This window comes from Streptomyces sp. NPDC004435, assembly GCF_042873895.1.
Lineage (GTDB): Bacteria > Actinomycetota > Actinomycetes > Streptomycetales > Streptomycetaceae > Streptomyces.
On record NZ_JBIAMB010000011.1, the window covers coordinates 92778 to 208120 of the forward strand.

Annotated in this window: 80 protein-coding genes and 5 pseudogenes (1 of these 85 only partly in view); 55 read left to right on the forward strand and 30 right to left on the reverse strand. The window is 73.6% G+C overall.

All coding sequences use genetic code 11. The features are described 5' to 3' along the window. Window positions 1-123: 123 nt before the first annotated feature. Entirely contained in the window at window positions 124-1776 is a 1653-nt protein-coding gene (locus tag ACFYT9_RS21180; RefSeq protein WP_389166034.1) for an endo-1,3-beta-xylanase, read from the reverse strand. Between the two features lie 293 nt (window positions 1777-2069). Between ACFYT9_RS21180 and ACFYT9_RS21185 the strand changes: the two genes are divergently transcribed. From ACFYT9_RS21185 to ACFYT9_RS21205, 5 genes are all read left to right on the forward strand, one after another. Further along, the gene (locus tag ACFYT9_RS21185) at window positions 2070-3350 is read left to right on the forward strand and encodes an extracellular solute-binding protein (RefSeq protein WP_389166037.1); all 1281 of its coding nucleotides are present in this window, start codon (window positions 2070-2072) and stop codon (window positions 3348-3350) included. Between the two features lie 312 nt (window positions 3351-3662). After that, window positions 3663-4622 (forward strand): carbohydrate ABC transporter permease, encoded by a 960-nt coding sequence (locus ACFYT9_RS21190; RefSeq protein WP_389166040.1) that lies wholly within the window; start codon window positions 3663-3665, stop codon window positions 4620-4622. 65 nt (window positions 4623-4687) lie between these two features. Further along, a complete protein-coding gene (locus tag ACFYT9_RS21195) occupies window positions 4688-5599 on the forward strand; it encodes a carbohydrate ABC transporter permease (RefSeq protein WP_389166043.1) in 912 nt (303 codons plus the stop codon). Between the two features lie 21 nt (window positions 5600-5620). Next, on the forward strand, window positions 5621-7489 hold the full coding sequence (locus ACFYT9_RS21200; protein ID WP_389166045.1) for a glycoside hydrolase family 43 protein: 1869 nt from the start codon (window positions 5621-5623) through the stop codon (window positions 7487-7489). A 94-nt stretch (window positions 7490-7583) separates the two neighbouring features. Further along, on the forward strand, window positions 7584-8621 hold the full coding sequence (locus ACFYT9_RS21205) for a LacI family DNA-binding transcriptional regulator (protein ID WP_389166048.1): 1038 nt from the start codon (window positions 7584-7586) through the stop codon (window positions 8619-8621). 57 nt (window positions 8622-8678) lie between these two features. Here ACFYT9_RS21205 and ACFYT9_RS21210 read toward each other — a convergent pair whose 3' ends face one another. After that, window positions 8679-9761, reverse strand: coding sequence for a glycoside hydrolase family 43 protein (locus ACFYT9_RS21210; RefSeq protein ID WP_389166050.1), 1083 nt, complete (start codon window positions 9759-9761; stop codon window positions 8679-8681). 325 nt (window positions 9762-10086) lie between these two features. Between ACFYT9_RS21210 and ACFYT9_RS21215 the strand changes: the two are divergent. Together ACFYT9_RS21215 and ACFYT9_RS21220 are read left to right on the forward strand one after the other, a co-directional pair. Next, window positions 10087-12423 (forward strand): annotated as a pseudogene (locus tag ACFYT9_RS21215) (AbfB domain-containing protein); the annotation flags it as partial. Window positions 12424-12483: 60 nt separating this feature from the next. Beyond that, window positions 12484-12918, forward strand: a pseudogene (locus tag ACFYT9_RS21220) (AbfB domain-containing protein); the annotation flags it as partial. A gap of 68 nt (window positions 12919-12986) precedes the next feature. Here the strand turns inward: ACFYT9_RS21220 and ACFYT9_RS21225 are convergent. After that, on the reverse strand, window positions 12987-16265 hold the full coding sequence (locus ACFYT9_RS21225; protein ID WP_389166052.1) for a LamG-like jellyroll fold domain-containing protein: 3279 nt from the start codon (window positions 16263-16265) through the stop codon (window positions 12987-12989). Window positions 16266-16865: 600 nt separating this feature from the next. Between ACFYT9_RS21225 and ACFYT9_RS21230 the strand changes: the two genes are divergently transcribed. The 7 genes and pseudogenes from ACFYT9_RS21230 (at window position 16866) to ACFYT9_RS21260 (ending at window position 24394) form a co-directional block, all read left to right on the forward strand. Then, window positions 16866-17951: an ABC transporter substrate-binding protein gene (locus ACFYT9_RS21230; RefSeq protein WP_387270280.1), complete on the forward strand. Its 1086-nt coding sequence runs from the start codon at window positions 16866-16868 to the stop codon at window positions 17949-17951. Window positions 17952-18313: 362 nt separating this feature from the next. Then, window positions 18314-18800 (forward strand): annotated as a pseudogene (locus tag ACFYT9_RS21235) (ATP-binding cassette domain-containing protein); the annotation flags it as partial. A 351-nt stretch (window positions 18801-19151) separates the two neighbouring features. Beyond that, a pseudogene (locus ACFYT9_RS21240) lies at window positions 19152-19952 on the forward strand (ATP-binding cassette domain-containing protein); the annotation flags it as partial. Beyond that, complete coding sequence (locus tag ACFYT9_RS21245) at window positions 19949-20977, forward strand: ABC transporter permease (RefSeq protein WP_387270279.1); 1029 nt, start codon at window positions 19949-19951, stop codon at window positions 20975-20977. The pseudogene ACFYT9_RS21240 and the gene ACFYT9_RS21245, both read left to right, overlap by 4 nt. Next, on the forward strand, window positions 20974-22095 hold the full coding sequence (locus tag ACFYT9_RS21250) for an ABC transporter permease (protein WP_389166055.1): 1122 nt from the start codon (window positions 20974-20976) through the stop codon (window positions 22093-22095). Before ACFYT9_RS21245 ends, ACFYT9_RS21250 begins: the two co-directional genes overlap by 4 nt. An 80-nt stretch (window positions 22096-22175) precedes the next feature. Next, window positions 22176-23246, forward strand: coding sequence for a LacI family DNA-binding transcriptional regulator (locus tag ACFYT9_RS21255; RefSeq protein ID WP_376604743.1), 1071 nt, complete (start codon window positions 22176-22178; stop codon window positions 23244-23246). A gap of 68 nt (window positions 23247-23314) precedes the next feature. Then, window positions 23315-24394 (forward strand): aldose epimerase family protein, encoded by a 1080-nt coding sequence (locus tag ACFYT9_RS21260; RefSeq protein ID WP_389166057.1) that lies wholly within the window; start codon window positions 23315-23317, stop codon window positions 24392-24394. A 52-nt stretch (window positions 24395-24446) separates the two neighbouring features. Here the strand turns inward: ACFYT9_RS21260 and urtE are convergent, their stop codons facing one another. The 5 genes from urtE to urtA are packed head-to-tail and all read right to left on the reverse strand — an operon-like array spanning window position 24447 to window position 29243. After that, window positions 24447-25148, reverse strand: coding sequence for an urea ABC transporter ATP-binding subunit UrtE (gene urtE / locus ACFYT9_RS21265; protein ID WP_389166060.1), 702 nt, complete (start codon window positions 25146-25148; stop codon window positions 24447-24449). Beyond that, complete coding sequence (gene urtD / locus ACFYT9_RS21270) at window positions 25145-25921, reverse strand: urea ABC transporter ATP-binding protein UrtD (protein WP_389166063.1); 777 nt, start codon at window positions 25919-25921, stop codon at window positions 25145-25147. The genes urtE and urtD overlap by 4 nt, the downstream gene beginning before the upstream one ends. Then, window positions 25918-27060, reverse strand: coding sequence for an urea ABC transporter permease subunit UrtC (urtC, locus tag ACFYT9_RS21275; protein ID WP_389166065.1), 1143 nt, complete (start codon window positions 27058-27060; stop codon window positions 25918-25920). Before urtC ends, urtD begins: the two co-directional genes overlap by 4 nt. After that, window positions 27057-27941, reverse strand: a complete 885-nt coding sequence (urtB, locus tag ACFYT9_RS21280) for an urea ABC transporter permease subunit UrtB (RefSeq protein ID WP_376603158.1) — start codon at window positions 27939-27941, stop codon at window positions 27057-27059. The genes urtC and urtB overlap by 4 nt, the downstream gene beginning before the upstream one ends. Window positions 27942-27989: 48 nt before the next feature. Continuing rightward, window positions 27990-29243, reverse strand: coding sequence for an urea ABC transporter substrate-binding protein (urtA, locus tag ACFYT9_RS21285; protein ID WP_389166068.1), 1254 nt, complete (start codon window positions 29241-29243; stop codon window positions 27990-27992). Between the two features lie 320 nt (window positions 29244-29563). Between urtA and ACFYT9_RS21290 the strand changes: the two genes are divergently transcribed. Further along, window positions 29564-30040 (forward strand): MarR family winged helix-turn-helix transcriptional regulator, encoded by a 477-nt coding sequence (locus ACFYT9_RS21290; protein ID WP_389166071.1) that lies wholly within the window; start codon window positions 29564-29566, stop codon window positions 30038-30040. Here ACFYT9_RS21290 and ACFYT9_RS21295 read toward each other — a convergent pair. Beyond that, complete coding sequence (locus ACFYT9_RS21295; RefSeq protein ID WP_376603161.1) at window positions 29997-31112, reverse strand: substrate-binding domain-containing protein; 1116 nt, start codon at window positions 31110-31112, stop codon at window positions 29997-29999. The genes ACFYT9_RS21290 and ACFYT9_RS21295 overlap by 44 nt on opposite strands. A 203-nt stretch (window positions 31113-31315) precedes the next feature. On the opposite strand from ACFYT9_RS21295, the gene ACFYT9_RS21300 reads away from it, so the two are divergent. The 5 genes from ACFYT9_RS21300 (at window position 31316) to ACFYT9_RS21320 (ending at window position 34860) form a co-directional block, all read left to right on the forward strand. Next, window positions 31316-31519, forward strand: coding sequence for a cold-shock protein (locus ACFYT9_RS21300; RefSeq protein WP_383813762.1), 204 nt, complete (start codon window positions 31316-31318; stop codon window positions 31517-31519). Between the two features lie 220 nt (window positions 31520-31739). Next, window positions 31740-32540, forward strand: a complete 801-nt coding sequence (locus ACFYT9_RS21305) for a hypothetical protein (protein ID WP_389166076.1) — start codon at window positions 31740-31742, stop codon at window positions 32538-32540. Window positions 32541-32574: 34 nt separating this feature from the next. After that, complete coding sequence (locus tag ACFYT9_RS21310; protein WP_389166079.1) at window positions 32575-33540, forward strand: sigma-70 family RNA polymerase sigma factor; 966 nt, start codon at window positions 32575-32577, stop codon at window positions 33538-33540. Window positions 33541-33600: 60 nt separating this feature from the next. After that, window positions 33601-34266 (forward strand): hypothetical protein, encoded by a 666-nt coding sequence (locus ACFYT9_RS21315; protein ID WP_389166081.1) that lies wholly within the window; start codon window positions 33601-33603, stop codon window positions 34264-34266. Between the two features lie 60 nt (window positions 34267-34326). Then, a complete protein-coding gene (locus tag ACFYT9_RS21320) occupies window positions 34327-34860 on the forward strand; it encodes a hypothetical protein (protein WP_389166084.1) in 534 nt (177 codons plus the stop codon). Window positions 34861-34934: 74 nt separating this feature from the next. Here the strand turns inward: ACFYT9_RS21320 and ACFYT9_RS21325 are convergent, their stop codons facing one another. Together ACFYT9_RS21325 and ACFYT9_RS21330 are read right to left on the reverse strand one after the other, a co-directional pair. Further along, on the reverse strand, window positions 34935-35327 hold the full coding sequence (locus ACFYT9_RS21325) for a hypothetical protein (RefSeq protein WP_389166087.1): 393 nt from the start codon (window positions 35325-35327) through the stop codon (window positions 34935-34937). Between the two features lie 295 nt (window positions 35328-35622). After that, the gene (locus ACFYT9_RS21330; protein WP_376603350.1) at window positions 35623-35817 is read right to left on the reverse strand and encodes a hypothetical protein; all 195 of its coding nucleotides are present in this window, start codon (window positions 35815-35817) and stop codon (window positions 35623-35625) included. Between the two features lie 364 nt (window positions 35818-36181). Between ACFYT9_RS21330 and ACFYT9_RS21335 the strand changes: the two genes are divergently transcribed. Further along, window positions 36182-37270, forward strand: a complete 1089-nt coding sequence (locus tag ACFYT9_RS21335; RefSeq protein WP_389166089.1) for a serine hydrolase domain-containing protein — start codon at window positions 36182-36184, stop codon at window positions 37268-37270. 562 nt (window positions 37271-37832) lie between these two features. Further along, window positions 37833-38705 carry a DUF4232 domain-containing protein gene (locus tag ACFYT9_RS21340; protein ID WP_389166092.1) on the forward strand — a complete coding sequence of 291 codons (873 nt, stop codon included), beginning with the start codon at window positions 37833-37835 and terminating at the stop codon, window positions 38703-38705. A gap of 196 nt (window positions 38706-38901) precedes the next feature. Here ACFYT9_RS21340 and ACFYT9_RS21345 read toward each other — a convergent pair whose 3' ends face one another. After that, on the reverse strand, window positions 38902-39771 hold the full coding sequence (locus ACFYT9_RS21345; protein WP_389166095.1) for a D-alanyl-D-alanine carboxypeptidase family protein: 870 nt from the start codon (window positions 39769-39771) through the stop codon (window positions 38902-38904). 351 nt (window positions 39772-40122) lie between these two features. Continuing rightward, complete coding sequence (locus ACFYT9_RS21350; RefSeq protein WP_389166098.1) at window positions 40123-40503, reverse strand: nuclear transport factor 2 family protein; 381 nt, start codon at window positions 40501-40503, stop codon at window positions 40123-40125. A gap of 326 nt (window positions 40504-40829) precedes the next feature. On the opposite strand from ACFYT9_RS21350, the gene ACFYT9_RS21355 reads away from it, so the two are divergent. Further along, window positions 40830-43802 carry a BTAD domain-containing putative transcriptional regulator gene (locus tag ACFYT9_RS21355; protein WP_389166101.1) on the forward strand — a complete coding sequence of 991 codons (2973 nt, stop codon included), beginning with the start codon at window positions 40830-40832 and terminating at the stop codon, window positions 43800-43802. Window positions 43803-44154: 352 nt separating this feature from the next. Here the strand turns inward: ACFYT9_RS21355 and ACFYT9_RS21360 are convergent, their stop codons facing one another. Beyond that, window positions 44155-44361 (reverse strand): hypothetical protein, encoded by a 207-nt coding sequence (locus ACFYT9_RS21360; protein ID WP_387277643.1) that lies wholly within the window; start codon window positions 44359-44361, stop codon window positions 44155-44157. Window positions 44362-44754: 393 nt separating this feature from the next. Here ACFYT9_RS21360 and ACFYT9_RS21365 point away from each other — a divergent pair, with 393 nt between their 5' ends. The 15 genes from ACFYT9_RS21365 to ACFYT9_RS21435 all read left to right on the forward strand — a co-directional run bounded on the left by ACFYT9_RS21365 (window position 44755) and on the right by ACFYT9_RS21435 (window position 80363). Then, window positions 44755-46209, forward strand: coding sequence for an AAA family ATPase (locus tag ACFYT9_RS21365; RefSeq protein ID WP_389166105.1), 1455 nt, complete (start codon window positions 44755-44757; stop codon window positions 46207-46209). 393 nt (window positions 46210-46602) lie between these two features. Then, a complete protein-coding gene (locus ACFYT9_RS21370) occupies window positions 46603-56121 on the forward strand; it encodes an amino acid adenylation domain-containing protein (protein WP_389166108.1) in 9519 nt (3172 codons plus the stop codon). Next, a complete protein-coding gene (locus ACFYT9_RS21375) occupies window positions 56118-56903 on the forward strand; it encodes a thioesterase II family protein (protein ID WP_387277637.1) in 786 nt (261 codons plus the stop codon). Before ACFYT9_RS21370 ends, ACFYT9_RS21375 begins: the two co-directional genes overlap by 4 nt. 194 nt (window positions 56904-57097) lie before the next feature. After that, complete coding sequence (locus tag ACFYT9_RS21380; protein ID WP_389166111.1) at window positions 57098-58162, forward strand: TauD/TfdA family dioxygenase; 1065 nt, start codon at window positions 57098-57100, stop codon at window positions 58160-58162. A 50-nt stretch (window positions 58163-58212) separates the two neighbouring features. Beyond that, window positions 58213-60108 carry an amino acid adenylation domain-containing protein gene (locus tag ACFYT9_RS21385; protein WP_389166324.1) on the forward strand — a complete coding sequence of 632 codons (1896 nt, stop codon included), beginning with the start codon at window positions 58213-58215 and terminating at the stop codon, window positions 60106-60108. A gap of 74 nt (window positions 60109-60182) precedes the next feature. After that, window positions 60183-65753 carry a condensation domain-containing protein gene (locus ACFYT9_RS21390; protein WP_389166114.1) on the forward strand — a complete coding sequence of 1857 codons (5571 nt, stop codon included), beginning with the start codon at window positions 60183-60185 and terminating at the stop codon, window positions 65751-65753. A gap of 158 nt (window positions 65754-65911) precedes the next feature. Beyond that, window positions 65912-73057 (forward strand): amino acid adenylation domain-containing protein, encoded by a 7146-nt coding sequence (locus ACFYT9_RS21395; protein ID WP_389166117.1) that lies wholly within the window; start codon window positions 65912-65914, stop codon window positions 73055-73057. Next, on the forward strand, window positions 73054-73269 hold the full coding sequence (locus tag ACFYT9_RS21400; protein ID WP_387277627.1) for an MbtH family protein: 216 nt from the start codon (window positions 73054-73056) through the stop codon (window positions 73267-73269). Before ACFYT9_RS21395 ends, ACFYT9_RS21400 begins: the two co-directional genes overlap by 4 nt. Before the next feature lie 164 nt (window positions 73270-73433). Beyond that, entirely contained in the window at window positions 73434-73844 is a 411-nt protein-coding gene (locus tag ACFYT9_RS21405) for a cobalamin B12-binding domain-containing protein (RefSeq protein WP_389166120.1), read from the forward strand. Beyond that, a complete protein-coding gene (locus ACFYT9_RS21410) occupies window positions 73841-75184 on the forward strand; it encodes a methylaspartate mutase (RefSeq protein ID WP_389166123.1) in 1344 nt (447 codons plus the stop codon). The genes ACFYT9_RS21405 and ACFYT9_RS21410 overlap by 4 nt, the downstream gene beginning before the upstream one ends. A gap of 202 nt (window positions 75185-75386) precedes the next feature. Further along, a complete protein-coding gene (locus ACFYT9_RS21415; protein ID WP_387279646.1) occupies window positions 75387-76400 on the forward strand; it encodes an asparagine synthetase A in 1014 nt (337 codons plus the stop codon). Between the two features lie 101 nt (window positions 76401-76501). Continuing rightward, entirely contained in the window at window positions 76502-77917 is a 1416-nt protein-coding gene (locus ACFYT9_RS21420) for a glutamate synthase-related protein (protein WP_389166327.1), read from the forward strand. After that, the gene (locus tag ACFYT9_RS21425) at window positions 77914-78342 is read left to right on the forward strand and encodes a hypothetical protein (RefSeq protein WP_389166127.1); all 429 of its coding nucleotides are present in this window, start codon (window positions 77914-77916) and stop codon (window positions 78340-78342) included. The genes ACFYT9_RS21420 and ACFYT9_RS21425 overlap by 4 nt, the downstream gene beginning before the upstream one ends. Further along, the gene (locus tag ACFYT9_RS21430) at window positions 78323-79606 is read left to right on the forward strand and encodes an MFS transporter (RefSeq protein WP_389166129.1); all 1284 of its coding nucleotides are present in this window, start codon (window positions 78323-78325) and stop codon (window positions 79604-79606) included. The genes ACFYT9_RS21425 and ACFYT9_RS21430 overlap by 20 nt, the downstream gene beginning before the upstream one ends. Before the next feature lie 7 nt (window positions 79607-79613). Next, on the forward strand, window positions 79614-80363 hold the full coding sequence (locus tag ACFYT9_RS21435) for a 4'-phosphopantetheinyl transferase family protein (RefSeq protein ID WP_376601749.1): 750 nt from the start codon (window positions 79614-79616) through the stop codon (window positions 80361-80363). 449 nt (window positions 80364-80812) lie between these two features. On the opposite strand, the gene ACFYT9_RS21440 is transcribed toward ACFYT9_RS21435, so the two are convergent. Next, the gene (locus ACFYT9_RS21440; protein ID WP_389166132.1) at window positions 80813-81607 is read right to left on the reverse strand and encodes a hypothetical protein; all 795 of its coding nucleotides are present in this window, start codon (window positions 81605-81607) and stop codon (window positions 80813-80815) included. A 233-nt stretch (window positions 81608-81840) separates the two neighbouring features. On the opposite strand from ACFYT9_RS21440, the gene ACFYT9_RS21445 reads away from it, so the two are divergent. Further along, window positions 81841-82371 (forward strand): cytochrome b, encoded by a 531-nt coding sequence (locus ACFYT9_RS21445; protein WP_389166135.1) that lies wholly within the window; start codon window positions 81841-81843, stop codon window positions 82369-82371. Window positions 82372-82640: 269 nt separating this feature from the next. Further along, the gene (locus ACFYT9_RS21450) at window positions 82641-83846 is read left to right on the forward strand and encodes a hypothetical protein (RefSeq protein ID WP_389166138.1); all 1206 of its coding nucleotides are present in this window, start codon (window positions 82641-82643) and stop codon (window positions 83844-83846) included. A gap of 270 nt (window positions 83847-84116) precedes the next feature. On the opposite strand, the gene ACFYT9_RS21455 is transcribed toward ACFYT9_RS21450, so the two are convergent. From ACFYT9_RS21455 to ACFYT9_RS21470, 4 genes are all read right to left on the reverse strand, one after another. Next, on the reverse strand, window positions 84117-85451 hold the full coding sequence (locus tag ACFYT9_RS21455) for an NUDIX domain-containing protein (RefSeq protein WP_389166141.1): 1335 nt from the start codon (window positions 85449-85451) through the stop codon (window positions 84117-84119). A gap of 517 nt (window positions 85452-85968) precedes the next feature. Continuing rightward, window positions 85969-86640 carry a class F sortase gene (locus ACFYT9_RS21460; protein WP_389166142.1) on the reverse strand — a complete coding sequence of 224 codons (672 nt, stop codon included), beginning with the start codon at window positions 86638-86640 and terminating at the stop codon, window positions 85969-85971. 208 nt (window positions 86641-86848) lie between these two features. After that, window positions 86849-87475: a hypothetical protein gene (locus ACFYT9_RS21465; RefSeq protein ID WP_389166144.1), complete on the reverse strand. Its 627-nt coding sequence runs from the start codon at window positions 87473-87475 to the stop codon at window positions 86849-86851. A gap of 726 nt (window positions 87476-88201) precedes the next feature. Continuing rightward, complete coding sequence (locus tag ACFYT9_RS21470; protein ID WP_389166147.1) at window positions 88202-88978, reverse strand: maleylpyruvate isomerase family mycothiol-dependent enzyme; 777 nt, start codon at window positions 88976-88978, stop codon at window positions 88202-88204. Window positions 88979-89292: 314 nt separating this feature from the next. Between ACFYT9_RS21470 and ACFYT9_RS21475 the strand changes: the two are divergent. Beyond that, window positions 89293-90183, forward strand: a pseudogene (locus tag ACFYT9_RS21475) (class E sortase); the annotation flags it as partial. Window positions 90184-90190: 7 nt separating this feature from the next. Here ACFYT9_RS21475 and ACFYT9_RS21480 read toward each other — a convergent pair. From ACFYT9_RS21480 to ACFYT9_RS21490, 3 genes are all read right to left on the reverse strand, one after another. Further along, window positions 90191-90880: a response regulator transcription factor gene (locus tag ACFYT9_RS21480; protein ID WP_389166149.1), complete on the reverse strand. Its 690-nt coding sequence runs from the start codon at window positions 90878-90880 to the stop codon at window positions 90191-90193. Between the two features lie 299 nt (window positions 90881-91179). Further along, on the reverse strand, window positions 91180-91677 hold the full coding sequence (locus ACFYT9_RS21485; RefSeq protein ID WP_387279007.1) for a hypothetical protein: 498 nt from the start codon (window positions 91675-91677) through the stop codon (window positions 91180-91182). Between the two features lie 311 nt (window positions 91678-91988). After that, complete coding sequence (locus tag ACFYT9_RS21490; protein WP_389166152.1) at window positions 91989-92768, reverse strand: MHYT domain-containing protein; 780 nt, start codon at window positions 92766-92768, stop codon at window positions 91989-91991. 394 nt (window positions 92769-93162) lie between these two features. Here ACFYT9_RS21490 and ACFYT9_RS21495 point away from each other — a divergent pair, with 394 nt between their 5' ends. Then, window positions 93163-94854 carry a PAS domain S-box protein gene (locus ACFYT9_RS21495; protein WP_389166154.1) on the forward strand — a complete coding sequence of 564 codons (1692 nt, stop codon included), beginning with the start codon at window positions 93163-93165 and terminating at the stop codon, window positions 94852-94854. Between the two features lie 284 nt (window positions 94855-95138). Continuing rightward, window positions 95139-96845 (forward strand): PAS domain-containing protein, encoded by a 1707-nt coding sequence (locus ACFYT9_RS21500; RefSeq protein WP_389166157.1) that lies wholly within the window; start codon window positions 95139-95141, stop codon window positions 96843-96845. Window positions 96846-96908: 63 nt separating this feature from the next. On the opposite strand, the gene ACFYT9_RS21505 is transcribed toward ACFYT9_RS21500, so the two are convergent. Further along, window positions 96909-97841 carry an AraC family transcriptional regulator gene (locus tag ACFYT9_RS21505; protein WP_389166159.1) on the reverse strand — a complete coding sequence of 311 codons (933 nt, stop codon included), beginning with the start codon at window positions 97839-97841 and terminating at the stop codon, window positions 96909-96911. Between the two features lie 110 nt (window positions 97842-97951). Here ACFYT9_RS21505 and ACFYT9_RS21510 point away from each other — a divergent pair, with 110 nt between their 5' ends. Further along, a complete protein-coding gene (locus ACFYT9_RS21510) occupies window positions 97952-98632 on the forward strand; it encodes an NAD(P)H oxidoreductase (RefSeq protein WP_389166161.1) in 681 nt (226 codons plus the stop codon). A gap of 138 nt (window positions 98633-98770) precedes the next feature. Here ACFYT9_RS21510 and ACFYT9_RS21515 read toward each other — a convergent pair whose 3' ends face one another. Next, the gene (locus ACFYT9_RS21515) at window positions 98771-101596 is read right to left on the reverse strand and encodes a BTAD domain-containing putative transcriptional regulator (protein WP_389166163.1); all 2826 of its coding nucleotides are present in this window, start codon (window positions 101594-101596) and stop codon (window positions 98771-98773) included. A 219-nt stretch (window positions 101597-101815) separates the two neighbouring features. On the opposite strand from ACFYT9_RS21515, the gene ACFYT9_RS21520 reads away from it, so the two are divergent. Together ACFYT9_RS21520 and ACFYT9_RS21525 are read left to right on the forward strand one after the other, a co-directional pair. Further along, a complete protein-coding gene (locus ACFYT9_RS21520; RefSeq protein WP_389166165.1) occupies window positions 101816-102211 on the forward strand; it encodes a hypothetical protein in 396 nt (131 codons plus the stop codon). Window positions 102212-102244: 33 nt separating this feature from the next. Further along, on the forward strand, window positions 102245-102679 hold the full coding sequence (locus ACFYT9_RS21525; protein WP_389166166.1) for a hypothetical protein: 435 nt from the start codon (window positions 102245-102247) through the stop codon (window positions 102677-102679). A 69-nt stretch (window positions 102680-102748) separates the two neighbouring features. On the opposite strand, the gene ACFYT9_RS21530 is transcribed toward ACFYT9_RS21525, so the two are convergent. Both ACFYT9_RS21530 and ACFYT9_RS21535 read right to left on the reverse strand, forming a co-directional pair. Then, window positions 102749-103405, reverse strand: a complete 657-nt coding sequence (locus ACFYT9_RS21530) for a hypothetical protein (protein ID WP_389166168.1) — start codon at window positions 103403-103405, stop codon at window positions 102749-102751. A 203-nt stretch (window positions 103406-103608) separates the two neighbouring features. After that, entirely contained in the window at window positions 103609-104346 is a 738-nt protein-coding gene (locus tag ACFYT9_RS21535) for an ATP-grasp domain-containing protein (protein ID WP_389166329.1), read from the reverse strand. A 238-nt stretch (window positions 104347-104584) separates the two neighbouring features. Between ACFYT9_RS21535 and ACFYT9_RS21540 the strand changes: the two genes are divergently transcribed. Next, entirely contained in the window at window positions 104585-105028 is a 444-nt protein-coding gene (locus ACFYT9_RS21540) for a TIGR03618 family F420-dependent PPOX class oxidoreductase (protein WP_389166171.1), read from the forward strand. A gap of 279 nt (window positions 105029-105307) precedes the next feature. Beyond that, window positions 105308-105511 carry a DUF5708 family protein gene (locus ACFYT9_RS21545; protein WP_389166173.1) on the forward strand — a complete coding sequence of 68 codons (204 nt, stop codon included), beginning with the start codon at window positions 105308-105310 and terminating at the stop codon, window positions 105509-105511. A gap of 148 nt (window positions 105512-105659) precedes the next feature. Here the strand turns inward: ACFYT9_RS21545 and ACFYT9_RS21550 are convergent, their stop codons facing one another. Further along, complete coding sequence (locus tag ACFYT9_RS21550) at window positions 105660-106403, reverse strand: SDR family NAD(P)-dependent oxidoreductase (protein WP_376601788.1); 744 nt, start codon at window positions 106401-106403, stop codon at window positions 105660-105662. Window positions 106404-106697: 294 nt separating this feature from the next. Here ACFYT9_RS21550 and ACFYT9_RS21555 point away from each other — a divergent pair, with 294 nt between their 5' ends. Then, the gene (locus ACFYT9_RS21555; protein WP_376601790.1) at window positions 106698-106916 is read left to right on the forward strand and encodes a hypothetical protein; all 219 of its coding nucleotides are present in this window, start codon (window positions 106698-106700) and stop codon (window positions 106914-106916) included. A gap of 33 nt (window positions 106917-106949) precedes the next feature. After that, a complete protein-coding gene (locus tag ACFYT9_RS21560) occupies window positions 106950-107510 on the forward strand; it encodes a hypothetical protein (RefSeq protein ID WP_389166176.1) in 561 nt (186 codons plus the stop codon). Window positions 107511-107636: 126 nt separating this feature from the next. On the opposite strand, the gene ACFYT9_RS21565 is transcribed toward ACFYT9_RS21560, so the two are convergent. Both ACFYT9_RS21565 and ACFYT9_RS21570 read right to left on the reverse strand, forming a co-directional pair. Further along, window positions 107637-108866, reverse strand: a complete 1230-nt coding sequence (locus ACFYT9_RS21565) for a metallophosphoesterase (RefSeq protein ID WP_389166178.1) — start codon at window positions 108864-108866, stop codon at window positions 107637-107639. Between the two features lie 250 nt (window positions 108867-109116). After that, a complete protein-coding gene (locus tag ACFYT9_RS21570) occupies window positions 109117-109755 on the reverse strand; it encodes a TetR/AcrR family transcriptional regulator (protein WP_389166181.1) in 639 nt (212 codons plus the stop codon). Window positions 109756-109825: 70 nt separating this feature from the next. On the opposite strand from ACFYT9_RS21570, the gene ACFYT9_RS21575 reads away from it, so the two are divergent. Together ACFYT9_RS21575 and ACFYT9_RS21580 are read left to right on the forward strand one after the other, a co-directional pair. After that, window positions 109826-111475 carry an FAD-binding oxidoreductase gene (locus ACFYT9_RS21575; protein WP_389166183.1) on the forward strand — a complete coding sequence of 550 codons (1650 nt, stop codon included), beginning with the start codon at window positions 109826-109828 and terminating at the stop codon, window positions 111473-111475. Between the two features lie 258 nt (window positions 111476-111733). Then, the gene (locus ACFYT9_RS21580) at window positions 111734-112645 is read left to right on the forward strand and encodes a hypothetical protein (RefSeq protein ID WP_389166186.1); all 912 of its coding nucleotides are present in this window, start codon (window positions 111734-111736) and stop codon (window positions 112643-112645) included. A gap of 169 nt (window positions 112646-112814) precedes the next feature. Here ACFYT9_RS21580 and ACFYT9_RS21585 read toward each other — a convergent pair whose 3' ends face one another. Continuing rightward, window positions 112815-113138, reverse strand: a complete 324-nt coding sequence (locus tag ACFYT9_RS21585; RefSeq protein ID WP_387273435.1) for a hypothetical protein — start codon at window positions 113136-113138, stop codon at window positions 112815-112817. A 196-nt stretch (window positions 113139-113334) separates the two neighbouring features. On the opposite strand from ACFYT9_RS21585, the gene ACFYT9_RS21590 reads away from it, so the two are divergent. From ACFYT9_RS21590 to ACFYT9_RS21600, 3 genes are all read left to right on the forward strand, one after another. Beyond that, complete coding sequence (locus ACFYT9_RS21590) at window positions 113335-114621, forward strand: DUF6357 family protein (protein ID WP_389166188.1); 1287 nt, start codon at window positions 113335-113337, stop codon at window positions 114619-114621. Window positions 114622-114764: 143 nt separating this feature from the next. Then, entirely contained in the window at window positions 114765-115127 is a 363-nt protein-coding gene (locus ACFYT9_RS21595; RefSeq protein WP_387273438.1) for a DUF1304 domain-containing protein, read from the forward strand. Next, window positions 115124-115343, forward strand: the start of a protein-coding gene (locus tag ACFYT9_RS21600) for a TetR/AcrR family transcriptional regulator (protein WP_376601374.1). Its footprint extends 347 nt past the window's final position; the window shows 220 of its 567 coding nt (coding positions 1-220); the start codon lies at window positions 115124-115126; the stop codon falls past the right edge of the window. Before ACFYT9_RS21595 ends, ACFYT9_RS21600 begins: the two co-directional genes overlap by 4 nt.

A 115343-nucleotide genomic window follows, 5' to 3' on the forward strand; every position in this document is an offset into this window, starting at 1 on the left:
CGGGGGGGCGCGCGGCCCCCCCCCCCCCCCCCCCCGCGCCCCCCCCGCCCCGCCCCGGGGGGGGGGCGGCCGGGGGGGGGGGGGGCGCGGGGCGCCCCCCCCCCCCCCCCGGGCACGGCCGGATCAGACGGCACGCCAGGTGAAGGAGGGGGTGGTGAGCTGGCTGGTCTGGGTCGTGGGCTGGTAGTGGAAGAAGTACGAGACGGTGGCGCCGGCCGGGACCCGCAGGGACAGCTCCCAGCGCCGGTCGGCGGGGTCGTACGTGAGGAAGTGGTTCTGCGGTGAGCCGCCGTCGACGCGGTACTGCACCGTGACGAACGTGGCCTGGAAGCCCTGCGGGGCGAACCAGAGCGTGGCGTCCGAGGCGGAGCCGGTGACGCCTTGGGTGTATCCCTGCGGTCCCGGAGTCGTCGGCGTCGGGGTCGGGGTCGTCGGGGTCGGTGTCGGGGTGGGCGTGGGGGTGCCCGTCGGGGTCGGGGTGGGCGTCGGGGTCGGGGTCGGCGTCGGACCCGTGGAGCCGTTGGTCCACAGCGGCTTCCTGATCTCGGCCAGGAAGCGGCTCAGAACCGTCGGATCGGCCTGGACCCGGGAGTCGCCCCAGTTGCCGTTGGCGCAGCCGGGGCCGCCGGCCTGGGCGCCCGCCGCGCACTGCCACTGCGTCTGCGCGTCCCAGTTCGTGTTGATGTACGCGGCCGCGCGGACGACGTCCTTGTTGCGGTCGACCCAGTCGAAGTAGCCCGCGTGCCAGCCGTCCCAGATGGCCTGCCCGCTGGTGGCCGCCGGGCTGTTGCGGAAGATGCAGCTGCTGGTCTTCGCCCCGGTCCGCGCGCCCTGCGGGGCGGCCTCGGCGACCATCGCGGGCTTGCCGTGGGCGCGGGCGAAGTCGAGGATGCGGTTCTGGAGGCCGACCGGGTCGGTGTCGAAGGAGCCGCAGCCCCACTGGGTGCTCACGGAGCGGGAGTTGTAGAACGAGGAGAGTCCGACCCAGTCCACGTAGGCGTCACCCGGGTACCAGTCGTCGAGGTGGGCCGGGTCGGTGACGACGTAGTTCCACTCCGGGTGGTCCGGGTGGGTGTTCACGGGCCAGGCCGCGCTCTGCCAGACCGTGGCGATCCGGGTGGCGCCGAGGGCGTCGATCCTGCCCTTGATGTAGCGGAACGCCTGCTTGTAGAAGTCCGCGCTGTAGCAGTTCCAGGGGCCGTCGAACTCGTAGCCGATGCGGAGCAGCACGTCCCGGTCGTACGCCTTGAACCGGTTGATCATCTCGTCGACCTTGGCCCGGTACTGGCTGATGAGGTTCGGGTTCCCGGCGGTGACGTCGGCGTCCTGGCGGCCGATGATCGCGCGCAGCGGCTGGTTGCCGCAGCCCGAGGTGGCGTCGGAGAGGTAGAGGCCCACGGCGAGCGAGGAGGTGGGGTAGTCGGCCAGGGTGCGGGCGAAGTCCACCGTTCCGGCACCCCAGTTCGCGGGGCCGGTCATCCCGGCGAGCGGTGCGGGCGAGCCGCCGAGGACGAGGTTGGTGTAGAGGGTCACCGCCCCGGGCGCGGGGGCGCCGAGGGACGCGTCGCCGAGGACGTCCCGGCGGTAGTCGCCGAGGGTGTCGCTGTCCTGGCCCAGGACCAGGCTGACCTTCCCGGCCGGCGGGAGGCCCGGCGGTGCCGCGGCGGAGGTGGCGGCGCCGGCGGGGGTGGGCAGGGCGGTGAAGGCGAGCAGGGCGGCGACGGCCGCGGCGGCGGTGCCGAGGGCGCGCCGGAGCGGAGGTGCGGGACGGGGCATGCGGAGGCCTCCGGAGTCGGGGAAGGGAGAGGGCCGGCGGCATGGGAGCCGGTGGCGGTCGCATGGTGGGGTCCCGGCGGGGGCGGGTCAACGGCGTGCGCACTTTTCGTGCTGCGTAGCAGGTCAGAGGCGACAAGCTGCGAAAAGTTTCGCGAGGAAATCGCAGTTGAAGGAGCTGTAGTGAGCGAAGCTCAGATCTCTTGTCGGAAGTTTTCGCGAAAACCTTGACAGTGTTTTCGGTCGTCCCCGACCTTGGTGGCACCCACCCGTCGCCCTCTTCCCGGAGGATCACCATGGGCCGTTCCCGTGCCCGCAGAACCCTCGGCGCGCTCGCCGCCACCGCCTCGCTCGTCGCCCTCTCCGCCTGCGGCGGCGGGGGAGGGGCGGCGGACGGAACGATCACGCTCACCGTCGCGACCTTCAGCGACTTCGGCTACAAGCCGCTGATCGAGGAGTACCGGCGGACCCACCCGAACGTGGTGATCAAGGAGCGCATCTCCCAGTTCGACCAGCACCACAACCAGCTGTCGACCCAGATAGCCTCCGGCAGCGGGGCCGCCGACGTGGTCGCCATCGAGGAGGGCTATCTCCCCAAGTTCCGTGCGGTGAAGGACAAGTTCACCAACCTCGCCGACCACGGGGCGAACGAACGCCGGGGCGAGTACCTCGACTGGAAGTGGCAGCAGGCCACCCTCGGCACCTCCGACTTCGTCATGGGCTACGGCACCGACGTCGGCAGCCTCGCCGTCTGCTACCGCAAGGACCTCTTCGCACAGGCCGGGCTGCCCACCGACCGCGCCGCCGTCTCCGCGCTCTGGCCCACCTGGGACGCCTACTTCGCCACCGGCGAGAAGTTCCGCGCCAAGGTGAAGGACAAGGCGTGGTTCGACAGTTCGGGCAACATCTTCACGGCCATGATGAACCAGACCGAGTTCGGCTTCTTCGACGCGGACGACCGGTACATCGGCGACACCAACCCCAAGGTGAGGGAGTTCTTCACCGCCACCGCGCGGGCCACCGCCACCGGCCAGTCCGCCAACCTCCAGCCCTTCTCCCAGCAGTGGAACACCGGCATCAAGCTGGGCAGGATGGCGACGATGACCTGCCCGGCCTGGATGACCGGGCTCATCAAGACCGCCGCCGGCGAGTCCGCCGCCGGGACCTGGGACATCGCCTCCGTCCCGGGTGGCGGCGGCAACTGGGGCGGCTCCTTCCTCACCGTGCCGAAGCAGGGCAAGCACGTGAAGGAGGCCGCTGAGTTGGCCGACTTCCTCACCTCGGCCGCCTCCCAGAAGAAGATCTTCACCAGTCCGGTCGGCGCGCTGCCCTCCCTGGTCCCCGTGCTGGAGGACCCCGACGTCAAGGGGGCCACGCAGGACTGGTTCTCGAAGGCCCCCACCGGCGAGATCTTCGCCTCCTCGGCCAAGTCCCTGAAGCCCAACTACCGGGGCACGAAGGACCAGCAGGTCCGCATCCCCTTCGGCAACGCCCTCCAGCTCGTCGAGCAGGGCAAGGCCGACCCCGCGGCCGCCTGGGACAAGGCCCTCGCCGAGGCCGCGAAGAACCTCCGCTGACGCCACCGCTCTCGAGCGAACCGCCCGGACGCGAGCGCCCTGAAGCGACCGCCCCCAAGCGAGCCGCCCGGACGCGAGCCGCCCCGACGCGAGCCGCCCTGAAGCGACCCGCTCCGACAGGAACGGCCCCGACCCGCCGGCAGAGCCGGTTGCCCCCGACCGCCGGCCCGCCGCATCACCACGCCGCTCACGGCGGGCCGGCACCCCTGACGTACCTGGCCTCCCCCCGTACGCCCTCCCCTCTCCGCCCTCCTCCTCCGCCTTCCGCACTCCGCCCCCCCGCCCCCCTCACCCACCTCCCCGGAGACCCCCATGGCGGTCCAGACCCGCCCGCTCCCGACCGCCCCGCCGGGCGCGCCGCGCCCGCGCTCGCGCCCGTCCCGGCGGCCGGTGCGGAACGCGCTCCCGTACCTCTTCGTCGCCCCCTTCTTCCTCCTCTTCGCCGTCTTCGGCGCCTACCCCCTCCTCCAGACCTTCTGGGTCTCGCTGCACGACTGGGACCGCCTCGCCGGGCAGGGGGAGTGGGTGGGGCTGGAGAACTTCCGGCGGCTGCTCGGCGACGCCGACTTCTTCACCGCCCTCTTCAACACCCTCAGCATCTTCCTGCTCTCCACCGTTCCCCAGCTCCTCGCCGCCCTCGGCGTCGCCTGGCTGCTCGACCGCCACCTGCGGGCCCGTACCGTCTGGCGCGCCCTCGTCCTCGTCCCGCAGTACGTCTCCGTCGTCGCCGTCGCCCTGGTCTTCTCCCAGCTCTTCGGCCGGGACTACGGCGTCGTCAACTGGGTGCTCCAAGGGCTCGGCATCGTCGACGCCCCCGTCGACTGGACCGCCGACACCTGGAGTTCGCACCTGGCCATCAGCTTCATGGTCATGTGGCGGTGGACCGGCTACAACGCCCTCATCTACCTCGCCGCCATGCAGGCCGTCCCCCGCGAGCTGTACGAATCGGCCGCGATCGACGGCGCCTCCCGCCTCCTCACGTTCCGCAAGGTCACCCTGCCCGCCATCCGGCCGACGCTCCTGTTCACCGTCGTCATCTCCACCATCGGCGGCCTCCAGCTCTTCGCCGAACCCTTCCTCTTCGACCAGCAGGGCAACGCGGAGGGCGGTGCGGAGCACCAGTTCCAGACGCTGACGCTGATGCTCTACAAGTACGGCTTCATCAACAACGACGCCGGCTACGCCTCCGCCGTCTCCTGGGTGCTCTTCCTCGTCATCGCCGTCGTGGCGGCCGTGAACCTCCTGCTCGCCCGCCGCCCGCGCCGCCCCTGAACCGCCCGCGCCCGCGCCCGCTCCCGTCCCACCCCGCTCCGCCCGCCCCGTCACGGAGGACACCCATGGCAGCCACCGCACCGCCCACCCGGATCCGCCCGCGCCGACCCCGCGCACCGTTCGGTGCCTTCCGTGCGGTCCCGCGCCGGGTCCGGCGTCTCGACGCGGCCGGCCCGCTCGCCTACCTGCTCCTGGCCGCCGTCACCGCCGCCTCCGTCTTCCCGCTGTACTGGAGCCTCGTCGTCGCCTCCCACGACGACAACTCGGTCCTCGCCGGCGCGACCCCGTCGCTCGTGCCCGGCGGGCACCTGATCGAGAACATCCAGCGCGTCTTCGAGCTGTCCGCCTTCTGGCAGGCGCTGGGGAACTCCCTCCTCGTCGCCGGCAGCACCGCCGTCTCCAACGTGCTGCTGTCCTCGCTCGCCGGCTTCGCCTTCGCCAAACTCCGCTTCCGAGGACGGGACTTCCTCCTCGGCTGCGTCGTCGTGACCCTGATGGTGCCGACCCAGCTGGGCGTCATCCCGCTCTACATCCTCGTCACCGACCTCGGGATGTACGGGAAGCTGTCGGCGCTGATCGTGCCCGCGCTGGTCTCCGCGGTCGGCGTCTTCTGGATGCGGCAGGCCGTCGAGGAGAACATCCCCGACGAGCTGGTGGAGGCCGCCCGCGTCGACGGCGCCGGGCTGCTCCGCACGTACTGGCACGTCGTCGTCCCCGGCGTCCGCACCACCGCCACCGTGCTCGGCCTCTTCACCTTCATGTTCGCCTGGAACGACTACTTCTGGCCGCTGATCGCCCTGCCGCCGGAGAACGGCACCGTCCAGATCGCGCTGAACCAGCTCGCCGCCGGCTACTACACCGACTACACCCTCATGCTCGCCGGCGTCGTCGTCTCGGCCCTCCCCGTCCTCGTCGCCTTCACCGTGCTCGCCCGCCGCATCGTCTCCGGCGTGATGGCCGGCGCCGTCAAGGGCTGACCCTTCCGAAAGCAGGAGCACATGACCTCCGGGCCCGTCCTCGGCATCCCCGTCCCCCTCCCCGGTCCTGTCCCCGAACCCCTACTCCCCACCACCCCCGACGACCCCGACGACCCCGTCCTCGTCAATCCGGTGCTGCCCGGATTCCACCCCGACCCGTCGATCCTCCGCGTCGGCGACGACTACTACATCGCCACCTCCACCTTCGAGTGGACGCCCGGCGTGACCCTCCACCACTCCCGCGACCTCGTCCACTGGACCCCGCTCGGCGGCCTCCTCCAGGAGGACCGGCTGCTCGACCTGGCGGGCCGACCCGACTCCGGCGGCGTGTGGGCGCCCTGCCTCTCCCACACCGACGGCCTGTTCCACCTCGTCTACAGCGACGTCACCAACCTCGCCGGCGCCTTCAAGGACGTCCGCAACCGCGTCACCACCGCGCCCTCCCTCGCCGGCCCCTGGTCCGACCCGGTCCCCTTCCCCTCGCACGGCTTCGACCCCTCCCTGTTCCACGACGACGGGCCGGACGGCGACGGACGCAGCTGGGCGGTGTGGATGGAGTGGGACCACCGGCCGGGCCGCCACCCCTTCGCGGGGATCCTCCTCCAGGAATGGGACCGCGCCCGCAGCACGGTCACCGGCCCCGTGCACCGCGTCTTCACCGGCACCGCCCTCGCCCACACCGAGGGCCCGCACCTCTACCGCCGGGGCCGCTACCACTACCTCGTCACCGCCGAGGGCGGCACCTCCTGGGACCACGCCGTGACCGTCGCCCGCTCCCGCTCGCTCACCGGCCCGTACGAAGCCGACCCCGCCGGCCCCCTCCTCACCTCCCGGCACCACCCCGAGGCCCCGCTCCAGAAGGCGGGCCACGGCAGCCTCGTCGAGACCCCCTCGGGGGAGTGGTACCTCGCCCACCTGACCGCCCGCCCGCTGACCCCCCGCGGCGCCTGTGTCCTCGGGCGCGAGACCGCGCTCCAGAGGGTGGAGTGGACCCCGGACGGCTGGCCCCGCCTCGCGGGCGCCACCCCGGTCCCGGGCGGCGAGACCCTGCCCCGCACCGTCGTCCGTGCCCCGGCGCCGACCCCGGCGCCCGCACGCCCGACGCCGCCGGCGCTCGCACCCGTACCCCCGCCCCCGTCTCCGGCGCCCGCCCCGGCCGTGCTCGTACCCCCGCCCCCCGCCCCGGCCTCGCCCGGCGGAACGGAGCAGGTGGTTTCCGCGGACTCCGCCCGGCTCGTGCCGCCGTGGTCGGCCCTCCGCCGCCACCCCGATCCCGGGTGGCTGGCGCCGCTGCCCGGCGGAGTCCGGCTGTACGGCGGTCAGTCGCTCGGGTCCACACACGGGCAGAGCCTCGTCGCCCGCCGCCGTCAGTCCGCCGACGGCGACTTTTCCGTACGGCTCGACTTCCGCCCCCGATCGCCGCTGGCGATGGCCGGGCTGGTCCACTACTACAACACCACGCTCTGGCACTACGCCCATCTGACCTGGGACGAGGAGCTGGGCCGCGTGCTCAGGCTCGGCGTGTGCGAGCACGGCCGGTACGGCGAGCCCGCCGCGCCCCTGCCGGTCGGCGACGGGCCGGTGGAGCTGCGGCTCGCCGTCCGGGGCGCCGAGGGCCGGTTCTCCTGGCGGCAGGGCGGCCGGGACGCTCGGGACGCTCGGGACGGCAGGGCGGTGGAGCGGGCCGGAGACGCGCGGTGGCAGCCGCTCGGGGAGGCCCTGGACGTGTCGCCGCTCTCCGACGAGGGCGCCACCCGGGGCGATCCCGAGACTGGTCACTACACGGCGTGGGGCTTCACCGGCGCCTTCGCCGGGCTGTGCGCCCAGGACCTCACCGGTGGGCGGGCGCCGGCCGACTTCACCCGGCCCGTCCACCGGGAGTGGGCGTGACCTGTGCGGACACCGGCGGGGGCCTGCGGCACCGCCCGTTAGGCTTCGGAGGCACAGCCGACGGGCACCCCACCCCACGAGCGGAAGGCAGGGCATGACGGAGGAGCGGACCGACGCCCCGGGCGGCAAGGTCACCCTGCACATGGTCGCGGCCGAGGCAGGGGTCTCCGTCTCCACGGTCTCCAAGGTGCTGAACGGGCGGACCGACATCTCGGCCGACACCAAGGAACGCGTCGAGGAGGTGGCGGACGCCCTCGGCTACCGGCGGCGTCCGGCCCGCCGGCGGGGCAGCGTCGTCGACCTGGTCCTCAACGAACTCGACAGCCTGTGGTCGGTCGAGATCGTGCGGGGCGTGGACGAGGTGCTGCACGCGGCCGGCGCGAGCATGGTGCTCTCCGCCGTCCACGGGCGCAGCGCCGACACCCGCGAATGGATCGAACAGCTCGCGGCGCGCCGCAGCAACGGCGCCATCCTCGTCGTCTCCGACCTGACCCAGCAGCAGCGGCGCAGGCTCGCCGCGATGGACGTGCCGTTCGTCCTCCTCGACCCGGTCGGGCAGGCCGACGCGCTGGTGCCGACGGTCGGTGCCACCAACTGGGCCGGGGCGGTGGCGGCCACCGAGCACCTGATCGGCCTCGGTCACACCCGGATCGCCCATCTCGCCGGGCCCCGGCAGCTGTTGTGCAGCCGGGCCCGTGCCGACGGCTACCGGGCCACGATGGAGGGGGCCGAACTGCCCGTGCCGGAGGGCTTCGTGCGGCACGGGGAGTTCAACGACGTGTCGGGGCGCCGCGAGACCGCTCGGCTGCTCGACGGGCTGGAGGCGGCGGGGGAGCCGCCGCCCACCGCGATCTTCGCGGCCAGCGACCTCCAGGCCCTCGGCGCGTACGAGGAGCTGCGCGGGCGGGGGCTGCGGATCCCGGAGGACATTGGCGTCGTCGGCTTCGACGACCTCCCGGTGGCGCGCTGGACGCACCCCCCGCTCACCACGGTCCGCCAGCCGCTCTTCGACATGGCGGCCATGGCGGCCCACACGCTGCTGAGGATCATCGACGGAGAGCGGGTGGAGAACCTGCGCGTCGAGCTCGCCACCCGTCTCGTGGTGCGCGGCAGCACCGCGCCGCCGTCCTGACGCTCCGGCGCGGCACCGCCCGCGGAGCGTCAGGCCCTCGGCCGGCGCACGGCGGCACTACTCGAAGAACTTCAGGCTCCACCCGGTGTCGGAGGTCGGCCCGGGGACGTTCGCGCGGCGGTAGGTGGTGTCGCCCCACCAGCAGAACGTGCCGGTGTGCCAGTAGCGGTTCTCCCACGCGTACGGGGTGCCCTTGCGCACGGCGTGGAACATGAGCGGGAACCTCGGGCCGGCCGGCGGGCTGGTGGCGATGTCCCCGTCGAGCAGGACGAAGGTGTGGTGGCCGGGGCCGTCGACGGACAGGGTGGGGTCCCAGCCGGCCATCATGGTGTCGCGGTGCGAACCGAAGAGGCAGCCGTTGGACTTGTACCAGTCCCACACGTGGGTGGGGTCGCCGCCGGCCCGCAGCCGCAGGTCGGCCAGGCAGTAGCTGTCGCTCCAGCTGCCGTTGGCGGAGTAGACGATGTGCAGCTGCCCGGCGGGGTCCCGGATCGGTTCGGGCCCCTCGTTGATGTACGGGTTGCCGACGACCCGCTCCCAGGGCTCGCGCGGCTGGGAGATGACGTACCGGGCACCGGTGGGGGTGGTGGGGCCGCTCATGCGGGCGATGTAGAGGTTCTGCTCGACGTCGGTGTCGCCCGCCCAGCCGGACCAGACGAACCAGCGCTGCCCGCCGAAGGTGAAGAGCGTGCCGTCGATGGCCCACTTGTCATCGGGCAGGGCGAGCCGGGTGGCGGCGGTGTAGCCGCTGTCGGGGGCGGCCGAGCTGATGACGTACATCCGGTGCGCGGCGCCCGTGCCGGCGGTGAAGTAGACGTGGTACCGGCCGCCGTCACGGACGATCTCCGGGGCCCAGACCTCGCCGAGCCCTCCGGTGTCGGTCCACACCGTGCGTTCGGGGGCGGTGGCGAGTCCGGCGGTGGTGTCGGCCCGGCGGACGACGATCGAGCCGCCCGTCGCCTGGACGGCGATGTACGTGGAGCCGACCCGGAGCACGCTGGGGTCGGCGGCCCGCAGCGGTGTCTGCTCCGCCGCGGCGGGGGTGGCCGCGGTGGTCGCCATCGCGGCGGTGAGCAGGGTGAGGAGCAGGGTCAGGACCAGGGTGACGGGCATCCCGGACCACCGTCGGGCACGCTTCATGGTTGCTCCCGTGAGCGGATCGGCGCGTTGTACAACGATGTAATCCCGTGGGGAAGCATCGCTGTGTGAAATGGGCATGTCAATGACGCCGGGCGGGTTCACCCTGCCCGGCTGACGAAAAATGTTGGATTCCATGGACTTCCCCGGGGGATTCCGTCGATACATGTTCCGTGTTAGGTTCCCCGGCACCTCGGTCTCCCGAGACGCGGGGCACTCGCCCCCTGCACGAGCCGCTCGCCAACTCCGCACGGACCTCCCGACGTCGCCGCCTCACGGCCCCGGCGTGCGGGGGACTCCGCGCGCCGTCCTGCCCAGGAGGAGTTCGATGCGACGCATCGTCGCCTTTCTCGCGGCCCTGCTGATGACGGCCGGAGGCATCGTCCTCGCCGCCACCGCCGCCGCGACCGCCGCCGTCGTCCCCAAGACGCCGCCCCTGACCACCCCGTGGACCGGTCAGGTGTCCACCACGAACCCGCTGCCCGAGTACCCGCGCCCCCAGATGACGCGGCCCGACTGGATGTCCCTCAACGGGGAGTGGGAGTTCCTCAACCCGCCCACCGACGCCGCCGGCGACGTCGACCGCGAGGCCGCGCCCCCGCTCGGCCGGACCCTGCCCGAACGCATCCTCGTCCCGTACCCCGTCGAGTCCGCGCTCTCCGGCATCATGCGCAACGACGACCGGGACCTGATGTTCTACCGCCGCACCTTCACCGTCCCGCCGGACTGGGACGGCCGACGCGTCCAACTGCACTTCGGAGCCGTCGACTTCGAGTCCACCGTCTGGGTCAACGGCACCCGCGTCACCAGCCACAAGGGCGGCTACGACCGCTTCGAGGTCGACATCACCCCGCAGCTGCGCGCCGGCACCGCCAACGAGATCGTCGTCCGCGTCTACGACCCCACCGACGCCCGCGGCGAGAAGCAGCCGGTCGGCAAGCAGACCACCGACCCCAGCGGCATCTTCTACACCCCCACCAGCGGCATCTGGCAGTCCGTCTGGCTGGAACCCACCCCCGTCACCTCGTTCTACTCCGTCGACATCCGCCCCGACCTCGCCGCCGGCACCGCCCGGGTGAAGGTCTTCACCCGCGGCTCCACCACGGGCCACACCGTCCGCGCCGAGGCCCTGAGCGGCGGCCAGGTCGTCTCCACCGCCACCGGCGGCTTCACCGAGTTCGCCGTCCCCGTCCCGAACGCCCGCCTCTGGTCCCCGGACGACCCCTTCCTGTACGACCTCCGGGTCACCCTCCGCGACGCCACCGGCGCCGCCGTCGACACCGTCACCAGCTACTTCGGCATGCGCGAGGTGGGCACCAAGCTCGTCGACGGCGTCCTGCGCCCCACCCTCAACGGCGAGTTCGTCTTCCAGATCGGCACCCTCGACCAGGGCTTCTGGCCCGACGGCCTCTACACCGCGCCCACCGACGCCGCCCTCGCCTCCGACCTCGTCAAGCACAAGGACCTCGGCTTCAACATGGTCCGCAAACACATCAAGGTCGAACCCGCCCGCTGGTACTACCACGCCGACCGCCTCGGTCTCCTCATCTGGCAGGACATCCCCTCCACCCAGGCCTTCGACGCCACCCGCACCCCCGCCCAGATCGCGCAGTTCGAGACCGAGGCGCGCGAGATCATCGACGAACACCGCTTCTCCCCGGCCGTCGTCGCCTACGTCCCCTTCAACGAGGGCTGGGGCGAATGGAACCTGGACGACACCCGCCGGATCACCACCGCCCTGGAGAACCAGGACCCCAGCCGCCTCATGAACGCCCACAGCGGCTACAACTGCTGCGCCTCCAAGGGCGACCCCGGCACCGGCGACATGATCGACTGGCACGTCTACACCGGACCCGACGCGCCACGCCCCTCCGCCACCCGGATCTCCGTCCTCGGCGAGTTCGGCGGCATCGGCCTGCGCACCCCCGGCCACGAGTACAGCCCCGACGGCCGGTTCTTCGCCTACGAGCAGGTCGGCAGCGCGGCCCAGCTCGACGACCGCTACACCGGCATGGTCCGCGACGTCCAGCGCCTCATGACCACCAAGGGCGTCTCCGCCTACGTCTACACCGAGATCACCGACGTCGAGGGCGAGTACAACGGCCTCCTCACCTACGACCGCAGGGTCCAGAAGGTCGACACCGCACGGCTCCGCGCCGCCCACGCCGGCCTCGTCGCGGCCTCCCGCAACCTCAATGCCACTCCCGTCCACACCCTCGGCCACGTCCGCTCCTTCCGCGTCACCACCCCCGGCCACACCACCCGCCACCTCCGCCACGCGGACTCCCTCGCCCGCACCGACGTCCTCAGCTCCGCCTCCGCCGACGGCGCCCGCCAGGACGCCTCCTTCCGCACCGTCCCCGGGCTCGCCGACCCGCGCTGCCTCTCCTTCGAATCCGTCAACCTCCCGGGCCGCTACCTCCGCCACGCCGGCGGCCGGGCCCGCGTCGACGCCGCCGGAGGCGGCACCTTCGCGGCCGACGCCACCTGGTGCGCCCGCCCCGGCCTCGCCGCCGGAGGCACCTCGTACGAGTCGCTGAACTACCCCGGCTCCTACCTCCGGCACTACGCCGACGCCGTCCACCTCGCCCGCAGCGGCGGACCCGACCCCTGGGACACCGCCTCCTCCTTCGCCGCCGACGCCACCTGGAGCACCGACGGGCCCGCCCTCTGGCGCAGCTCCGTCCTCCTCCCCACCGACGTCCGCCGCTCCCTGCGCGTCACCACCTGGGGGCACACCGACCGCTACCTGCGGCACGCCGACAGCCTCGCCTGGACCGAGATCGTGAACGCGGGCAGCGGCGCCCTGCTCAAGCAGGACGCCACCTACACCGTGCGGCGCGGACTCGCCGACTCGTCGTGCTACTCCTTCGAGTCCGTGAACTACCCCGGCCAGTTCCTCCGGCACGCCGCGAGCCGCGTCCGCAACGCCCCCTCCGACGGCAGCGCCCTCTTCCGGGAGGACGCCACCTGGTGCGCCCGGCCGGGGATCGGCGGGACCGGCGTCACCTTCGAGTCGCTGAACGTCCCCGGCTCGTTCCTGCGCCACTTCGACTCCGCGGTGTACCTCGCCTCGGGCGCCGGCGGCGGCGGCGCCGACCGTCCGCAGACCCTGACCGCCGACAGCAGCTGGTCCCTGGAGGCGCCCTGGGCACCCTGACCGCACGACCGGGCCCCGGCCGCCGCGAGGCGACCGGGGCCCGGCCCCGATCCGGGAAGGCGTGGCCGCTACGAGCGCCCCGCGGCGTTCAGGGCGGCCACCTCCTCCGAGGAGAGCGCCCGGTCGAAGACGCCGACCTGGTCCACGGAGCCCTTCCAGAAGTCGACGTTCCCGCCGCCCCACCTGGCCCGGCCCACCGCCAGCGGACCGGTGCTCACGTCCGCCGGACCCGCCGCGGCCGTGGCCACGAGCGCCCCGTCCACGTACAGCCGGATCTCGTTCCGTGCCGGGTCGCGGACGCCCACCAGGTGGTACCAGCGGCCGAGCTCGGGGGTGGTGGCGAAGCGGGCCCGGTTGCCGCCCGGGGTGCTGAAGGCGAAGGCGCCCTGGCCGTACTGGAGGTAGAAGGGGTTCTCCTGGCGCCGGCCGTCCTGGCTGACGACGGTGGCGTAGTTGCCGGGGAGGGCGTCGAGCGTGGCCCAGGCCGAGACCGTGTATCCGGCGGTGGTGTCGACCACCGGGCCCGCCGTCTGCGCGAAGTCGCCCTGGCCGTCGAAGCGCAGCGCGCTGCCCCGGACGCCGTCCGTCCAGCCGGTGTCCCCGGTGAGGGTGAGCGTCGCCCTGTTCGGGCCGGAGTCGCCGGCCGTCGTACCCGTGCCCTCGTCGAGCGACCAGGAGGCACCGCCCGCCACCGGCGTGCGCTGCCCGGCGGCGGCACCGGCCGCGATCACCTTACGGTTGATCTCACGGACGCGCACCGGGTCGACCTTGATCTCCCTGCGGTCGTACGTGTAGAGGCCGTTGAGCTCGTTCTCCAGGTCGGAGATCTGGGTGTAGACGGAGCCCGACAGCTCGGCGCCCGCCGCCTCCAGGTAGTACTTCTCCGTGTTCTCGACGTACTTGCGGGTCAGTGCCTCCTTGTCGGCGACACCGCTGTAGATCACGGTCGGCGCGCCGGGCCACATGTGGCCGGGGGTGCGCAGGGTGAAGCCGCCGTGCTCGCCGTCCATCGCCGCCCGGTGGTCGGGGTAGGGCGCGTCGGTGTTGTTGTAGTCGTGGTGGTCGATGATGTCGCCCTTGCCCGAATCGCCCTTGGAATTGCAGCAGTTGACACCACTGTGGGCGTTGACGATCCGGGACGGGTCGGCCGCCTTCACCGACTCGGCGATCCGGCCGGACTCCTCGCGGTCCCACTCGCCCCAGCCCTCGTTGAAGACGATCCAGCCGATCACGGACGGGGAGTCGTGGTGCTCGCGCATCATCTCCCGGCCCTGCTCGACGAAGGCCTGCCGGCCGGCGGCGTCCTTGAGGTCGCCGGAGACGAAGTCCTGCCACACCAGCAGACCGAGGCGGTCGGCGTGGTAGAACCAGCGGTCCGACTCGACCTTGATGTGCTTGCGCACCGCGTTGAAGCCGAGCTTCTTGTGTGCCTCCAGATCGAAGGCGAGCGCCTCGTCGCTCGGCGGCGTGTACAGGCCGTCGGGCCAGAAGCCCTGGTCGAGCGTGGCCAGCGAGAAGACCGGCTTGCCGTTGAGCACCAGTTTCGGAAAGCCGCCGACCTTCTCGACGGAGATCTTCCGCATGCCGAAGTAGCTGCCGACGCGGTCGGACGACCGGCCGTCGGTGAGCCGCACGTCGAGGTCGTACAGGTACGGGTCGTCCGGGCTCCACAGCCGGGCCTTCGGCACCGGAAGCCGCAGTTCGCGGTCGGCCGGGCCGCTGATCCGGCCGACGATCCTGCCGCGGGCGTCCCGGGCGACCGCCTCGACGCGCGCGCCGGCCGAGGCGCGGGCGGAGCGGACCGTCACGGCGAGGGTGGAGGTGTCGACGTCGGGGGTGGTGACGACGTCGTCGATGGCGACGGGCGCGACCGGCTCCATCCACACCGTCTGCCAGATGCCGGAGGACTGGGTGTAGAAGATGCCGCCGGGGTGGGTGGACTGCTTGCCGGTGGGCTGGTTCGGGCCGCCGGTGTCGGTGACGGCGACGACGATCTCCTGCGGGCCCCTGGCCTTGAGCGCGTCGGTGACGTCGGCGCTGAAGGCGTCGTAGCCGCCGGTGTGCTCGGCGACCTTCCTGCCGTTCACGTACACCGTGGCCCGGTGGTCGACGGCGCCGAAGTTCAGCATCAGGCGGTTGTCGCGGCCCGTTCCGCCGACCTTCCAGCCCTTGGGGACGTCGACGAGCCGCCGGTAGACCATGTGGTCCTCGTGCCGCTCGATGCCCGAGAGCTGGGACTCGACGGGGAAGGGCACGACGATCCGCTCGGGCAGGTCCCGGCCGAAGACGGGCGTCTCGCCGGCCTCGGCGGGGGCGAACTGCCAGGGACCGTTGAGGTTCTTCCACTGCGAGCGGACCTGCTGCGGGCGGGGGTACTCGGGCAGCGGGTTCCTCGGGTCCAGCTCGTCGCCCCACTCGGTCGTGAGGCGGTGGGTGGAGGCGTTGGCCGCCGAGCGCAGGAGCCGGGGGACGGTCTCGCCGCCGTTGGTCAGCCCGCCCGCGCCGTCGTAGTCGATCCGTACCTGCTGGCCCTTCTGGACCGGCGCGCCGAGCTCGACGACGGCGGTCGTCGGGTCGCCGGGCGCGGCCTTGACCGAGCGGATCGGCAGGGGAGTGGTGTCGGCCTCGACGGTGAGGTGGTCCGCGAGCCGGTCGAGTCCGCCGACCCGGTGGTCGAAGCGGAGCCTCAGCTGGCGGCCGCCCGCCGGGACGGTCGGTTCGACCGGGTAGACCGCGAAGTCGTCCGGTGGCGTGAACGCGGACTCCGGCACGAGCTGCTTGGGCATCGACGGCGTCGACCAGCGCAGGAACATGTTGGCGCCGCCGACGTCCTGGAACATCTCCAGGCGGAAGTCGTGCTTCTCGCCTGCGGTCAGCCGCACGGGCGCGCTGGTCTGCTCCCGGTCCCAGTCGGGCACCCAGTGGTCGATCACCGGCTCGCCGTCGACGAACAGCCGGAAGCCGTTGTCGCCGATGCCGTGGAAGGTGTAGTCGCCGGTGACCGGGGCGGCGATCCGGCCGGTCCAGCGCGCGGTGGTGTGCTCCGCGCTGCCGGTCAGCGCCTCGAACGTGCCGGTGAGCCCGGAGAAGTCGACCTGCGGGTCGAGCGCGGTGCCACCGAGCCGGGCGAAGTCCCGGGCACCGGGCGCGGACATCGCGAAGTACTCGCCCTTGAGGCCGTGGACCTCGATGGCGGGGGCCGTGGAAGCGGCCGAGGCCTGCGTCCGGTCGGCGGCGAGGGCGGCGGCCGGCGGAGTCAGGGCGCCCACGGGGAGGACGAGGGCGGCGGCGGTGAGGAGGGACCAGAATCGGGTGCGGGGGCGGGTGGTGCGTCGTTGTCGTGTCATCACGTCTTCCTCGTGCGGGGCAGGAGGGGGGCGAGGGGGCAGCCGGCCCCGGAGCGCTCCGCCGTGCGGCGGTTCCGGCACGGAGGCCGGCGGGGAGGCCGGCGGGGTGACGGCGTACGGCGGGGAGGTACGCCGGTGGCGTACGGAACCGGTGTACGGCGGCTGCCTGCGTAGGGGGTCGGCAAGGGGCCCCGGCGGGGCGGCCGACCGGAATTCCAACGTTGGAAATCGGCGTGCAGCGGAATGACAGCACGCCGCGCGGAGGCTGTCCAGACCCCGCGCACGCCCTCTGTGAGGGTTCGTCAACAAGCCGTACCGGATGGCCCTTTCGCCTCCGTGAGGGATTCCGGAAAACGTTGTCCCCGGCTCTTGCAGAGCTCGCCGCGGCGCGGTTATAACGTTGTAAAGCCGGAGTCGCCGCCCGTCCCGGAAGGCACTCCGAGCCATGATCTTCCCAGGTCAGGGCCATGATCCGGGCTGATCGAGACTGTGCGTCACAGGTCCGCCGTCCTCATCGCGGCGGTCCGGCTCCGCTTCCCCGCCCCCGCGCGACCGCACGCCGCCCGGCGGTGCTGTCCCCCGCCAAGGAGTGTCCTTCCGATGACCCTTCCGCAGAGATCCCGCACGCTCTCCCTCGCCTGCGTCGTCGCGGCCACCGCCGCGCTCGCGCTCTCCGGCTGCGCCAAGTCCGAGACGACCGGCGAGGCCGCCGGCGACAGCGGCCAGGGCGCGCAGACGGTCCAGACGCCGACCGCCTCCGCCGGCCCCGGCTGCAACCTCACCACCTACGGCGCGCCGAAGCTCGACCTCAAGGACGCCGTCGTCGGCTTCTCCCAGTCGGAGAAGGAGGCGAACCCCTTCCGCATCGCCGAGACCCAGTCCATCAAGGACGAGGCCGCGAAGATCGGAGTGAAGAAGCTCCTCACCACCAACGCCCAGTCCCAGCTGTCCAAGCAGATCAGCGACATCCAGGACATGCTGGCCCAGGGCGCGCAGTTCCTGATCGTCGCCCCGCTCAACTCCGACGGTCTGGAGCCGGCCTTCCAGGCCGCCGCCGCCAAGAAGGTCCCGGTCCTCACCATCGACCGCAAGGTCAACGCCACCTCCTGCAAGGACTATCTCGCCTTCCTCGGTTCGGACTTCGTCGAGCAGGGCAAGCGGGCGGCGGACGCGATGGTGAAGGCGACCGGAGGCAAGGGGAAGGTCGCCATCCTGCTCGGCTCCTCCGGCAACAGCGTCACCACGGACCGGACCAAGGGCTTCGTCGACCAGGTCGCCGCCACGGCGCCGGGTCTGGAGATCGTCGCCCAGCAGACCGGCGAGTTCGCCCGCGACAAGGGCCAGCAGGTCATGGAGCAGCTGATCCAGTCCAAGCCCGACATCACGGCGGTGTACGCCGAGAACGACGAGATGGCGCTGGGTGCCGTCACCGCCCTCAAGGCGGCCGGCAAGAAGCCCGGCAAGGACATCAAGATCGTGTCGATCGACGGCACGCGCAACGCCGTACAGGCGCTGGTCAACGGCGAGTTGAACGCCGTGATCGAGTCCAACCCGCGCTTCGGCCCGCTGGCCTTCGCCACCGCGCAGAAGTTCTACGCGGGCGAGGGCGTCCCGGAGGACGTCATCATCGCGGACCGCGCCTACGACCCGGCGAACGCCGCGGAGTCGCTGGGCGGCGCGTACTGACCGAAGGGGGCGGGTGCGGGGACGGGAGCGGTACGCGGGGGAGCCCGGCGCGCTCCCGGTACGCACCTCCTCCTCGTGGATCCGCGGGGCCGCACCCGGCCTCCCCGCTCCGTGCGGCCCCGCGCCGCACCGGCCCCCTCGCGCACCGGCCCCGCGCGCACCGGCCCCGCCGGTTCCCGCGGGCCGGCCGCCCCCTCCGACCTCCGCCCACCCCGTCCCACCCCGTCCCACCCCACCCTCGAACCCCGGAAGGCCCCCATGGCACCCCCCGAAGCGGCAGCGTCCGCGGTCCGCGGCACGGCGTCCGCGTCCGCGCCGACGGTGCTGGAGGCCCGCGGCGTCGGGAAACGCTTCCCCGGCGTCGTCGCCCTGGACGACGTCTCCTTCACGCTCCGCGCCGGCGAGACCCACGCCCTCGTCGGCGAGAACGGCGCGGGCAAGTCCACCCTCATCAAGGTGCTCACCGGAGTGCATCGCCCCGACGCGGGCGAACTCCTGCTCGTCGGCAGCCCGGTGAGCTTCGCCCGCCCCTCCGAGGCGCAGAGCGCCGGGATCTCCACGATCTACCAGGAGGTCAACCTCGTCCCGCTGATGAGCGTGGCCCGGAACATCTTCCTCGGCCGCGAACCCAAGAACCGTCTCCGCCTGATCGACTTCCCGAGCATGCACGAGCAGGCGGCCGAACTCCTCGGCGGCTTCGGTGTCACCGTGGACCCGCGCCGCCCCCTGCACACGCTCGGCCTCGGCACCCAGCAGATGGTCGCCCTCGCCCGCGCGGTCTCGGTCGACGCCCAGGTCGTCGTCATGGACGAACCGACGTCGTCCCTGGAACCCCGCGAGGTCGAGACCCTCTTCAGGGTCATCGAGGACCTCAGGCGGCGGAACATCGCCGTCGTGTACGTCAGCCACCGCATGGACGAGCTCTACCGGATCTGCGACCGCGTCACCGTCCTGCGCGACGGCCGGCACATCCACACCGGCCCGCTCGCGGAGCTCGACCGGGTGAAGCTGGTCTCCATGATGCTGGGCCGGGAGGTGTCCGAGCTGCGCCGCAACGGCGTCACCAGCTTCGGCACGGACGGCCACGACGTCACCCGGACCCCCGTGCTGACGGCGAAGGACCTGGTACGCCGCCACCAACTGGACCACGTCTCGCTGGAGTTGCATCCGGGCGAAGTGCTCGGCCTCGGCGGTCTGCTCGGCTCCGGCCGCAGCGAGACGGCGAAGGCGCTGGCCGGCGCGCTCTCCCTGGACGCGGGGGAGGTACGGGTCGCGGGCACGCCGCTCGCCCGCTCCTCCTCGGCGGCGGCCATCCGGGCGGGGATCAGCCTGCTCCCGGAGGACCGCAAGGCGGAGGGGATCGTGCCCGGCCTGTCCGTGCGGGAGAACATCGTCCTCGCCGCCCTGCCCCGGCTGTCACGCGGCGGCGTGGTCTCCCGGGCGCGCCAGGACCGCCTGGTGGAGATCTTCATGAAGCGGCTGCGGATCAAGGCGTCCAGCCCGGAGCAGAAGGTCGGCGAACTGTCCGGCGGCAACCAGCAGAAGGTGCTCCTGGCCCGCTGGCTCTGCCTCGAACCGAAGGTGCTGCTCCTCGACGAACCCACCCGGGGCATCGACGTGGGGGCGAAGGCCGAGGTCCAGGCCCTCATCGACGAACTCGCGGGGGAGGGCCTGGCCGTCCTGCTGATCTCGTCCGACCTGGAGGAACTCGTCGAGGGCGCCGACCGGATCGTCGTCCTGCGCAACGGCGCGACCGTCGGCGAACTCGTCGGCGAGAACGTCTCCGAAGGCGCCCTCCTCGCCGCCCTGGCCGACCACGCCCCTCCCGCCGACCGCGCGGCACTCACCGACCAGGCCCCGGACACCTGCCACCCCCGATCCCCCGACGACCCCACCGCGACCCCGCCCGCACCGGCAGGCGAACCCGAACCCGCATCCACACCACCACCCGCATCCCCACCCCCACACCCCCGCCCCGCATCCGAGGAGGCCCCCCGATGACCGCCCAGGCCACCGCGGAACCCGTCCGCGGCGAGGGAGCCCGAGACGCCGGCGGCCCCGGCGCACCCGGCACCAAGAGCTCCGGAACCCGGGGCCGTCGCGGTACCGCCGCCTGGCTCCAGGAGTACGGCGTCTACGCGGCCGTCGCCGCGCTGCTCCTCTTCAACGCGGTCTTCACCGACCACTTCCTCACCGCCGACAACTTCCGCACCCAGCTCATCCAGGTCGCGCCGATCGTCATCGTCGCGCTCGGCATGGCCCTGGTCATCGGCACCGAGGGCGTCGACCTCTCCGTGGGCTCCGCCATGGCCCTCGCCGCCGCGCTGCTGCCGCTCTACCTCGGCTACGGACTGATCCCCGCCCTGCTCGTCGCGCTCCTCTCGGGCGCCCTCGTCGGAGCGATCAACGGGACCCTGGTCTCCGTCGTCGGGCTCCAACCGATCGTCGCCACCCTCGCGCTGTTCGTCGGCGGACGCGGCCTGGCGCTCGTCATGGCGGACGGCCGGCTCAAGCAGATCGTCAACCCCGACCTGCTCGCCCTCGGCACCGGAAGCTTCCTTGGCATCCCGCTCGTCGTCCTCATCGCCGGCGCCCTGGCCCTCGCCGTCGCCTTCGTCGTCCACCGCACCACCTTCGGACGGCAGGTCGTCGCCATCGGCGGGAACCGCGCCGCGGCCGCCCTCGCGGGACTCCCCGTCAAGCGCGTCCTGACCGGCGTCTACATCCTGTGCGGCGTCCTCGCCGCCCTCGCCGGCGTCCTCGCCACCGCCCGCCTCACCGCCAGCGACCCCTCCTCCCTCGGCACGCTGATGGAACTCTCCGCGATCACCGCCGTGGTCGTCGGCGGCACCCCGCTCAGCGGCGGCTCGATCCGCGTCCTGGGCACGGTCGCCGGAGCGCTCCTGATGCAGCTGCTGCGGGCCACGCTCGTCAAGCACGACCTGCCCGACTCCACCGCCCAGATCGCCCAGGCGGCCATCATCGTCGCCGCCGTCTACGTCGCACGGGAGCGCCGATCCCGATGAAGCAGACCCCGTCCGCAGCCAGAGCAGCCACAGCGGCCCCGGCCGACCCGGCCGACCCGACAGGGACGCCCACGACGGCCGGCACGAAAGCCCCGGAAACCCCGGAAGCCACCGGCACACCCGCCGCCCCCGGCAGGCCCTCCGGCCCCCACCCCGGAAGCACACGAGCGGAACGCCTCCTCGCAGGCGTGCGGAGCCAGGGCGTGCTCGCCGTCCTCCTCTCGGTCGTCGTGATCGCGTCCTTCGTCTACCCGACCTTCGCCACCCTCGACAACGCGCGCGGCGTCCTCGTCCAGGCGTCCTTCCTCGCCGTCGTCGCCCTCGGCATGACCCTGGTGATCATCACCGGCGGCATCGACCTGTCCGTCGGCTCCGTCTTCGCCCTCGGCGGCGTCCTCGCCGCCTGGGCCTCGCAGTGGGGCCTGCTGCCCGCGCTGCTCGCGCCGCTCGTCGTGTGCGGTGCGATCGGACTGCTCAACGGCCTCCTCATCGCCCGCGCCGGCATGGCCCCCTTCATCGTCACCCTCGCCTCCCTGCTGGGCGCCCGGGGCCTGCTGCTCGCGCTCACCGACGAGGGCGCCACCACCCATCTCGTACCGAAGGGCTCGGCGTTCGCGGAGCTCGGCCAGGGCAGCGTCGCCGGGTTCGGGTACCCGATCCTGATCGCCCTGGTGCTGTTCGCCGCGGGCGGCCTCGTCCTGCAGCGCACCTCCTTCGGCCAGACGCTGTTCGCCGTCGGCGGCAGCGGCGACGCGGCGACCCTGATGGGGCTGCCGGTGGCCCGCGCCAAGGTCACGGTGTACGTGCTCAGCGGCCTGCTCGCGGGCTTCGCCGGGGCGATCAACGCCGCCCGGCTCTCCTCCGGAGTCACGATCATCGGCACCGGCATGGAGCTCGACGCCATCGCCGCCGTCGTCATCGGCGGCACCCTGCTCGTCGGCGGCGCGGGTTCGGTGACCGGCACGCTGTGGGGCGTCCTGCTGCTCGCCGTCATCCAGAACCTCATCAACCAGATCGGCTCGCTGAACTCCTCGTACCAGTCGGTGGTCAGTGGAGGCTTCCTGATCCTGGTCGTGGTGGCCCAGCGGTACGTTTCACGTACCAGAAGAACGCTCTGAAGCCGATCCGTACCACCGCAACCGCCCCGCCGGTCCCGTCCCGGCCCCGACACCGGCCAGAGCCGAACCAGAGGAGTCTCGTGGGCGTCAGCCTCAAGGACGTCGCGCAGAGGGCCGGCGTCTCCATCAAGACCGTCTCCAACGTGGTCAACAACTACCCGCACGTCACACCGCAGATGCGCGCCAAGGTGCAGCGGGCCATCGACGAGCTCGGCTACCGGCCGAACCTCACGGCCCGCCACCTCCGCAAGGGGCGCACGGGCATCATCGCCTTCGCGGTCCCCGAGCTGGGCAACCCGTACTTCGCGGAGCTGGCCGGCGCGGTGATCGACGCGGCCGCCCAGCACGACTACACCGTGCTCGTCGACCACACGGCGGGGCTGCGGGAGCGGGAGCTGCTGGTCTGCCAGGAGTTCCGCTCCCACGTCATCGACGGGCTGATCCTCAGCCCCATCCACCTGGAGAACGGCGACCTGCTCGCCCGCCAGGAGACCTCCCCGCTCGTCCTCCTCGGCGAGCGCGAGTACGACGCCCCGTACGACCAGATCGCCATCGACAACGTCGCCGCCGCCCGCAGCGCGGTCCGCCACCTGCTCGACCTCGGCCGCCGTCGCATCGCCTTCCTGGGCTCCCGCACCGGCCGCGAACGCCAGCCCGCCCACCTGCGGTTGCGCGGCTGGCGCGAAGAGCTCACGGCCGCCGGTGTGGAACCCGACGACCGGCTGGTCGTCGCCACCGACGGCTACGGCCGGGGCGACGGCGCCGACGCGATGGCCACCCTCCTCGACCGCGACGTCCGGCCCGACGCCGTCTTCGCCTACAACGACCTGATCGCGCTCGGCGCGCTGCGCACCCTCGCCGAGCGGGGCCTGCGCGTCCCCGACGACATCGCCGTGGTCGGCTTCGACGACATCGAGGAGAGCCGGTACGGCACGATCAGCCTCACCACCGTCGCCCCGGACAAGCGGGCCATCGCCCGGCAGGCCGTCGACCGGCTGGTGGAGCGCCTCGCGGGCGCCCCCGTCACGGAGCCGCGCCGCATCCGCCCCGGCTACGAACTCGTCGTCCGCGAATCCACCGGCGGCTCCCACACGGTGGCCGCGCCGCGAGCCTCCGCGACGGCGACCGCCCCCGTGACCGACGCTCCCTGAACACGTCCTCGGGGCCCGTCCCGCCCCGAGGACGCCCGTCCTTCCTCCCCCCGGCCCGAGGAATGCCCATGCCCCGACCCACCATCCGTCACCGCCCGTTCGGCACCACCCCCGCCGGGGAGGAGGTCACCCTCTGGCACCTGGCGTCGCCCTCCGGGGCGTACGCGGAGATCCTCACCTACGGCGGAATCCTGCACGCCCTCGGCGTCCCCGACGTCCACGGGCACACGGACAACGTGGTCCTCTCGCTCGGCTCGCTCGACCAGTACGCGGAGAAGAGCCCGTACCTCGGCGCCCTCATCGGCCGGTACGCCAACCGCATCGCCCACGGCCGCTTCACCCTCGACGGCGTCACCCACCACGTCCCCGCGAACGACCGGGGCCACGCCCTGCACGGCGGGCCCGACGGCTTCGACACCCGCGTCTGGAGCGCCGCGCCGCTCGTCGACGGCGACACCGCGGCCCTGCGGCTCACCCTGCGCAGCCCCGACGGCGACATGGGCTTCCCGGGAACCCTCGACGTCACCGCCACGTACGCGCTCGACGCCGCCGGCACCCTCTCCCTGGAGTGCGCCGCCACCACGGACCGAGCCACCGTCGTGAGCCTCACCAGCCACGCCTACTTCAACCTCGCGGCCGACGGCGGCGACGTCCTCGACCACACCCTCCAGGTCGACGCCACCGGCTATCTCCCCGTCGACCCCGCCGGCATCCCCCTCGGCCCGCCGGCGAACACCTCGGGAACCCCCTTCGACCTCACCGCCCCCCGCCGTCTGCGCGACACCCTCCTCGCTCCCGCCGACGAACAGCTCCGCCTCGCCGGCGGCTACGACCACTGCTGGACCCTCGCCGGCGCCGAGTCACCGCAACCCCGCCGAGCCGCCCGCCTCACGGCCCCCGGCGCGGCGCGCGTCATGGAACTCTGGACGACCGCGCCCGGCCTCCAGGTCTACACGGCGAACCAGCTCGACGGCACCCTGACCGACCCCGCCGGCCGCCCGCTCCTCCGGCACGGCGCGGTCTGCCTGGAGGCCCAGCACTTCCCCGACGCCCCCAACCGCCCCGCGTACCCCAGCCCCGTCCTCCGCCCGGGCACCACCGCCCGCCGCCGCACCGAGTTCCGCTTCCCCCGCCCGACCGGTCCGTGACGGCCGGAAGGGGGCGGACCCGCGTCCGCCCCCTTCCGTTCCGCCTGCCGCCTCACACGCTGAGCGCCTCGCGCACGGTGCTCTCCGCACCGGACCCGCCCGCTCCGGAGGAGGTGACGCGGCCCGCCTCCAGCACGAAGTACCGCTCGGCGGCCCGCATCGCGAAGCCCACGTGCTGTTCGACGAGGAGGACCGACAGACCGCCCCGTGAGGTGAGGGCCAGGATCACGTCCTCGATCTCACGGACGACGGACGGCTGGATGCCCTCCGTCGGCTCGTCCAGGAGCAGCACCCGAGGCCGGGTGATCAGGGCCCGGGCCAGGGCGAGTTGCTGCCGCTGGCCCCCGGAGAGGAGGCCCGCGCGGCGGCCGGCCAGCTCGCCCAGGACCGGGAAGAGGTCCAGGGCCTCCGCGATCGCCTCCCTGCCGTGGGGGCGCCCGTCCGCGACGAGCCGCAGGTTCTCGGCGGTGGTGAGGTGGGGGAAGGACTGCTGGCCCTGGGGGACGTACGCCATGCCCCGGGCGACCCGCCGGTGCGGGGCGAGACGGGTGATGTCCTCGCCGTCCAGCAGGACCGTCCCGGCGGTCGGTCTGATCGACCCCATCGCGGCCCTCAGGAGGGTGCTCTTGCCGGCGCCGTTGTGACCGAGGACGGCGGCGACGCCGTCCGCCGGGACGGTGACGGTCACCTCGTGCAGCACGGTGCTGCGGTTGTAGCCCGCCCGCAGGGCCCTGATCTCCAGCACGGCGGTCACGCCCCTTCCACACCGCTGACGGCGACCTCGCGGTCGGGTTCGGAGACGCTCCCGAGGTAGACCTCCTGGACCCGGGCGTCGGCCTGGACGTCGGCGACCGAGCCCTCACTGAGGACCCTGCCGCCGTGCAGGACGGTCACGCTGCGGGCGAACGACCGCATGAAATCCATGTCGTGCTCGATGACGACGACCGTCCGCTCCCCGCTCACCCTCCGCAGCAGCTCGCCGGTGGCCTCGCGTTCGTCGTGGCTCATGCCGGCGACGGGCTCGTCGAGCAGGAGCAGCCGCACGTCCTGGACGAGGAGCATGCCGATCTCCAGCCACTGCTTCTGGCCGTGGGCCAGCGCGCCCGCGGGCCGGTCGCGCAGCGCCGTGAGCCCGGTGGTCTCCAGCGCACGCGTCACCGCCTCCGGCACGTCCTTGCTCCGCCTGAGCAGGGTCGCCGGACCGCGCCCGGCACCCGCCGCGATGTCCAGGTTCTGGAGCACGGTCAGCTCCTCGAACACCGTGGCCGTCTGGAACGTGCGGCCGATGCCGAGGCGGGCGATGCGGTGCACGGGCTTCCCGCGCAGCTCCCGGCCCTCGAAGCGGACCGACCCGGTCGAGGCCACCAGTCCGGTGATCGCGTCGACGAGAGTGGTCTTGCCGGCCCCGTTGGGGCCGATCAGGAAGCGCAGGTCACCGGGGTGGATGTCGAGGTCGACGCCGTCGACGGCGGTGAACCCGTCGAACGTCACCCGCAGGTCGCGGACGACCAGTCCGTCGCCGTTCATACGGTTCCTCCTCGGGGAGCCGGGGGAGTGGTACGGGTCCGGGCGCGTCGCCCGCGGACGACGGACACCAGGGAGGCGAGCCCGCCGGGGAGGAACCCGACGGCCACGACGAAGAGCAGGCCCTGGAGGTAGGTCCACGCGGCGGGGAACGCGTCGGACAGGCCGCTCTGGGCCCAGGCCACCGCGATCGCGCCGAGCACCGCGCCCAGCAGTGACGCCCGGCCGCCGACCGCCGCGCCGATGACGAAGCCGATGGACGGCACGATGCCGATCAGGGCGGGCGAGATGATGCCGACGGCCGGGACGAAGAGCGCGCCGGCCAGCCCCGCCGCGCCGGCCGCGCCGACGTACGCCACCAGCTTGACCACGGCCGGGTCGTATCCGAGGAAGCGCACCCGCTCCTCGGCGTCCCGCACGGCGATCAGGAGCTCGCCGTAGCGGCTGACGAACAGTTGCCGGACCGCCGCCATCAGCAGCAGGAGCGCGGCGGCGATGACGAAGTACACCATCCGCTGGTTCACCGGGTCGTCGAGGTCGTAGCCGAAGAAGCCCTGGAAGTCGGTGAGCCCGTTGGTGCCGCCGGTCGTCGCCTGCTGTCCGATCAGCCAGATCGCCAGGGCCGCCGCGAGCGCCTGGCTCAGGATCGCGAAGTACGCGCCCTTCACCCGCCGCCGGAAGACGCACAGCCCGAGCAGGGCGGCGACCGCCATCGGCAGCAGCACCGTCATCGCGAGGGCGAAGACCGGGTTCGCGAACGGCGCCCACCACCACGGCAGCGCGTCGGAGGTGCCGTAGAGCTGCATGAAGTCGGGCAGCGTCTGCCCGGTCGCGGCGGCGTCGGCCAGTTTCAGGTGCATCGCCATGGCGTAGCCGCCCAGGCCGAAGAAGACGCCCTGGCCGAGGACGAGCAGCCCGCCGCGTCCCCAGGCGAGGCTGACGCCGACCGCGACGATCGCGTAGCACAGGTACTTGGCGAGGAGGTTGAGCCGGAAGTCGGAGAGGACCAGCGGCGCCACCCCGACGAGCAGGACCGCGCCGAGGAGGAAGGCACCCGGCACACGGAACCGGGCGAGGGGTGAGGGGGCGACCGGCTCGTCCGTGGTGCCGGGAGTGCCGGGAGGGGAGAGTGTCGTCGTCATGCCAGGCTCCGGGTACGCAGTGTGTAGAGGCCCTGGGGTCGCCACTGGAGGAAGGCGACGATCGCCACGAGCACGAAGACCTTGGCGACGCTGACGGTCGTCGAGTACTCCACGACCGACTGGAGCACGCCCAGCGCGAAGGCGGTGATCACGCTCCCCTTGAGCTGGGCGACCCCGCCGACGACCACGACCAGGAAGGCGTCGACGATGAAGTTCGTGCCCATCGTCGGGCCGATCGGGCCGACCAGGGTGAGGGCGACGCCGGCCACCCCGGCCAGGCCCGAGCCGATGAAGAAGGTCGTCCGGTCCACCGTGGCGGTGGCGATGCCGGACACCTCGGCGAGGTCCCGGTTCTGCACGACGGCCCGGATGCGCCGCCCCAGCGGCGTCAGCCGCAGCAGCAGCGTGAGGCCGAGCACGCACAGCAGCGCCAGAGCGAGGATGAACAGCCGGTTGGTGGCGAAGGTGACGCCCGCGACGGAGACGTTCCCGGTGAGGAGGTCGGGTGCGCGGGTCTGGACGTTGGGGGCGCCGAAGACGTCCCGGGCGAGCTGCTGGAGCATCAGGGAGACGCCCCAGGTGACGAGCAGGGTGTCCAGCGGCCTGGCGTAGAGGCGCCGGATCAGCAGCCATTCGAGGAGTGCCCCCATGGCGCCGGCGACCAGGAAGGCCAGCGGCAGGGCGACGAGCAGCGGGGCGCCCGCGCCGCCGAGCGACTGCTGGAGGACGTACGTCGTGTACGCGCCGGCCATGATGAACTCGCCGTGCGCCATGTTGATCACGCCCATCTGCCCGAAGGTGAGGGTCAGACCGAGCGCGATGAGCAGGAGGACGGCACCGATGCTGATGCCGGTGAAGGACTGGTTGAGGACGACCGTCATGAAGCGGCTCCGGAAGGGGACGGGCGGGGCGTGAGGGCGGAGGGCGGATCAGGAGAGCCCGGCGGCCCAGGGGTAGCCCTTCAGGTACGGGTCCGGCTTGATCGGCTTGCCCGAGTTCCACACCTCGTCGATGAGCCCGTTCGCGCCGATCTTCCCGATCCGGGCGGTCTTGTGGACGTGCTGGGTCGCCCCGTCGACGGTGATGGTGCCCTCGGGCGCGTCGAGCGTGATGCCGTCCGCGGCGGTCTTCACCTTCGCCACGTCGAAGGAGCCGGCCTTCTCCACCATCGCCTTCCACAGGTACACGGCGTTGTACGCGGCCTCCATCGGGTCGCTCGTCGGCTTGTCGGCGCCGTACGCCGCCTGGTAGGCCGAACGGAACTTCTCGTTCGCCGCGCCCGGGGTCGTCTGGTAGTAGTTCCAGGCGGTCAACTGCCCTTCCAGGTACTGCGTCCCGATGCTCTTGACCTCCTCCTCGGCGATGGACACCGAGAGCACCGGCAGGCTCTTCGCGGTGAGCCCGGCCGACTTGTACTCCTTGAAGAAGGCCACGTTGCTGTCGCCGTTGAGGGTGTTGAAGACGGCGTCGGCGCCGGCCCCCTTGACCTTGTTGACGATGGTGCTGAACTCGGTGGAGCCGAGCGGCGCGTAGTCCTCGCCGACCACCTGCATGCCGTTCGCCTTCGCGTACGCCTGGATGATCTTGTTGGCGGTGCGCGGGAAGACGTAGTCGCTGCCCACCAGGTAGAGCCGGGTGAGGCCCTGCTTCCTCAGGTACTCCAGCGCGGGCACGATCTGCTGGTTGGTGGTGGCGCCGGTGTAGAAGATGTACGGCGACTGTTCGAGCCCCTCGTACTGCACCGGATAGAACAGCAGCGACCTGTACCGCTCGAAGACCGGCTTCACGGCCTTGCGGCTCGCGGAGGTCCAGCAGCCGAAGGTGGCCACGACCTTGTCGTCCGTGATCAGCGCCTCGGCCTTCTCGGCGAAGGTGGGCCAGTCGGAGGCGCCGTCCTGGCTGACGGCCTCCAGCTTCTTGCCGAGCACACCACCGGAGGCGTTGATCTCCTTCACCGCGAGGAGGAGCGCGTTGTGCACCGTCACCTCGCTGATGGCCATGGTGCCCGAGAGCGAGTTCAGCAGGCCGACCTTGACGGTGGCGCCGGACGTGTCCGCCTTGGCCTCGGCGCCGGGGGACGTACCACTGCCGGTCTTGGCGCCGCAGGCGGCGAGGACTCCGGCGGCGCCGACGGCCGACATGCTCGTGAGAAGACCGCGTCTGGTGAGGATGAGCCCGGACATGCGTGACCTCCGTGCCCCGGAGGGCGAGATGAGGGGAGCGGAAGACTCCGATCGCTGAAGTGCGACACAGCCTGCGCCGGATCTGTTTCCACCGCGTTTCCGAGCAATTGATGAACAGTTTCCACAGGAAGCAATTGCCGGCAGGACGCAGGAGAGGTTCCGTCAGAATCCTTGCTGACAAGCGCAGTTGCTGCCACGCCGCCTTGCTTCCTGACGGAAGGATCGGCTTCCCGGACCCCCTGGGGGATCGCCCCGGACGGCGGTAGGCTCGACGCGTCCCCACCCCGGGCGGACGTACCGACGCGAGCGCGAGGAGCGAGATGACGAACCGGCATCAGGACCTGCTCCACCTGCTGACCCGGGCCGAGCGGCTGTCCGCGCGCCGGCTCCAGTCCGTGCTCGGCGCCTTCGACTGTTCCCTGGAGGCGTGGCGCGTCCTGGACCTGCTCGCCGACGGGCGGGGCCACACCATGACGGCTCTCGCCGAGTACGCCTTCCTGCCGGCCGCCACCCTGACCAAACTCGTCGACCAGCTCGTCGACCGGAACCTGGTCTACCGGCGCGCCGACCCCGCCGACCGCCGCCGCGTGCTCGCGGCCCTCACCCCCCGGGGCGTCGAGCACCGGCAGTTGCTGTCCCGCGAGGTGGGCGCCGACCGGGAGCGGTGGGCCGCCTCGCTCGCCGAGGCCGACGAGGCGCACCTCGCGGAGCTGCTGCGCCGGCTGACCGGGGCGCTGGGCGACGGCGACGCCGTCACGGCCGCCGGGGCGGGGCGGGGAGCTGGGCGAGCACGTTGAAGTCGTGCCCGTCCGCCTCCGCCAGATAGATGCGCTGCCGCACATGGCGGCCGCTCAGCCCCAGGAGCCCCCGGGGACCTTCGTACGAGACGTGCTCGGCGGCCTCCCCGATGGCGGACACGTCGAGGGTGCGGGCCCGCTCGACGAGCGCCGCCAGCAGCAGCACCCCCTCGTAGCAGGACTCCCCGAGACTCCCCGGCACCGGGGCGTCGATCCCGAAGCGCCCGGCGTACAGCCCGTGGAAGTCCATGCTGTTCCGGTCCGCCAGGGACGCGAAGAACCCGGCCGTGCTGAACAGGCCGGCGGTGGCGTCAGGACCGCTGCCCAACAGCATGTTCTCGTCCATCAGCGTACTCAGCCGCAGACACCGCTGATCGAGACCGGAAGCGGCGAAGGCCCGGTTGAACCGGACCGCGTCACTGCCCACCAGCAGCATCAGCACGCCGTCCGCCTCCGCCCGCTCGACGAGCCGCAGCACGCCGGCGAAGTCGTCCGTGCCCAGCGGCAGATACGCCTCCCCGCACACCCGGCCGCGGCAGTCGCGGGCGTACCGGCGGGCCGCCCGCGCGGTACGCCGGGGCCACACGTAGTCGTTGCCGACGACGAACCAGCGCCGCACCCCCCGCGCCTCCATGAGCCAGCGCATCGCGGGGAGCAGCTGCCCCGCGGGGGTCTCGCTGGTCAGGAACACGCCCTCGGTGCGCTCGCCCCCCTCGTACAGCGCCGTGTACACGTACGGCACCCGGTGCGCGATCCGCGGCGCGACCGCACGCCGCACGGAGGAGATGTGCCATCCGGTGACGCCCTGCACGAACCCCGTCGCCACCAGCGCCTCGACCTCCGCCGCGACCCGCCCCGGGGCTGCCCCTCCGTCGACCTCGACCAGCCGCAGCTCCCTGCCCAGCACGCCGCCCGCCTTGTTGACCTCCTCCGCCGCCAGCCGGGCACAGGCCCCGCACGTCGGACCGAACATCCCGGCGGGCCCCTGCATCGGATAGACCAGCGCCACGTTCACCGACGCGTCGTCGACCGTGGACCACTCGGGGAGGTGGAGGGGGAGCGGCCGCTGCATGGCGCCCATGATGGCCGCACCCGCGGCCGCCCCCAAGCCGCGCCCCCGATCGAGACCGAATCGTAGACGTCACCTGGATCCGAAAAGGATCTGGAGAACGTGTGTAGACCTGAGGCTGTCGGGGGAGGACTGTGTCGGGCGTCCCAGGGAGGCCCAGTGGGGCCCGAACCCGGGCAGCCACCGAATTGACCAGAAGGACGAGCATGGCCAGCGGCACCGTGAAGTGGTTCAACTCCGAGAAGGGCTTCGGCTTCATCGCCCAGGACGGAGGGGGACCGGACGTCTTCGCCCACTACTCCAACATCTCCGGCAACGGATACCGCGAACTCACCGAGGGTGAGACGGTGACGTTCGACATCACCCAGGGTCAGAAGGGCCCGCAGGCGGAGAACATCGTCCGCGGCTGACACGGCTCGCCCCTTCCGACGGCGCCCGCACTCTGTGCGGGCGCCGTCGTCGTGCGGGGGACCGGGCAGGGAAGGCCCTGGGCCGGGTGGCCGACGGGCTGTCGCCCATGCGGGGGCGAGTGAACGTTTCCGTTCTCCCGCTCGCGGCAGGGAGCCGGAGAGGATCATGCGGACCCGGCACGCCCCGCCGGGACCCCGCGCCCTCCCGGAGGTGGCTCCCGTGGCCCTCGTCGTCATCGTCGCCGTACTCGCCCTGCTGGCCGGCCTCGCCGCGAACCGGTGGCTGCGGCCGCGCCTCGTCAACGCCGACGACGACGAGGGAATGGCGGTCAAGGACCTGGTCGGCCCGCTGCTGACGATGACCGTCCTGCTGCTCTCCTTCGTCCTGGTCACCGCCAACGGTTCCTACGGCAAGGCCGAGGTCGCCGCCCGCGGCGAGGCACGCGCCCTGGACCAGCTCGTCGAGACCGCCGAGTACGCCCCCGTGGCGCAGAGGGCCCGGATCCAGGCCGACGCCGTCTGCTACGCCCGCGCGGTGCGCGTCCAGGAGTGGCCCGCGATGTCCGACGGCAACGGCTCGACGGCCCCGAGCGTGTGGTCGACCTCGTTCCGGGAGACGTTCGAGACGCTGGAGGGCCGGCCGGCCTTCGGGATGCTGGTGGCCGCCGACAACAAGCGCTCCGACGAGCGTGAGGAACGCCTGACCCAGGCGACCTCCAGCATCCCCAGCACCATCTTCTGGTTCCTGCTGGCCACCCTGGTCGTCACGGTGGCGGCCCTGGGGATCTGCCTGCCCCGCAGGAACAACCGCGGCCAGATCGTCACGCTCGTCGTCATCACCGCCCTGCTGACGACGGCCCTGGTCATCATCCGCGACGTCGACCGGCCCTTCGGCGGCATCATCGACATCGAACCCACCGCCATCGCCGAGGCCGAGCGCCAGGCACGACGCGACTTCACCGCGAACCACCCCGCCTCCGAACTCCCCTGCGACACCGACGGAAGCCGCCGCGCCGCCTGAGCTCGGGCGGTGAGCCGACGCGTACGGGGCGCCGGTGCGCAGCCCCCTCCGACGACCTGCTCGGCGTCGCCCCGGCCCGCGACGCCGCCGGCCCTGCCCCGCCCCTCCCTCACCGTGCCTCCGTCCGTACCGCTCTGACCTGCGCTTCGACGCCGTCCTCGGCTTCGTCGCCCGCAGAACCGCGGACCGGCACGTCGCCGCGGACCTGACGGCCGACGTCTTCGTGGCCGCGCTGGAGGCGTTCGAAGGCTACGACCCCCGGCGCGGTACGCACCTGATGTGGCTCTACGGGATCGCCCGCAACACGCTCGCCTCGTACGCCCGTCACACGGCGCGTGAACGGGAGGCGGTGGCCGCGGTGAGCGGCCGACGGCTGCTGGACGAGCAGGACCTGCTGCGGTTCGAGGAGCGCATCGACGCCGAGCGGGAGGCCAGAGACCTGCTCGCCCGGCACGCGGGGCTGTCCGAACCGCTGCGCTCGGTCATCGACCTGGTCGCCGTCGACGGCCTGACCACGAAGGAGGCCCGCGAAGGTGCTCCGCATCTCCCCGGCGACGGCCCGTGTCCGCCTGCACCGTGCCCGTGCCGCGCTGCGCGCCGGGCGCCCCTCCCCGCCCGAGACCTTCAGCACCCACCTCGCGGAGGCCACCCGATGAACACCCCCACCGGATTCAAGCAGCGGCTCGGCGAGGAGCCGGCCGTCCTGGAAAGGGCCAAGGCCGAGCGTGCCGCCGAAACGGCGTCCGCGCACGACGGACCGAGGACCGCCCGCCGCGTCCTCGCGCGGCCCGGCATACGGCGGACCGCGTTCACGGGCCTGGCCGCGGGCACGGTCGCCGTCGCCCTCGTCGCCACCACGGGCGGCGACGGGGTACAGCCCCCACAGGTGAGCGCCCTGACGGTCGCCCAGGTCCTGGACTCCGCAGCGGCCAACGCGGAGAAGCGCCCGGACAAGCAGCCGCGCCCGCGTCAGTGGATCTACAAGGACAGCGTCGTCTGAGGGAGCGTCTGCGAGCACGACGCGCACTGGGTCCGGTACGACGGGGCCAAGAGCGCGTTCGTGGACGAGACCGTGTCCACCGGAGACCGCCAGGTCGTGACGGTGATCGGTACCCTGATCGGCGGGCAGGGAAGGGGCCTGACCGGGCCACGGGAGATGCGTGAGGCCCTGTCCCGGCTGCCCACCGACCCCCGCGAACTCCTTGAGCGGGTGAGCCGGGATCCCTTCTTCCGTTCCATGATGGAGGAGCTGGGCTTCGCGCTCACCGAACCCGGTCGCGGAGCGCGCGACGGGGACAAGGTGAAGTACCCTCCGGCGACCACCCCCGGAGACCAGTTCGCCAGGATCCTCAACATCCTGCAGACCGCGCCGGACATCCCTCCCCGGATCAACGCCGCGCTCTACCGCGGGCTGGGGCTCATCCCCGGCACCGAACTGGTCCGCGAGCCGATGCGGGACGCGGCCGGCCGGTCGGGGATCACCCTCGCCTTCACCACCAAGGGCGAGATCCGGGACCGCCAGTACCTCTTCCTGGACCCGGACACGTACGCCTACCGCGGTCACCGCCTGGACGTGGGCGGAGTGCGCGACCACTCTGATTCCTACGCCGTGGTGACGACCGGTGTGGTCGACCATCCCGGCCAGGTCCCCGGCGGCCCCGCCCCGCACCCCTCGGACGTGGTCGACCGTCCCGACCTAGGGTCTTTCCCGCGCAACCCGCGCTGAACCACGGCTCCGGGGTCCGACGCCGCCTGGTTGTCGGACCCCGGTGCTAGCGTCGTGATCATGGCGAACCGTTCCTATCTCTACTCCGCAGACTCGATGCCGACCGAGGAGGGGATCCCCCAGCGGATCCGATGCATATCCGAGCACAACTGGGACATCCCGCTCGCGCACAAGCTCCTGGTGGGGCGCGGCACCACCGTCGTCCCGTCCATGATCTGGAATCCTCCGATCGGCATCGCCGCGGACTACGCCGAGGGTGCGGCCCTGCTCCGCGACCTCCTGCGCGAGGTCGGCAAGGGCCTGGAGGACGACGCCGAGTTCGCCGAGTGTGCCGCGAGGACCACCGCACACCTCGACAAGCAGCAGGCGAAGTACTTCGTCCTGGAGACCGGGGAGATCGTCTCGATGACGGACGACGATCCTGCGGAGAGCGTCAGGCGTCTGGCGGCCGACGACATCCCCCACGCCGTCGCCCAGGCCGAGGCGGCGCTCGCCGGCCAGAACGACGACTGGCTGGCCTCGGTCCGAGCCGACTGGCAGAGGCACTTCGCCTCCTTCTACAGCGAGGCGCTGTACTTCTCCTTCCCCGAGTGACACGGGTCGCCCTCGTCGCCGGACACGGCGGCCACGCGGCCGCCGTCGTCCCGGCCGGGCTGCCGGTCAGGTGATCAGGGGGCTGCGGGGACGGCGGCGGTCAGCGGGCGGAGGTCGCCGTACAGGGCGGCGTGGAGCGCGGCGGCGATCTCACGGGCCCGCTCCTCACTCTCCAGACCGTGCAGGACGTAGTAGACGGGGCCCGCGTACGCGTCCGAGCGGACCTCGCCAGCGGCTACCAGCCGCATCACGGCGTCCCGGGCGGCGGCCGTCACGGCGTCATCGACGGTGTGCTCCGGGTCGGCGGTCAGGGTGTCCGCCTTCACCGTCCACCATGCCCCCTGGCTCTCGATCGCGATCAACACGGCCTGCTCGGACTTGGCCCGCCGGTAGGCGGCGTCGAAACTTCCGGCGCCCGTGGCGTCGGGGACGAGGGGCGCGGGGCAAGGGGTCGGCAGCGGCTCCATGCAGCCATCGTGCCAGGCGTACCGCCCGGTGCCCCGGTCGCCACGACCGGAAGGTCTGCCTACGAGGAACAGAGGCACCGGGCTGCCCGGTCGAGCACCCGCCCTCGCAGCGTCGCGTGGGCGGGCGGGCGGGCAGCTCACGGCGGTCGCTCCTGCCCACGGCTGCCACAGCCCCCCGCCCGCCCGCGGGTCACGGGGCGGGCGGGGGCTGAAGAGGAGCAGCGCGTCCTCACCGACGGTCGTGCACCGGGCCGGCGCCGGGGCTGCATCTGCCGTGGACGGTGGAGTGCCGTGGTCAGTTGTCGGAGCCGACGGTGTTGTCGTGGCCGGCGTTGAACACGTCGTCGGCGGCGAACTGCCCCCAGTCGCCGAAGACGATGGTGTAGGAGTTCTCGGGCTCGTATTCCACGTTCACGTCGGCGTTCGCGAATCCGGCGCTGCCGAGGACGATGGCGCCGGCGGCGAGGACGGGGAGGAGGAGGGAGCGCATGATGGGCACCTTTGTGTGGGGGGTTGTGGGGCCGAAACGCTCCTCAAGCTAAGGCGTCGGGCCACCGGCGCCCCGTGTCTCCGCCCGCGTGGCTCGGGCCTTCAGCCGATTGGGGCAGTCGCGCGAGCGACCCGGCCGAGCCGACGCGCCGAGGGCGACGCGTACGGCCCATGCGGCGATTCCGGAGAACGGCCGCGCCGGTCACGTGCCTTGGACGGTCAGGGGACGGCCTGCTCCAGCACAGCGCGGCAGTGCGCCCGGGCCGACTCGGACAGCAGCGGCCGCCCGCAAATAGGTTGACCGCCGGTAGGAAGCCCTTGATGATCACCGACCGAGGGTTGTCTCACTTCTCTGGGGGTTCGTGGTGGCGGGGGCTGATCGTGCGGACGGCTTCGATCCGGTCGGTTTCGAAGGGACGGTCGCCGAGCTGGCGGAGTCGGCGGAGTTCTCCGGCGCGATCCGGGTGACGCTCGGCGGGGAGGCACTCTTCACCCGGGCTTTCGGGATGGCCTCACGCCGATGGGCCGTGCCGAACACCCCCCGCACCGGTTTCCGCGTGGCCTCGGTCTCCAAGACGTTCACGGCGGTCGCCGTCCTGCAGCTCGTCGAAGCCGGGCGGATCCGCCTGGACGACCCGCTGGTGGACTACGTCCGCGAGTACATGCCGCGGCTCGACCCGCGGGTCACGGTCCGTCACGCCCTGACGATGACCTCGGGCATCGGGGACTGGTTCGAGGAGGGCAGCGCGGAATGGGAGGCGGCGTGGACGGCGCTCACCGAGTCCCACCCGCTGTACCTGCTGCGCGGCAACAAGGACTACGTGCCCCTGTTCGCCGGCAAGGAGGCTCACTTCCCGCCCGGGGAGCGGCACCTCTACAACGGCGCCGGCTACATCCTGCTCGGCCTGCTCATCGAGGCCGTGACCGGCCGCTCCTTCGAGGAGGTCGTCACCGAGGAGGTCTTCGCCCGGGCCGGCATGAGTGGTGCCGGCTTCCCGGCCCTGGACGAGCTGGGACCCGACATCGCCGAGGGGTACCTCACCACCGCGACCGGAGCCACGCCGTATCGGACCAACCACTACGCGACCACTCCCCGCGCGGCGGCCGACGGCGGCGCCACCTGTACGGCCGCCGACCTGACGGCCTTCAGCCAAGCCCTGCGCCACGGGCGGCTGCTGGACGAGGAGATGACGCGCCTGGCCCTCACGCCGCAGGTCGCCGAGTACGAGAAGAAGATCCGCGGCTACCGGTGGATGTACGGCTTCGGCCTCAGCCACCTTCTCGACGACGACGAGACCGTGGTCCGCTGGGGTCACACGGGCGAAGAGGACGGTGTCAGCGCGCGCCTCTTCCACTATCCCCGGTACGACCTGGATGTGGCCCTTCTCGGAAACGTCAGCTGGTCGGCCGGTGAGCTGGGCTGGGCCATCCACGGCGCCATCGTCGGCCCCTGAGCCCCTGAGCCCCTGAGCCCCTGGGGCCCTGGGGCCCCAAGCCTCTTCGTCCCCCGAGGGCCGCGGCGTACCCACCCGCAGACGCCGGCGGAGGCACATGCTGATCCGGAGGGATCGCGACGGCGGGGGCTGCACCGTCCACCGTCTTCGTCCCCGGGACGCGGTCAAGCGTGGGCTGGTGGAGCTGCCGACTCGCCCAGGGACCGGCGCTGGTCGTGGGGCACTCGCCCGGTGGTCTACGCCTCGCTGGAGTTCGCGCGGTGCCGCCCGGAAGAAGGCTGCGGGGGCTGGTCCTCGCGGGTGCGAGCGCCCCGACCCGCCGCGGTCCGTGGACGAGCGTCGTACGGGTGAGCCACGGCGCTCGTCCCGCGCGTACCGGCCCACCGGTCGGCCCCGCTGGAACGGCGCGCTGCTGCGGCGTCCCCCCGTCCAAGAGCGCGGGTGACCGAGCGGTTCAGCGTGGTGCGGATCGCCGCACGGGGGGCGAACTGTGACGCGCCTGTGACCGGTCGAGTGACGTACGCCATGGCCGTCCGGGGGCGGGGCTTGATCGACTTGGTCCATGCGCCCGCACACCGCCCTATCGCCCGCACTCGTCGCCGGGTGCCTGGTCCTCCTCACCGCCTGCGGAAGCCAGAGCTCCACCGGCGGTTCGGCATCCACCGCCCCCGACCCCGCACCCTCTGCCGTCGCCGAAGAGAAGGACGGGATCCGGATCACCAGCGCCGACACCGGTGGTTGTGCGCGGCCCTGTGCCACGTACACCGTCACCGGTCCGGTGGACGGCCCGGTCGTCACCATCGCCGTCTTCGAGTTCCGGACGGCCGAGGGGCGGGCGATGGACAACGTGAAGGAGACCATCCCGGCCGTCGCGCCCGGCGCCACGGTGACCCGTACCGTCACCGCCCCCCTCGCCCCGCAGGATTCGCTCCTCGGGGGCAGGGTCCAGATCGGCACGGTGCGGACCCTGCCCGCGGCCGAGGCGCCCGCTGCCACCGGCCCCTGCCCGCCGTCGGGCGTGCGGGTGTACGCGGACGAGGGCGACGCGGCCATGGGGCTGCGCGCCGTCGGCCTGCACCTGGAGAACTGCGGCACACGGCCCCTGTCTCTCGACGGCTACCCCGCGGTCCAGCCCCTCGACGAGGACCACCGGGCCCTCCCGGACGTCCGTGTCCTCCAGGGCGGCGAATCCATCGCTGCGGGCACCGGTGCGGACGGCCCGGCGCGCCCGTTCAGTCTTCGCCCCGGTGAACGTGCCCAAGCGGGTCTCGTCTGGCGCAACACCACGGAGGCGGGTGACCCGGTCAACGCCCCGTACGTCCGTGTCCGGTGGCGGCCGGGTGCCGCCCCCGTCATGGTCGTCCCCGAGCTCGACCTCGGCACCACCGGCCGCCTGGCCGTCGGCCCGTGGAAGCCGGCGCGCGACAACGGATGAGCGGTGCGGCACCGTCCACTGGGGCGGCCTGCTGGCTGCCCGCCGGCCGGAGCCTGGCCCCCTCCCGGTGCAGGCGCGGAGGTCGCGAACGCGAAGGCCGCGACGCCTCATGGCGCCGCGGCCCCGGCCGTGCCCTCCCCGCTGGAGCGGGTCACGGAAACGGCGGCGGGCCCCTGAGGGCGCCCGCCGCCGTCGATCACCTCGCGAAGCCGTAGTCCAGCAGCTTCTTCACGTCCGCCGCCCGCTGCGCCTCGCTCGGCGCGGCGAGGACCGTGCCGATGACGGTCTTGTTGCCGCGGGTGGCCGCGAAGACGAGGCAGTACTTGGCCTGCTGGCCCGAGCCCGTCTTCACGCCGATCGCGCCGCTGTAGGTGCTCAGCAGCTTGTTCGTGTTGCTCCACGCCATGTTGCGGTAGCCACCGGTCTTGGTGGTCACCTTCTGCGTGGTGGACTTGGTCTTGACGATGGTGCGGAACGTGCTGTTCTTCATCGCACTGCTCGCGATCTTCGTCAGATCGCGCGGGGTCGAGTAGTTCGCCCCGTTGCTTATCCCGTCGAACGAGTCGAAGTGCGTGTTCCGCAGCCCCATCTTCCGGGCCTCGTCGTTCATCTTGCCGATGAACGACTTCACCCGGGCCGCCCGCGTGGAGCCGGTGCCGAACTTGTCGGCCAGCGCGTAGGCGGCGTCGCAGCCCGACGGCAGCATGAGGCCGTAGAGCAGCTGCCGGACCGTCACCTTGTCCCCGACGATGAGCCGGGCCGAGGAGGCGTTCTTCGAGACGATGTAGTCGCTGTATGCCTTCTGGATCGTGACCTTCGCGTCGAGGTTCAGACCGCGCTGGGCCAGTACCACCTTCGCCGTCATGATCTTGGTGGTGGAGCCGGTCGCCCGTCGGGTGTCCGCGGCTTTCCCGAACAGCGACGTGCCGGTCCCGTTGTTCATCACGAAACCGCCCGGGGCGGAGACGGACGGTGTGGGCGGCGTCGCGGCCTGCGCCTGGCTCACGGAGAAGCCTCCGGCCAGCACGGCGGAGGTGGTGACCACGACCGTCACGGCGCGCCGCACGCGCAGTGGCGTAGTTATCAAAGTGTTCTGCCCTCGGTAGGAGTTGTGGTTGTCGAGAAGGACCGTACGTCCTTCTCCCCCACAAGATGCGCATAGGGGCCCCGGCGGGTGCACGAAGAGACGTGACGTAGCCCTCATTTCCTTCCGTCGGCGCAACCACCACGGGAGGCCGGGAGGCCGGGCCGAGGGCGCGGAGGCCGGGTGACCGGGGCCCGGGCGGCTGGGGCTCGGGCGGCCGGGGAGCGAGGACCGGGGGAGCCGCTACGGACGAAGGCGCGCCGCCGAGCGGCCGTCCGGCCGGCGCACGGGGCCGGGTCGTGCGGCCCTGTGGGTGTCCGTCGTCGGCCGGCTTCAGGGCGTGGCGTGGAAGTACCGTACGCAGGTGCGCAGCAGGCCGTCGTCCGCGATCGTGAACACGTCCACGAAGCGCTGGTCGGCCGTGGTGCTCCCCGGCGTGACCCGGCGGCCCGTCGCGATCACCGTGCGGTTCTGCGCGACGACCCGGTCCACGACGTGCCGGGCGCCCGGCAGGGCGTGCAGGACGTGGGCGCGCAGGGCGTCCGTACGGCCCCGGGCCGCCTGCTGACCCGGGAGTTCCAGGACCATCGCGTCGTGCAGCAGCGAACCGCAACCGTCGAGGTCACCCCGGTCCAGGTAGTCGTAGACCAGCCGCACGTGGTCGAGGCCCGCGGCGGTCACCAGATCCCCGCATCCCGGGTTTCCGGTCGTCATGGTGTCTTGGCTGTTCAACGGTGCCAACCCCTTTCACCTTCCGTCCAGGATTCTGCGGCGCCCGCCCAACTCGCCGTTATCGCCGCCCTATCGCGTACCGGGGATTTCATGGCATGGACAGGAGGGGAGGAGATGTGGAGACTGTCTTCACTTGATCCTGACGTCCCGGTGCGGACCGGCACGTTCCGGTGTGGCGCGGTGCGGTTCCGGTGTGTCGTCTCGTCTGTTGCGTGGGGGAATCAGTGGCTGCTGCCGACGGCGGGTTAGGGCATCCGGACGTCCCGGGCGGACCCCGTCTCACCTTCCGGGTCCTGGGACCGCTCCAGGTGCAGGGAACCGCCGGACCGCTGCGCGTGCCTCCCGGACGGCAGGAGGTGATCCTCGCCGCGCTCCTCCTGGAGACCAACAGGATCGTGAGCACCAGTCAGCTGGTCGACCTCATCTGGGAGGACAACCCGCCGGAGACCGCCAGGACCCAGGTGCAGATCTGCGTCTCCCGGCTGCGCAAGCTGCTCGTCGACGCGGACGGCGAGGTCGCCCTCACCACCAGGCCGCCCGGGTACGTGCTCCACACCGAGGCCGGCAACGTGGACGCCGCCCTCTTCACGGATCTGGTGCAGCGCGCCCGCTCCCTCGGCGAGGGCGGTGACCGCGAAGAGGCGGTACGGCTCCTGAGATCCGCGGTCACGCTCTGGCAGGGCGACTGCCTCACCGGACTCGACAGCGGCCCGCTCGCCAACGCGGCCCGGCAGCTCAACGAGGAGCGCCTGGCCGCCGTGGAGCTCCGCATCCGGCTCGAACTCGAACTCGGCCACCACGAAAGGCTCGTGGGGGAGCTCCAGCGGCTCACGCACGAGCACCCCCTGCGGGAGAAGCTGCACGGCCGGCTCATCCAGGCCCTCTACTGGTCCGGCCGGCAGGCCGAGGCCCTGGAGGCGTTCCGGACCGCCCGCCGCTACCTCGCGGAGGAGCTCGGCCTCGAACCCAGCCGCGAACTGCGCGACCTCGAAGCCGCCATCCTCGCCGGGGAGCTCCCGCCGCCCGCCGCCGCGCGCCCCGCTCCCGCGCTCGCCCGGGGCGTCGCCGCGCCGGGCCCCGAGGTGCCGGACGGGGCTTCCGCCACGCCCGGGGCGCCGCCGCAGGTCCCCGTTGCTGAATCGATTCGGCACGAGACCGTGCCGCACCAGCTTCCCGCGGACATCGCCGACTTCGTCGCCGACGGGCAGCGGCTCGCCGCCCTGGAGAAGGCCCTCGCGGGCGGCGACGGACGCGGCACCGTCGGCCTCGCCGCCATCACCGGCAAGCCCGGCACCGGCAAGTCGACCCTGGCCGTCCACGTCGCCCACGCCCTCGCCGAGACGGGCTTCCCCGACGGACAGCTCTACTGCGACCTGCGCGGCACCACCGCCGCCCCCGCCACCCCCGCGGAAGTCCTCGGCCGCTTCCTCCGCGCCCTCGGCATCCCCGGCCAGCTCATCCCCGAGTCCCTCGACGAGCGCGCCGAGATGTACCGCACCCGGCTCTCCACCAGACGCGTCCTCGTCGTCCTCGACGACGCCGCGGGCGAGGGCCAGGTCCTCCCCCTGCTCCCCGGCAGCCGCGGCTGCGCCGTCCTCGTCACCAGCCGCGCCCGCCTCACGGCGCTTCCCGGAGCCCACCGCGTCGAGCTCGACGTCCTCGAAGAGGACCGGGCCCTCGAACTCCTCGCCCGCATCATCGGCGACGACCGGGTCTCCGGCGAGTCCGCCGCGGCCGAGGCGCTCGTCCGCACCGTCGGCCGCCTGCCGCTCGCCCTCCGGATCGTCGCCGCCCGCCTCGCCGCCCGCCCGCACTGGACCCTCGCCTCCATGGTGCAGCGCCTCGCCAACGAACGGCACCGGCTCGACGAGCTCGCCCACGGCGAGATGACCATGCGCGCCAGCCTCTCCCTCACCTACGAAGGGCTCGCCCCCGACGACCGGGGACTGCTGCGGCTGCTCAGCATGGCGCAGGCGCCGACCCTGCCCAGCTGGCTCGCCGGCGCCCTCCTCGACGACCACCGGCCCTTCCCCTCCGACCTCATGGAACCCCTCGTCGACGTGCAGATGCTCGACGTCGCCGGCGTCGAGCCCAGCGGCGGCTTCCGCTACCGCTTCCACGAGATCATCCGCGTCTACGCCCGCGAGCAGCTCGCCGCGCAGCACCCGCCTGAGGTCCGCCGCGCTGCCTTCGCCCGCATGGCGGGCGGCTGGATGCACCTCGTCGAGGAGGCCCACCGCAAGGTGTACGGGGGTGACTTCACCGTGCTGCACGGTGCCGCGCCGCGCTGGCAGCCGCCGTCCCCGTACACGACCGACGCCCTCGCCGACCCGCTCGCCTGGCTCGATGCCGAACAGGCCGCGCTCTGCGGCATGGTCGGGCACGCCGCCGAGGAGGGACTGCACGACCTCAGCTGGGACCTCGCGACCTCGCTCGTCACGCTGTTCGAGGTGCGCGGCCACTACGACCTGTGGGAGTCGACCCACCTGACCGCGCTCGCCGCCGTCCGCAAGGCCGGCAACCTCCGGGGCACCGCCGCGATCCGCGCCTCCCTCGGCTCGCTCTACATGAGCCGCAACCAGTACGACACGGCCCGCCAGTCCCTCAACTCGGCCCTCGACGTCTTCCAGGCGCTCGACGAGCCGATGGGCGAGGCGCTCTGCCGTCGTGACATGGCCCTGATCGCCCGGACCAACGGGGACGACCCGGCCGCCCTGGAGCTCTACCGGCGCTCCCTGGCCGACTTCGACCGCGCCGGCGACGTCGTCGGGCGCGCCATCGTCCTCACCCAGAGCGCCCACATCCGCATGCGTCAGGGCGAGATCGACCTCGCGCAGAAGCAGCTCGACGAGGCGCTCGACATCTACGAGGGCATCGGCTACACCGGCGGCCGGGCCCGCACCCTGCGGCGGGTCGGCCAGGTCCTCCTCGAACAGGGCAGGAGCGACCTGGCGGTCCTCACCTTCACGGAAGTGCTCGAACTCTGCCGCGACTCCGGCGACGTCATCGGCGAAGGACACCTGCTGCGCGACCTCGGCCACGCCTTCGCCATGATGGGACGGCCCGACCGGGCCCGCGACTTCTACGACCGCGCGGTCTCCTCGCGGGAGCAGATCATGGATTTTAGCGGTGGCGCACTGGCGCGCCTGGATCTGGCGCGACTGCTGACGGACGAGCCGGGACGTTCGAAGGAACTGCTGGTGCCGGCGGTCGAGGTGTTTCGCGAGCGGCGGATGGCACGGGAACTCGCGGAGGCGGAGCGGCTGCTCGGCACGTGCTGACGGCGAGCGGCGGGAAGCGCGCGGGGGAGTGCCGGGGCGGGGAGCTCGCGAGGGTGTGCTGAGGCGGGAGTTTCGCGGGGGAGTGCCGGGGCGGGAAGTCCGCGGGGGAGTGCTGCGGCGGGAAGTCCGCGGGGGAGTGCTCAAGGCCGGGGCTTGGGGGACGTCGGGGCCGGTGGACGGCCGGCGTCCGGGTGTCGGGTCCGACGTACGGGACGTCGGGGGTCTGGCCGAGCGGGGCGGTGCCTGCGGTGCCTCGTCGCGGAGGTCGCGGAGGCCGCGGGGGGTGGATCCGTGGCGCGCCGTGCTCCTGGTCCGGAGCTGATGCCGGAACCGCGGGGCGTGCCGGGGTGCGTCAGTCCCAGGGGTTGTTGTCGGTGGTGGCGGTGGGCGTCGGGGTGGGGGCGGAGGCCGGCGCGGGGGCGGAGGAGCCGGCCGGGGTGCCGGTGGCCGGGTCGTCGGCCCAGCTCGCCTGGAGGCCGAAGCCGGTCACCAGGACGACCAGGGCGGAGGTGACGGCGGCGCGGAGGGCGGTGCGGGCGGCGGTGGTGTTCTTCTGCATGGGACTCTCCGTCTCGTCTCGTGTTCCGGGCGGGCCCTTCGCGGGGTCCGTCCGGGCCCCTTCCGGGCTTCGTCCGGGGCTGTCGTTTCCTTCTGGACACCAAGCTACGAAGGGGCGGATTCACCGCACCGCCCGCTGCCCTATCGCCCCGCTATCACCGCACCGCATCCGCGCGCTCCGGGCCGCCGGCCGCTATCACGGGCCGCCGCGCGGCCTTTCACCGCTATCTCCGCAACCCCCTCCGCAGGCCCCCGGCACGGTTAGTGGCGCGATGCCCCGTCGATAGGCGGCCCCCGGAATCTGGTGCCAGCAGACGGCGAGGAGCCGCCGCGACCGGTCCCGACCAGGCCGGCCGCACGGCCCCCGCCCCCACCTGACCAGCGGGAGCACTCCATGACGACCGGTCTCTCCCCTGAGGGCTCGTCGACGGCCACCGCCGCGATCGGCGCCCTCATCCGCGGACACCGCCTCCGCATCGGCCTCACCCAGCGCGAGCTCGCGGACCTGTCCACCATCAGCGTCCGCGCCATCCGCGATCTGGAGAAGGGGAAGGCCCTCCGGCCCCGCGCCGACACCGTCCGGCTGATAGCCGACGGCCTCCGCCTCGGCCCCCGCGCCCGCGCCGGCCTCGAAGAGGCGGTGAGACGGGGCCATCAGGGCGGCGCCGGCCGGCACCTGCTCCTGGAACGGTGCGCGCCGCCCGTCCCGCTGCACCCGATGATCGGCCGGCAGGCCGAGGCCGCCGTCCTCACGGAGGAACTGCGCTCCGGCGCCGAGCGCCTCGTCACCGTCGTCGGACTCAGCGGCGTCGGCAAGACCCGGCTCGCCCTGGAGACCGCCGCCCGCCTCCACGACGCCGGCCTCCCCGTCCTCTGGCACACGTCCCCGGGAGCCGCCTCCGACCACCTGCCCCCCGACGGCGACCCGTTCGCCGCCCTCGCCACCGCCTGCGCCGCCCACCTCCACCTCCCGGACCACCCCGCCGCCGCCCCGCTCGGCGCGGAGTCCGGCACCCGGGACCTCCACGGCCCCGAGGCCGCCGCCCGCCCCCCGTACGGCTCCGGCGACCGGGACGGGCAGCCGCCCGCCGAACTGCTCGCCGCGTGCGGGGACCGCGACGCGCTGCTCGTCCTCGACGGGGCGGACTGCGCGCGCCTCGACTTCGCCCGGCTGAGCCGGCTGCTGCGCGAACTGCCCGGACTCCGCGTCCTCGTCACCGCCGACACCCCCTGGAACGTGCCCGGCGAGCGCCTCTTCCTCCTCGCGCCGCTCGACGCCCCGCACCCCGGCGGCACGCCGTCCGCCGACGCCCCCGCCGTACGGTTCCTCCTCAGCCGGATCCGCCGGGTGCGGCCCGACATCGTCGCCGACGAGCGGAGCCTCGCCGACATCGCCCGCGTGGCGCACGGACTGGACGGACACCCCCTCGCCCTCGCCGCCGCCGCGTCCTGGCTCACCGTCTGCGACCTCCCCACCCTCCGCGGCATCGTCGAGACCGACCCGGCCCCGCTCCTCGACCACCTCTCCGACGGCACCTCCGGATCCCACCTCCGCGACGGCGTGACCCGCACCCTCGACGGCCTGCCGGCCGGCCCCCGGGACCTCGTCGCCCGGCTGTGCGCCGCCGACGAGGCCGACTTCGACCTGGACGAGGTCGTCCGCCTCACCGGCCGCCCCCTCCCGGACTGCGGCCGCACGGTCCGCGCCCTGCTCATCGGCGGTGTCATCCGCCCGAGCACCGACCACGGCCGCTCCGCCTTCCGCCTCCTCCGCGTCGTCCGGGCCCTCGCCGCGACCCCGCCCGTGCCCGCCGCCCCGGCCGCCGTCGCCGCTCCCGCTGCCGCCTGACTGCCGCAGCACCGCCGATCCGCTGCCTTACCGCCGGACCAACTGCCGCTCCGGGCCCCCGCGGACGGGTTGTATGGCCACTGCCGGCCGGTCGCCACAAGCCGACCGGCCGGCCGGACGGAACCGGTCGGACCCGCCCGACGATCCTCGGGCGGGTCCGCCGGACCGCTCCACCGCGCGGGACCGGGATCCGCCCGACGAGATCCCGGCCCACCCCTGAGCCGCCCGTTCCACCCGATCCGCCCCGATCCGCCCCGATCCGCCCCGATCCGGCGCGGGACCCGGCCGGCCCGGTCCCGCCCCCGGCCCGGTCCCGCCCCGGCCCCAGGCCGACCCCGTACGCATCCGGTGCCGTCGGCACCCTCCGCCCGACGTGACCTCACAGGAGCCCCCATGCCGTTCGACACGCCCGTCGCATCCGCACCGGCCGCCGTGCGGCTGCCGCTCTCGGTGGCCCAGCGGGACATCTGGACGGCCCACCTCCTGGACCCGACCGGCGTCAAGTACAACGTCGGCGAATGCCGGGAGATCAACGGGCCGGTCGATCCGGAGCTGATGGCGGCCGCGTGGCGGCGACTGGTCGAGGAGGCCGACTTCCTGCGGATCCGCGGCTTCGAGGAGGACGGCGAGGAGGTCTGGCAGCTCCTCGACCCCGACGCGGGCGACCGCACGCTGCCGTTCCACGACGTCAGCGCGACCGACGACCCGGAGGCCGCCGCCTGGCGGATCATCGACGGCCTCATCGGCGTGCCCTTCGACCTCACCGGCGAGCCCCCCGTCCGCTGCGTGCTCGTCCGACTCGCCGAGGACCGCTTCTTCTACTTCTACGGCTTCCACCACCTGGTCGTGGACGGCGTCGGCGTCTCCATGGCCCTCGCCCGGCTCGTCGAGCTGTACGAACGGGCCGTCGCCGGCGAGCCCTGGGGCGACACCCCCTTCGGACCCCTCGCCGAACTCCTCGCCGAGGACGCCGCCCACCGTGCCTCCGACGAGGCGGCCGCCGACCTCGCCGCCTGGCGCACGCACCTCGCCGGCGCTCCCGACGCCCCCGCCGGACTCGTCCGGGGCCGCGACCGCGCGCCGGCCGCCCACGGGGCCCTGCCGTTCGCCCGCCGCAGCGTCCGCGTCACCGCCGCCGACGCCGAACGGCTCCGCACCGCAGCCCGCGCCGAGCGGGTGAACTGGTCCGTCCTCCTCATCGCCCTCTTCGGCGTCTACCTGCACCGCGTCACCGCCCGCGACGAACTCGTCCTCGCCCTCCCGGTCACCGGCCGCACCACCCGCGCCGCCCGCAGCACCCCCGGCATGGCGTCCAACATCGTCCCGCTCCGGCTGCGGATCCGCCCCGAGGACACCTTCGGGGAGCTGCTGCGCGCCACGGCCGCCGCGGTCAAGCACGGGCTGCGCCACCAGCGGACCCGCTACGAGGACCTGCGCCGGGACGCGGGCACGGGCCGCAGGCTCGCCTCGCCCGTCCTCAACATCATGGGCTTCCACGCCGACCTGACCGTCGGCGGCCACCCCACCGTCAACCACAACGTCTCCAACGGCCCCGTCGACGACCTGAACGTCGCCGTCCTCGACCTCGGCGCCGCCCACGGCCTCCGCATCGACTTCGACACCCCCGTCGAGGGCGTCGACCCCGCCCTGACCGCCGCCCACCAGGACCGCTTCGCCGCCTTCGTCACCGCCGTCCTCGCCTCCGAGGAGGCCCCCGGCGGCCGCCGGATCGCCGACCTCGACGTCCTCCGCCCAGAGGAGCGCGTCCTCCTCACCCACGACTGGGCGGGACCGGTCGCGGAGCGCGCCGGGACGACCCTGATCGCCCGCTTCGAGGAGCAGGTACGGCTCCACCCCGACCGCACCGCCCTCGTCCACGCCGACGACGGCGTCACCTACGCCGCACTCGACGCCGCGGCGAACCGGCTGGCCCGCCGCCTCGCCGCCCGCGGCCTGGGCCGGGGGCAGCTCGCCGGCGTCCTCCTGGAACGCGGAGTCCCCTTCTCGGTCGCCCTCATCGCCGTCCTCAAGACGGGCGCCGCCCACGTCCTCCTCGACCCCGACTTCCCCGACGAGCGCCTCCGCTCGGCCGCCACCGACGCCGGCATCACCCACCTCGTCACCCGACCGGGGCTCGCGGACCGCCTCGCGGGCACCTGGACCACCCACACGGACGCCGTCAGCCCCGACCCGGGCCCCGACGCCGAACCGGGCCCGGACGTCCTCATCAGCCCCGACGACCCCGCCTGCCTCATGTTCACCTCGGGCTCGACCGGCCGCCCCAAGGCCATCCTGTCCTCGCACCGCAACCTCATCGCCACCCTCCTCGGCCAGCCGTACCTCCCCACCGGCACCGACCAGGTCTGGCTCCAGAGCTCGCCGGTCTCCTGGGACGCGTTCAGCCTGGAGTTCTGGGGCGCCATCCTGCACGGCGGCACCGCCGTCCTCCAGCCCGGACAGAAGCCCGAGCCCGCCCTCGTCGCCGAGCTCGCCCGCCGCCACCGCGTCACCACGCTCCTGCTCTCCGCGACGCTCTTCAACTACCTCACCGACGAACACCCCGAGGCGTTCGAGACCGTCACCACCGCCTTCACCGTCGGCGAAGCGGCCTCCCCGGCCCACGTCCACCGACTCCAGCGGCTCAAGCCCGACATCACCGTCCTCAACGGGTACGGCCCCGCCGAGGTGATGATCTTCGCCACCACGCACGCCGTCGAACCCTCCGACGAGCCCCACGCGGTCGTCCCCGTCGGCGCCCCGCTCGTCAACAAGCCCGCCTACGTCCTCGACCCGTACCTCAACCTCTGCCCGCCCGGCGTCACCGGCGAGCTGTACGTCGGCGGCGAGGGCCTCGCCCACGGCTACCTCGGCCGCCCCGACCTCACCGCCGCCCGCTTCGTCGCCGACCCCTTCGACCCCGCCGGCGCCCGCCTCTACCGCACCGGCGACCTCGTCCACTTCGACGCCGGAGGCCGCCTCGTCTACGAGGGGCGCGCCGACGACCAGATCAAGATCCGCGGCTTCCGCATCGAACCCGGCGAGACCGAGGCCGCGCTCCTCACCCACCCCGCCGTCACCAGCGCCGTGGTCACCGTCCACCAGCAGCGCCTGGCCGCCTACCTCGTCCTCGACACCCCCGCCGGCAGCGCCCCGCCGGGGACGACCCCCGACCCGGAGGACTTCCGCCGCCACGTCGCCGACCGCCTCCCCGAACACCTGGTCCCCACCTACGTCACCGTCCTCGACCGGCTCCCCGTCACCCCCAACGGCAAGATCGACAAGCGTGCGCTCCCCGCCCCGGACACCACCGCCTCCACCACCCGGCGCGCCCCGCGCGACCGCACCGAGGAGACCCTCGCCGCCCTCTTCTCCCTCACCCTGGACACGGCCGAGGTCGGCATCGACGACAGCTTCTTCGCCCTCGGCGGGCACTCCCTCCTCGCCGCCCGGCTCACCAACCGCATCGCCGAACTGCTCGGCGTCCGCCTGACCATCCGGGACGTCTTCGGCCGCCCCACGGTCGCCGGCCTCGCCGAACTGATCAGCGAGAACGGCGGCGCCCCGGACGCGGTCCTGCCCCCGCCGGTCGCCGGTGAGGCGGCTGCGGAGGGCGGGCTGCCACCGGCGTCGTTCGCGCAGCGGCGGTTGTGGCTGCTTGCGCAACTGGACGGGGGGAGCGCGGCGTACAACGTGCCGATGGTGGTCCGGCTGGAGCACGGCGTGGACGTCGGCGCCCTGGAGTCCGCCCTCACCGCCGTGGTCGGGCGGCACTCCCCCCTGCGCACCGTCTTCGAGGCCGTCGACGGCGAACCGCACCAGCGGGTGCTCCCCACCGAGCAGGCTCGCCTCACCCTGGAGCGCGTCACCGTCGACACGAGCGCCGAGCTCGACGCGGCGCTCGACGCGGCCGCCGGCCGGGTCTTCGACCTCGCGGCCGACCTCCCGCTGCGGGCGACCCTGATCGAACGCGCCGACGGCCCGGCCGTGCTGTCGCTCGTGCTCCACCACATCGCCACGGACGGGCTCTCCCACGACGTCTTCTTCGCGGACCTGGAGTGCGCTTACGCGGGTGCGGAGTTGGAGCCGCTGGAGGTGCAGTACGCGGACTACGCGGTGTGGCAGCGGCGTGTCCTCGGTGCCGCTGACGACGCGGAGTCCGTTCTCGGTCGCGAGCTCGGCCACTGGCGTGAGGCGTTGGCGGGGCTTCCCGAGGAGCACGGGCTGACGCTCGACCGTCCGCGCCCGGCCCGCGCCTCCCACCGCGGTGGCGAGATCGCCCTCGACCTCGGCCCCGACCTGCACCGCCGGATCGTCCGGCTCGCCCGTGAGGAGGGGTGCACCCCCTTCATGGTGGTGCACGCGGCGCTGGTGGCGGCGTTGACGCGGCTGGGGGCGGGTTCTGATCTGGCGATCGGGTCGCCGGTGGCGGGGCGGAGCGACGAAGCGCTGTCGGGGCTGGTGGGGTTCTTCGTGAACACGCTGGTGCTGCGGACGGACAGCGGGGGAGACCCGACCTTCCGGGACCTGCTCGGCCGGGTGCGCACCGCCGACCTGGACGCGTTCGCGCACCAGGAGGCTCCGTTCGACCTCGTCCTCGAAGCCGTCAACCCGACGCGGTCGCTCGCCCGGCACCCCCTGTTCCAGATCTGCCTGACCCTGGAGGCCGGCACCGGAACCCCGGCCGGCGGCACCGGCGCGGCCCCCGTGTTCGGGCCGGTCGAGAAGCGGGGCAACGGCTCCGCCAAGTTCGACCTGGAGTTCTTCCTCCGCTCCGAGGACGGCGAGGGCCTCGACGCCACCGTCCTCTTCGCCTCCGACGTCTTCGACGGCGAGACCGTCCACCGCATGACCTACCTCCTCGGCCGGGTGTGCCGCCAGATCCTCGACGACCCCGGCGTACGCCTCTCGGCCCTCGACGTCCTCACGCCCGAGGAGCGCGCGCTGCTCACCGGGCCCTGGGCCGGGTCCGCCGCGGAGACCGGTGACGGCTCGCTGGCGGGACGGTTCGAGGACGTGGCGGCGCGCTACCCGGAGCGGACGGCGCTGGTGGACGGCGAGCGGATGATCTCGTACGCCGAACTCGACGCCTCCGCGAACCGGCTCGCGCATCTCCTGCGGGACCGGGGTCTCGGCCGGGGCGATCTGGCGGGGGTGCTGCTCGACCGTGGTGCGGAGTTCGCGGTGGCGGTGCTCGCGGTGGTGAAGGCGGGAGCCGCGTACACGCTCCTCGACCCGGACTTCCCCGACGAGCGGCTGCGTTCGGCGGCGAAGGACGCCGGGATCTCCCGGCTCCTCACCGCCCCGGCCCATGCCGCACGCGTGGAGGGCACGTGGCCGACCGTGCTCTTCCCGGCCCACGACGACCTGGCGGCGTTCCCGTCCGACGCCCCGGAGACCGGGCTGACCGGCGACGACGCGGCCTGCGTGATGTTCACGTCGGGCTCGACGGGCCGGCCGAAGGGGATCCTGTCCTCGCACCGGAACCTGGTGTCGACGGTGAGCGGTCAGTCGTACGGCCGCTTCGGTCCGGACGAGGTGTTCCTCCAGTGCTCGCCGGTGTCGTGGGACGCGTTCAGCCTGGAGTTCTGGGGCGCTCTGCTGCACGGCGGGACGACCGTCCTGCAGCCGGGGCAGCGTCCGGAGCCGGTGCTCATCAGCGAGCTGGCGCGGCGCCACGGCGTCACGATGCTCCAGCTGTCCGCCAGCCTCTTCAACTTCCTCGTCGACGAACACCAGGACGCCTTCACCACCGTGACCGTCGCCTACACGGGCGGCGAGGCCGCCTCGCCCGCCCATGTCGAGAAGCTCCGGCACGAGCGGCCCGGCGTCACGGTCGTCAACGGCTACGGGCCGGCCGAGTCCATGGGCTTCACCACCACCCACACCATCGAGGACACCACGGGCACGCAGTCGGCCGTCCCGATCGGGACACCGCTGGTGAACAAGGGCGCCTATGTCCTCGACCCGTACCTCGGCCTGTGCCCGCCCGGCGTCACGGGCGAGTTGTACCTGGCGGGGGAGGGCCTGGCCCACGGCTACCTCGGGCGGCCGGACCTCACGGCGGCCAGGTTCGTGCCGGACCCCTACGGTGCGGCGGGCGGCCGGCTGTACCGGACCGGTGACCTCGCCCGTTTCGACCGGGACGGGCGGCTGGTGTACGAGGGCCGGGTCGACGACCAGATCAAGATCCGCGGCTTCCGGGTCGAGCCCGGCGAGACCGAAGCCGCGCTCCTCACCCACCCCGACGTCACCCAGGCCGTCGTCACCGTCTATGAGGACCGGCTCGCCGCGTATCTGGTGACGAGCGGGGGCACGTCGCCGGACGAGATCCGCCGGTACGCCGCCGAGCGGCTGCCCGACCACCTCGTCCCGACCCACGTCACCGTCCTCGACCGACTGCCCCTCACCCCCAACGGCAAGATCGACAAGCGGGCCCTGCCCGCCCCCGCCGCCCTCACCACCGACGGCCGGGCTCCCCGCACCCCCCTCGAAGAAACCCTCCTCGCGCTCTTCGCCCGCACCCTCGACACCAGCGCACCCCTCACCATCGACGACGGGTTCTTCGCCCTCGGCGGGCACTCGCTCCTCGCGGCGCGGCTCACCAACCGGATCGCCGATGCTCTCGACGCCCGCCTCACCATCCGGGACGTCTTCGAGCGACCCACGGTCGCCGGCCTCGCCGAGCTGATCGCCGAACAGGGCGGCGCGGGCGCGGTCCTGCCTCCGCCGGTCGCCGGTGAGGCGGCGGTGGAGGGCGGGCTGCCGCCGGCGTCGTTCGCGCAGCGGCGGCTGTGGCTGCTTGCGCAGCTGGACGGGGGGAGCGCGGCGTACAACGTGCCGATGGTGGTCCGGCTGGACGCCGGCGTGGACGTCGGCGCCCTGGAGGCCGCCCTCACCGCCGTGGTCGGGAAGCACGCCCCGCTCCGGACGCTCCTCGAAGCCGTCGACGGCGAACCGCGCCAGCGGGTCCTCCCGCCCGAGCACGCCCGCCCGACCGTGGAGCGCGTACCCGTGGCCTCGGACGCGGCCCTCGACGAGGCGCTGGCCCGGTCCGCCGGCCACGTCTTCGACCTGTCGGCCGACCTCCCGATCCGCGCACAGCTCCTCGAACGCCCCGACGGATCGGCCGTGCTGTCGCTCGTGCTCCACCACATCGCGACGGACGGACTGTCGAACGGCGTGTTCTTCACGGACCTGGAGCGTGCGTACGCGGGTGAGGTGCTCGTGCCGCTGGAGGTGCAGTACGCCGACTACGCGGTGTGGCAGCGGCGTGTCCTCGGTGCCGCTGACGACGCGGAGTCCGTTCTCGGTCGCGAGCTCGGCCACTGGCGTGAGGCGTTGACGGGGCTTCCCGAGGAGCACGGGCTGACGCTCGACCGTCCGCGTCCGGCCCGCGCCTCCCACCGGGGCGGCGAGGTCGAACTCGACCTCGGTCCCGACGCGTTCGAGCGTGTCGCCGCCCTCGCCCGTGAGGAGGGGTGCACGCCGTTCATGGTGGTGCACGCGGCGCTGGTGGCGGCGTTGACGCGGCTGGGTGCGGGTTCTGATCTGGCGGTCGGTTCGCCGGTGGCGGGGCGGAGCGACGAAGTCCTGTCGGGGCTGGTGGGGTTCTTCGTGAACACGCTGGTGCTGCGGACGGACAGCGGGGGAGACCCGACCTTCCGGGACCTGCTCGGCCGGGTGCGCACCGCCGACCTGGACGCGTTCGCGCACCAGGAGGCTCCGTTCGACCTCGTCCTCGAAGCCGTCAAGCCGGCCAGGACCCTCGCCCGGCACCCGCTCTTCCAGATCTGCCTCGGGCTGGAGACCGGCGGAGCACCCCGACTCGCCCTCCCGGGGCTCCCCGCCGCCACCGTCGCCGGCACCGGCAACGGCGCCGCCAAGTTCGACCTCGAATTCCTGCTCCGCTCCGACGACGGACGGCGGCTGCACGGCTCGCTCCTCTACGCCGCCGAGCTGTTCGACCCCGAGACCGTACGCGGCACGGCCGCGGTCCTCGGCCGCGTCCTCGACCAGGTGCTTTCCGACCCGGGGCTCCGGCTCTCCGACCTCGACGTGCTCACCACCGACCAGCGCGCGCTGCTCACCGGGCCCTGGGCCGGCTTCACCGCCGAGACCGGTGACGGCTCGCTGGTCGTGCGGTTCGAGGAGGCAGCCTCCCGGTACGCGGAGCGGACGGCGCTGGTGGACGGCGAGCGGAGGATCTCGTACGCCGAACTCAACGCCTCCGCCAACCGGCTCGCCCATCTGCTGAGGGCTCATGGTCTGGGCCGGGGCGATCTGGCGGGCGTGCTGCTCGACCGCGGTGCGGAGTTCGCGGTGGCGGTGCTCGCGGTGGTGAAGGCCGGAGCCGCGTACACGCTCCTCGACCCGGACTTCCCCGACGAGCGGCTGCGCTCCGCCGCCGACGACGCCGGCATCTCCCTGCTCCTCACCACCCCGGGCCACGCGGCCAGGGTCGAGGGGCCCTGGCGGACCGTCGACCTCCCGTCGCGCGGCGAACTGGCGGTCTTCCCCGCCGGGAACCCGAGCGCGGACGCCAACGGTGACGACGCGGCCTGCCTGATGTTCACGTCCGGCTCGACGGGCCGGCCGAAGGGGATCCTGTCCTCGCACCGGAACCTGGTGTCGACGGTGAGCGGTCAGTCGTACGGCCGCTTCGGTCCGGACGAGGTGTTCCTCCAGTGCTCGCCGGTGTCGTGGGACGCGTTCAGCCTGGAGTTCTGGGGTGCGCTGCTGCACGGCGGGACCACGGTCCTGCAGCCGGGGCAGCGCCCGGAGCCGGTCCTGATCAGCGAGCTGGCGCGGCGCCACGGCGTGACGATGCTCCAGCTCTCTGCCAGCCTCTTCAACTTCCTCGTCGACGAACACCCCGAGACCTTCGCCCCGGTCACCGTCGCCTTCACCGGCGGCGAGGCCGCCTCTCCCGCCCACGTCCAGAAGCTGCACGCGCAGCGGCCCGGCATCACCGTCGTCAACGGCTACGGGCCGGCCGAGTCCATGGGCTTCACCACCACCCACCTCATCGCACCCGGCACCGACCCGGGCCTCCTCGTCCCCATCGGCGTCCCGCTCGTCAACAAGGGCGCCTACGTCCTCGACGCCCGGCTGAACCTGTGCCCGCCCGGCGTCACCGGTGAGTTGTACCTCGCGGGGGAGGGCCTGGCCCACGGCTACCTCGGGCGGCCCGACCTCACGGCGAGCCGCTTCGTCCCCGACCTGTTCGGCGGCAAGGGCGGCCGGCTGTACCGGACCGGTGACCTCGCCCGCTTCGACCGGGACGGGCGGCTCGTGTACGAGGGCCGGGTCGACGACCAGATCAAGATCCGCGGCTTCCGCGTGGAGCCCGGCGAGACCGAGACCGCGCTCCTCACCCACCCCGACGTCACCCAGGCCGTCGTCACCGTCCATCAGGACCGGCTCGCCGCCTACCTCGTCACCGGCGGCGCCGCCTCGCCCGACGACATCCGCCGGCACGTCGCCGAGCGGCTGCCCGACCACCTCGTCCCGACCCACGTCACCGTCCTCGACCGACTGCCCCTCACCCCCAACGGCAAGATCGACAAGCGGGCCCTGCCCGCCCCCGCCGCCCTCACCACCGGGGGTCGGACTCCGCGTACCCCTCTCGAGGAAACCCTCGTCGCCCTCTTCGCCCGCACCCTCGACACCAGCGCACCGCTCACCATCGACGACGACTTCTTCCACCTCGGCGGCCACTCCCTCCTCGGAGCCCGCCTCACCAACCACATCGCCGGCGCCCTCGACGTCCGCCTCACCGTGCGCGACGTCTTCCAGCACCCCACCCCCGCCCGGCTCGCCGCGCACCTCGAATCCCTCAAGACCGCACCGGCCGCGCGGAAGGCCCGACCCGCCCTCCGCCGCCGCACCGAGACAGATCGGATCAGCTCATGAGCGCCTCCTTCACCCCCGCGCCCGAGGACGTCGTCTGGGACCTGCCCGGCGAAGCGCCGCACCGCCTGTCCCTGCTCGTCCTCCCGCACGCCGGCGGCAACGCCCACGCCTACAGCGTCTGGCGCGAGCACCTCCCGGCCGACGTCCGGCTCCTCATCGGCCAGTACCCGGGCCGCGGCGCCCGCTACTGCGAGGACCTGCCGGCCTCCGTCGACGACCTGGCCCTCCCCGTGGTCGACGCCCTGCCGGCGGACACCGGCGCCCTGGTCGTCCTCGGCCACAGCATGGGCTCCCTGGTCGCCTTCGAGGTCACCCGCGCGCTCCAGGCCGCCGGCCGCACCCCGCTCGGGCTCGTCGCCTCCGCCTGCCGGGCGCCCGTCCTGCCCAACCAGGCACCCGTGCACCCGGAGCGCTTCGACGACGACGAGCTGGTGGCCGCCATCAAGGAGCGCGGCGGCACCGACGACGGCATCCTCGACGACCCGGAGCTCCGCGAGATCGTCCTCCCGTCCATCCGGGCCGACTTCGCCATCGACGACGCCTACCGGTGCACCGCGCCCGACGTGCGGCTCGACTGCCCGGTCGCCGTCCTCGGCGGCGACGCCGACCCGATCGTGCCGGTCGACCTGCTCGACGGATGGTCCCTCGTGGCCGGGCACACCGTCGTCCCCGAGGTCCTGCCCGGCGACCACTTCTACTTCCAGCAGGACCTGGCCGGCTTCTTCGCCCGCCTGAACCCGGTCCTCCGCTCCTTCGACGCCGCCCCCGCCGCCACGGCCTGAGCGGCCCGCGCCACCAGGCCCCGCCCGCCGCCACCGCCTGATCGGTCCCGGCCCCGCCGCCTGATCAATCCCGCCCCGCGCCTCCGCCGCCACGGCCGAGCGGCCCCGGCCACCTGGCCGCGCCCGCCGCCACGGCCTGAGCGGCCCGGCCCGCCGCCCCGCGCCCGCCACCCACCGAAGACGAGGTACACACCATGACCACTTTCGCCCCGACCCCGACCACGACCCCGACTCAGGCACCGGCCGCCGCCGACGACGCCCTGGCCGTCGTCCGGGAGTCCGGCAAGCCCGCCCTGATCCAGGTCCCCCGCTTCGCCGAGATGGCCGAGGCCACCGCCTGGCTCGCCGCCCGCCGCCCCGAGATCCAGGCCGAGCTGCACCGCTCCGGCGCCGTGATGCTCCGCGGCCTGCCCGTCACCGACGCCGGCACCTTCGCCGAGGCCCGGGACGCGCTGATCGCCCAGCGCGCCGGGTACAAGGAGAAGGCCACCCCGCGCACCGACTTCGGCGAGGGCGTCTTCTCCTCCACCGACCTGCCGGCGATCCAGCCGATCCGCCTGCACAACGAGAACAGCTACACCCTCGACTTCCCCGGCGTCCTCCTCTTCGGCTGCGTCACCGCGCCCGAGACCGGCGGCGCCACCACCGTCGGCGACATGCGCCGCGCCCTGTCCCTCCTCCCGCCGGAGCTCGTCGCCCGCTTCGAGGAAGCCGGCTGGCTGCTCGTCCGCAACTACTCCGACCTGGCCGGGATGCCCTGGCGCAAGGCGTTCTCCGCCGACGACCCGGCCGGCGCGGAGGAGTACTGCGACGCGCACTCCATCGGGTACGAATGGCTCGACGAGGACACCCTGCGCACCCGCCAGCTCCGCTCCGCGATCGTCACCCACCCGGTCACCGGCGAGCGCGTCTGGTTCAACCACTTCGCCTTCTGGAACGCCCGCAGCCTCGACGAGGACGTCCGCGAGGTCCTCACCGAGACCTTCGGCGCCGACGGCCTGCCCTTCGACACCCGGCTCGGCGACGGCACCACCCTCACCGACGCCGAGGTCGACACCGTCAACGACGCCTACCAGGCCGTCACCGTCCGCGAGACCTGGCAGGCCGGCGACCTGATGCTCGTCGACAACATCCTCTGCGCGCACGGACGCGAGTCGTACACGGGCGCCCGCAAGATCCTCGTCGCCATGGGCGAGCCGGTCCCGCTGTCCGACTGCTCCCCGACCGTCGCGCCCTCCGCCCACCCGTACGGAATGTGAGCCCCGCCGCCATGACTGCCACCCTCCCCGAGACCACCGCCCCGGCCGCCGTGACCGCCGTCCTCCCCGAGGCCACCGCCCCCGCCGACGCGACCGCCCTCCTCGCGGCCACCGCCCCCTGCGCCTGCTCCGGCTGCGCCGCCGGCACCGGGCACGCCGACCTCCTCGCCCGGCTCGCCACCGCCCCCGGCGGGCGCACCGCGGTCGTCGCCGCCGACCGGACGCTGACCTTCGACCAACTGCGCGCCGAGGCCGCCGCCGTCGCCGCCCGGCTCACCGCCCTCGGCGTCGGCCCGGAGAGCGTCGTCGCCCTCTGCCTGCCGCGCGGCGCCGGCCTCGCCACCGCCCTCATCGGCACCCTCACCGCCGGCGCCGCCTATCTGCCCGTCGACCCCGCGCTCCCCGCCGAGCGCCGCGCCTACCTCCTCGCCGACTCCGGCGCCGACCTCGTCGTCGTACAGGACACGGCCACGCAAGGCGCGGACACGGGAACGGACGCCTCCGCCGCGGCCCGGACCGGCACCCGTACCCTCACCCTCGCGGAGCTCACCGCTCCCGCCGCGGGGCAGGCCGCCTCGTACCGGCCCGTGCCCGTCACCGCCGACACCCTCGCCTACGTCATCTACACCTCCGGCTCCACCGGCCGCCCCAAGGGCGTCGAGATCGGCCGCGGTGCCGCCTCGCTGCTGCTCGCCGAGCTGGAGGGCGCCGGCGCCGCGACCGGTGAGGCCCGCAGGGTCGGCTGGAACGCCTCGCCGTCCTTCGACGCCTCCGTCCAGCAGTGGGTACGGCTCTGCCGCGGCGACACCCTCGTCATGATCGACGAGGAGACCCGCCGCGACCCCGCCCTCCTCGCCGCCTTCGTCGACGCCCACGGCCTCACCGACCTCGACATCACGCCCTCCCACGCCGAGCCGCTGCTCGACCTGCTGACCGCCGACGGCGGCCCCCGCCCGCTGACCCTGCTCATCGGCGGCGAGGCCATCAGCCCCGCCCTGTGGGACCGGCTCGCCGCCGCCCACACCTCCGGCCTGCTGCGCGCGCTCAACGTGTACGGACCCACCGAGTGCACCGTCGACGCCACCGCCGGCTGGATCGACCGCCCCGGACAGCCGCACATCGGCACCGTCCTGCCCGGCCTGTCGATGCGCCTCCTCGACGAGAAGCTCGCCCCGGTCGCCCCGGGCGAGACGGGGGAGCTGTACCTCGCAGGACCCCGCGTCGCCCGCGGCTACCGCAACCGGCCCGCCCTCACCGCCGAGCGTTTTACCGCCGATCCCGCCGCCGACGCCGCCACCGGAGCCCGCGCCTACCGCACCGGCGACCGGTGCCGCCTCCTCCCCGACGGCCGCCTCGCCTACCTCGGCCGCGCCGACGGGCAGGTCAAGCTCCGCGGCCACCGCATCGAACTCCCCGAGATCGAGGCCGCCCTCACCCGGCAGGAAGGCGTGGCCGAGGCCGCCGTCGTCCTCGGCGAGGACGCCGCCGGCAGCCCCGCCCTCCTCGCCTACCACCGGGGAGGCGACGCCGACGCCCTGCGCGCCGCGCTCGCCGCGACCCTGCCCGCCTACATGCTGCCGTCCGCGTTCGTCGCCGTGGAGAGGTTCGCCACGACCCCGAGCGGCAAGCTCGACCGGGCCGCCCTGCCCACCCGCGCCGAGACCCCCGAGCCCGCCGACACCACCCCCGCCGGCGGCGCGGGTCTCTCCGGCCCCGCCGAGGAGCTCATCGGCCGCGTCTGGACCCAGGTCCTCGGCGCCTCCTCGATCGGCCCCGACGACAACTTCTTCAAGCTCGGCGGCCACTCCCTCCTCGCCATCAAGCTCGTCGCCCGGGTCCGCGCCGAACTCTCCGTCGCCCTGCCGGTCAAGGCCGTCTACGCGAACCCCCGCCTCCGCGACCTGGCGGCCCACATCGAGGAGCTGACGGCCGCGCGGGATGCCTGACCGCCGGTCGCACCCCCGCGGCCCGCGCCACCGGCCCACCCGCCCGCCCCCGCCCTTCACGAGAGGCAGCAACCGTGATCCCCCTGTCCTACGCCCAGCGGCGTCTGTGGTTCATGAACCGGCTGGAGGGCTCGTCCCCCGCCTACAACGCGCCCGTGGTGCTCCGCCTCGCCACCCGGCCGGACCCGGCCGTCCTGGAGGCGGCCGTGGGGGACGTGGTGGCGCGGCACGAGGTGCTCCGCACGGTCTACCCGGCCGTGGACGGGGAGCCGCACCAGCGGATCCTCGACGACGCCCGGATCCCGGTCGAGACGGTTCGGTGCCCGGCCGGGGAGGCGGACGGCCGGGTCACGGAGTTCGCCCGCGCCCCCATCGACGTCACCCGTGAACTCCCGCTGCGCGTCGGCCTCTTCGAGACCGCCGGCGAGGAGTCCACGGTCCTGGTGCTCTCCGTCCACCACATCGCCACCGACGGCTGGTCCGTCGGCTGCCTCCTCGCCGACCTCGACACCGCCTGCACGGCCCGCGCCGAGGGCCGCGCACCGGAGTGGGAGCCGCTGCCCGTCCAGTACGCCGACTACGCCCTCTGGCAGCGGGACATGCTCGGCGACCCCGACGACCCGGACAGCACCGCCCGCGAACAGCTCGCCCACTGGCGCGCGGCCCTCGACGGCGCCCCCGCCGAGACCCGGCTCCCCGCCGACCGGCCCCGGCCCACCGAGCCGACCCACACCGGCGCCTTCACCACCGCCACCCTCGACGCCGCCACCCACCGGGCGCTCACCCGGGTCGCCCGGGACGGCGGCGCCACCTTCTTCATGGTCGTCCGCGCCGCCCTCGCGCTCGCCCTGCGCGCCGCCGGAGCCGGCCCCGACCAGGTCGTCGGCACCCCCGTCGCCGGCCGCCCCGAGGAGGACCTGCACGAACTCGTCGGCTTCTTCGTCAACACGCTCGCCCTGCGCACCGACCTCTCCGGCGACCCCACCCTCGCCGAGGTCCTGCGGCGGGTGCGCGAGGCCGACCTCGCCGCCTTCGCCCACGAGGACCTGCCCTTCGACCTCCTCGTCGAGGACCTCAACCCCGAGCGCTCCCTCGGGCGTCACCCCGTCTTCCAGGTGATGGTCGCGGCGCACGCCCGGGAGACACGGGAGGTACGGCTCGGCGGCGTTCCCGCCGTCCTCGACGAGGCCGACCTCGCCACCGCCAAGTTCGACCTCTCCTTCCACTGCCAGGAGCACACCGGCGCCGACGGCGAACCCGCCGGACTCCTCCTCGGCCTCCAGTACGCCACCGACCTGTACGACGCCGACACCGCCGCACTCCTGCTCGACCTCCTCGGCGCCGCCCTCACCGCCCTCGCCGAGCGCCCCGGCACCACCCGGGTCGGCGAGCTCACCCTCCTCACCGAGGACCAGCAGGCCGGCATCGACCGTCGCCACCGCGCCCTCGCCGCCGACGCCCGGGAGCCGCGCCCCGACGCGTGGAACGCCGGAGCCGCCGGCGCCGGACCGGCCGCCGACCCCCGCGAGGAGATCCTCCGCGGCCTCTTCGCCGAACTCCTCGACAGCGCCGGCACCGTGCTCGCCGACGACAACTTCTTCAAGCTCGGCGGCCACTCCCTCCTCGCCGGCAAGCTCACCAACCGGGTCCGGTCCGTCCTCGGCCTCCACGCGGCGATCCGCGACGTCTTCCTCGCCCCCACCCCGCGCCGGCTCCTGCGCCGCCTCGACGGCCAGGGCGGCGGCACCCCCCGCCCCGCCCTGCGCGCCGTCCCCGCCGCCCTCCGCCCGGACCGGCTCCCGCTCTCCTCCGCCCAGCGCCGGCTGTGGCTCCTCGGCCGGATGGAGGGCCCCTCCGCCGCCTACAACGCGCCCGTCGTCCTCCGCCTCGCCACCCGACCCGCCCCGGTCGTCCTCGAAGCCGCGCTCCGCGACCTCCTCGACCGGCACGAAGTGCTGCGGACCGTCTACCCGGCCGTCGACGGCGAGCCGTACCAGTCCGCCACCACCGCCCCGGCCGTCCCCGTCGGCACCACGTCCTGCGCGCCCGGCGAACTCCACGATCGGATGACCGACTTCGCCCGCCGACCCCTCGACATCACCCGTGAACTCCCGCTCCGCGCACACCTCTTCACGACCGAGGGCGAGGACTCCGCGGTCCTGGTGCTCTCCGTCCACCACATCGCCACCGACGGCTGGTCCACCGCCCGCCTCCTCGCCGACCTCGACACCGCCTACACCGCCCGCGCCGAGGGCCGCGCACCGCAGTGGCAGCCGCTGCCCGTCCAGTACGCCGACTACACCCTCTGGCAGCGCGAACTCCTCGCCCCCGAGGGCGCCTTCGTACGACAGCGCCTCGACTTCTGGCGCACCGCGCTGGACGGCGCCCCCGCCGAGACCCGGCTCCCCGCCGACCGGCCCCGCCGCACCGAGCCCAGCGGCCGCGGCGCCCTGGCCACCGCCACGCTCGACGCCGAAGCCCACCGGGCGCTGACCCGGCTCGCCCGCGACGGCCACGCCACCTTCTTCATGGTCGTCCGCGCCGCCCTCGCGCTCGCCCTGCGCGCCGCCGGAGCAGGCCCCGACCAGGTCGTCGGCGCCCCGGTCGCCGGCCGGCCCGACGAAGCGCTCGACGGCCTCGTCGGCTTCTTCGTCAACACCCTGGCCCTGCGCACCGACCTCTCCGGCGACCCCACCCTCGCCGAGGTCCTGCGGCGGGTGCGCGAGGCCGACCTCGCCGCCTTCGCCCATGAGGACCTGCCGTTCGACCTCCTCGTCGAGGACCTCAACCCCGAGCGTTCTCTCGGCCGCCACCCCTTCTTCCAGGTCATGGTCAGCGCCCAGGAGCGCCGCGAGGACACCGCCACCCTCGGCGGCGTCACGGCCGTCCTCGACGGCGCCGACCTCGGCAGCGCCAAGTTCGACCTGAGCTTCCACTGCTCCGGAAGCCACGACGCCGACGGCGCCCCCGGCCCGCTCCTCCTCGGCCTCCAGTACGCCACCGACCTGTACGACGCCGACACCGCCGACCTCCTCCTCGGCCTCTTCCGGCACGCCCTCGCGACCCTCGCCGCACAGCCCGGCGACACCCCCCTGAGCGCCGTCGCCTGGGCCACCGAGGACCAGCGGCGGGAGCTCGACCGGCGCCACGACGCGCTCGACGCCGCACGGGAGACCGCCACCGGCGCCGAGGACGGCCCGGCCCGCCGGGAGACCGCACCCGCCGACCCGCGCGAGGAGATCCTCCGCGGCCTCTACGCCGAACTCCTCGGCCGCGAGACCGTCCTGGCCGACGACAACTTCTTCAAGCTCGGCGGCCACTCGCTCCTCGCCGGCAAGCTCGCCAACCGGGTGCGCGGCACCCTCGGCCTCCAGGCCGCCATCCGCGACGTCTTCCTCGCCCCCACCCCCCGGGCGCTGCTGCGCCGCCTCGACGAGCACGGCGGCGGCCCCGCCCGACCCGCGCTCCGGCCGGTCCCCGCCGCCCTGCGCCCCGCCCGGCTGCCGCTCTCCGCCGCCCAGCGCCGCCTCTGGTTCGTCGGCCGCCTCGAAGGCCCCAGTGCCACCTACAACATCCCCGTCGTCACCCGCCTGCACCGCCCGCTCGACCCGGCCGTCCTCGCCGCCGCCCTCGCCGACACCGCCGCCCGGCACGAAGTGCTCCGCACCGTCTACCGGTCCACCGACGGCGAGCCGTACCAGCTCGTCCTCGACGACCAGGCACCCGTCCTCGACGAGATCCGCGCCGACGGTCCCGGAGCCGTCCGCGCCGCCGTCGACGCCGCGGCGGGCCATGTCTTCGACCTCACCGCCGAGATCCCCTTCCGCGCGACGCTCGTCACCGACGCCGAGGAGCGGCAGACCCTCGTCCTCCTCGTCCACCACATCGCGTCCGACGGCTGGTCCACCGCCTGCCTCCTCGCCGACCTCGACGCCGCCTACCGTGCCCGCGCCGCCGGCCGCGCACCCGCCCGGCAGCCGCTCCCCGTCCAGTACGCCGACTACACCCTCTGGCAGCACCGACTGCTCGACGGCACCCCCGGCACGGACGGCGAGCCCGGCACCCTGGGCGTCGCCGCCGAACAGCTCGCCCACTGGAGCACCGCCCTCGCCGGGATGCCGCCGCTCCTCGCGCTCCCCACCGACCGTCCCCGCCCGCTGGAGGGCGACGGCCGGGGAGCCCTCACCGGCTTCGAGGTCGGCGCCGCCACCCACCAGGCCCTGCTGCGTACGGCCCGGGTCCACGGCGCCACCCTCTTCATGGTCGTCCAGGCCGCCCTCGCCGCCCTCCTCACCCGGCACGGCGCCGGCACCGACATCGCCCTCGGCACCACCGTCGCGGGCCGCGCCGACCACGCCCTCCACCCGCTCGTCGGCTTCTTCGTCAACACCCTCGTCCTGCGCACCGACACCTCCGGCGACCCGGCCTTCACCGACCTCGTCCACCGGGTCCGCGAGTCCGGGCTCGCCGCCTACAGCCATCAGGACCTGCCCTTCGACCGGCTGGTCGAGCACCTCAGCCCGCAGCGCTCCGCGGCCCACGCCCCGCTCGTCCAGGTCATGCTCCAGGTCCACGCCGCCGACGCCGCCGGCAGCGCCCCGTCCGTCCTCGACGGCGACCCCGTCGCCTTCACCGGTACGGGCGCCAAGAGCGACCTCACCTTCGCCCTCACCGAACTCACCGGCCCCGACGGCGCCCCCGGCGGACTGCGCGGCGTCCTGGAGTACGCCACCGCCCTGTACGACGCCGACACCGCCCGCCTCCTCGCCGGACGCCTCGCCGAGACCCTCGACGCCTTCGCCGCCGACCCCGACGCCCCGCTGTCCGCCCCCCACTACGGGAGCGGCGCACCGTCACCGTCGGCGCACGGAACCGTCCTCGACGAGCGGGGCCGCTCCGCCCCCGTCCGCGTCCCCGGCGAGGTGCACGCTCCGGCCCCCGGCGGCGGACTGCGCGCCACGGGCCGGCGGGCGTACGCCGCCGCCGACGGCACCCTGCGGCCCGTCGCCACCCTCACCGCCGGCGGCTACGCCGTCGAACCCGGCCGTGTCGAGGAGGCGCTGCTCTCCCACCCGGCCGTCACCGGAGCCTCCGTGGAGGTCCACGACGACCGGCTGCACGCCACCGTCGCCTGCGCGCCCGGCGCCTCCGTCACCGAGGAGGAGCTGCGCGCCTGGGCCGAGCGGCGGCTCCCCGAGTACCTCGCCCCGGCTCGCGTCGCGGTCGGCGGCGGGGGAGCGCGGCCCGGCGCCGCCACGGCCGGGCCGGAGACCGAGGCCCGGGACCGCGCCCGGGAGGAGCGGCTGCTCGCGCTCTTCCGCGAGGTCCTCGGCGGCCGGACCCTCGGCCGCGCGGACAACTTCTTCAAGAACGGCGGCCATTCGCTCCTCGCCGTGCGACTCCTCAACCGCGTCCGGGCGGAGTTCGGGCAGGACCTCACCCTGCGGGACGTCTTCCGCAACCCGACCGCCGCCGCCCTCGCCCGGCTGCTCGACGAGCCGGCGCCCGCCACCCGCAACACCCCCGACGGCACCCGGACCCCGGGAGAGCCCCGCGCCCACGGCCCCGCGGCGCCGCCGCGCCCGCCGGTCCCGGCGCCCGCACTCAAGCGGCGCACCCGGGCGGGCACCCGCACCGGCCGCTGAACGGCCCCGCACACCGGCAGCTCCGGACGGCGTTTCTGCCGCCCGGAGCTGCCGCGTCTACTGCCCCGGACGGGCGGGGGCCGCCCCTAGCGTGGTGGCCACGGAGGCGAGAGGAACCGTTCGCCCCGGTCTCCCGCCCCTTACCGGAGGAACTCAGCATGCCCCGCAGCAGAACGGACGACCTGCTCGACGGCGGTCCCTCTCCCGCCGCCGCGCCGCCGGTGCTCGACCTCATCGCCGGCCAGGAGCGCACCCGCCCCGAAGCCATGGCCCTGGTCCACGCCGACGCCCGCCTGACCTACGCCGAGCTCGGCGCCGCGGTCCGCGCCCGGGCCGCCGAACTCGCCGCCCAGGGCGCCGGACCCGGCCGCCTCGTGGCGCTCCACCGGCCGCGCGGCATCGACGCGATCGTCGGCCTCCTCGCCGTCCTCACCACCGGCGCCGCCTACCTGCCGCTCGACGTGCAGGCCCCCGACGCCCGCAACGCCGCCATCCTCCGGGACGCCTGCGGAGACTCCGCCCCCGCACCCGCCGAGGTCGCCCGCCACGGCGAGCTCGTCCTCGAAGGACCCGGCGCCGGAGAGGGCGCCGCCTACGTCATCTACACCTCCGGCTCCACCGGCGTGCCCAACGGCGTGGTCGTCGCCCACGACTCCCTCGCCCACTTCATCGCCGGCGCCGTCCCCGCGTACGGCATCGACGCCGACTCCCGCGTCCTCCAGTTCAGCCCGCTGCACTTCGACGCAAGCATCCAGGAGGTCTTCACCGTCCTCGGCGCCGGCGGCACCCTCGTGCTGCGCACCGACGACATGCTCGACGTCGGCGAACTCCTCGCCGGCTGCGAGCGGACCGGCGTCACCCTCCTCGACCTGCCCGCCGCCTACTGGCACGAGCTGGTCTACGTCCTCACCACCGGCGCCGTCCGGCTCCCCGCCGCGCTGCGCACCGTCATCATCTACGGCGAGGCCGCCCTGCCCGAGCGGATCGCCCAGTGGCGCGGACTCGTCGGCGACCGGGTCCGGCTGCTCAACGCGTACGGGCCCACCGAGACCACCGTCGTCGCCACCGTCGCGGACCTCACCCGGCACGACCCGGGACCGGTCCCCATCGGCCGCCCCCTCCCCGGCGTCCGGGCCGCCGTCGTCGAGGGAGAGCTCTGGCTCCTGGGAGGCGGCCTGACCCGCGGCTATCTCCACCGGCCCGAGCTCAACGCCCGCCGCTTCACCGAACTCGACGGCGAACGCGCCTACCGCACCGGCGACCTGGTCACCATCGGCGACGACCGCCAGATCCTCTACCACGGGCGCCTCGACGACGAGGTGAAGATCGGCGGCCAGCGCATCGACCCCGCCGCCGTCGACTCCGTCCTCGCCGGCCATCCCGCCGTCCGCGAGGCCGCCGTCGTCGCCCAGCAGGACGCCGACGGCGTCAAGCGCCTCGTCGCCTTCGTCGTCACCGACGGCGGCACCGGCGCCGAGGAACTGCGCGACCGGGTGCGCGAGCGGATGCCGGCCGCGGCCGTGCCCGCCGTCTCGATCGTCGTCGCCCTGCCCCGCACCAGCTCCGGCAAGATCAACCGCAAGGTCCTCCGCACCACCGACCCCCGGCTGCCCGTCGTCCACGAGGACCCGCTGCCCGCCGACGAGCGGGTGCCGCTCTCCCACGCCCAGCGCCGCCTCTGGCTCGTCAACCAGCTCGACGGCCCCTCCGCCGCCTACAACATGCCGATCGTCCTCCACCTGGACTCGGCCCCCGACCGCGCGGCCCTCGCCGCCGCCGTCACCGACCTCGCCGAACGCCACGAGGCGCTCCGCACCGTCCTCCTCGCCCCCGACGACGAGCCCTACCAGCACGTCCTCGCCGCGAGCGCGGTACGCCTCCGCACCGTCGACGCCCCGGCGGACGCCCTGCCCGGCCTCGTCGCCCGCTTCACCGCCGAGACCTTCGACCTCGCCCGCGAACTCCCGCTGCGCGTCGCCCTCCTCCTCCCCGAGGACGGCCCCGGCGCCACCCTCGCCGTCCTGCTCCACCACGTCGCCGGCGACGGCTGGTCCCTCACCCCCCTCATGACCGACCTCGCCACCGCCTACGCCGCCCGCGCCGAGGGCCGCGCACCCGAGTGGGACCCGCTGCCCGTCCAGTACGCCGACTACACCCTCTGGCAGCACGACGTCCTCGGCGACCCCGACGACCCCGGCTCCGTCACCGGCCAGGGACTCGCCCACTGGCGGGACGCGCTCGCCGACCTGCCCGCCGTCACGCCGCTGCCCCTCGACCGGCCCCGCCCCGCCCTCCGCGACCACGCCGGCGGCCTCGTCACCACCCGCCTCGAACCCGCCGTGCACGCCCGGCTCGTCCGCCTCGCCGAGGACCACGACGCCAGCCTCCTCATGGTCCTCCAGGCCGCCCTCGGACTCGCCCTGCGCGCCGCCGGCGCCGGCGACCGGCTCGCCCTCGGCACCCCCGTCGCCGGCCGCGACGACGAAGCACTCGACGACCTCGTCGGGTTCTTCGTCAACACCCTCGTCCTGCCCACCGACACCACCGGCGCACCCGCCTTCGCCGGCCTCCTCGACCGCGTCCGCGACACCGACCTCGCCGCCTTCGCCCACCAGCGGCTCCCCTTCGACCTGCTCGTCGAACACCTCAACCCGCCCCGCACGCCCGGCGTCCACCCCCTCTTCCAGGTGATGCTCACCCTCCGCTCCGCCGGACCCGACCCGGAGACCTTCCCCTTCGGCGGTCTCACCGGCCGCCTCCCGGCCGAGGAGGGGCCCGCCACCACCAAGTTCGACCTCACGGCCGCCTGCGTCGACCACCGCGACGCCGACGGCGCGCCCGCCGGACTCGCCCTCGGACTCGAATACGCCCGCGACGTCCTCGACGAGGACGTCCCCCGGCTCCTCCTCGCCGCCCTCGAAGCCGCCCTGCGCACCGCCGCCGACGACCCGACCGCGCCCGTCCCCGACGAGCGCCTCGTCCCCGCCGCCGACCGGCACGCCCTCGACGCCCGCCGCGACCGCGCCGCCGCGCCGGACACCCCGCAGAGCGCGGACGCCCCGGAGGACACCCCCGCCGACCGGGAGCTCGTCGACACCCTGCGCGCCCTCTTCGCCGAGGTCCTCGGCCTCGACGAGGTCGGCCCCCACGAGGGCTTCTTCACCATCGGCGGGCACTCCATGAGCGGAGTCCGCCTCGCCAACCGGATCCGCGCCCGGCTCGGGGCCGACGTCCAGGTCCGCGACCTCCTCCTCGCCCCGACGCCCACCGCCCTCGCCCACCGCATCGGCGCCCCCGCCGCCCCCGAGGGCGACGAGGCCGGCGCCGCGCCCCGCCCCCGCCTCACCGCACGCGCCGACCGGCCCGCACGCCTCCCGCTCTCGTACGCCCAGCGCCGCCTCTGGTTCATCGACACCCTCGAAGGCCCCAGCGCCTCCTACAACATCCCGCTCGTCCTGCGCCCCGCCGCCCCCCTCGACCCGACCGCCCTCGCCGCGGCCCTCGCCGACCTGTCCGACCGGCACGAGGTCCTGCGCACCCGCTACCGCGCCGTCGACGGCGAACCCCACCAGGACGTCCTCACCGGCGTCCGCCCCGCCCTCGACGTACGGACCGTCCCCGCCGCACGGCTCGCCGACGCCGCCGCCGAAGCCGCCGGCCACGTCTTCGACCTCGCCCGGGAGACCCCGCTCCGGGCCGCGCTCCTCACCCCCGACGACGGCACCGGACAGGTCCTCGTCCTCCTCGTCCACCACATCGCCGCCGACGGCTGGTCCACCGGCCCCCTCCTCGCCGACCTCGCCACCGCCTACACCGCCCGCGCCGAGGGCCGCGCACCCGAGTGGGAGCCGCTGCCCGTCCAGTACGCCGACTACACCCTCTGGCAGCGCGACCTCCTCGAAGGCCCCGGCGCCGACGCCCACCGCGCCTTCTGGCACGACACCCTCGCCGGCGCCCCCGCCGCCCTCGACCTGCCCGTCGCCCGCCCCCGGCCCGCCGAGGCGAGCCACCGGGGCGCCCACGCCCCGATCGCCATCGACGCCGCCACCCACGAGGCCCTGGAAACGCTCGCCCGCCGGGGCGGAGCCACCCTCTTCATGGTCCTCCAGGCCGCCCTCGCCGCCGTCCTCACCCGGCACGGCGCCGGCACCGACCTCCCGCTCGCCACCATGACCGCAGGCCGCGACGACGACCACCTCGGCGGGCTCGTCGGCTTCTTCGTCAACACCCTCGTCCTGCGCACCGACACCTCCGGCGACCCCGCCTTCACCGAACTCCTCCACCGCGTCCGGGACACCGACCTCGCCGCCTTCGCCCACCAGGAGCTCCCCTTCGACCGGGTCGTCGAACACCTCAACCCGGTCCGCACCACCGCCCACCACCCGCTCGCCCAGATCGTCGTCCAGCTCCACCACGACTACACCCGCGGCGTCCCCGGCGCCGCCGCCGCGCACGGCCTCTTCCGCGAGGACGGGCCCGCCCTCCTCACCACCGTCACCACCAAGTTCGACCTCACCTTCGCCCTCGCCGAGCGGCGCGGCCCCGACGGCCGGCCCGCGGGCCTCACGGGCGGACTCGAATACGCCACCGACCTCTTCGACGCCCCCACTGCCGCCCTCCTCGCCGCCCACCTGGAGCGCACCCTGCGCGCCGCCGCGGCCGACCCCGCCGTCCGCGTCGGCGACCTGCCCCTCCTCACCGACGCCGACCGCTTCCGGCTCACCGGCGACTACAACGACACCGCCGCCGTCCCCGCCGAACGGGGCACCGTGCACGCCGTCATCGCCCGCCGCGCCGCCCGCGCCCCCGAGGTCCCCGCCCTCGTCACCGACGAGGAGACCGTCACCTACGGGCAGCTCGACGCCCGCGCCGACGCCCTCGCCGCACGGCTCCGCGCCGCCGGAGTCCGCCGCGGCGACACCGTCGGCGTCCTCCTCGACCGGGGCGTCCCGCTCGTCGTCACCGCGCTCGCCGTGCTCAAGAGCGGCGCCGCCTACCTGCCGCTCGACCCCCGGCTGCCCGAGGCCCGCGTCCGCCTCATGCTGGAGGACTCCGCCGCACGCCTCGTCGCCACCGACCGGCACCACACCGCCCCGGAGGGCGTACGGGTGCTCGGCGTCGACGCGGGGGAGACCGGCCCCCTCGACCCGGGCGCTGCCGAAGACGCCTCCAGGGACCCCTCGAAGGACGCCTCGGAGGACGACCTCGCCTACGTGATGTTCACCTCCGGCTCCACCGGCCGGCCCAAGGGCGTCGGCGTCACCCACCGCAACCTCGTCGAACTCGCCGCCGACCGCGACGTCTCCCTCGGCCCCGGCCGCAGGATGCTCGTCCACTCCGCCACCGGCTTCGACGCCTCCGCCTTCGAACTATGGGTCCCGCTCCTCTCCGGCGGCAGCCTCGTCCTCATGCGCGGCGACGGCACCGACCTCGCCGAGACCGACCGCACCGTCCGCGCGCACGGCGTCACCACCGCCTACTTCACCGTCGGCCTCTTCCACGTCATGGCCGACGAGGGGCTCGACACCCTCCGCCTGCTGCGCGAGGTGTGGACCGGCGGCGACATCGCCTCGCCCGCCGCCGTCCAGCGGGTCCTCACCCACTGCCCCGACACCGTCCTCGTGCACTCCTACGGCCCCACCGAGACCACCTTCGCCTCGCACAACCAGTGGTTCACCACCGGGCAGCGCACCCTCACCGGCACCGGCCTCCACCTCGGCCGGCCCATGGACAACACCCGCAGCCACGTCCTCGACCACGCCCTGCGCCCCGTCCCGCCCGGCGTCCCCGGCGAGCTGTACATCGCCGGCGGCCACGTCGCCCGCGGCTACACCGGCCGCCCCGGCCTCACCGCCGAACGCTTCGTGCCCGACCCCTTCGAGGCCGACGGCAGCCGCATGTACCGCACCGGCGACCGCGTCCTGTGGACCCCGGACGGCGAACTGCGCTTCCTCGGCCGCGCCGACGGCCAGATCAAGCTCCGCGGCGTCCGCATCGAACCCGGCGAGGTCGAGCGGGTCCTCGCCGCCCACCCCGCCGTCGGCCAGGCCCTCGCCGTCGTCCGCGAGGACCGGCCCGGCGACAAGCGTCTCGTCGGCTACGCCGTCCCGCGCGCCGGCGACTCCGTCACCGAGGCCGAACTCCTCGCCGAGGCCCGCCGGGTCCTGCCCGAACACCTCGTCCCGAGCGCCGTCGTCGTCCTCGACGCCCTGCCGCTCACCGTCAACGGCAAGCCCGACCGGGCCGCGCTCCCCGCCCCCGACCTGCCCGCCGCCGCCCCCGGCGGCCGCGAGCCCCGCAACGCCCGTGAGGAAGTCCTCTGCGCGCTCTTCGCGGAGATCCTCGACGTGCCCCGCGTCACCGTCGACGACAACTTCTTCGCCCTCGGCGGGCACTCCCTCCTCGGCGTCCGCCTCGTCAACCGGATGCGCGGCGTCCTCGGCGTCGAGCGCACCGTCCGCGACCTCTTCCGCGCCCCCACCCCCGCCGGACTCCTCGGCGAGGACGCCGGCACGGACGCCGGCGCGACGGCCTCCGCCCTCGGCGTGCTCCTGCCCCTCAGCCCGGCGGGCTCCCGCCGCCCGCTCTTCTGCGTCCACCCCGGGACCGGCGTCGGCTGGGCCTACGCCGGCCTCGCCCGCCACCTCGGCCCCGAGCAGCCGCTGTACGCCCTCCAGGCCCGTGCGCTCAGCGACCCCGGCCACCGGCCCGGCAGCGTCGAGGAGATGGCCGACGCCTACCTGGAGCGGATCCGCCGGATCCAGCCCTGGGGCCCCTACCGGCTGCTCGGCTGGTCCTTCGGCGGAATCGTCGCCCACACCATGGCCGTCCGGCTGCGTGAGGCCGGCGAGCGCGTCGAACTGCTCGCCCTCATGGACGTCCACCAGACCGGCCCCGGCAGCGTCTCCGTGCTGCCGCCCGAGGAGACCGAGGCCCGCCCCGCCGGCGACCCCGCCGAGGCGATGGACCGGATCCGCCGCGAGGACCCCGTCCTCGCCGGGTTCTCCACCGCCGAACTCCGGGCCGTGCTCCACGCCTCCGAGACCCACGCCGAGCTGATGGCCCGGCACGTCCCCGGCCGCGCCGACACCGACGTCCTCTTCTTCACCGCCCGCAGGCCGGGGGAGCCCGAAGGCGCCCTCGCCGCCACCTGGATTCCCTTCACCGAAGGAATCATCGAGAACCACACCCTCGAACACGGCCATCTCCACCTGGCCGAACCGGAACCACTCGCACACATCGGAAACATCGTCTCGGAGAAACTCTCCGCCCTTCAGAAGAAAGAAACGAGGACCCAGTCATGAGCGATTCCGTAAACCCCTTCGACAATGCCGAGAACCCCTTCCACGTCGTCGTCAACGACGAGGGCCAGCACTCCCTCTGGCCGGCCTTCGCCGCCGTCCCGGCCGGCTGGACCAGCGTCTGGGGCCCCGGTGACCGGGGAGAAGCCCTGGAGTACATCACCACCACCTGGACCGACATCCGCCCCAAGAGCCTCGTCGCCCAGTACGCCTGACCTCTCCCGCGACCCTCTCGCCCAAGGCGCCGCGCCCCGCATTCCCAGCGGGGCGCGGCGCCTTTTCCGTACCCTTCCGAGGATTCTCCAGTATGCGAAAGTGCCGGTCGTTGCTGCCGCTCCTACTTCCTCTTCCGGAACCCTCCGAAAAATATTCTTCAGACATGAAGATTCTCTTGAGCGGGACCGCCTCGGACTCCCATACGTGGAATCTCGTGTACCTCCGGCTCTTCCTGGAGGAGCTCGGGTACGAGGTCGTCGGGCTCGGCCCCTGCGTGGACGCCGAACTCCTCGTGGACGCCTGCCGGCGGCACGCGCCCGACGCGGTGGTGCTCAGCAGCGTCAACGGCCATGGCTACCGCGACGGCCTCGCCGCCGTCCGCGGGCTGCGCGCCGAACCCGCCCTGGCCGCCCTGCCGGTCGTCCTCGGCGGCAAGCTCGGCGTCGCCGGCCACCGCCAGGACGACGACGTCGCCCGGCTCCTGGAAGTCGGCTGCGACGCCGTCCTCGGCGACGACCTCGCCGCCCTGCGCGCCTTCCTCGCCGCCAGAGCCCGCACGGAGGTCCCGGCGTGACCCCGCACCCCGCCGGCCAGGTCCCCTCCTTCGGGGCCTTCGTCACGGCCTCGGCCGCCGCGGGCCGGCTCGTCGTCCAGCCCCGCATGGGCTTCGGCGACCCCGGCGAGATGCGCGCGGGCCTCGCCCGCACCAAGGCCGCCACCGCGCACACCGCGGGCACCCTGACCGTCGACAGCTACACCCGCGTCGGCGACCTCGCCGGGGCCCGCGCGGCCGTCGCCGAGGGCACCCGCCTCAACGGCTACCCGATCGCCACGCACTCCCGGGCCACCACCCGGGCCGTCCTGGACGAGCTCTACGACCCCGGCTTCCCCGTCCAGGTCCGCCACGGCTCCGCCCGCCCCGAGGCCATCATCCGCGCGCTCCTCACCGCCGGCCTCGACGCCACCGAGGGCGGCCCGGTCTCCTACTGCCTGCCCTACGGCCGCACCCCGCTGCGCGACTCCGTCGCCGCCTGGGTCCGCGCCTGCGGCCTGCTCGCCGAAGGCGCCCGGCCCGGCACCACCCCGCACCTGGAGAGCTTCGGCGGCTGCCTCCTCGGCCAGCTCTGCCCGCCGAGCCTGCTCGTCGCCACCAGCCTCCTGGAATGCCTCTTCTTCGTCCGGTACGGGCTCCGCAGCGTCTCCCTCAGCTACGCCCAGCAGACCCATCCCGGCCAGGACGAGGAGGCCCTGCGCGCCCTCGGCCGGCTCGCCACCGAGTTCCTCCCCGCCGACGTCGAACGCCACGTCGTCCTCTACACGTACATGGGCGTCTACCCGCACACCGAGCGCGGCGCCCTGCGCCTCCTGGAGGACTCCGCCCGCCTCGCGGTCCGCGCCGGCGCCGGCCGTCTCATCGTCAAGACCGAGGCCGAGGCCCACCGCATCCCGACCGTCGACGAGAACGTACGCGCGCTGGAGACCGCCGCCGCGGCAGCCGCCCTCGAAGAGGTCCCCGGTCCCGCCGACGGCGCCGACAGCGAGGTCTACCTGGAGGCCCGCGCCCTCGTGGAGGCCGTCCTCGACCTCCACCCCGACCTCTCCCGGGCCCTGCCCGACGCCTTCGCCCGGGGCCTCCTCGACGTCCCCTTCTGCCTCCACCCCGACAACCCCGGCCGCTCCCTCGGCTTCATCGACCCGACCGGGCGCCTCCGCTGGGCCCGCACCGGGTCCATGCCGCTGAGCCCCGACGCGGCCGCCGACGCCGCCCCGCTCACCGCCGACGGCCTGCTCGCCGCCCTGTGGCACGTGGCCGGCCGCTACGACGGCCGGCGGGACCCCGCCGACGACCCTCCCGAAGACCCGGCCGCAGGCGACGGCCGCACCCACCCGTCCGCGGCCCCGCTCCCCGTCTGACGCACCACCGGACGGACCCGGCCGCACCGCACACAGGCCCTCACGGCCACCCGCACACGCCGGGCCGCCAAAGCCACGAAGCACACGCCCGAGGCCGGCCGCCACGAAGCAACGCCCCAGGCCACCACGGCCTCGACGTACACGCCCCGAGGCCACCCCGGCCGCCGTACCGCCACCCGCCCGCACGAAACAGGAGCCCGACATGGACCTGACCGCCGCCACCGCAGACGAGACCGCGCCGGGCACCCCGCCGCCGCTCGGCGAGCACCTGCGCTCGCCCCGCCTGCGCACCGCCATGCTCGTCCAGCAGGAAGCCCTCCAGGCAGCCCGCGACTACCTGCGCGGCCAGGGCTTCACCGAGCTCCTCCCGCCGCTCGTCGGACCCGTCACCGACCCGGGCGGCCGCGGCGCCAAGGCCCTCGACGTCGACTACTACGGGCACCCGTACAAGCTCATGACCAGCGCCATCCTCTACAAGCAGGCGTCCCTCCGCGGCTTCCCCCGGCTCTTCTACATCGCCCCCAACGTCCGCGTGGAGCCCGAGGAGACCGCCACCACCGGCCGCCACCTCGTCGAGTTCCACCAGATCGACGTCGAGATCGCCGACGCGAGCCGCGAGGACGCCCAGGAGATCGCGGCCGGCCTCCTCACCCACGTCACCGAGCACGTCTGGACCGCCGTCCCCGAACTGCTCACCGGACTCGGCCGCGAGGAGGCCGCCTTCGCCGACGTCCGCGCCGGCAAGTACGACGTCCGCACCCACGAGGAGGCCGTCGCCCGGCTCCTCTCCCTCGGGCACCCGCAGAACCCCGACGGCGAGATCGACTGGACCGGAGAGCGCATCCTGTCCCTGGAGAGCGACCGGCCGTTCTTCGTCGACGACTACCCCAAGGGATCCCGCGGCTTCTACGACCGCGAGGACCCCGAACGCCCGGGCGTCCTGCGCAACTTCGACCTCATCGCCCCCCACGGCTACGGCGAGCTGGTCTCCGGCAGCGAGCGCGAGGCCGACTACGCCACCCTCGTCACCCGGATGCGGGAGAGCGGCGAGAACCCCGCCAAGTACGCCTGGTACCTCAAGGAGGCCCGCGAGGGCATCCCGTCCAGCGCCGGCTTCGGCATGGGCCTCCAGAGGCTCGTCCGCTTCCTCACCGGCCTGGACGCCCTCTGGCAGGTCAGCGCCTACCCGAAGCTCCCCGGGGTGGTGGCCCCGTGACCACGACCCCGATCCAGCCCGCCTCCCCGGCGCCGGCCGCCGCTTCCGCCCCGCCCGCCGTCCCGACACCGCCCAACGCCCCGACGCCGCCCACCGCTCCGGTGGTCGCCACCCCCGCCCTCACCGCCCCCGGCTTCCCCGAGGATCCGGTACGCGCCCGGGCCCGGCTCGGCACCGCCGCCGTCTTCCCCGACCCCGCCGCGTACGGCAGCCGCCTCTTCGGCCCGACGGCCGCGGCCGCCGGCGGGGACGCGCTCGACCGGATGCGGATCGTGCCGCCGGTCTTCATGCCCGAACGGCTGGAGAAACTCATCGACCTGGCGCGGGAGCCGGAGTTCGACGACGTCGACCTCACCACCCGCGTCGGCGGCTTCACCGCCCGCCTGCCGCTCTACCTCTCCGCCTTCGGATCCACCCGGGCCGGCAGCGGCGACCTCGCCGTCCACGCGAGCCGCCAGGCCGCACGGCTCGGCATCCCCATGGTCATCGGGGAGAACATGGTCCCGGTGCACGGCTACCGACGCACCGGCGCGGGCGGCGGCGACGCCACCCGCTCCGCCCTCCTCGCCCGCGTCGAGACGTACCTGGAGGCCGCCCCCGACGGCGTGGGCGGGATCGTCGTCCAGCAGTCCACCGAGGACGCCGACTCCGAGGTGTGGAACCTCCTCTACAGCGACCCCGCCTTCCGCCCCCTCCTGGAGACGGGCCGCCTCGCCTTCGAGCTGAAGACCGGACAAGGCGCCAAGCCGGGCCTCGGCGGCATGACCGTCGTCGGCCGCGCCGAGGCCGAGCAGCTCGCCCGCCGCTTCACCGTCCGCGAGGTCTTCGGACCGGACGCCCCGCGCAGCCTGCGCTGCGCCACCCCCGGCACGTTCACCGAGGAGATCCTCCGCCAGCAGCTCCGCTTCATGCGCAACAACTTCCCCAAGGCCCGCACCTGGGTGAAGTTCCACCCCGGCCGCGACATCGGCCACGCGGCCCGCACCGCCTGGGCGGCCGGCGCCGACGCCGTCACCGTCGACGGCGCCGAGGGCGGCACCGGCTGGGCGCCGGGCGTCTTCCTCGACCACGTCGGCCTGCCGCTCGCCGAGGCCCTGCGCCGCGTCGGCACCCCGACGGGCTGCCTGCTCGCCACCGGCGGCGTCTGGGAGGGCGGCCGCGCCGTCCGCGCCCTCGCGCTCGGCGCCGGCGCCGTCGGCCTCGGCCGCGCCGCCCTCGTCGCCGTCGACGAGGACCCCGAGCACGGCCTGGAGCGCCTGGTCGACGCGCTCGCCCTCGAACTCCGCCTCCTCGTCAGCGCCCTCGGCAAGTACACCCCCGCCGCCCTCACCCCCGACGACCTCTGGTCCCCGCCCCCGTACCCGTACGCCGACCCGTACGCCGACCCGTACGCCGACCCGTACGCCGGCCACGCGCCGCACCCGCCCCACGCCGACGCCCACGCCCCGGCCCAGGCACCGGCCTCCGCCTCCGCCCCCGGCCCCGCCCCGGCCGACGGACCGGGCTGTCCCGAGTGAACCGCCGCCGCCCGCGCGCCGCCGCCGTCCGCGCCCGCTTCTCCGTCCGGGAGGTCCCCGGCATCACCGTCACCGCCGCCGGGAGCCGCACACCCCTCCCGTACGGACTCGACGGCACCGCCCGGCGCACCGCGCAGCAGGCGCTCACCGAGGCCGGCCGCGCCTACCTGGGCGGCCACGTCGAACTCCGCGCACCCCGGCACACCCCGGCCCGCGCCCTGCGCCGCGCCGCCACCCGGGCGGTCGCGGCGGCCGTCGCCACGACCCTGCGCGCCGCCCCGGCCGGACAGCCGGCACCCGACGCACCCGCCCCCGCCCCCGCCCCGTCCGCCGGAGCCCGCCGCTCCCCGGCCCGCTCCCGATCCCACCCGCCCACCGACCGCCCCCGCACAGGAAGCCGACCCCATGGCCGCGCCCACCACTGACCCGACCGCACCCGGCATCGACTGGCGCCGCCTCGGCAGCCTCGTCACCGGCCAAGCCGCCGTCCAGGCCGGCAGCTTCGCCCTCCTCATCGCCATGAGCTGGACCGCCGTGCAGCTCGGCGGCCGCGGCGCCGTCACCGCCGTCACGCTCGCCGCCACCCTCCCGCGCGCCCTCCTGCTCCTCTTCGGCGGCGCACTCACCGACGTCCTGGGCCCCCGGGCGCTGCTGCTGCGCGCCACCAGCGTCCGGGTCCTCGTCCTCGCGGCCGGCGCGGTCGTCACGGCCACCACCCACACCCTGTGGCCGCTCGTCGTCATCGCCCTCGCCGACGGCATCCTCCTCGGCCTCACCGGCCCGGCCGCCGGCGTCCTCCTGCCGTACCTGGCGCCCAAGGAGCACCTCGGCCGCGCCAACTCCCTCTTCTCGATGGTGCTGCGGCTCGCGCCGATCGCCGGCGCGCCGCTCGGCGCCTGGCTGGTGGTGGTCGGCGGCCTGCCGGTCGCCATGGGCGCCGCCGCCGCCGGCTGCGTCCTCTGGCTGGCCTGCGCCGCCCACGTCACCCGGGGCATGCCCCGCCCCGAACCCACCGCCCAGGGCCCCTCCCTGCTCCGCCGCTCCGGCGACGGCTTCCGCCTCCTCGCCGCCCACCCGCGCCTGCGGTGGATGTTCGTGGCCTGCTTCGCGATGGACCTGGCGTTCCTGTGGCCGGCCGAGGTGGCCCTGCCGCTGCGCGCCGCCGACCACGGCTGGGGCGTCGGCGCGGTCGCCGTCGTCCTCGCCGCCTTCAGCGCGGGGGCCCTCGCCTCCGCCGCCCTGGGCGCCGCCCTCGCGCACCGCGTCCCCGTGCCCGTGAAGCTCGTGGTGACGGGCGTCGGCCTGGCCGCCGGCATGGGCGCCATGGCGCTCGTCCCCTCGCCGGGCGTCCTCGCCGGGACCGCCGCCGCCGTCGGCCTGCTCTCCGGACTCAACGGCCCGGCCCTGGTGACGGCCTATCAGCACGCGGTCCCCGAGGGGAAGATGGGCGCGGCGATGTCGACCTTCGCGCTCTCCGGGATCGGTGCCGCGCCCCTGTCCCTGGCCCTGTTCACCCCGGTCTCCCTGCACCTCGGGGTGACCGGCACCTGGCTGCTCTGCGCCGGGCTCGCCCTGGTGTCGCCGATCGCCGCCGCCGTCGCGCTGCGCGCCGCGCCGGAGAAGGCCCAGGGCACGAGCGCCCCCGACCGGATCCGTACCGCCCCGGAGACCACCGTCACGTCCGTGTGAGGCAGACATGATTCCCCTGATCCCCGCACCCCCGCCCGAGCTGTACGAGCCCGGGCCCGTCCTCCTCCACCCGGCCGCGCTCCCGCCGCTGCCCGCGGCCCTGCCCCGGCCCCCGGGGCTCCGCCCGCTGCGGCCCCAGCTCTGGCTGGTCGCCACCGAGGCGCACCGGGACAGCGCGGCCCGGCACGCCTCCCTCGTGCTCGACGCGGCCGAGCTGGCCCGCGCGGAGGAGTTCCGGCGGCCCGGCGACCGCGCCACCTACCTGTGCGCCCACGTCGGCCTGCGCCGGCTGCTCGGCGCCCACCTCGGGGTCGCGCCGCGCAGCGTGACCATGGAGCGGGCGCCGTGCCCCTGCTGCGGTGAGGCGCACGGGCGGCCCGTCCTCCCGGACGGACGGCTGCACTTCTCGCTCTCGCACTGCGAGGGCCTGAGTCTGATCGCGGTCGCCGCGGGACCGGTCGGCGTCGACATCGAACGGGTCCCCGCGCCGCACATGGTGACCGAGGCCGCCGAGGTGCTGCACCCGGCGGAAGCCGCCGAACTTGCGGTGCTGGCCGGCGCGCGCGCCCCGGACGCGTTCGCCCGCGTATGGACGCGGAAGGAGGCGTACCTGAAAGGGCTCGGCGTGGGACTCGGCGCCGACCCCTCGGCGGAGTACGTCGGCGCCGGCCCGGTCCCGACGGCACCGCCCGGCTGGTACCTGGCCGACGTGGCCGTCCCGGACGGCCACCACGCGGCGGTCGCCCTGCTCCGCTGACCCCTGCCCCCTCCGCCCGCCGGCGCCGTGCCGGTCGACGTGACGGGGCCCGTGCCCGCGCCCGTGCATCCGCTCCGCCCCCGGCCGTCCCGGCAGCCCGGTGGAGGCGGGCCGGGCGCGGCCGGGTTCGGTCACGGGGACGCCGTTGGCGCCGCGCCGCCGGGAGGCGGGGGCGAGGTACACGCTCCGGCGGGCCCCGGCGATGCCGCGGGCCGGGCGGCACTCGGTCAGCGAGTACCAGGAGCCGAAGGCAAGGTTCTCGCCGTACGCGGCCTGTCCGCGCGCCGCCTCGGTGTCCTGCTGATGCGAGGTCAGCCGGGCGACCCGTACCGGGGTGTGTAGCCTCCGGATCGCCGTCGGGCAGACCGCGGGGACCGTCTTGTACGTGACGTGCCCGTTGGGCAAACAGCGGGGGCCAGGGGGAGTATTCGGGCCGTCACCCTCCCCGCCTACCGAGTAGGGAGCACCGTCACGTTCCGGGTCGCGCCGAGCGCTTCGGCGAGGGCGCGCTGCCTGAGGTTCGCGCCGAACAACTGGATCGTGGCGGCAGCCAGGACGTCGTCCCTGCCGACGGTCCGGCTGTCCCCCGTGCGCGAGGACCGGGACGGGACGGAAGCGTCGAGCGGCGCCGGTGTGGCCGGTTCGCCCCGTATCACGAGGGCGACCGAGCCGAAACGTGTCACCCCGCCCTCACGGACGACCATCGCCGCGTCCCGGGCGAGGTCCGTGAGGAACACGCTCGCGATTCCGTTCAGGTCGCGGACCAGCGCAGGGACGGCCGCCACCCCCTGGCCCCTCAGCAGCCTCCTGACCCCGGCCTCGAACCGATGGGCGCCGGCCACGGCACTCAGCCTGCGCGCCCCGCCGCGCCCGCGAGCGGGCACGACGACGCCCTCGGCGTCGTACGCGACACCGGTCAGCTCCTTGAACGTCGGGCTGTGCTCGTACCACGCGGTCCCCACCTCGACCTCGACGTTCCGGTCGATCGCCGCGACGAGGTCCGCCGGAACGAGCTTCCTCCGCGCTTCCTCGGCCGCAGCCCTCCTCGCGCCCTCGATGATCTCCGCCAGCACCGACTGGGTCACCGACCCGGCGGCCCACGCGGCCGACCGAGAGACGTGCATCGGTGTCACGTCCCTGAACACCGCCTTGACGAGCGACGGCTTGAACGACGGGACAGCTGCTACAAGGGCCGACGCCGTCTCGGGACTGCGGCGCTCGGAGCGCGCGGGCTGTGCGGTCACGGAAGAAACGCTCCCTGCTGCCGGAGAATCCAGAGGTCCGCCGTCCACCCCGCAGACCGCTCACGCCTCCTATCCTCACGCAGCGGCCGACGGAGAGGCCGAGCGGGTGCGGCAGCGCACGCGGGGCCGAACGGACGGGGTCGACAAGGTGGGGCGGTCAGGGCACACGCAATCATCACCACCCCTCGCGCGTGGCGCAGGGTGGGCGGCGCCGCAGGGTGTGTGATGAGGAGGTGGACAGTCCTGCCGGATACCGGTCCCTCACGAAGGTGCTCCACTGGAGCGTCGTGATCGCGTTCACCGCCCAGTTCGTACTCGGTTACGCCCTCGACGCCTCGGAGTCCGGGCGCGGCCGTGGACGGGGGCGCGGCGGCGGTCCCGGGCGGGGCCGTGGCCGAGGCGGAGGCTACGAGCCCTTCGGCGACGACGGCGTGCTGACGGCCCACGTACTCGTCGGAGCGGTCATCGTCGCCCTGGGACTGGCGCGGTTGGCGTGGCGGCGCAGGGCCGGACTGCCGCCCTGGGCACCGACACTGAGCCCGTTCGAGCGCCGCTTCGCCCACCGCACGGAGGGAGCGCTGCTCCCCCTCACCTTCGCCGTCCCCGCCACGGGCGTGGTGCTCCTCGCCTCGGGCGAGGACGACCTCCTGTGGCTGCACGTGCTGGCTCAGGTTCTGTTCCTCATCGCGCTCGCGGCCCATGTCGGACTGATCCTCAAACACCAGCTCCTGGACCGTGACCAGCTCCTGAGGCGAATGCTCTGACACACACGGCCACGAGACCGGACGGCTCCGGTTCCGGTTCCGCATGGCGCCACGCTCTCCGTGCCGAGCCCGAGTGCCGGAGTCCGACGCCGGATCGCCTCACCGACGGGCTCGGGTCGACGCCCGCGCCCCACCCCGGCCAACGCTGCGCGGCCACGGCCCTCGTACCCCTCGTACCCCTCGCGTACGACACCGTGATCCTCACCTGTGCCCCCCACGCCGTCGCCGAGCGGTCGAGGAACGCGGTCCCCGATCGCTAGCATCGGGCGATGCCGACGATCGACTCCCTCATACCGGAGAGCGGTGTGCGTGACACCGCCGCCCTGCTCGCCGTCGCACCCGACGCCCTCGCCGACTATGTGGTGGACGTCCGGAACGCGTGGTGGCGCCGCCGGATCTGCGTGCAGGCGCTCGCGGGCCGGGTGCCCGAGGCCCGGATTCCCGCCTTGCTGGACCGCGTCAGGGACAGCGAGGACACCGGTGAGGTCCGCATCGCGCTGCTCGACCTCCTCTGTGACCGCGCCGAGCTCCTGCCGTGGCTGCGGGAGGAGGAGCGGAGCCGCGAGTCCGGGTACCGCATGCCCGGGACGCTGCTGAGGACTCGGGGCCTGCTCGGCGACCGCACGGCCGCGCGAGCGCTGGCCACGCTGGCCTTCTCGCTCTGGCGGCACGAGCAGCAGCTCGGCGAGGACGGGCTCATGGCACTGGTCGAGCGGTACGGCCCCGAGGCGGTCCTGGCCGAACTCGACGAGGACCGCCCGGAGGACCGTGCCTTCGCGGTCTGGATGCGGTACCGGGAAGGCGGTGACGTCACCCCGTATCTCGCCGACCCCGACCGGGGCGTGGCCCATACCGCCCACGAGCTCGCGACAGATCAGGACGGGCTCCGCGCCTGTCTCGCCGAGGACCCGGCCACCGAAGCGGCGGTCTGGGCCGTGCTGGCCCTGCACCGGATCACCGAGGACGCCGAGGAGACCCGCCTGCTCGACGCGCGCCTCGGGCACCCCCGGGTCGAGGTCCCGGGACTGGACGAGGAACTGCGCCGGGCGATCGTCCATGAGTACGTGGCCGGCTGCGCGCGAGCGAGCGACCCCCGCTGGCGACTGGAGGCCCTGTGCACCGAGCCGCCCGTTCGCCCCGACACGGCTGACCAGACGGCCCGGGCAGCCGCCGCCGTCGCCGCGGCCGGCCTCGCGCCGAAGCCGCCCGTCTCGTGCTGGGAGCACGAGAAGCAGGGCGACGGCACGTACTACGTCATCGAGTGCGACGGCCAGGAGGTACTCGTGAGCACCCTCGGCCGCTTCGTCATGAGCCACGCCCACGCCCACGCCGCACGCCCCCACCTGGAGGACGCCGGATTCCGCTGGATCGACCAGGAGACCGCTGACACGGAGGTCACCGACCTGGACGTCTACTACTTCGGCACGCGCAGGCCCCGTGACGTCGACACGCTCCTCTTCTACTGGCAGGACTGACACCGTCCGCCCACGCCCCGCCATCCGACCTCTCGCGGCCGGCCGGTGGCCGTGGAGGATCCGCACGTCCTGCCGCGGAGAGCGGGCCCGTGCGTACACCGGGATGCCCCGAGTCGCTCATCGCGCCCATGTCAGCTCGGTGTACGTACGTCCCGCCCGGATTCCCTCGATCGCGGCGCGCGCGTACGGCACGATCGGCTCCGGCAGGTCCTTGGCGTTCCACCAACGCCAGGCGACACACTTGTCCGGTTCCCGCAGCTCGGGGGTGCCCTACCACCTGCGGGCGCGGAAGAAGAGCTGGACGCGGGGCGGGGACGGCGCGGGTCGCTCCCGCATGTGCACGGTGTGGACGAGCTCGACGTCGGCCGGATCGATCACCAGCCCCGCCTCCTCGTACGCCTCCCGTACCAGGCACTCGGTGGCGGTCTCCGCCTCGCAGTGACCGGCGAGCGCGTGCCACGACCCACCCGCGTACGGCGCATTCGGGTGCCGCAGCCCCAGCAGGATCCGGCCCTCGTGCTCCAGGTAGAGGTGGACGCCGACGACGTGGAGCAGCCTCCCGGACGGGTTCTCCGCTGGTTCCCTCCCTCCGGCCGTCCGTGCGGGGTGCTCGGCAGCGTGCCGCTCGAGGAGGGCTCTGGTCGACTCCAGCATGGTCATGTACGGGAACTTGTCGGGCGAAACCCATGCGAGCATCACCCCCTCGGTGAGCTGCAACCGGGTCGGGTCGCCGTTCCAGAGGCCCGTGAAGATCTGAATCGGTACCCGGGTGCCGAGACTTCCCGTTACGTTCTCGACGGCGTACGGCTCCAGACCTGCGACAGCGAGTCCGGCTTCCTCCGACAGTTCGCGGACGATCGTCTCGTGGAGGGTCCGGTCCTGACGTTCCCGACCGCCGCCCAGAAGCGACCAGCACCCCGGCTCCCAGATCCACGGCTTGTTGGCGTCCCTGAGATGCAGCAGGTACCGGCCGTGACCGTCATGGATGACAGCGGAGGCGTTCACGGGTACGAGCTCGACCTGCAGGCCGGAGGCGTTGAGCTTGTCCCGCAATGTCGAGGAGGTCACCTCCTCGAAGGGCAGCCACACCACGCTCGCCACCTCCTCGGCCCGCGGGGCGACGTCGGGTGCGTCGTCGGCGAGGCGAAAGAGGAAGCGGAAGTCATAGTGGACATGGGCCCGTTCTTCCGTCGCCGGGTCGGGGTCGGGGTCGGGGTCGGGGCCGAGGCCGATGTCGTGAGTGTCGATGTCGATGGGCACGTCCTGGTACTCGGGAGTCAGAACGAGGAACGACCGAGCAATCCCCACCTCGGCTTCGATCATCCGCAGGGCGGTGTCCAGCAGCGTGACATCAGCGGCCTCGACGTGCCCGCCCGGGCAGCGCGACAGCCCACCGGACGCCCCGTGCCAGACGTGGAGGACCCGCCGGTGCCGGTCGATCACCACCGCACTGCAGGTGACGTGCCCGGGGGCGGCGGATCGTTCGGCCGGAGGGCCGGCGCCCTCCCAGTCGGTCAGCAGCCCGGCCAGTGCATCGCGCTCGGCGGGATTCCGGTCCAGGTAGGCGGCGATCAGGGTGCGCAGGTCGGGGAGAGGGGGCGCCACGTCAGACCTCACAGAAGGAGAAGGGACGGCGGGGAGGAGCGAGCGGACGACGCGGACATGTGCCGGTCGAGCGGGGCGATGGCCTCGTCCAGTGCCGTTGAATCGCAGGCCGTGGCTGACTCGGCGGACCGATGCCAGGGCTGCCGACGTGTCGCTGCATGGCCGGAACGCCGGGTGCGCCGGCGGGCGGGCCGAAGGGCGAGCGCCAGAAGCCGGCGCTCGCCCGTGTCCTCCTGCTACGGGGAGCCTTGATCGTCGACACCTGCCCATCTCCGCAACACGCGGCGTCGAAGAACGGACACCACCCAGGGAGGACCATCCCCCTCCTCAAGACTCCTTCAACGAGACGGCAAGAAAGGGGATATGGCCATGGTTTTGCCACGATCAGGTGCTTCGATTCAGCAGCCGCACGCGCGGATGACCGGAGGCGAGGCGTCGCCCGGAGACGTGGGGCGCGATGAAGAACCCGTTCCCGCGCCGGCGTCGGCGTCGGCGTCGGGCGGGAGCGTGGCGTCGGTCAGCGGATGGCGTGCAGGTGGGCGAAGACGACGAGGTTCTCGGTGTAGTCCTTCGCCGCGCGGTCGTAGGGGCCCGCGCAGGTGATGAGGCGGACGAGCGCGGCGGGGGTGTCGGCGTAGACGCGCTCGTCGGGGAAGTCGTTCTTGCGGAAGCTTTCGACGGACTCGACGAGGAAGACGGCGGTGGTGCCGTCGGCGCGCGCGACCTCGAAGGTGTCTCCCGGGTCGAGTTCGCCGAGGCGGGCGAAGACGGCGGGGGCGGTGGCGGTGTCGAGGTGGCCCGCGACGAGGGCGGTCCCGCGCTCGCCGGGTGAGATGCCGGCGGCGTGCCATCCGACCAGATTGGTGTCGTCGGCCGGCGGCGGGTCCAGGGCGCCGGAGGAACCGATCTTCAGCTCGGTGAACGGGGCGCTCACGCCGATGTCCGGGATGGTCAGACGTACCGGCGCGGACCTCGGCATGGCGGGGCCGCGCGCGGCCGACGGGGGACTCGGCGAAGCCGCGTGTCCGGTGCCGGCACCGGAGCCTGGTTTGGGTGCGGCGGCGAGAGGGGGCTCGGACGGAGCGGAAGTCGCGGTCCGGTCCGGCGGATTCGCGTCCGGTCCGGACATCCGTGGACCGACGAAGGCCATGAGCGCGACCAGCACCAGCGTCCAGAACACTGTGGGCACGACCCACCTCTTGGCACGCGGGCGTGTCTGGGCACGGGTGGGGTTCGGCCGGGTCGTCACCGGGAGGGCACCTTTCGCCTGCGCGAGTCGGATCAGAGGTGGAGAGGGACGGATCGGGGGCGGATCGGAGACGTATCGGTGGGACGGAGCGGGGCCGGGACGCGTGATCCCCCTCGGACGGCGGCTCACGCCTCCCGGCCGGTGCCCCTTACGCGGCCGTGCCCGCGGCCTTCTTGCGGCGGTGCAGGACGAGCGCGGCCGCTCCGGCGGCCAGCACCACGGCGCCGGTCACGTTCGTGCCCGTGTCCGCGAGACCGCCTCCGCCGGTGTGCATGCCGCCCTTGGGCTTGTCGTGCTCCTTGCCCCAGTTCTTCTCGCCGTCCTTCTCCGCGGGCTTGGCAGCGGACTCGGGCTTGGACCAGTCCTCCGCGTCGACCGCGGTGAGCGCACCGCCGCCCGCGTGCACGCCGCCGCTCGGCTTGCCGTGCCCCTTCTCCGGCTTCTCGCCCTTGCCGTGCTCCTTCGACCAGTCGTCACCGCTGACCGCCGTGAGGGCACCGCCGCCCGCGTGTACTCCGCCGTGCGGCTTGGCGTGCTCCTTCTGGCCCTTCTCGTGCTCCTTCTCGCCCTTCGACCAGTCGTCGCCGCGGTCGACGGACAGGGCTCCGGAGCCGGTGTGCATACCGCCGTGCGGCTTGTCGTGGTCGCGCTTCTGGCTGTGGGCGGAGTCGTCCTTGCCCCAGTCGCCGGCGGTGAGCGCGTACGCGCCCGGCGTGGTGAGGGCAAGGGTGGCGACGGTGGCGGTGGTGGCGAAGAGCATGCGGGCAGAGCGCATTGGGGAATCCTCACTGTGCGCCGCGCGAGCCGACCGGCTGTCAGCTCTTCGTACGCGGCGACATGGCCCACCGTCAGGCGCTGTCCACACCCCTGCCACTCCGACTAGTACATCCGGGAACACGGGACCGCTCTGTAGAGCCGAAAGAGCGTCAGGAGTCCTTGCCGGGGGAGCGCGCCGGGAGGCCCTGGGTGAACCTCTGGACCCAGACGGTCCGCCAGTGATCAGTGGGCGGCGACGGGCGTGCTCCCGTCCCAAGGCCCCGGTCAGAGCGCGGCCCGGCCGGAAGTCGGCTGCGCAGCAAGTTGATCGGCATCCGCTGGGGCGTGCAGAGCGGGTCACGAGCGCACGTTCGGAGGCGTCGGGTTCCGCGCTGCCTTCCGACGAGAGGTCGCCGCCTCGCAGACGGTCTCAGGTGCCCACCCGGAGGCCGTGATGGGCTCCGGCGCGGATGCCGCGACGCCTCGGCCGGCCTCGCTGTTCGCGCCGGGCCCACGCTGAGCGCCGCGGTGGCCGAGGTCGGGACGCTGCCCGGGGATCTGGTACGCCGGTTTCGCGGCCGGTCTCGCACCGGTGCTCGGCCGAGGGGCACCGGGTGGGCCTGCACGGGGCCGGGGAGGGGCGGTAGAGGATGCGGTCGAGGATCGACTGCCGTCGTGTCGACAAGATCGGGACGACGGCTGCCGCGTCGCAGCTGCGACCGACAGCCCCCTCGCCCACGTCCTCCTACTTCTCTTCCGGCTCCCAGGCGCGGAGCAGGTCGAGGAGCCCTGCGTCTCCGTCAACGCGCAGGGATTCGGCCTTGATCCGGTCGTACAGGTAGAGGACCAGCTCACTGGCCGTGCCGTGGACGGAGGCGCCGGCCGCGTCCGAGTCCTCGCCGGTCGAGGCGGTGGGCGCGGGGATGCGGGTGATGCATGCGCCGTCGCCGTCGACCGCCAGGCGCCAGGAGCTGCCCTCGACGGCGTGGAAGTCGAAGGCCGTGGGCTTGTGCGGCCAGGCACTCGGCGTCGCGCAGACGGTGAACAGGAACTCCTCGACACCGTCCAGTGCCAGATCGACCGGCAGCGGCAGCGGCTGCGCGGAGCCCCCGGCGAGCTGGGCGTCGTAGGTGTGCACCGCGGTCTCCTGGACCCGGTGCCGGGCGGTGCCGCCCGCGGTCTGCGGGGACTGCGACGCGGGCCACCAGGTCCAGCAACCGCTCTCCGGCCCCGCCGCGCGCAGGGCGTCCAGCAGGAGCTGCGTCGACGCGTCCAGCCAGGCCAGCAGGGCCTCACGCTCTCGCGGAACTTCCAGTGCGGCGCGGGCGGCGACGGCGTCGGCCGGGGGAGCGTCGGCGGGCCCCGCGCCGACGATCGCGGCCCAGAAACGGTCCCCTCCGCCCAGGTGCTGCACCAGATCGAACAGCGTCCACCCGGGGCACGTCGGCACCTGCGCGTCGAGATCGGGCGCGTCGGCGACCACGGAGCGGAACGCGGCCGAGCGCTCATCGATCAGTCGCAACAGGTCAGGGAACTCAAGATTCTTTTCCACTGCGGATGTCTATCACCGCACTCCGATGATCGGACAGTAGTTTTCCCCCGTCGCCACCGGTGGGCCATCGCGGAAGCCCGCGCACCTCGTTGACGTGACGTGCCACCAGCCGGACACCCTCCAGCTCACCGCACGCCAGACACATACATATACAGTTCCTGTTCATGCCATAGAACGTCGGGAGGCAGCACTACATGCCATGGCAGGACACCCCCCACTCCACCCCTCACTTCACCCCCCACGACACTCCCCACACCCCCCGCTACGACTCCGTCCACGACGCCCCGCACCCCACCGGCGGGCCCGGCGGACCGGACCGGGGGCGCTCGGAGTTCCCGCCCGGGCCCGGGCGGGCGGAACGTCGTCGGGCCGCCGCCAAGCGGGGCCGGCGCGGCAAGAGACGTAGGAGCGCTTCTGCTTCGCGTGGCCGACGAGGCGCTCAGGAACCGGTCGCCGGGCGTCCGTTGTCGCGGGTCGAGGCGCGTCGTGCCGCGCGTGAGGCGAAGGCGGCCAAGGACAGCCTCGGTGTCGTCGTCGGCGAGCTGTTCATCACCCTCGGCGTCGTGATGCTCCTCTTCGTGGCCTACCAGCTCTGGTGGACCAACGTGCTGGCCGGCCAGGAGGTCGACCAGGCCAAGGAACGGATCACGGACACCTGGGCCAAGGGCGAGACCAAGCCCGACGTCTTCGCCCCCGGCGAGGGCTTCGCCATCATGTACATCCCCAAGCTGGACGTCGTCGTGCCCGTCGCCGAGGGCATCGACAAGGCCAAGGTCCTCGACAAGGGCATGGCCGGCCACTACGGCTCCGGCAAGCTCAAGTCGGCCATGCCCTCCGACAAGCAGGGCAACTTCGCCGTCGCCGGCCACCGCAACACCCACGGCGAGCCGTTCCGCTACATCAACCGCCTCAAGCCCGGCGACCCCATCGTGGTCGAGACCCAGGACGCCTACTACACCTACGAGATGGCGAGCATCCTGCCCCAGACCCCGCCGTCGAACATCGCCGTCATCGACCCGATCCCCAAGGGCTCCGGCTTCACCGCGCCCGGCCGCTACATCACCCTGACCACCTGCACGCCCGAGTTCACCAGCACCTACCGCATGATCGTCTGGGGAAAGCTCGTCGAGGAGCGCCCCCGCAGCAAGGGAAAGCCGGGCGCGCTCACCGGCTGACGCACCTTCAGTGCGTGGGCTGCGGGGCCTCCAGCTTGATGCCGACGTGCCGGACCGTGTGCAGGTAGCGGGGCTGGGCCGCCGACTCACCGAGTTTCCGCCGGAGCCACGAGAGGTGCACGTCCACCGTGCGCTCGCCGCGGTACGTCCGCAGCCACACACGCTTGAACAGCTCGCCGCGCGGCACGACGACGCCGGGCCGCCACGCGAGGAATTCCAGGAGGTCGAACTCCTTGCGGTTCAGGTCGAGGGGAGCACCGTCGAGAAAGGCCTCGCGCCGCTTTGCGTCGACGACCAGCCCGCCCACCCGGGCGACGTCCGCGGGCACGACTCCCGCGGCCGCTCGCCGCAGCACCGCGGTCAACCTGGCCACGAGGTGGGCCGCGGAGAACGGTCCGGCCAGGAAGTCGTCGGCTCCGCTGCCCAGCGCGCGGACGAGATCACGCTCGTCCTGCCGGTCCGCGACGGCGACGACGGGGATGTCGGAGACGGTACGGAGCATCTTGAGCATCTCCAGGCCGTCGATGTCGGGCAGGCCGAGGCCCAGCACCATCACGTCGGACGGCTCGTCCAGAACGGCGCGCAGGGCGCCCAGAGCCGTACCGCACTCCCGCACGGTGAACGAGGCTTCCGAGAGACACACATGGAGGGCGGAGCGAACGGAGGGGTCGTCCAGGACGAGAAGCACCTTTGCCATGCGGGGCACGGTACGCGACACATATGTCTTTGAGTGTGTCGGGGTGCCGAATTTTCCCTGACGGGATATGGCATATTGTGTCGGGCGTGGTCGGCCGCGGTGTCGCACGGTCGGATGACGGCGCCGAAAGACGACATCGGAAGACGAGACGAGGAGGAGTCGGACGTCCTCGATCAGCCGACCGATTAAAGATCTTTAAGGCATCGGCAAGGTCGCGTTAACCCCGCGCGGCGACCCTGGATCCTAAGATGGCATGAACGAGCGGCGGTGCCTTACGGCCCCGCGGAATCCCCGGCCGGCTACGGCGCGGGAGTGACCGCGGTGTAGAAGACGGAGGAACCCCGCTTGGTGCGGCGGGCGCGCCCCTTGGCGACCAGATTCTCCAGAGACGTGCGCACGACCGTGGTCTGGATATGGCGGTCCCGGTGCTGTTCGCTGAGCGCGGTCGTCACCTCGGATGCGGAGCAGGGGGCGTCGCTCGCCGCGAGGTGATCGCGGATCAGCTCGACGAGAGTGGCCTTTCCGTCGCCGGAATTGCGGCCGCCCCGGCCACTCTTTCCGGCCCTTCCGGCCTTTCCGTTCTTCTGCCGGGGAACGGTGCGGTCCGATTCCGCGGCTCCGGCCTGGAGTGCTTTCTGGAGATTGAGCAGCACGCCGTGGTCGTGCGTCAATTCGTCCAGTTCGGCCGTGAGGCGAGCTACCTCGGCCCGGATGCGCTCCTGCTCCGCCACATTGCGTTCGAGATCTCCGGCGACCTTGCTGTTGTAAGCGGTCGTGAGTTCCGTTTCTCCCGGCATGACTCCCTCTTCGTCACATGTGGTCGGACGCGTCGCGGGTGTCACGTGAGGGTGCTGTTTTCGAGTGCACCGGGCGAGACGTGACACATACCTGACGGCTTCGGCCGACGACCACTCTAAGGCATGGGCCTCCCGTCCTGGGCTTTGGTGAGTGGCGCGCCGGGGGAGGGGTGCCGGCGACGTCATATTGGTCAGTTGACCAATTCGCATCCAGGAAATTGCGGGATAAACGAACGATGCCCGCTCCGCCGGGGCTACCACCGGGGAGCGGGCATCGCCGCGCGACGGGGAGGGCCGCCGCGGGTCAGGGGTCAGCGGAGGGCGGCGCTCCGCGGGTGTCGGTCGATGTCCGCCTCGTCGTCCCCGAGGATCAGCAGGGGGTCGAACACGACGATCGTGCCGGCCACGATGAGGAACACCAGGGGCGCCACCAGCATGGGCAGGACGACGGCGATCGGCGATCCGGCCCCCGCGGCCTCGGGCGCATGGGCGTGGAGCCGTACCGAGAGAGCGGCCATGCCCGTGTAGTGCATGCCGGTCACGGCCACCCCCATGACCAGGCTCGCGCCGATCGCCGCCGACAGGCCGCGCACCGAGACCGCGGCCCAGAGGGCCGCCGTCGCCGCGACCACCGCGATCGTCACCGAAGCGGCCACCGTCGGCAGGTCGTAGTCGAGGCTGCCGCCCATCTTCATGGCGGCCATGCCCGTGTAGTGCATCCCGGCCACGCCCAGGCCGGTGAAGAGCCCTGCGGTCAGCAGGACGGGAGGACGGGTACCGCCGTAGGCGACCGCTCCCACGCCCACGCCGACGGAGACCACTGCGAACAGCAGGCTCGCCAGCGTCAGCGGTCCGTCGTAGTCGATTCCGGTCTCGCGCACCGTGAATCCGAGCATTCCGATGAAGTGCATGGTCCAGATTCCGCACGCGATGGAGACCGCGCCCAGAAAGAGCCAGCCGGGCATCTTCCGTCCGCTCCGTACCGACCGGACCGTGCACCGGAGTCCCAGCGCGGAACCGAGGCAGGCCATGATGTACCCCGCCGCCGGGGTGATCAGCCCATAGCTGAATCCGTCGATCGTGCCGTGCATGAATTTCCCCTGGACCGTTCATGAGATGTGTGGGTCGGAACTCGCGAGGTCCCGGCGGACTCTACCTGACATATGTGTCTGGGAAACCACACATGACGCTGTACTTCGGGTGCCACATCACTCCTTCCTTAACGAAGTCCTAAGCCCATGTTTCCCGGCCTCCGGAGCGGATCTCCTCGTGCTTCCATGTGACGGCGGCACAGGTCGTACGACCGGCGGTGTGAAGGCGTTCGAAAGCCCCCTGAAGTCGTCGCAGGACGCGGTAGGCCGCCGGAAAGGCGGCGCGGGCGCGGGCATACGGGGCGGAAGATTCCTCCTCCTCCGTCCTGTCCGGCCTCCCCGCACGCGAGAACGGGATTCCACGGTCGGCGCGAAAGGCAGGAAGAGAACAGCGGTGAACTTCGACATCAGCCAGACGGCGCTTTCCCCCGGCGCGACGGCCGGCGCGGCGACCGGCTCGGCCGCCCACCACACGACCGGCTCGGCCCCCCACCACGCGGGCGTGGTGGACTTCGTCCCCGACGCCGTCCTGGTCATCGACGACAACGGCACCGTGGTCAGGGCCAACGCGGCCGCGGCGGCCCTCTTCGGCTACGACCGGTGGACGGTCGAGGGGCGCGGAGTTCTCGACTTCCTCCCGTCCTTCGACTGGAACCTCATGCGCGGCGCCGAGGACAACGGACACCCCGGCGGCATCCCCACGCGCCGGCTCCGCACCACGGCCCGGACCGCCGAAGGCGGAACCTTCCCCGCCGAGATCAGCACCGTACGGCTGGACCGCCGCACCCCCCACGACGCCCTCCCCTACGAGTCCTCCCTCGTCGTCTCGCTCCGCGACGTCACGGAGGCCGAGGAGGCGCGGGCGGCCCTTCTCCGCTCCCTCCTCCAGGCGGAAGCGGTCCTGCGCACCACCGGCGAAGCGCTCATCGGCATCGACGCCGAGGGCCGGATCGACCTGGTCAACCCGGCCGCGGCCCGTCTGCTCGGAGGCCGGGCCTCGGACCTCGGCGGTTGCGAACTGCTCTCCCGCCTGGTCCCGGTCGGGCCCACCGGCGACCCCGTCGACGCCGAGCACGCCCCTCTGGCCGAGGCCCTGAAGACCGGGCACCCCAGCCGGCTCACCGGCGTGGAGCTGGAGTCGGGCGACGGCGCCCGCCTCACCGCCGACCTCACCGTCCGCCCCTTCATGGACGACGGCAGGGTGGTCGGCACGGTCGTCGCGCTGAGCGACCGTCGCCCGTACGAGCGGCTGGCCGACGAGTACGTCGCCGCGCAGAACCGCTGCCTGAGGGCCCACCGGACCGAACTCGAAGAGCAGCGCCGACTGACCGACCGGGCCGTCGAACACACCCGCGAGCTCACCGACTTCCTCTCCGGCCCGCTGGCGGGTGCGCTGCACCACCTCCACGCCCAGCTGACGCGGCTCGCCGACGACAGCTCACGCCCCCTGTGGCCCGAGGCCACCACCAGCCTGGAGGCCCTGGCGGCCGACCTGCGTACGGTCATGGCCCTCGTGACCGACCGGGCCGGGGCGTATCCCCATGACAGCGCGCCGGCGGGACCGCGGCGGCGCACCGTGCTCGTCGACGACGTGGTGCAGGCGGGGGTACGGGCCGCGACGTCCTTCACGAGTCCGAGCCGGGTGCAGTTCTCCGTCCACGCCCCGAGGTTCGCCGTCCACGTGGATCCCGACGACGTCTCGACCGCCGTCGCGCGGCTCATCGCGGATGTCGTCCACGCCGGCGACGAGGAGGCCGGCTCCGGCCCGCACCACGTGTTCGTCGCCGCCCTCCACCAGCGCGGCCTGCTGCGCATCGAGGTGCGCGGCCCCCGCGGCGGCGGTGCGCGGGAGCACTTCGACGTCGTGCAGGGCATCGCCGCGGCCCACGGGGGCACGCTGCGCACGCACCGGGCGGCGGGCGTCAGCGGCAGCACCTATGTCCTCGAACTGCCCTCGGCCCTCCAGGACGAGGCCGCCGCGGCCGCCACTCCGGGCGACACCTCCTCGGCGGCCCTCCGGCCGACGGGGCGTCACCGCTCGCCCGGCTCCGTACCGGCCCTCACCGCAGAGCGGTTGTCCACCTGACCAGGAGGTGCCTCAGCCCCGCCTGATCATGGCATGAAGGAATCCTTAAGAAACACCGATCGGCACACATGGTCGTCACATATGCCATCACCAGATGGTTAGGTTTCCACCAGTCGATCCGATGTCCCACGCGCCGCCCCCTCTCACCGCACCGGTCCCCGGCGTCCGGTGCACGCTCCGGCCCCCTCCTCCGCACCACGCGCAGCCGGTGGCCCCCTCGGCCCGGCACCGCACACCTCCTCCGGTCCCCGCCGGTGACCCAAGCCCGGAAAGGAATCGTCGCCATGGTCCTTCCCCTCTCCCGAGGCGCTGCTCGCCTCGCGGCCGTACTCGACGCTCTGCCCGACGGTCTCGTGCTCGTCAACCGCGACGGCACGGTCGTCAACGCCAACACCATCGCGCTCGGCATGTTCGAGACGCCCGGCACCGCTCTGGTCGGGCGCGGGCTGCTCGATCTGCTGCCGACGTTCGACTCGCGGCTGATCCCCGGCTCCATGCGCCTGCCCGACCCCGCCGACGAGCGGGGCCGCACCAAACCGATGCGGATGATGGCCCGCCGGACCGACGGCGGCGAGTTCCCGGTCGAGGTGACGAGCGCCAACCTGGAGGACGGGCGGGAGGCGTACGACTCGTACAGCGGCTACACCGGCGACGAGCTGCTGATGCTCGTCGTCCGTGACCTGACCGGCACCCTCGACACCGAGGCCGAGCTGGCCCGCTCGCAGCGGCAGACCGAGATGATCCTGCGCGCCGCCTCCGAGGGCGTCGTCGGCACGGACACCGACGGCCGCGTCGTCCTCGTGAACCCCGCGTTCGCGCAGATCCTCGGCTACCGCACCGAGGAGCTCGACGGCGCCGCACTGCATCCCCTCGTTCTCGCGCGTCGCGCCGACGGCACGCCGTTCCCGTACGAGGAGTCCCCGCTCGCCGACACGCTCAAGTCCGGCCGCAAGCACCGGGTGCGCGGCCAGGTGCTCTGGTCGAAGGCCGGCGACCGCGTACCGGTCGACCTGACGACCGCTCCGGTGCGGGACGGCGACCAGCTCGTCGGCGCCGTGATGACCTTCACCGACCGCAGACCGTACGAGGAACTGGTCGCCCGGTACGAGGCCGAGCTCGCGGAACACGCGGAGCGGTACGCGGCCCTCGCGGCCCGGCACGCCGAGCTGACCGCCGTACTCCCCGAGCCCCGCCCCGCAGGCCCGGCACCGCTCGCGCAAGGCACCGTCGAGCCCCTGGGGCGGGCACGGACGGCGGCCGCCGTCACCCGGCACCCCACCACCCTGGGCACCGTCATGTCCGCCGGGATCGACAAGGCCACGGCGCTCACCGGCCTGCACCGCGCGCAGTTCGCCGTGCACGCCCCACCCGTCGTCGTCACGCTCGACCCCGACCGCGCGTCGACCGCCCTGGCACACCTGATCGCCGACGCCTCCGGCGTCACGTCCACGGGCGCGGTCCGCGCGCGGACCGCGCCCTCGCCCCGGACCGACACCACCGTCGTCATCACGGCTTCACCCCGTGCCGACCACCTGCGCATCGAGATCAGCGGCCCTCGCGCCGTCAACGACCCCACGCACGTCCTCATCGCGCGCGGGATCGTCGACGCGCACGGCGGAGACCTCGCCGTACGACACCACCCCCGAGGCTCCGGACTGACCTACGTCGTGCAGCTCCCCCACACGCCCCTGCCGCCGCTCCTGCCGGCCGCCGCCCGTGCCTCGGCTCCGGCGCCCACGGCCCCGACCGCTCTGTCGACCGCGTCGCCTTCGGCCGAACCCGTACCCGGGCCCGTACCCGTGCCCTCGTCCCCGGTCCGCGTGCCGGTCGCGGGCTCCTGGATCATCGGCGCGGCGGTCGACGCGCGCCGGGACCGCACGGCCGCCCGCACCCGCCCCTACGCCACCCCGCCGCGCCCACGGATCGCCTCGGACGGAGAACAGCAGCGCCTCGTCGACCTCCTCGCCAGGATCAGGCAACACCCCGCCTGATCAAGCCGCGAGGAGGCGAAGGCACGGCACCACCGCGCCACGCGCCGTCCACGGGGCCGTGCCTCACGCTGCCGTCGTGGTGCGGAACGTGCTGGGGCTGAGGCCCTTGTGGCGCTTGAAGGCGTTGCTGAAGCCGAAGGCGTCGGCGTAGCCCACGCTCTTGGCGATGCTGGCGATGCTGAGGTCGGTGTCGGCCAGGAGGGCGGCGGCGTCGTCCATGCGGCACTCGGTGAGGTAGGCGAGGGGCGGACGGCCCATCAGCTCGCTGAAGCGCCGGGCGAACAGCGCCCGGGAGACGCCGGCCTGGGCGGCCAGCGACGCGACCGTCCAGCTCTCGGCCGGCCGTCGGTGGAGGGCGTGCAGGGCGGGGGCGAGGACCGGGTCGGAGAGGCCGCGGTACCAGCCGGGGGCGTCGTCGCGCGCCCGGTCGAACCAGGTGCGCAGCGTGCACACGAGGGCCCAGTCGAGGAGCCGGTCCATCATCGCCTGGGAGCCGGCGGAGAGCCGTGCGGCGTCGGCGGCGGAGTCCTCCAGCCAGGCGCAGACCTCGGCGTCCTCGGCCACGACGAGGACGGGCGGAAGAGCGCGCAGGAGTCGTTCGTGGCGGTGCCCCGAGGCGCGGTAGGCGCCCACGATCAGCGCGGTCGCGCCCTCCGGGCTGTCGCCCCAGTGGATGCCGCCGAGTTCCTGGTCCGCGCACGCGGCGTCTCCGGTGAAGCAGTGGATCTCGTACGCGTCGTGGGGGCGCCGGACGGTGGCCGGCTCGTCCGCCAGACGGAACGGCGCGGGTCCTTTGACGATGGTCGTGTCGCCCGCGCCGATCGCCCGCTCGGTCCCGTCGGACAGCAGCAGTGTGCCGCCCCCGCGCAGCACGCTCACCATGGTGAGCGGAGCGGCGTCGGGGAAGGTGATGCTCCACGGGGCTTTCAGGACGGCATGGCTGACGACCGAGCCCTCGGCGCGGATGCCGCTCAGGAGTGAACTCAGAGGATCCATGACGCAAGCGTAGACGATCTCCTATGTTGTCGAGAGTTTCTCCCATGGATCATCTACGGCGCCACGGTTGTACTGGACTCACTGCACCGATCGAGCCCTCGGGAGACACCGTGCCGCAGCACAGCAGTGACACCAGGACGGCCCTCGTCGTCGTCGCGCACCACCGCAGCGATTCCCTCACCGCCCACACCGCCCGCCGCGCGGCCGCCCAGCTGGAGGCGGCCGGATACCGCATCGACCTGCTCGACCTGCACGCCGAGGGCTTCGACCCGCGGATGAACGTGGAGGACCAGCCGGACTGGGGCAACCGGGAGAAGCCGTACTCGGAGGAGACGCAGGCCCACATGCGGCGGATCCTCGACGCGGACGTCGTCGTCGCCGTCTTCCCGGTGTACTGGCAGAGCGTGCCCGCCGTCCTCAAGGGGTGGATCGACCGGGTGTGGAACTACGGCTTCGCGTACGGTCGCAGCAAGCCCCGTCTGGCGGGCAAGCGCATGCTGTGGCTGGCCCTGGCCGGCGCCACCGCCGACGACCCCCTCGCGGAGTCGATGCACGCCGCCCTGGAGGCCAACCTGAGCGACGGCATCGCCTACTACTGCGGCTTCACCCGCTCCACCGTGGGTCTGCTCCTGAACGCGGAGGAGCGGCCGCAGCGCATCGACGCCGAGGGCAATCTCCTGGTTGGCGAAGCGGCCGGCGGCGCCGAACGGGAGGCACAGTACGCCGACTTCGACCGCCGGGCGGGGAAGTTCGTGGAGGAGTTCCTCGCCGACGAACTCGTCGCCGTCTGACCGTCCCCGGACCGCGCGCGCCGACCCCGGGGCCGTACGTGCGGGGCTCGGCGCCCGGCCCGGCGGCCCCGGTTCGGCGGCCCGGCCCGGCGGCCCGGCCCGGCGAATCGGGAGGCCGGGTGCCGGCGACGGCGGGCGTCAGCGGCCGGCCCTGGAGCGGGCGTGCGTGTCCTGCACCGCCTGGAACTCGCGTTCGGCCTGACGCCAGCGCCCCGTCGCCAGACAGGCGTGGCCGAGCCGGGTGCGGATGTCCATCTCCAGCCAGTCGTAACTGGGTTCGGTGAGGCGGGAGAGGGAGGCGTGCCGGCGCAGCGCCTGGTGGTGCAGGGCGACGGCGGCCTCGGGGTCGCCGTCGGCCTGTTCCGCCGTACCCAGCCGGGTCAGACTGCGGGCACAGAGGAAGAAGTCGCTGACCTGGTCGACCAGGACGACCGCCGCCCGCAGGTGGTGCTTGGCCTGCTTGAACCGCCCGAGCCGGAGGTGGGCGTCGGCGGCGCAGCTCAGCGCCCGGCCCAGCATGCGGGGGCGGCCGATGGCCTCCGCGTGGGGGAGGGCGTCGCTGAAGCAGGCCAGCGCCCGCTCGTTCTGCCGGTCGAAGTAGTACGACAGCCCCTGGACGACCAGGGCGGTCGCCGCGACCCAGTCGCTGCCGATGCCCCTGGCGAGGGCGAGGCCCTCCGTCGTGTGCCGGATGGCGGATCCCGCGTCGCCCAGACTCAGGGCCATGGCACCCATGGCCGTGCGGGTCCGGCTCTCCTCATGGGTGTCGGGACGGTCCGCGAGCAGTCCCAGGGTCTGCTCCAGGCACGTGCGGGCCCGCTTGTACCGGCGCTGGTGGATCGCCGTGTAACCGAGGCAGTTCCACAGGGCGAGCCGCATCCGCGGATCCGTCGTCCCGTCCACGTGGGCCAGAGCGGTCTCCACGGTCGTCTCGGCCTCGTGGTAGCGGCCCTGCCGGACGAAGTAGTCGGTCAGGGCCTCGGCCAGCCAGCAGGCGTGATCGGCGTCCCCCACACTCGCGGCGTGACCGACGACGTCGGCCAGTTCACTTCCTGCCCTGTCCAGCCACGCCTGTGCCTCCTGCCAGCCCGCGAACGGACCCGCCTGCGGCCGAGGACCGGTCGGGAAGCCGTCGACGCCCCAGTCGCTGGCCATCCGGGCGGCGTCCAGATGGAGACGGAACGCCGCCCCGCGCGCGTCGGCGGTCTCGCCCGGGGTCGCCGTCGCGAGCCGCCGCGCGTGCGCCCGGACGAGATCGTGCAGCCGGTAGCGGCCGGGCCGGGGCTGCTGGACCAGGCTGGTGTCGACGAGTTCCTCCAGCAGCACCTCGGTCTCGGCGCCGGGAAGCCCCAGCATGGCCGCCGGAGTCAGCGTGTCGAACTCCACGGTCGGGGTCACCCCCAGAGCCCGGAAGGCGCGCCGTTGTTCGGGCGGCAGGTGGTCGTAGGACATCTGGAACGCCGTCTCCACGCTGCGGTCCCCCGCGCTCAGCTGCCCGAGCCGGTCGTCGCCCGTCATCCGCCCCACCAGGTGCTCCACGGTCCAGCCGGTCCGGTTCTGCAGCCGTGAACCGGCCAGGCGCAGGGCGAGCGGGAGCCCGTCGCACAGCGAGGCCAGCCGCCGGATCGCCTCGGGCTCCTGGTGCGACCGCTGTGCCCCGATGATGTCGGCGAGCAGCGACACCGACTCGTCCGATTCCAGCGGTTCCAGGGTGACCCGCAGATCGGCGTCCAGCCCCCCGAGCCGGCGGCGGCCCGCCACCAGGACCCTGCTCCCCGCGCCCGCCGGCAGCAGGGGCCGTACCTGATCGGCGTCCAGAGCGTCGTCCACGACCATCAGCAGCCGCAGCCCGCTGGTGGCGGTCCGCCAGACGGAGACCAGATCGTCCAGTTCGCCGGGGAGTTCGCCGGTCTCGGTGCTCAGTGTGCGCAGCAGCCGTTGCAGGGTCCGCACGGGCGTCTGCCGCCCCTGTGCGCTGTGGGCCCGTAGGTCCACGTAGAGACAACCGTCCGGGAACTCGCCGCTCAGCTCGCGGGCCGCGCGTACGACGAGGGCCGACTTGCCCACGCCCGCCGGTCCGTCGACGGTGCGGACGGTCACGGCCCCGGGAGTCGCGGCGCCCGTCAGCCGGGCCAGCTCGGTCTGCCGCCCGATCAAGCGGCCCGCGTCGCCGGGCAGTTCGTTGACGGCGCGGCGGGCGGGCGCGGGCGAGCCGGGCGGTGCGGCCGCGTCCCCGCGCAGGATGGCCTCGTGCACCCGGCTGAGCGCGTCCCCGGGGCTCGCGCCCAGCTCGGTGCGCAGGAGCCGGCTCAGGTCCGCGAAGACGGTGAGGGCCTCGCCCTGGCGGCCGCTGCCGTGCAGGGCCCGCATCCGCAGTGCGGCGAGCGGCTCGTCGTACGGGCCGGACGCGCACAGCTCGGCGAGATCGTCGAGGACCTCGCCGTACCGGCCCAGGTCGACCAGACACTCCAGGCGCTGTACGCGGGCCTCACGCCGCCGGTTCAGCAGCCGCTCGCGCTCCTGCCGGGCGAACGGCCCAGGCAGCCCGGTCAGTGGCTCACCGTCGAACAGCGCCAGTGCGCGGGCCAGTTGCTCGGCGGCACCGGCCGGGTCACCGGCCGTCCTCGCCCGTCGGGCGGCGTCGGTGTGTGCGGCGAGATCGGTCAGATCGAGCGTGAACCGGTCGGAGTCCAGGCGGTATCCGCCCCGCTCCCCGCGGATCAGTGACTTCCCCGGCTCGCCGCCCGGGAGCTCCAGATCCCGGCGCAGCGCGTACACATAGCTGGGCAGCACGCTCCGGCCGCTCTTCGGGGGATCGTCGCCCCAGACCGAATCGAGCAGCTGCTCAGGGGTGACCAGGGCACCGGGGCGCAGCGCGAGCGCGACCAGCACCGCCTGGCGGCGGACCGGCCCGAGCGGCAGCCGGACGTCCTCGTGCCGGAGCCGCACCGGCCCGAGCAGCATGAGCCGGAACCGTCGCGGCTGTTGCGCCCCCACGTGATGCCTCCGCTTCCCGTCATCGGAATTTCATCGGCATTGCAGCGGCTTCCGCGACGCTCGCGCAAGTGCCCCGCCGAGTCCCGGCCATCCGGGAACGCCGTTCCGGGCACATGACGGCGGGCGCTGCTCGGACACCGTTCGGGCCGTCCACCCGTCGAGGCGCTGAGCTGGAGGGACAGAGACATGGCTGCCGAATCGACACCGCCGACATCACCGTCGGACCAGGGCGGGATCCTGCTGGTCCCGGACCGCCCCACCGGGCGGGGAGGCGTGGTGTACGTCTGCCTGGACGACGGATTTCCCGGTGGCTTCCCGGTCGGCCGGGCGATCCGGGACGACGACGGCACCTGGTGCGCGTACGCCCGCTTCCGCCCGGGCCGGATCTTCGCCGACGACCGCGTGGCCACCGGCCTGCCCGACCTGCGGGCCGCTGTCCGCGAGGTCCTCGCACACGCCTGCCACGCCGATCCGGACTCCGCCGGCCTCCCCGCCGCCGCGATCCCGCGCCGGCGCCGCGCCGAGGACGGGACGGACGATGGGGGCGGGCGCATGGAGCCGCCATCGGATGGGCTATCTTGAACGCGTTCAAAGTGTCGAGTTGTGGGGGCGACCATGCGGTTCACCGTGCGAGAAGCCGTCCATCCGTGGCAGTTCGGCCTGGCCGTGTGTGCCGTGGTCGTCCCGCTGATCCCGGTCTTCGCCTCGGGGTCACCCCTCTTCGTCTTCCCCTTCGTCGTCGTGACCGCGGCGCTGACCGCCGTACCGCTGCTCCTCTGCGCCCGGCCCGCCGCCTTCCCGGTGGCCGCCGGGATCATCTCGGCGGTGCTGCTGCCGTGGTCGCTGTGCGGCTCCTGGGTCGGGATGCTCGTCTTCGCCCCGTCGGCCCCGCTCCTGATCCTCTCGGCGTTCTCGGACCCGCGGCGACACCCGAAGGCCGCCGGGCTCCTGGCGGGGGCCGGCGTCCTGCTGGCGGTGGGAGCGACGCTGTTCTGGTGGGTCGACGGGGCCCTGAGTCCTCTCCCCGAGGGCTATCTGGGGGTCGGTTGACGGGGGGTTGCTCAACCCCGTGCCCGCGCAGTCGGCCACCCGCCCCGTGCGGGCCCCTCGGGAGCCCGGTCAGGCGGAGGCTTCCCACTGGTCGCAGTACTCGATGTGCAGTTCGCGCGCGTTTCCGAGAATGCCGGCGTCCGCGTACAGCCGCGTGCAGTAGTGCGCGTGGCTGTGGCGGTCGGGGGAGTGCAGGGGACCGTTCCGGGACACGTCGAGGAAGTGCTGTGCGGTGTCCCGGAAGACCTTCGCGCTGCCGGTCATGAACAGCGTCTCCGCATGGAGGTGCTCGTGGAACAGGTCGCGGTTCTCTCGATGATGACGGGCCTCGTGGTCGACGGCGGGAGCCTCCGCCTCCGCCTCGCGCAGGCTCACGGTCTGGGGGCGGCCCGGGCCGAGGCGGCGCCGCACCTGCTTCCAGTCCGAGGCCGCGAACTGGAGCGAATGGTGCAGGAGTACGAGGTCGAGCGGCGGCCCGAACCCGTCCGGCACCGCGTGGGCCGGCATGGCGTTGGCCCGCAGGGGCACGTGGATCAGGGAGCGGGGCGACCGGGCGGCGAGCAGCCAGAGCTCGGCGATGCTCCGGGCGGCGTGCTCGTCGATGTAGGCACCCAGGTACCGGTCGTGGTCGAGGAGCACCGCACGGGCCGGCGGCTGGGCGGGGCGGATGACCCGCAACTCTTCGGCTCCCCTGCGGGCCCGGTGGACGAGGACGCGCAGTCCCATGCCTCTCCCTTGCGGTACGGCGGACGATTCAGTGGATTTTTCGCGAGTCGCAGCCCATCATCTCTCCGGCGCGAGCACCACGGGTTTCCGGAAAGCCGGGATCGAGGGCGCGAGGCGGCTGCCCGGCAGGGCACGCCGGGCCTGTGGCGGGGTGGGGAGGCCCGGCGAGGCTCGGCCGGCGCGGGCTCAGGCGCGGACGCGGGTCAGCATCGTGCGAACGCCCCGTCACGCGGTCGCACGTGCTCGCGCGGCCCCGCCGCCCGCAGGACCACGTCCAACACCCGTGCCGGGTCGGCCGCGTAGGCGTGCGAGAACCACGCCATGTTGGCCTCCACCACGGCCCAGCGGTGGCCCGCGCGATACGGGTCCAGCAGCTGCCCGACGTCCACGACGACCGCACTCGGCAGCGTGTTCCCGGCTTCGGCGGTCAGCCCGTCGACGAACTCCGAGATCTGTGCGGCGACAACCCGGTCCGCGCGGTCCGCGCCGAGCGGGCGGGGGTCGAGGCGGCCGAACACCGCGTACCGGCTCGCCGTGGCGATCCGGCCGTCCAGCAGGAACAGCCGGTACTCGGCCGCGAAGGTCACCACGTCGGACAGCAGCACCGGCGCCGCCGGGTCCAGGGTGCCGGGCAGGCGGGAACCGTCGGTGTAGACCTCGGCGGGGAAGGACTTCTCACGGGGCGGTTTGACGAACGTCGGCCGGTCGATCGCCCACGCGTCCGCGACGGTCGCGGCCCGTACCCGGCGTCCGGTGAACTCCTCCGGCAGCTCGGCGAGCCAGCCGTCCGACGGCTCCAGCAACGCGAACCCGAGGCGGCCGGCCAATCGCGCACCCGCGATCGGGCCCCCGTACCAGTACGCGGGACCCGCCAGGCCGGGCTCCTCCGCCGCCCTGACCGGCATCCCTCGGCCCGCCGCCTCGACGGCCAGCAGTTCCATCGTCGACGTCCGCCGTCCGGGCATGACCAGCACCGCGTATCCCCCCTGTGCTCCGCGAGACCGTCACGGTAGCCGGACGGTGCTCGCCACCGCAGCCGAGAATCCCTGGCCGGAGGGGTCGAGGGCCCGAGGGGCGAAGGGCTGAAGGCGGGCCGGCCGTGGCAGCGCGCCGTGAGGAGGCGCGCGGCTTCCGCGGTTTCCCCCGAACTCTCTCGATCACGGTGAGTACCCTCCCAGGATGACCGCGACATTCGACGAAGTTGTCCGCGCCCGGCTGCGGGCCCCCCACATCTGGTACGTCGGGACCGTGTTCGCCGACGGAGCACCGCAGGTGAGCCCGATGTGGGTGGATCTCGAAGGGCAGGGGGAGCTGACGTTCAACACCTCGGTGGGCCGGGTGAAGGAGGAGAACCCGCGCCGCGATCCCCGCGTCTACCTCTCGCACGCCGACGCCGCCGATCCCTTCGACCGCGTGCAGATCAGCGGCGTCGTGGCCCGCTTCATCGAGGGCGAGGAGGCACATGACCGGATGGACCGCTTGTCCCGCAAGTACCTGGGCGGCGACTACGCGTGGACCATGCCGGGGGAGCGGCGGGTCGCGGTGATCGTGCGTCCGGTCAAGGTACGGCACATCGTCGGGGTCGAGCGGTTCAGGCCCGGAGGCCCCGTCCCCGCTCCCTGACGGGCCGCATCTTCGCGACGCGGCCCGGGCGTGCGCCGCCCGCGTCGTCCCCGCGGGATCGACGGAGCGCCCGCTCCGTCGTATCGCCACATGATGTGCATCTGCGAACATGCGCCGCTCGGTGAAGAGGAGGAGTCACCACGTTCTCCGGTCCGACGAAGGAGGGGGGTGCGAGTCATCCTGCGGGTGGAGGTTGCCCGTCCCGGGCCGTCCTAGCCTGAGGAGTGATGAGTGAACAGGCCTGTGCTGCCGACTCTGAGACTCGAGGAGACGAGCACCATGGCATCCCCCACCAAGTACTTCGCAGAAGGCGCCGTCCTGTTCGGCATCGGGCTCGCACTCCGCCTGTTCACCGGGGATGTCGAGAACCCCGTCTTCACACTCACAAAGGTGGGCGTCGTGCTGATGGTCGTCGGCGGCATCGAGATCCTCTACGGCATGTACCGGACAGCGAGCAGCGGGAGCGGTAAGTCCAGCTCCTGACCGGCCCTGCCGCGGGCGGCGAGGGCGCCCGGCGAGCCGGGACGGCCCCGCCGCCGGCGTCGTGTGCGATCCATCGGTCTCCGGCGCCACGCCCGTCATCGCCACCGGCCGGCAGACCCCCTGCCGACCCCGCCGACTCTCGACGGGGTCACAGCAGGTGCCCACCGCCGTCGACCAGAACCACCTCGCCCGTGATGTACGAGGCGTCGGCGAGGTCGCACACGGCCTCCGCGATGTCCTCGGCGGTCCCGACCCGGCGCAGCGGCAGCCGCTGCGCGACCTCGTCCATCACCTTGTCCATGCCTTCCAGGCCGCGGTACCAAGGGGTGTCGATCAGCCCGGGCGCGACCGCGTTGACCCGCACGCCGTCCGGACCCAGCTGCTTGGCGAGCAGTCGCGTCATGTGGTTGAGGGCCGCCTTGCTCACGGCGTAGGGGATCGAGCTGCCGTTGGCGAACAGGCCCGCCTGCGAGGACACGTTGACGATGCTGCCCGCTCCCGAAGCCTTCAGGAACGGGATCGCGGCGACCGTGGTCTGCCAGACCGCGATGACGTTGACCTCGTTGATCTCGCGCCACACCTCGGGACCGGCGGCCTCGAAGTCGGCATGGTCGATGAAGCGCGTGGTGCCCGCGTTGTTCACCAGGATGTCGAGCCGTCCGTAGGTGTCGGCCGCGGTCCGCACGAGTCGCTTGGCCTCCGCTTCGTCGGCCACGTCCGCCTGGACGTAGACGGCGCCCGGCAGTTCGGCGGCCAGCTTCTCGCCGGCCTCGACGGAGCGCGCGGAGTTGACCACGACGCGGACCCCCGCGGCCGCCAGCCGCCTGGCCACGGCAGCCCCGATGCCCGACGACGACCCGGTGACCAGTGCGACGCGCTGTTCCTTGCTCATACGGCAGTGCCTCTCGTGTCAGCTCTGCCGCGCCCGCTCCGATCATGCCAGACGAGCACGCGCCTGGTTCTGCGATCCCGAGGCGCAGGGCGGGCGTCCGCAAGGAGCGCGTACGGAGCGGCAGTCGACGTCCGCGGGCCGGTCCGTGGCGATCGCGCCGAGCCCGGCCGCCGCGGTCTCACCGCGCCGGCGCGGGCGCCGAAGCTGCCGCCCCGGACTGCCGCCCGCCGCGGCAGGCGGGCCCTACCGTCCTCCTACGTCTCCCTTTCACAGGACAATCCAGGAGGTTTCGACATGTCGCATTCGGGTCGTTCCGCCATCGGCGGGGCCGCGGTCGCCGCTGCCGCCGCCGCGCTGCTCATCGGTGGCGCCGGCACCGCGTCCGCGCAGTCCTCGTCGTCCGGGCCGCAGCGGATCAGCTCGGCCGAGCTGCGGGCGCACCTCGGCGAGGCCGTCGCGCAGGAGCGCCTGGCCGCCTCCTGCACGCCGGCCTGTGCCGGCCAGATCGTCTAGCGGACAGCGGCGGACCGAGGAGGAGGCCCAGAGATGATCACCGCGGACCGTTCCGAGCAGGAGAGCACCTGGTGTCCGAGCGGCAGGCCCGACGCCCCGGAGGCGGTCGTGCTGGGAGTCCGCTCCGGTCAGGGCGGGGAGGTCGTGTACCTCGCCGACCCCGTCCCGGCCCGTGACGTTCTCCCGCTCGTCCCGGAGGGCGTGGAGCCGACCAGGGTGCTGCGCTTCGCGTCGCACTGCGTCAGCGCCTGCCTGCACCGCAGGGGCAACGACTGCACCCTGGTGGAGCGGGTGGCGGCCACACCCGCCGACGAGGACCGGAACGTACCGCGGTGTCATCTGCGGGCCCACTGCAAGTGGTGGGCCCAGGTCGGCGTGGACGGCTGCCGCCGCTGCCCCGCCGTCGCCACCACCGTCGTCGAGGGCGACGACCTGGGCGCTCTGGTCGCCGACCCCGCCACCACGCGCGAACAGCTCGACGCGTGGATCGCGGAGAAGGACGCGAACGAGGCGGGGGAGGCGAGCGAGGTGCAGGAGGCGCACGAGGCCGACGAGCCCCGCCCGGCCGCCACGCCCTCGCGAAGTTCAGCGTGAGCGCGTGACCCGTCGAGTGGCGAAAGCGCCGAGCGGCCCCACCCGGAACCTCGGGTGGGGCCGCTCTCGCGCAGTCCCGGGCACGCCCGGTCACTCCGGATTCCGGTGCCCGGCCGACAGGGCGACCTACGGCGAGCCGGTCGGCGGCGCGGAGCGAAGGACGAGCAGGGTGATCTCGCTGGGGGCGAAGACGCGGAAGGGCGGCCCCCAGAAGCCGGTGCCGCGGCTCGTGTAGAGGAGCGTGCGGGCGCCGTGGCGGCTGAGGCCGGCGACGGTGGGCTGGTCGACACGAACCAGGTGGTGGAAGGGCCAGATCTGGCCGCCGTGGGTGTGGCCGGAGATCTGGAGGTCGATCCCGTGGGCCGCCGCCCGGTCGACGAACTTGGGCTGGTGGGCGAGGAGGAGGACGGGCAGCTCGGGATCGGTGCCCTGGAGGGCTCCGTCGAGGTGGGCGCGGTGCCCCGCCAGCCCCGAGGACTCGGCCGTGACGTCGTCGACACCCGCCACCACGAGCGTGTCCCCGCCGCGTTCGAGCAGCAGGTGCCGGTTGCGCAGCGGCTCCCAGCCGAGTTCGCCCATCAGGTCGACCCAGCCCTGGGCCTCGCTGTAGTACTCGTGGTTGCCGGTGACGTAGACCAGGGCCCGCTTCGCCCGCACGGTGCCCAGGGGCGCGGCCTGGGAGCGCCGGCGTTCGGCCGTGCCGTCCGCGATGTCACCGGTGTGGCACACCAGATCGGCGTCCAGCCCGTTGACCGTCTCGCAGACCCGTGCCGACCAGCGGGCGCGGTCGAGGGGACCGTAGTGGGTGTCGGTGATCAGCACGACTCGGGTGCCGTCCAGACCGGCGCCCAGACGGGGAAGCGGTACGTCGAGCCGGCGGACGCGCGGCACGCGCCGGGCTTCGGCGTACCCCCATGCGAGCAGAACGGCGGCCGTGCCGAGGACGGCCCAGGTGACGAGGCGAGCCCGGCTCTGGCCGTCACCGACACCGGCCACGGCCAGGGCGAGCCGCAGCAGGACACCGAGGAGAACGGACCAGGTGAACAGCACCCAGCTGACGCCCAGCAGCGTGTCGCCGACGATCGCCGCCCCGTCCTGCTGGCGACGGCCGTGGCCGCGAACCATGGCGAGCGGCATCACGACCAGGCCGAGGGCGAACAGCGCGGTGCCGGTCACGGTGACGGACATCGGCCAGCGCTGACCGGTGTGCAGGAGAACCCAGCAGGGCACGGCCCACAGCAGGAGCGGGGCGATCAAGGGGATCCAGCGCATCAGGCGCCGCAATCGGCTCGACGACGCCCCTTGTCCCTCGTGCGCCTCCGGTCCGGCGGATCGGGTGTTGCTGGTATCTGTCACGCTTCCCCTCCTGAGGTGCTGTCCGTTCCGGCTCTGCTCCGGTTCTGTTCCGGTCTCGCTCACCGGAGTCTCGCTGGAGAGTCCATTGTCCGCCGCTGAGGTCCGCTCCACCCGCGCTGCACGGGGCGAGGCTCCAGGGGCGCGGGATCCGGACCCTCGGAAACGAGCGATGCGGATCGCGGAAACGCGCGATGCGGATCGCAGAGCATGGCGCGGCAGCGGAGGGGACGGGCGCGCGTCAGTGTCCGGCTCACGGGCTGTCGTCGTCGGCTGCGAAGACGGTGTGGGCGGCCCGGACGATGCGGGCGCAGCGCCGGGTCATGGCCTCGGGCGACTGGTCGGGGTGCTCGATCCACCATCTGACCAGAGCGGTGCACAGGCCGCGCCAGGCGTACTTGAGGGCGTCGGCGTCCAGGGGGTCGGTGGTTCCGGCCGTGCGCAGGAGTTCGGCGGTGCCGGTCGCGGCGAGGCCGTCGATCGCGTCGCGGTAGTGCGCGGCGCGCCGGGCGGCGTCGCTGCCGGGCGGCAGCGACGGGTCGTGGAGCACGAACCAGGCCCTTCGTTGCGCGTCGAGCGCGGTGAAGAGGGCGCTCAGGACGCGCAGGGGGGTGGACGGCGCGGCGGTGTCGTGTCCGTCCATGGCGGTGCGGATGGCGTGCAGCAGCCGGTCGCCGATCGGGTCGAGGCAGGCGAGGTAGAGGCCCTGCTTGCTGCCGAAGTACTGGTGCAGCAGCGGCTTGGTCACGCCGACCCGTACGGCGATGGCGGCCACGGTGGTCGCCTCGTAGCCGTGGAGGCCGAACTCCTCGGTGGCCGCGGCCAGGATCTGCTGTTCGCGATCGGCTCTCGGCACGCCCTTTGTGCCGGCCCTGGAGGAGAGCGTTGTCATGGGAACAGATCTTACCCTAAGGTAATTTACCGCTGGGTAAATTCCATCGGACCCGACCGGGAGCACGCTCATGTCCGCGATCCCCTCCGAGCCCCGCTCCGCCCGCACCCGTTCCTGGTGGGGCTGGGGCCATGCCGACGCCCACCTCGACGACGCCGAATGCACTGCGATGGGGGCCCTGCTCCCAGGCACCCTGGCCCGCCCGCTGCCCGTGCCCCGTATCGCCGACCTGGCCGTCGCCGGGCCCGCCGTGACGCCCCCGCCCTCCCTGGCGCACCTGGTCACCGGAGATCCGCCGGCGCGCGCCGCCCACGCCATGGGCAAGGCGTACCGCGACGTCGTCCGGGCCCTGCGGGGCCGCCCCGGCCGGATCCCCGATCTCGTCGCGCACCCCACCGGCGACCGCGAGGTGGCCGACCTGCTGGACTGGGCCGGCGAGCACGACGTGGCCGTCATACCCTTCGGCGGAGGCTCCTCGGTCGTCGGCGGCGTGGAGTACCGCGGCGACGCCCACCGCGCCGTGCTGTCGCTCGACCTGACCTCGATGGACCGCGTGCTGGAGATCGACACCGCCGGCCGCGCGGCCCGCATCCAGGCGGGAGCCCTCGGCCCCGTGCTGGAGGAGCAGTTGCGGCCCCACGGCCTCACCCTGCGCCACTTCCCGCAGAGCTTCGAGTTCTCCACCCTGGGCGGCTGGCTGGCCACCCGGGCCGGTGGCCACTACGCCACCGGCCGTACCCACATCGACGACTTCGTGCAGTCCCTGCGCGTGATCACACCCGCCGGAGCCGGTACCTCCTGGCGCCTGCCCGCCTCCGGTGCCGGCCCGTCGCCCGACCGGTTCTTCCTCGGGTCCGAGGGCGCGCTCGGCGTCATCACGGAGGCGTGGATGCGCCTGCAGGAGCGTCCTCGCCACAAAGCCTCCGCGTCGGTGGCCTTCGCCGACTTCCACCACGCGCTGGACGCCGTACGCGCCATCGCCCAGTCCGACCTCGCCCCGGCCAACTGCCGCCTCCTGGACGCCGGTGAGGCCCTCCTCTCCGGCGCCTCCCACGACGGCTCCTCCGTCCTGGTCCTGGGCTTCGAATCCGCCACCGGACCTGTCGGCGACCGTCTCGCGAGCGCGGTGGAGATGGCCCGCGCCCACGGCGGCCGAACCGAGACGCCGACGGCGGACGGCGGCTCCTCGACCGCGTCGCCCTCCTCACCCTCCGCGTCCGCCCCGGACGGCTCGGCCGGCTCGGCCGTGAACGCCTGGCGTTCGGCGTTCCTGCGCATGCCCTACCTGCGGGACGGTCTGGCCCGCATGGGCGCCGTCGTCGAGACCTTCGAGACCGCTGCCACCTGGGACAGGATCCCCGCCCTGATCGACGCCGTCCGTACGGAGGTGGGTGCCGCCGCCCTGAAGATCACCGGCCACCCGGCCACCATCAACTGCCGCCTGACCCACGTGTACCCCGACGGGGCCGCGCCCTATTTCACCGTGGCCGTGGCCGGGCGGCCCGGTGACGAGGTCCAGGTCTGGGACGACATCAAGGCCGTCGCCGGCGAGATCCTGCACCGCCACCGTGCCACGATCACGCACCACCACGCCGTCGGCCGCGACCACCGCGCCGGCTACGACCTCCAGCGCCCGGAGCCCTTCGCGCTGGCACTGCGCGCGGCCAAGGACGCCCTGGACCCCCACCGCATCCTGAACCCCGGCGTCCTTCTCGACTGAGCGGGGAGCTGCCGTGCTGCCGCGCGAGCTGCACCCTCGTGCGGCGACGTACCCGCGAGGGCAGGGGAGCCGGCATCCGGCCCCCTGCCCCCGTCGGCCCGCACCCGCCCGGGACATTGGAGTGGCCCGCGGAGGACGGTCGGCGTGGTTCCCGTATCTTCCGGTGCCACTTCCTAGGGTCGGCGCAGGCGCGGCAGTGGGCCGGCCACTCGGACCCGAGAGGGAGTCATGGTACGTACGACGACCAGGCCCGGAACGGTGACGCTCGCACTCCCGCAAGGGCGCGCCACGCGCCGGTGGGCCCGCCGGCTCGCCGCCGCGCTCGGCCTCGCGGCGCTGTGCGCGCTGCCCGCGACGGCGGCGGACGCGGCCCCGCCGCAGGACGGCCGTACCCCGGCGCACGCGCCCCTGTACGTGTCCGACTACGGCAACAACCGCGTCGTCACCCTTCCCCCGCGTGGCGGCGAACAGACGACCGTGCCCTTCGAGGGCCTCGTACGGCCGACCGGCATGGTCTGGGACGCGTCGGGCCGCCTCTACGTGTCGGACACCGGCAACAACCGCGTGGTCGTGAGGGCGGCGAACGGCGGCGGCCAGTCCACCGTCCCCACCGACGGCCTCTCGCGCCCCCTCGGCCTCGCCCTCGACCGGACGGGGAACCTCTACGTCGCCGACAGCTTCAACGACCGCGTCGTGAAGGTGTCCCTGGCGAGCGGCACACAGACGACCGTACCGACCACGGGGCTGCTGCACCCCTGGGGTCTGGCACTGGACGCCGCCGGGAACCTGTACGTCTCCGACTTCGTCAACGACCGCGTCGTCAAGGTGGCCGGGGACGGCAGCGGCCAGTCCACGGTCCCCGCCCAGGGCCTCTCGCAGCCCACCGGCCTGGCACTCAGCGCCACGGGAGACCTGTACATCGCCGACAGCGGCAACAACCGCGTGATCAGGATCGCGGAGGACGGCGGCCGGACCACCGTCCCCACCACCGGTCTCAGCGGCCCGCTCGGCCTCGCGCTCGACGGCTGCGGCGGCCTGTACATCGCCGACGGCTTCAACGACCGGGTGGTCCGCGTCCAGGAGACGGGCGGCGGCCAGACCACCCTCCCCACCACCGGCCTGAACACGCCGACGAGCCTCGCCTTCCCGCCGAACGGCACCCGCCCCTGAGCACCGCGAGCGATCCGCGCCACGGCACCTGACCGGCGCTTGGGAACCCGGCTTCCGTGTCGGGACCACGGCGCCTGACGGGCGCCGCGGAACCCGGGTTCCGCGCCGGCGATCCCGGGGGACCGCCGGTCGCCGTCGGCCGCGCGGCGGCCGGCGGCGACCGTCCCTGTCAGGTGCACTCGGCCCGCACGACGCGGGCGTCCCGGTGGAGCAGGGTCAGCCGGGACTCGTCGTAGTCCATGGTGAGCATGTCCCCCTCCGCGGCCGTCCGGACGTTGCCGACCAGCCGGACCGGCTCGCCGTCCGGGGTGACGAGGTCGGTGTGGCCCGGACCCGTCCCCGTCACGTGGCTGCCCACGAGTGAGCCGGCGTCGCCGTACGGGCAGAAGGCGCTCGCGTCGGTCGGCGTCGCCGCGTGCGCGGGCAGGGTGGGCAGGACGGTGGCTGTCAGCAGCAGCGCGGCGAGGGAGAACGCCTGGCGCGTCTTGTTCATGAGGGTGCACATCTCCTTGGCCAGGGCACGTTCGGCTCCGGCCAAGACCCAACGCGACCGGGGCGGCGGGGGACACGCGGGGTGAGGTGAACGAGTGCCGGGCCCGCCCGGACCAGCCCCGATACCGCCCGGACCCGCCCCGTACCGCCCGGACCCGCCGCGATACCGCCCGGTGCCGGTCCGGAAGACTGGGCCCATGAGAGAGACGGTATTCACGCGGAGCGGCTGGATCCCGAGCGTGATCAGCGAGGACGGCGAGCTGAAGGTGATGCTCGGCGCGGGGGCGGACGCCAACCACGAGCCGCGCACCTTCACCTTCCCGATCGGCGAGGCGCACCGTGCGGTGATCCAGGAGGACCTGGCCAGGCACCTGCTGCTGTGGAGCGCGGTCCTCCCGCTGTGCGACGACGCCGGCACCCGGGGCCGGCTGGACGAGGACGCCGCCGTCGCGCTCCTGGACCCGGTCCTGCTGGCCGCGCCCGAGGACGTCGACGCGTTCTTCCGGCGCATCCGGTGGGACAGGAGCCGGCTCGTGGCCCACGGGGCCGACATCGGCCTGCTCGACCGCGGCCAGGTGTGCGCGGCGATGCGCGGGGCGACGGAGACCGCGGACCCGAAGCGCGCCCAGGAGCACCACGCGCATCGCGAACGCGCCCGGCGCGGAGTCGTACTCCGTCCACTCGACACCGCGTTGCTGCGGTACACCGGCCAGTACCTCCACCGCTCGACGGTGCCGAAGAGGACCCCCGACGCCGTCGATCCCGCGCTGCTGTCCGAGGTTCTGCGGGTGATCGACACCGCGGAGCGGGCCCGCTCCGGGATGCGGATCGGCCGCGATCCCCGACGGGGGAAGCGCGCCACCGACAAGCGGGACTGGGCCCGGATGGAGAGGGCGGTCGAGGGCGCCCTGCGCCGCGCGCACCCCGGCCTCGCAGCCGACGCGGTGCGCTCGGTCGGCTTCCTGATGTGCTCCGAGGCGGCCGCCCAGGCGAGGAACGCGCCCGTGGACGATGACGGGGAGACCGCGGACCCCACCGCGGGTGCGAGGAGGAACGCCCTGACGTTCACCGACGACAAGGGCGCCGAGGAGAAGTGGCGGCCGGGTGGCCCCCGTACCGCCGCCGCGGAGTTCTGGGAGTTCGTCGCCGACCGCTCCGCCGGGGACAACGAGGTGTTCACCATCGAGGACGAGGAACTGGGCGAAGGAATCCAGCTCCACTTCTACGCCGACTCCCTCGCCCGTGTCACGACCCTGCGCGCGGGCGGGGACGGCACGGAGCCGGAGTACCTCGTCGAGTACGGCCTCGTCGACGGGATGGGCGGCTACCGCACCGTGGTGAGCGCCTTCGCCCGCGGGGGCTGCGCCGCGCTCGACCCGTACGGCCCCTGGATACGGGACGCCGCCGAGTTCGAGCGCGCGCGGCGCCGGCGCGACGCGCAGCGCGGGGAGGGAGGGACGCCGCCTTCCCGGCGCCGGGGGTGAACCCCCGGCGGGCCGCGCCCCACTGAGACAGAGCCTCCCAGCCACCCCTTAGCACTTCTGGACAGCTGTCCATGTATTCTGGACAGCTGTCCATGTATTCTGGACACTCATCCAGTAAATCGGGCTGCGCAGAGGGAGTGCTTGTGGACACGACGGCGAACGTACTGGTCGCGCTGGTGGCGGCGCTGCACGCGTACATCCTCGTGCTCGAGATGTTCCTCTGGGAGCGGAAGCCGGGCCGCGGCCTCTCCGGTTTCGACGCGGACATGGCCCGCGCCACCGCGCCGCTCGCCGCGAACCAGGGTCTCTACAACGGGTTCCTGGCCGCCGGGCTCGTGTGGGGACTCGTCGCGGACGATCCGACGGGCTTCCGCGTCCAGGTCTTCTTCCTCGGCTGCGTGGTCGTCGCGGGACTGTACGGCGGTTTCACCGCCAACCGGCGCATCCTCCTCGCCCAGGCACTGCCCGGGGCCCTGGCCCTGACCGCCGTTATGCTCGCCAGGTGACCAGAGCGCAGGCAGACCCCCGTACGGCGCGCACGCGCGCCAAGCTGCGCGGAGCCCTGCTCGAGGAGTGCGCGGACCGCCCGCTCGCGGAGGTCAGCGTCGCCGCTCTCGTACGCCGGGCGGGGGTCGGCCGCGCGACGTTCTACCTCCACTACGCGGACATGGAGGCGCTCGCCGTCGACGCCTGCGCCGACATCGTCCGCGAAGCCGTCGACG

Excerpts from the sequence above, each read along its gene's own strand:
- ACFYT9_RS21180 (WP_389166034.1), bottom strand. The coding sequence starts at position 1,776 with ATGCCCCGTCCCGCACCTCCGCTCCGGCGCGCCCTCGGCACCGCCGCC.
- ACFYT9_RS21185 (WP_389166037.1), top strand. The coding sequence starts at position 2,070 with ATGGGCCGTTCCCGTGCCCGCAGAACCCTCGGCGCGCTCGCCGCCACC.
- ACFYT9_RS21190 (WP_389166040.1), top strand. The coding sequence starts at position 3,663 with ATGGCGGTCCAGACCCGCCCGCTCCCGACCGCCCCGCCGGGCGCGCCG.
- ACFYT9_RS21195 (WP_389166043.1), top strand. The coding sequence starts at position 4,688 with ATGGCAGCCACCGCACCGCCCACCCGGATCCGCCCGCGCCGACCCCGC.
- ACFYT9_RS21200 (WP_389166045.1), top strand. The coding sequence starts at position 5,621 with ATGACCTCCGGGCCCGTCCTCGGCATCCCCGTCCCCCTCCCCGGTCCT.
- ACFYT9_RS21205 (WP_389166048.1), top strand. The coding sequence starts at position 7,584 with ATGACGGAGGAGCGGACCGACGCCCCGGGCGGCAAGGTCACCCTGCAC.
- ACFYT9_RS21210 (WP_389166050.1), bottom strand. The coding sequence starts at position 9,761 with ATGAAGCGTGCCCGACGGTGGTCCGGGATGCCCGTCACCCTGGTCCTG.
- ACFYT9_RS21225 (WP_389166052.1), bottom strand. The coding sequence starts at position 16,265 with ATGACACGACAACGACGCACCACCCGCCCCCGCACCCGATTCTGGTCC.
- ACFYT9_RS21230 (WP_387270280.1), top strand. The coding sequence starts at position 16,866 with ATGACCCTTCCGCAGAGATCCCGCACGCTCTCCCTCGCCTGCGTCGTC.
- ACFYT9_RS21245 (WP_387270279.1), top strand. The coding sequence starts at position 19,949 with ATGACCGCCCAGGCCACCGCGGAACCCGTCCGCGGCGAGGGAGCCCGA.
- ACFYT9_RS21250 (WP_389166055.1), top strand. The coding sequence starts at position 20,974 with ATGAAGCAGACCCCGTCCGCAGCCAGAGCAGCCACAGCGGCCCCGGCC.
- ACFYT9_RS21260 (WP_389166057.1), top strand. The coding sequence starts at position 23,315 with ATGCCCCGACCCACCATCCGTCACCGCCCGTTCGGCACCACCCCCGCC.
- urtD (WP_389166063.1), bottom strand. The coding sequence starts at position 25,921 with ATGAACGGCGACGGACTGGTCGTCCGCGACCTGCGGGTGACGTTCGAC.
- urtC (WP_389166065.1), bottom strand. The coding sequence starts at position 27,060 with ATGACGACGACACTCTCCCCTCCCGGCACTCCCGGCACCACGGACGAG.
- urtB (WP_376603158.1), bottom strand. The coding sequence starts at position 27,941 with ATGACGGTCGTCCTCAACCAGTCCTTCACCGGCATCAGCATCGGTGCC.
- urtA (WP_389166068.1), bottom strand. The coding sequence starts at position 29,243 with ATGTCCGGGCTCATCCTCACCAGACGCGGTCTTCTCACGAGCATGTCG.
- ACFYT9_RS21290 (WP_389166071.1), top strand. The coding sequence starts at position 29,564 with ATGACGAACCGGCATCAGGACCTGCTCCACCTGCTGACCCGGGCCGAG.
- ACFYT9_RS21295 (WP_376603161.1), bottom strand. The coding sequence starts at position 31,112 with ATGCAGCGGCCGCTCCCCCTCCACCTCCCCGAGTGGTCCACGGTCGAC.
- ACFYT9_RS21300 (WP_383813762.1), top strand. The coding sequence starts at position 31,316 with ATGGCCAGCGGCACCGTGAAGTGGTTCAACTCCGAGAAGGGCTTCGGC.
- ACFYT9_RS21320 (WP_389166084.1), top strand. The coding sequence starts at position 34,327 with ATGGCGAACCGTTCCTATCTCTACTCCGCAGACTCGATGCCGACCGAG.
- ACFYT9_RS21325 (WP_389166087.1), bottom strand. The coding sequence starts at position 35,327 with ATGGAGCCGCTGCCGACCCCTTGCCCCGCGCCCCTCGTCCCCGACGCC.
- ACFYT9_RS21330 (WP_376603350.1), bottom strand. The coding sequence starts at position 35,817 with ATGCGCTCCCTCCTCCTCCCCGTCCTCGCCGCCGGCGCCATCGTCCTC.
- ACFYT9_RS21340 (WP_389166092.1), top strand. The coding sequence starts at position 37,833 with ATGCGCCCGCACACCGCCCTATCGCCCGCACTCGTCGCCGGGTGCCTG.
- ACFYT9_RS21350 (WP_389166098.1), bottom strand. The coding sequence starts at position 40,503 with ATGACGACCGGAAACCCGGGATGCGGGGATCTGGTGACCGCCGCGGGC.
- ACFYT9_RS21360 (WP_387277643.1), bottom strand. The coding sequence starts at position 44,361 with ATGCAGAAGAACACCACCGCCGCCCGCACCGCCCTCCGCGCCGCCGTC.
- ACFYT9_RS21365 (WP_389166105.1), top strand. The coding sequence starts at position 44,755 with ATGACGACCGGTCTCTCCCCTGAGGGCTCGTCGACGGCCACCGCCGCG.
- ACFYT9_RS21370 (WP_389166108.1), top strand. The coding sequence starts at position 46,603 with ATGCCGTTCGACACGCCCGTCGCATCCGCACCGGCCGCCGTGCGGCTG.
- ACFYT9_RS21375 (WP_387277637.1), top strand. The coding sequence starts at position 56,118 with ATGAGCGCCTCCTTCACCCCCGCGCCCGAGGACGTCGTCTGGGACCTG.
- ACFYT9_RS21380 (WP_389166111.1), top strand. The coding sequence starts at position 57,098 with ATGACCACTTTCGCCCCGACCCCGACCACGACCCCGACTCAGGCACCG.
- ACFYT9_RS21395 (WP_389166117.1), top strand. The coding sequence starts at position 65,912 with ATGCCCCGCAGCAGAACGGACGACCTGCTCGACGGCGGTCCCTCTCCC.
- ACFYT9_RS21400 (WP_387277627.1), top strand. The coding sequence starts at position 73,054 with ATGAGCGATTCCGTAAACCCCTTCGACAATGCCGAGAACCCCTTCCAC.
- ACFYT9_RS21405 (WP_389166120.1), top strand. The coding sequence starts at position 73,434 with ATGAAGATTCTCTTGAGCGGGACCGCCTCGGACTCCCATACGTGGAAT.
- ACFYT9_RS21415 (WP_387279646.1), top strand. The coding sequence starts at position 75,387 with ATGGACCTGACCGCCGCCACCGCAGACGAGACCGCGCCGGGCACCCCG.
- ACFYT9_RS21430 (WP_389166129.1), top strand. The coding sequence starts at position 78,323 with ATGGCCGCGCCCACCACTGACCCGACCGCACCCGGCATCGACTGGCGC.
- ACFYT9_RS21435 (WP_376601749.1), top strand. The coding sequence starts at position 79,614 with ATGATTCCCCTGATCCCCGCACCCCCGCCCGAGCTGTACGAGCCCGGG.
- ACFYT9_RS21450 (WP_389166138.1), top strand. The coding sequence starts at position 82,641 with ATGCCGACGATCGACTCCCTCATACCGGAGAGCGGTGTGCGTGACACC.
- ACFYT9_RS21465 (WP_389166144.1), bottom strand. The coding sequence starts at position 87,475 with ATGCGCTCTGCCCGCATGCTCTTCGCCACCACCGCCACCGTCGCCACC.
- ACFYT9_RS21480 (WP_389166149.1), bottom strand. The coding sequence starts at position 90,880 with ATGGCAAAGGTGCTTCTCGTCCTGGACGACCCCTCCGTTCGCTCCGCC.
- ACFYT9_RS21485 (WP_387279007.1), bottom strand. The coding sequence starts at position 91,677 with ATGCCGGGAGAAACGGAACTCACGACCGCTTACAACAGCAAGGTCGCC.
- ACFYT9_RS21490 (WP_389166152.1), bottom strand. The coding sequence starts at position 92,768 with ATGCACGGCACGATCGACGGATTCAGCTATGGGCTGATCACCCCGGCG.
- ACFYT9_RS21500 (WP_389166157.1), top strand. The coding sequence starts at position 95,139 with ATGGTCCTTCCCCTCTCCCGAGGCGCTGCTCGCCTCGCGGCCGTACTC.
- ACFYT9_RS21505 (WP_389166159.1), bottom strand. The coding sequence starts at position 97,841 with ATGGATCCTCTGAGTTCACTCCTGAGCGGCATCCGCGCCGAGGGCTCG.
- ACFYT9_RS21515 (WP_389166163.1), bottom strand. The coding sequence starts at position 101,596 with ATGCTGCTCGGGCCGGTGCGGCTCCGGCACGAGGACGTCCGGCTGCCG.
- ACFYT9_RS21520 (WP_389166165.1), top strand. The coding sequence starts at position 101,816 with ATGGCTGCCGAATCGACACCGCCGACATCACCGTCGGACCAGGGCGGG.
- ACFYT9_RS21525 (WP_389166166.1), top strand. The coding sequence starts at position 102,245 with ATGCGGTTCACCGTGCGAGAAGCCGTCCATCCGTGGCAGTTCGGCCTG.
- ACFYT9_RS21530 (WP_389166168.1), bottom strand. The coding sequence starts at position 103,405 with ATGGGACTGCGCGTCCTCGTCCACCGGGCCCGCAGGGGAGCCGAAGAG.
- ACFYT9_RS21535 (WP_389166329.1), bottom strand. The coding sequence starts at position 104,346 with ATGGAACTGCTGGCCGTCGAGGCGGCGGGCCGAGGGATGCCGGTCAGG.
- ACFYT9_RS21540 (WP_389166171.1), top strand. The coding sequence starts at position 104,585 with ATGACCGCGACATTCGACGAAGTTGTCCGCGCCCGGCTGCGGGCCCCC.
- ACFYT9_RS21545 (WP_389166173.1), top strand. The coding sequence starts at position 105,308 with ATGGCATCCCCCACCAAGTACTTCGCAGAAGGCGCCGTCCTGTTCGGC.
- ACFYT9_RS21550 (WP_376601788.1), bottom strand. The coding sequence starts at position 106,403 with ATGAGCAAGGAACAGCGCGTCGCACTGGTCACCGGGTCGTCGTCGGGC.
- ACFYT9_RS21555 (WP_376601790.1), top strand. The coding sequence starts at position 106,698 with ATGTCGCATTCGGGTCGTTCCGCCATCGGCGGGGCCGCGGTCGCCGCT.
- ACFYT9_RS21560 (WP_389166176.1), top strand. The coding sequence starts at position 106,950 with ATGATCACCGCGGACCGTTCCGAGCAGGAGAGCACCTGGTGTCCGAGC.
- ACFYT9_RS21570 (WP_389166181.1), bottom strand. The coding sequence starts at position 109,755 with ATGACAACGCTCTCCTCCAGGGCCGGCACAAAGGGCGTGCCGAGAGCC.
- ACFYT9_RS21575 (WP_389166183.1), top strand. The coding sequence starts at position 109,826 with ATGTCCGCGATCCCCTCCGAGCCCCGCTCCGCCCGCACCCGTTCCTGG.
- ACFYT9_RS21585 (WP_387273435.1), bottom strand. The coding sequence starts at position 113,138 with ATGAACAAGACGCGCCAGGCGTTCTCCCTCGCCGCGCTGCTGCTGACA.
- ACFYT9_RS21590 (WP_389166188.1), top strand. The coding sequence starts at position 113,335 with ATGAGAGAGACGGTATTCACGCGGAGCGGCTGGATCCCGAGCGTGATC.